Raw genomic sequence first — 113562 nt, forward strand, 5'->3', positions numbered from 1 at the left:
AGGCGTCCGCATTCCGTGCTCAATTGTACGGAAGTAAACGGCGCCTAATCCCAAGGATTCGATCCTCTATACCAAGGTAGATGGACGCGGCGGCAATAGTCGCCCTTGCGAGAATCGCGGTGTTGCGCTCGACGTATCTGTGCGCCGCAGCTTTTTGCGCGTGCTCGCCACTGCACCGCAGGATTATCGCCGCCGCTTCGGTTCCTCTCCGGTTCCTCGGTGCGACCAAAGTCGAGCCAGTGGGCCCACGCCGAATGGGAACCGAATCGCCTTCCCGATCTTTGCTTCGATGAATCTCTCGCGGAGGGTTTGCCATGGGCAAGCTGCAAGAGCGCGAAACCGTCCCTGACGTCTACAATCTGTTTCTCGCCGCCGTCCTCTTCATATCGCCGTGGTTGTTCAAGCTGACCAACAGCCTGGGCAAGGTCGACCTCTGGGTTACGAGCGCAATCATCGTCGTGCTGTCGCTGGCAGCGATGATCGCCTATCGGGACTGGGAGGAATGGATCAACGTTCTGATGGGCGTCTGGCTCATCGCGTCGCCCTGGCTGCTCGGATTTCCGCATACGCGGGCGATGCATCTGAGCATCGGCTTCGGCATCTTCATCGTGCTCCTGGCGCTGCTCGATCTCTTCCTGCATTACGAGAAGCGCCATCCGGACGAAGCATCGGCCGGGTCCGCGGAACGAGCGCACCAATAGAGCGCGGATCAGCCTTCAGCGCCGTGAAGCTGCGCCCGAAAAGCGCGTGGTGACAGCCCGGTCGCGGCGGCATAGACCCGGCTGAAATAGGCGGGATCCTCGAAGCCGAGCGCGTAGGCGATCGTCGAGACGGGCAGGTTGGTATAGACGAGATTGCGCCGCGCCTCGCGAACCAGCCGATTCAGGATCAGATGCGAGGCTGTGTCGCCGGTCGCCGCGCGCGTGATGCGGTTGAGATGGGTTGGCGTGATCGCCAGCGCGTCGGCGTAGTCCGCCACCGTCCAGCGCTCGAGATGATGTTGTTCGAGCAGGGCTTCGAAGCGACGGAACAGGTTCGATTCGGAGTTGCCGCTGCTGCCGCTGTCACGCGTGAGGGCACGTGCCACGAGGCCGATCATGGCCGCCGACAATGCGCGCAGCACATGCGCGCGGCCGAAATCGCGCGCGGCGTGTTCGGCAAAGATCTGCTTCATGACGGCGCGGATCTGCGGCGTGCCGCGCACCACGCCGGATCGCGACAACACGCTGCGCAGGCCTTCGGCGGCCAGCAGCGCTTCGTCGAGCATTTCCGCAGCGATGGTCAAGACCCAGCCCTCGGTGCCGGGCACGAAGCTGAAGCCGTGGACATGGCCGACCGGCACGTTGACGATCTGCATCGGCTTCAACGGCACCGCGCGCCCGTCGAGCGTTGCTTCCCCGCCGCCGCGCTCGATCAGCAGCACCTGGTGCAGCCGGGCATGCCGGTGCACGGCAAGTGTCCAGTCGTGCAGCACCGAGCGCGACGCAATGGTCTCGCAATGGACGACGTCAGGCAGGTCGCCGGCTTCGCCGAACAGATTATAGACCCGGATGGCCGGGGTGGGGACTGCGGTTCTCATGTGCGAATAGTACAAGACAAAGGCCGATCCCTCCATCGGTCCGGGCCCGGTGATCTGCAAAAAATGCCGGATGGAGGACGGAAAAATGAAAGTTCAGGTCTGCATCATCGGCGGTGGGCCGTCCGGGCTGCTGCTGTCCCAGCTCCTGCACCTGAAGGGCATCGACACCGTCGTGCTGGAGAAATACAGCCGCGACCACGTCCTGGCCCGCATCCGCGCCGGCGTGCTCGAGCACGGGTTTGCCAGGTTGATGCGCGAGGCGCAATGCGGCGAGCGGATGGACCGCGAGGGTGAGATCCATAACGGATTCGAGATCGCTCATGACGGGGTCCTCTCCCATATCGATCTGCACAAGCATTCCGGCGGCAATTCGGTACTGGTCTACGGCCAGACCGAGCTGACGCGTGACCTCTACGAGGCGCGGGATCGCCTCGGCGGCAAAGTCGTGCACGATGCCGAGGACGTGACACCGCATGAACTGACGTCGGACAGGCCGTACGTCACGTACCGGTCGAACAGCCAGACGATCCGCATCGATTGCGACTACATCGTCGGCGCCGACGGCTTTCACGGTGTCAGCCGCAAATCGATCCCGAAGGATGTGCTGCGCGAATACGAGAAGGTCTATCCGTTCGGCTGGTTGGGAGTGCTGTCGCGTACCAAGCCGGTCTCGCCGGAGCTGATCTATGTGAAGCACGAACGCGGCTTTGCGCTGTGCTCGCTGCGCTCGCAGGTGCTGAGCCGGTATTACGTCCAGGTGCCGCTGACCGACAAGGTCGAGGGCTGGTCGGACGATGCGTTCTGGGCCGAGCTGAAGCGTCGTCTGCCTGATGACGTCGCCGCGCGGCTGGTCACCGGCCCCTCGGTCGAGAAGAGCATCGCGCCCCTGCGCAGCTTCGTCGCCGAGCCGATGAGCTATGGCCGCCTGTTCCTTGCCGGCGATGCCGCCCACATCGTGCCGCCGACCGGCGCACGCGGGCTGAACAGCGCCGGCTCCGACATCTATTATCTCTACCACGCCATGCTCGCGCATTATCGGGATGGCGACGATTCCGGGCTGAAGGGCTATTCCGCCAAGGCGCTGGCGCGGATCTGGAAGGCGCAGCGATTTTCGTGGTGGATGACGATGATGTTGCACCGTTTTCCCGATCGTTCCGAATACGAAGATCGGCTCCAGCAGACCGAGCTGGAATATCTGTTGTCGTCAGACACGGCGCAGCGGTTGCTTGCGGAGAATTATGTGGGACTGCCGTTCTAGGAGACGCCCTACTTCCCTTCCAGCGCATTCACCGGCGTCCAGTCCGGCGGCGGTGGTTTCTCAGCCAATAGCCGGGCACGCCCGGCGAAATATCGGCTTGGCGGATCGTCGCAGGCGACGCTTTCGAACAGTTCGGCCGCTTTGGCAAAGTCGCGCGCGCGCCAGCATTCCAGTGCTCGGGCGTAAGTCGCCGCGCGGATGCCTTGGTTCGGTGTTGCCCGGTTCTTCTCTGCCAACGGCTCGTACACCCTGATCGGTTCGTCGCGCCCCTGCACCCTGACGATGTCGAGCTCGCGCCAGGTATAGGCGCTGCGGCTCTGGTTCATGGTCATCTCCGACGCCATGATCACCGTGCCAAAATATTTGTTGGCGCCTTCGAGCCGCGAGGCGAGGTTTACGGTATCGCTCATGACGGTGTAGTTGAAGCGCCGGCGCGAGCCGATATTGCCGACCACGGCTTCGCCGCTGTTCAGTCCGATGCGGTGGGCGAGGCCGCGGCCCCGGAACGCGGGATGGCTTTCGTTGAGCTCTTCCAGCCGATCGCGGCATCGAAGCGCGGCCGCGACCGCGTTCCGTGCGTGATCGGGATCGTCGGCGGGCGCGCCGAACATGGCGACGACGGAATCGCCGATATATTTGTCGACATAGCCGCCATGGCTTTCGATGATATCGGTCATGGCCGACAGATAATCGTTCATCAGTGCGACGAGCTCGCCGGGCGTCATCTTCTCGGCAATCGAGGAGAAGCCGCTGACGTCGGAGAAGAACATGGTGATGTCACGCGTCTCTCCGCCGAGCACCGGCATCTTGCCGGACGCGACCATGCCGTCGATCACCTCCGGTGCGAGGTAGAACGCGAAGCTCTTGCGCAGGAAACGCTCTTCGCGGTCGGCGATCATGAAGCGGTAACCGATCATCATGGCGAGCGCGGCGAGACTCGCCAGAACGGGTTCCGTCAGAGGCAGTGCAAGCGCATGGACGAACGTGCCGACGGCGACGGCGGTATAGAGGACGCAGAGCACGAACCAGGTCGTCAGGGCGCCGCTCGGCGCCAGCATGCAGGCCGCGCAGGCAATGATTGCCGCGAAGATGATCGTCAGCACGGTGCGCAGTGGGAATCCTAACTCGGTGACGGCATCATGCTCGAGCAGATTTCGCACGACCGTGGCGTGGACGAACACGCCGGCGACCGCACTGTGGGCTCCCTGCGCGGAGCTCGCCGGCGCGGGCAGCGCGCATCGCGCCGTCGGCGCCCCGTCATATCCACCGGCCAGGTGCATCGAGGTCAGCTTGCGGTCCTCGAAATTGAGGATGCTGCCGAGCAGCACGATCTTGCCGTCGAAGGCATGGCGGAAGAAGTCGGCGTCTCCCTTTTCGACGCAGGCGCGCAGATCGGCGAAGGAATAGGCAGGGATGTCGCGGCCCATGCCGCGGAAGTTGGGGGCGAGCGTGTTGGGCACCGTGCTTGGAATCGCGTAGCCGGACAGTTCCGTTACGCCGGTCGGTCCGGTCTCAGGCTTGGCGCCGAGCGACCTTGCGGCAAGTTCGACGGCCATTGCGGGCACCGGCCGACCCTCGATGGAAAAGCTCAGTGGCATCCGCCGGATCACGTGGTCGGGGTCGGTATCGACGTTGAGCGCGCGGATGTTGCCGTTCACGGCCAGTTGCTGCGCGTGATCGGGCCTGTCCGGATGATCATTGCTGAGAATCTCGCCGAGCACGAGCTTGCCGCTGTCGGAGAGCCGCCTGAGCGCGATCAGATAGTCGCGGTCAAATCCCTTCACCCGGCTGCCGAACGATGCATCGCCGAAGGGAATTTCTGATTGCTCGATCGAGCTTGGAAAGATCACGTCGAACCCGATGACCTTGGCGCCACCCGCGGTGATGCTGTTGAGTACCCGGGCGATTTCACGGGTCCAGGTCTGGGTCGGTGATCCCTTGAAAGGCGGCGTCTCGTAGGTCGCTCCGTCAATGGCGACGACGACGACCGGCGATGTCGCGGGATCACGGTGATCGCCGATCAGGGTCCAGCGCAAGGCCGTGAGGATGTCGAGCGAAAGTCCTTGCAGTCTCTGGAACGGGGGGGACGCAAAAGCCGCGCCCGTGACGAGCGCGATCAGGATCGCCGCAACGATGTCCCGTCGTCCGATCCGCCGCATCGTTGTGCCGCGGGCCGTCTATTCGAGCCGCAGCAGACGTCCGACGATCGGCGTCGGCGATGCGGTGGCGCTGCCGTCGACCTGGAACGTGTAGCGTTTGGCGCCGAGCTTCGCGAGATAGCTGCCGCCAGCGGTCAGCGACTTGCCGGCTTTCGAAAGGTCGTAGAATTTTCTGGCGACCAGGATGTCACTCTTGAGCGGCAGGGTGATCGTGGGTTCCTTGCCATCGGTGCGTTCGATCACCAGGGTGCTGCCAGCCTTGGCCTGAATCAGCGGCGCGACACCGTAGATCGTCGGCAACTTTGCCGGCGGGGCGTTGGCGTCGGCTCGCAAGCTGCGGAACGTGGTCGCTGCGCTCTGGTTCGCCTCGCGCTCGGAGAGCTGGGCGGCGTTGGCGTCGCACGGCACCTTGGCGCGCTCGACCTTGCCGAGCTGCACGGTGCTCTGCTCAGTGCCGACCAGGACGACGCCTTCGGTGATGGTCTCGCGCAGACAGGATTTCAGGTAGCTGAGCGTGATGCCCGCCTTGGGGCCGAGCTTGATGATCTTGCCGGGCGCCACATAGTCCATGAATTCGACGCCGTCGACCTTGCCCTGCACATCCTCGACGATGGCGGCCGGGCTCTCCGCGATGGCGGGGGCCGTGAGGCAAAACACGCCGACGACGGCGCCGATCAGGCTTCTCATGTCTCTCTCTTCCAGTTCGAACGATATGCCACTGATCCAGATGCCCATAATCCACGCCCCAGCGCGAGCCTAGCGGGGATGGTCCAGACCAATGTGATGAAAGTCAGCCTTGCTATTGGTGCCCCCCTGGCACGAACAGGTTCAAATCTCTGATGGCAGAAAATAGCGCCCTGGCAAAGGGTTACTCTCTAAGCATGTCAATCCGCCGCGGCGGATTCGGGGGCGCGATCCAGCTTCGGACCTTTCCCCGTCACTCCCGATATGAAGGGTATCGAGCCGGCCTGGGATTTCTGCAATGACGCCGCAGTGTGCCCCGCGATCGCTCATCCCAGCGTGACGAGGCGATGCTCGACGATCTCTTCGCGCGCTGTACGATGGAGCGTGAGCGTCACGTCCAAGGCGAATTCTTGCAAGCCCTCGGGCTTCCGTCGAGCGCGCCCGCACACAGGGTCGAAGCGCTCGAACCTGCAGACGACGGCATCGAATTGTTTCGAGTTTGCCGCCGGCCTTGCGCATGCCGCGCCGGTAATTTGACGAAATGGCTTTGCCGGGTGTTAACCGTGGCGGAATACGCGTCATATCAGTCATTGTCGCGCCCCAGAGTTGGTCGCAAATACGTTTGAATTTCGCGACGGATGTTTTGCATGCTCAGGGACGGCAAATACGCTGCCTGGTTCAGGACGCAGCGCGGCCAAGGCACAGGCCTTGTCGAATTGGTAGAAGGGCGGATCTCTGGGCGCGATAGTTTCTTCACGTATGGCGGCACCTATCAGGTCGATCAGCAGCGCTTCACGGCCGTGCTGACCGTGAAACGGCACGCAGAAGGTAATACGAGCGTATTTGGTCCTGATGAAGTCGAGGCTAGTCTTTCCGGCGAATGCAACGGCGCAGTGGCGACGTGCTGGGGGACGGCAAGGCAGGCACCTGACGTCAGGTTCGAGTGCACGCTGATCTACAGCCAGGATGACTCGGTAGCCGCCGACGCCAAATGCGCGGTCGTGAAGCTCAACGCCGACAAATTGCCGAAGGGGCCCGATGGTCGGTCGCGGCTCCGGCCGCCCTTCTCGTCCGGACCACTGGGATCGGTGTGATCAACAGCCAGATCGGCTACATGCCTTGGCGCGCAAGTCGACCGGCGTCGAACGCCAGAAACGCGTCGTTCACCACCGACGTACAAGCCAGGCCTGCACTCCAACAAAAATGATGTCCGGCTTATCTCAGCGGATGCGCCGTCTGATGCCAGGCCCAGGCGGTGCGGATCACGGTCGGTAGGTCGGAATGGCGCGGCACGAAGTCCAGCACCTTTCGCGCAGCCGTGGGGTCGGCGACCAGATAGGTCGGATCGCCGGCGCGGCGCGGCTTCACGGTGTGCGGCACCTCGCGCCCGGTCTCCTGCTTGATCGCGGTGAGGATTTCGCGCACCGAAAAGCCCGAGCCCGTGCCCAGATTGAAGCTGCCGCCGACATGTCCTGATTCCAGCAGTTTCAATGCAGCGACATGAGCCGCGGCGAGGTCGGTGACGTGGATATAGTCTCGGATCGCGGTGCCGTCGGGCGTGTCGTAGTCGTCGCCGAACACCGCGAACTCGGCGTGGCCCTGCAACGCCATCATGGCGCGCGGAATGAGGTGCGTCTCGTTGTCACGCAATTCGCCGATGCCGCCGGCCGGATCGGCGCCGCTGGCATTGAAATAGCGCAGGCAGAACGCACCGAAGCCGTAAGCCGCGCGATAATCGGCGAGCATGCGCTCGATCATCCATTTCGAAGCGCCGTAGGGGTTGATCGGTGCACAGGGGAAATCTTCGGACAGCGCCTTGGAATCGGCATTGCCATAAACGGCGCCGGTCGAGGAGAAGACGATGCGATGGCAGCCCGCGTTGCGCATCGCCCGGAGCAGCGACAACGTGCCCTGGACGTTGTTGATGTAATATTTCTGCGGATCGGTCATGGACTCGCCGACGAGACTCGCCGCCGCGAAGTGCATCACCGCCGTGACCGAGTGGTCGGCGAAGGTGCGCGCCAGCGTCGCGCCATCGAGCAGATCGCCCGTCACCAGCTCTCCGGCGACGAAGCTGCGATGCCCTGTTGTCAGATTGTCATAAACGACGGGCCGATAGCCGGCAGCGGCAAGCGCGCGGCAGGCGTGCGAGCCAATATAGCCGGCGCCTCCCGTGACGAGGATAGTCGGTCGATCTGTCATATTCCCTTACCCCAACGCAAAAGCAGCGATCATCCAGGCCAAACTTGCACAAGCAGCGCTATCGAGAGCCACTCTGGTTCCTTGCGCGCAAGCGCGCCGAGCGGCCGCGTGCGAGGGGTATTCCAGCAGGAATATGGCCTGGATAAGAGGCTGTCGCCGCAACACCAACGGATCGAAGCTCGAGCAGCCTCAACCGAATCCCCTCCGGTATCAAGAAATCTGGGCGCGCCCCCGGCAAGCACACACTGAAGCATAGAGTGATCGGCTCCCCACGCAAGCGGGTTGATTGGCAGCCCACGACCCTAGGGTAGTTCGGTGACTGCCTCCCGACGCACCGATAAAGCGGGGGGAACTGGCGCGCCCGAAGGTGTGATTTGCCGCCTGTCCCATGAGCAGGTGACATTCCTCGCCAAACGGCTGTTCGAGGAAAGCGAACGCATGCTTTGCAAGGGGTTCACTTGGGAGGTTCGTGGCTGCTCTGGCCGGCTTGTTAGCGTAACTGCCCGGGAGATGGGCCGATCGACGTGATGTTGGCGAAGGTTGGTTTGCGGCGGGTGAACTGGTTCGATGGAACCGACGTTCGAGCCCTGCTCGCGGGAAAGCGCGATGACGTCTATGATTTCGTTGGAGGATGTTGCGAACCCGAGCAGCTTACAAATACGTACCTTCACGGGTTATCTTTGCGGCGCTGAGGCAAGTGTTGGACTGTGTTGATTTACCTGTTCGCGTCGCGTGATGCCGATCAAGACAAACCGTCTCGGCCTTACCAGGTGGTTGTTGGGAATTTCAGATGAGAGACAAAGACAGCTATAGCGACAAAGAGGTCCAAAAGCGCTTCGAGGCTGTGCTACGCGGCGCACTCAAGACGTCGCCGAAGCCGCCGATGGAAAAACCAAAATCACGAGAGGCGAAGCCGCCTTGCGCGCCAGCGCAGAAACCGGCGCGCAATCCGCCATAGATCTCGCCTGCCTTCGCGGCTGAAATTTGCGCGGATGATTGAAGGATGTCGCCGTGGGCGTGCCGTCGATATGGAAGCTACGGGCAGCGCCGCCACGTTCAACGCGTCAGAACGGCCTTCTTGTGGTGAGCGGCAGCGCGGGCTTTGTTGACGCCTTCCTTGCGGCCGATGAACGTCTCATCGGCCTCAACGACCTTGCCGCCGCTACCCAAAAAAGGGACCATGAGACCGCCAGCGCGCGTGGCCTCGCGGATTCGGTGAACAAGGAACCATGCGGTTTTGCAGGTGACGCCAAGAGAACGGTGGAGCTGATGAGCGCTCATGTTCTTCTTGCTCGATGCCATCAGGTAGAAGCCCTCAAGCTAGACGTTGAACATGACGTGGCTCGACCCCCATTACGCTCTTGGTCGTGATGGTGAAGTCCTTGTAAACGCGTTTTCGTGCGACTTGCCTGCGGATAAACGCGCTCGCCGCCCCAGCGCAGACCCTCAAGGTACTTCCTGACGTCGCCGTGGTTCTGAAAGTGCGGCGCCTTGAACTGGGACATGCGGCCGCCTCGAATTGGGCCTTGCCGTGAATTACCCGGCGGTTGGGAAGGGCCTGCCCAACTCGCCCCTCGGAACGCGAGCGAAAGCGCGTCTCAGATTTAGCTTCAATTGACCATCCCTCAGCGAAAAGGTCGCGGGGTCGCGCTGCAGCAACTATCCCTTTAAGGCTGAAATCTAGGCTGGGTCCGATAACAAGGAATGGACAGGGACATGCCTCAGATCTGGATGACTTATGACGAACTCGGAACGCTCTGCGATTGCAGCAGCGATGAAGCGAGGGTGCGAGCCATTCACCTGTCGCTCGATCGCAAGAAAAGCCGCGACGGGGCAACGCGCGTCAAGCTGGACCTGGCGCTCACGGCTAAATTCCTGTCGTCCGTCCGCGAGGCGGACTTTGATCTGGACGGCGCGATCCTAGCTCTCCAGGCCACGCACCGGCAGATGGCTGAGCTCCTAGCGCCAAATGAGGCCTATGGCCGGCGCGGCCTGGCGTAAGCCGCACACCTTGCGTTTCGACCAAACTGGCCTGTGTGGTCGCTCGCCGAAATTCGCCCGATAGTCTGGTGCCAGGGTGAGCGCCATGAGCGGGCCCATGATTGGGCCCCGCGCACGGCTGTTGGGGGCGTCCGGATTCTCCGATCTGCTGATCAAGCGAAGCAACGAAATGCCTCCGAACGACGGCCTGGATCGGGGAAGTAGAGAGACCTATGATACGAGAAGACGCTGACTTTTCACGGTCACTCTTCGGGCCTGCCATCCCGGAGGGGCTGCTCATTTCGCGGTCCAATGGAGCTGGCAAAATACGCCGACGCCGCATCGCCATGCGTGGGCGACCCATCGCGGCGCCCCTATTTCGTCGAAGTTCTCGCAAATAAGATAGCGCAAGATCAATCTCGGAGCCAGCATGAAGCAGTCCGTAGCCCTGGCTTTTGCCGCCGCTCTCTTATTTCACACCGATGCCCGGGCTATGCTCCTCGACGCGTCGATCGAACACGATCTCTGCAGGGTCAAGAAGTCGTTCGAAGCCATAGCGCTCTCGCATAGCGAACAGGCGACCGATGCCAGAACAGCCCGAGCGGCGGTGCGCGAGGCGGAAACTCCTTTGAATTGAATCTTCTGGCTGCAGGATGAGGCGGCACCCGGCTCTAGGCCCCAAGCGGGCTCCGCGAGATTGTTACTGCTGGCGGCTGATCCCCATCTCGCGCTGCAGCTGCGGTGAGAGGCCCATCGCGCCCTCGGTCCGACCCTGACCGGTGCCTAAGTTCCGAGGGACTGGGGTCGAGGAGCCGCCTGATCCTACGGATGTTGTGCTCGAGGTGGATGAGCTCGAAGTGGTCCCAGAGTAACCTCCAGTGTAACCGCTGCGGATGGCGTTCGAGGAGGTTCCTTGGGCTGCCACCGACATAGATGTTCCGATCGACAGTGCTACGCCCACAAGCAGCCGACTTTTGGTGGTCATGAGTCCAATCCTCAAATCAGTCAGCAGCTTCGATTCTGTGCCGCTGCAGAAACTGGCTTCGGGACTTTGCTGCCCCACCCGATGATTTGGACTAGGACGGCGGTCTTGGCAAGAAGGCAAGTATCGTCTGAGCCAAGAGGACGCCCGCGGTGCCGCCGGCGGCCTTTTGCAGTACGTCGAGCAGAGCTGGGTCTCGATCGGGCGTCAGCGCTTGCAGCAGCTCCAAACCGACAGCTACCGACACGACCAACGCGCAGGCTCGGCCAAAGCGTCCAGGCAAGAGAAAAGAGAAAAGAAACCCCAGCAAACAATAGGCGCTGAACCTCTCCATGACCACGACCCAGAAGGCCTCAGAATGACCTATGAGCACCGGCCTTGCCGCCAACTTCGCCAGTGTGGCGTATGTTATCAGGGCGAGGCAAACGCCGGCCGCAGCGATGAATGGTTTGCGAAGCATACGGACTGCATATACCAGTTTACGCTTGGCCGACCGACAATCCGTTCGCTATCGTTAAGGCTTGGGCGCAGGAATTGCAGGCGGGGCAATAACGCTCACAGTCAACCGCCCCTGCGACCGCGTGCCGCGACTCTGGGCATCTGAGCGATATTTCCGCCGCGGGGCTGTACCAAAAACTGTGGAGGTTGCGACGGTCGGGAAGCACGAATGTAGGGCTCCCATTTGAGATATTTCGTACGACGCCGACGTGAGACCGCGGCACGCGTTCCGTACCCGGCGGCGAACGAAATCGCAACGACGAGAGCAATAAGCAAGACACCGAGCATACGGAATCCACCAAGAGAGAGCAGCTCGTGATCGGATATCGGAGCCGAGCAACATACATAAGGCAGCTTTGCGGACTTGGCGTGGCTGGTGATCACATGAATTTGCCTGCAAGTCTTGGAACTTTTAGGCCCCCGCATACGGTCTTGTATGACAAACCGTTTGGCGCCTGTTCAAAAGCAACTCGCTTGGAATCTTCGTCGCGCTTTCGCCAGCGGAGTTCGGGAGGGCCGAAACTCGGCAAAATCCATCGTAGTGCCATTCGCTTATCGTTCAGCCCCATATCGCCTGGAATTCGGCCGCATCGCATGCGCGATTCATCCAGGATCAGGGTCATGCGCCGCTCCGAGTTCGCCGTCGACTTTGCAGCGGCCGCAAACCCGCGGTCCGACAGTTCGTCGAGACTTGCCGCCGCGAGCAGGTTACCGGCGAGCCCACCCGCAGCCATGTGCCCGGCAGCGCGCGACCGAGCAGGCATCATGGCTGCGACCCTTAAGCACGAGGGCCACAAGGGATGGTTTCGGCCGTGCTGCTTTCATCCGGCCCGCACGGGGTAAGAAGGATCCCCTGGAGCACTAACCTTCGGGCTGCTAAGACAAGGAAGCTGATCGCTGACCTAGCCCTATGTGGGTGTGTTCTGGCGGGCCGATAGGGCCGAGGAAACAGGCGCGTAGTTAACGGCGCAGAGGGCGTCGTACCCGATTCAGCTTGGCTGATAGGAGCCCGCATAAGCTCGGCTGTCCGGCCGGACTATCACCGAGAGCCGCAACACCACGAAAGCAACGTCGTAGAAGGCCTGAGGTCGAGGCTGCTAGCCCCTCTTGTCAGCCTTCGACTTGAGGAACAGGCCGAGGCGCAGGGCCATGCGCTTGACGGCACTGGGCGTGCGCCCGAGCTGCTTTGCTGCCTCTTCCAGCGAGATTGAAGACTTCGCCAACTCCATGAGCCTGCGGTCTTCCTTGAATGACCAGGGCTTGCGCGCCATAACCGGAATGATCCTCTTCGCATCAACACAACGACAAAGCCGCCAAGCGGACCCATTCGCTCAGCGGCTTTGCTTGGGTGGGGCCGAGCCTTGGGGGAGCCCGGTGTGAAGAATGCATAGGCGATCTGAAAAAGCGCGCAACAAGCACTGCGAATTAAGCTAACCGCTCAACCTTACCTGGGGCGAAGTTAGTCCTCGGGGTACCGTACAACCACGGGAGTTGTCGGTGAAGCTCTGCCCGCGCGCAGTTGGCCTTTGGAGAATTTTCGAAAGCGTCTCAATCTACGTGATGGGTCATATGTGCGCTCAGCCCGGCAGTCGCGGCCGGCCGACATCGCAGCCACAATGGAATACTATGTGCTCGGAACCGCTGCGCGAGTAAGAAACACCAGATGAAAATAGATTTTGGCACTGTGGTTGTGCTGGTCGTGGCGCTTCACGCCTGGAGCGGGCGGGGACGGGCTAACGACGAGGTGCCCACACCTCCAATTGCCAGGGACAGGCCAGCGGTTCTTCTCCCGACAGTTTGGTTTCGCGTGAGGACTGGAAGCGCTGGACTGAAAACGCGCGCAAGCGCGCCAAGCAGGCGCGTCGGGACTGGCAACTCAATGCGCCGCACTGCCCGATCCGCCGGAGAAGATTGCTACTGAGCGTGTGCTCCGTGACGATACGTTGCAGCCGGGAGATATCGTCTCGACAGACAAAGGTTTCTTTCAGTATCGCGGACGATCTGGAGCAGACGGCGAGAGCGCGGATTTCGTGCCGATAGCTCGGGCAAGCTTGATTGCACGACAGTTCTTCCGCGTCGCGCTCTTGTGTTGAATGCCACCCAGCGAAGCGCATCGAGTCGTCGCCTCGAATTTTCATCGTCGCAACGAACTTGACAGAGAATTGTTCCACCACACGTGCAGCAGCTTCGCCGTCTGTTTCTGGATGATTATCCTTCTCTCACTATGATACGCGTCACGAGACCGTCGAATTCATTCGGCTATGATCACGTAAACGAACAGGGTGAATTCGTAGATGCTTCAAAAAACCTTGGCGGCAGTGCCTTTTACCAAAATTCGAGAACGGGCGTTCGAAGGTGCTTTCTTCAGCGTGGCGTTGGTCGCGATGGCAGGCTGGCTCTATTTCATAACACTAGTGCTGGTGAGATTGGTCGTGTGGCTCCTCGGTTGAGCGCACGCGAATGATCGATCCTCAACCATGTTGCTGCCTAAAATTTCTCGCGCCTGACGACAAAATCAGCAGCATTCATCATCATGTCGACACAACTGCACGATGAGATCTGCTGCGTCTGGGAAGGAAGCGTTCCGCAATGGAAGATTTCCCAATGCCAATCTTGATCGTGACCGTGTTCCTGATCTTCTTCGCCGGCTTCGGCGTTGGCTACGCCGTGCGCGCTTCGCGATCGCGCAAGCGCAAGCACATCCGCCAGCTTTACGCGCCCTACGGGCCCTCTGCAGCACGGCCAGCGACGCGGCGTGCCTTCTGAAGGTGTGAAATCCAAGTGAGATCCTGTCTCGGTTGGCATGTATGTGAAGAACAGACGATTGAGGAGGGCGGTGAGGGAGGGTAACCACGTCGGGTTAGGTTAAAAGGGGAGCCGCCGTTGTTTGCCGGGTTGGTGTGGCTCGGTTGCCCATGGTTTTTTTTCAGGCAGTGATTTGCATCCGCGTGTGTTGAATTGGAGTTTGAGTTGATGATTTGGCTCGCTGTTTTGGCGGTGCCTACTGCTGGGGCACCACTTTTTGCCTGGACCTTTAGCCGCTGGCTCGGCGCGCTAACCGCCCCCTGGATCGGGGGAGAGGCGGCGGCGGGTCATGAATGATCTGAGGAACAATGCGCCGGGAAGATACTTCGTGTTTTGATCGGCCTCACGTTGGAAGAGACATTCGAGTTCGAACGGCTGGATAGCCAGCCGTTTGTCGCAGGCGACAATGACCATCGCGACGGGCGCGTCCTGTGGCCGGTGGGGGTGAGCAGCGCTGGCAGGAGCTGTATGCCAAAGACGAGGGCGCTTGGAAGGCCTGGTTGGCGCAAAAACGCGGCGAGGAATTTAAGGGTTTAGCCTTTGTTAACCATCGCGGACCCATTTTCTGGTCCGGCTTTCCAACCGGAAAATGAACGCATGTTTCAGCTGTTCTTGCGGGCTCGGACCTACAACTTTCTGAGAGGCCATATGGGCGATCGGGAATTCCGCGCGCGCTCATCCGAGCGCGACATGGAAACGGATCGCTCCCGCATCGAATCCATTATGGTCGCGATCGAAGATGCCCTGCAGGCTGCCGAGCGGGAGCAGTCGGGCCTGAATCGTCGCGTGGAGGACGTGCTGGCGCGGGCTGCCGTGACGCTAGGCAACGGTGACGACGAATATCTGGAGCGGGAACACCTAGACAACCATCATCAAGATCTCTTCGATAAGGAGATCCTGAACGGCCAGCGTCGGCTCAAGGAGCTCGATTCCTCAATCGGCCACTTCAAGTTTTTGAGGGCGGCGATGCTCACTCGGTTTCCGGACTACAAGTTGCCGGAAGACGACAATATCGCACCAGGCACACCGAGCTAGTTGGTCCAAGCGGCTGATCCGGTCCGCAGGCAGAGCTTGCGCGTGAAAGTTGTCAGAGAACCTGTTCGAAACAGAGTATGACTGCCACTCCGATCGGAATTGCCCTCAACGGGGCTCATTTCTCGCCGTACGCCGCAATCGCCTCTCTTCGTTTTAATGGATACTTCGCTTCGGCGTATCCGTCCGGCGAGGACCCCGGGCAGCTGAGCTTGCGGAGTTCCGGTGTTTAAGGTGGATGGAGCAATCCGTCAGATCTTAGGGTGTCAATCGCTTCGTCGAGGGTGAGGCCGCGATGCCGGCAGAACCACTCTCCAGTGTGCCGGTGCCACTGGATATCGAAGCGGTTGCGGCTGATCCAGTCGAGGCGAGCGAAGGGGGCGTCAAACTCTTCGCCGAGATTCTCCGGGAAGCCGGAGCGGTAGCGTTGAACGAAGCGATATTTGGTGCCGTGCCACTTTCCCAGGATATCGATGGGGTAGTTGAACTGCGTCGGTCGGATAGTGGGCAGGAAGCGGGGCCTCAGAAAGTCGTCGATCAGCTGCTGGCAGGCGGCCGTCACCGCCGATTTATCTGCCGCGGACAGACCGCTTGCTCTCATGTGTCCTCGGCTCACGCTGCTTCGATATGGCTCGGCATTGGCTTTCGCCAATTCCACGGCAGAAGCTCATCCAGCCTCTGGATAGCATGATGATGCGCGCGAGCACGTCGGCGAGCCAAGCCTGTGGATCGATGTCGTTGAGTTTGCAGGTAGCAACAAGGGTGTAGATGGCCGCCGCTCGCCGGCCGCCCTCATCGGAGCCGGCGAAGGTCCATTTTTTCGTCCCACGGCGACCGCCCGTAGCTCACGGTCGGCAGCATTGTTCGACATGCAAAGCCGTCCGTCATCAAGGAAGCGGGTAAATGCATCCCAGCGGCTGAGGCAGTAATTGATCGCCTTGGTCGTGTCGTTGTTCCTGGAGAGCTTGGCGCGCTGCTGGCGCAACCACGCCTCCAGCTCGACGATCAGAGGGCGGCTACGCTCCTGGCGCACACGCAAACGTTCCTGCGCAGCAAGACCGTTGATTTCGCGCTCGATAGCGAACAGGACATCGGTGCGCTTGACCGCCTCCGCCGCGATCGGCGCCTTGGTGAGCCGCGCGAGGTCAAAGAACTTGCGCCTGCCGTGCGCCCAGCACGCGGCCTCGATGATCGGGCCGCCCTTGCGATTGGTCTCGTAGAGCCTGCCAAAGCCGGCGTAGGCGTCGGCCTGCATCAGTCCGGCATAACCCGCCAGATGTTGCTCCGGATGCGCACCGCCACGATCGGGCGAGTAGAAGAACACGGCCGCCGGCGGATCTGGGCCGGCAAACGGACGGTCGTCGCGAACGTAGGTCCATAGCCGGCCGGTCCGGGTCTTGCCCTTGGCAAGGACCGGCACCGTGGTGTCATCCGCGTGGATGCGCTCGGCTGCGAAGACATGGCTCCGGATCGCATCGACCAGAGGCATCAGCGTTGCCGCGGAGGCACCCACCCAGTCCGCCAGCGTCGATACGTCGAGGTCGATGCCTTCACGCTGGTAGACGTCGCTCTGACGATGAAGCGGCAGGTGCAGGCCGTACTTGGCAAACAGAACATGGGCCAGCAGCTTGGGCCCTGCACGCCCGCGCGCAATCGGATGCGAGGGGGCCGGCGGCTGGGTAATCGCTTCGCAGGCCCGGCAGACGAGCTTCTCGCGCACGTGCTGGATCACCTTCCACTGGCGCTGAACGAGCTCCAGCGTCTCGGTTACGTCTTCGCCAATCTTGCGCAATCGGCTGTCGCCGCAGCATGGGCAGGTGGCTGGCACCGGATAGACAAGGCGCTCCCGCGGCAAATGCTCCGGCAGCGGCCGGCGGGCTGGCTTGCGGCGCTCGAACGATGGCACCGCAATCTTCTCGGCTGCCATCTGCGCCGCAGTCTCAGCTTGCGCCGCGTTCTCCTCCAGGTCGGCAAGCTGTAACTCGAGTTGGTCCAGCAACGCGCCTCGCTCGGAGGACTGCCCGAACTGCTCATGCCGCAGCTTCTTGATCGTGAGCTTGAGCTTCTTGATCAGCAAGCTCCCCGCCTGGGCCTCGGCTTGCGCGGCCAACCGGGCCGCTCGCTCGGCGCGCAGCATCGCCTGCAGCGTGGTCACATCGTCGGGAAGAGAATAGTCGCAATCCACACCCGCACGCCCGACGCAATGGGGATCACCGTGGGCGTCCATCTGCCAGCGCCGCCACGGCGGCCTTCAGCGTCGCCGCGTCGACCGTACCCGTGATCCGCATCCGAGCCCCGGCAGCAAACTCGATCTCGATCGACCCGCCGCTGCTGGTCGGCGCGAGTGGACAAGGCGTCGGCCCTGCTTCCGCGACCACCATCGCGGGTACGAAGCCAGGGAGATCGGCGGCATTCTTCGGCTCAGGCCGAAACGACCGTCGCCATCGCAGCAGCAATGAGCGCGAAACGCCATACCGCCGCGCGGTTGCCGCGACCTGGCGCGACGCCTGTAAGCTCTCCAGGACGATCTTGAGCTTCTCATCCTCGGACCAGCGCCGTCGCCGGCCCGTGTCCACCACCTCAAGCCGTTCGACTTGGGCACTGCGCCTATCACTGTCCATAAGGACAGTTCTCAACAACACGCCTCGCTCCGCAAGGCGGCCCTCACCGGATGGATACGCTTCGGCGCTGTAGGAGAGCCAGCTGGATGAAAGTTCCGCGCGCGGAACGGTAAACAAATTTGGAGCGGTTGAGCAACGTGATGTTTAGATTGTATCAGGTTCCTATCGGACCCGAGTCCCGTTCCGAGTGAACGCACTGCCTTCTATAAATTTTTTTAAGCGGAACGTCAGGCTTGACGCCTACCCGTCGAAACAACGACGGAGGCGAACTTGCAAAAGAGTTTTGATGTTCAGGGCTTTGGAGCTCTTTCTGAATGGAACGGTCAGTTCAGCAGTACATCTGCCACGGATGCCTTTCAAACAATGGCGACGCTCGGAGCGAATTCGACCGAGTTGACTGCTCGCATCTGGACTCCAAATGGGAATAGCGACCAGGTTCTCGCTGATGCCGCGACCACCGAGAGTGATGCCAGTCTATTAGCGGGCTTCCAGGCCGCGCATGCGGCCGGTTTGTCGGTTGTATTCAAGGCCGCGCTCTCATCCTTTGACCACACACCGAGCTACTCTTTGGCCCCGACCGACGTGCGGGCTTTCTTCGCATCCTATCAGGCCGAGATTGTTCACCTTGCGAGTATTGCGCAGTCGGCAGGCGTCGAGACGTTCGATATTGGAAACGAGATGGGGAGCCTCTCCGGAGCGCAATATCTTCCTTATTGGACTGATTTGATCAACGCGGTCCGGAGCGTCTACCAAGGACAATTGACCTATTCCGCCGCAATGGATGAGGCCTCCAAGGTCGGGTTTTGGGGGCAGCTCGATACAATTGGAGTCAATGCTTATCCGTCGCTGACGGCCAATAGCTCGCCCACTGTGCAGGATCTGGTGCATGCCTGGAATAGCGTTCCCGTCAACCCCTACTACGCGTCCGCATTTGAATACCGATCGCCGGTCGACTTCCTCCATACGCTTTCCGAGCAGTTCGGAAAGCAAGTCCTTATGACCGAAGTCGGGTATCGAAGCATAGACGGAACCGCGATTGATCCCAGCGTTTGGGGAACAACTGGCGCGGAGAACGACAGTAGCCAAGCCGACGCCTACAATGCCTTTTTCCAGGTATGGTCTGCTCAGGGAGGAAGCTGGTTCAAAGGTGCCGAACTTTGGCAGTGGGACTTGAACAACCAGTTTTCACCGACCGGTTATTCAGTCATGGGCAAACCTGCTGAAGCCGTGGTTTCAAGCTATTTTCACGGCACCGGATACGTTCCAAAACTCGCGGTTACCGCTTCGGCGATTGCCGATGTGATCGATGTCGGTAACGGCGGAGCCAGTATACAGGCTGGACTCGGCAACGACGTCATTTTCGGCGGGTCGGGAAACGATACGATCGTCGCCGGTCCGAGCAGCGTTGGACCGCTTACGTCGACCACAATCACGTTAACCGGATACGGCTCAATCGTGAACGGCGTCGGCGCGCAGGCACAGGTTATGGTTAATGGCAAGGCGGTGTCCGGCCTTCTTGAATTTAAGCCTGCGCTCGACCCGTCCGGCTATCAGACCTACACGATATCCTTCCCCAATGCCGGCGTAATCAGCAGCCTTGATATCGGCCTCTACAATGCGAGCCCGGGCCGCGCCCTGCACCTGAAAGAGATTTCAATCAATGGAGTCGAGCTGCATCCGGCGGACGCCACCAACAACAGCGCTCCGGGCTCGTTCGATCTCTATGTATTTTCCATTCACGTCGACACGACAAACCATCAGGATTGGTTCTATGGTTCGGCCACCGATAACGACACCGTGTACGGGGGACCGGGGAATGATACAATCACCGGCGGTGCCGGAAATGATGTCATCGATGGAGGGGACGGAATCGATACGGCGGTCTATGCCGGCAACGTTGCCGATTACCGGATTGAATTTAATGGCGATCAAATTTTGGTCAGCGATGGGGTCTCAAATCGCGACGGTAGCGACCAGCTGACAAACATCGAGTTCTTGAGGTTTGCAGATACAACGCTGGACGTCGCTAGGCTGAGGTCAGGCGCTGGAGTTCTCGCTGCAGGGGATCGGCTGCAGGTTCAGGCGGTGGACTCGGCTGGCGCTCCGACTATGGAAGTGATTGCCCATGCTGACGGCTCACGCGATGTGTACACATATGGAGAGGTAGGCAAACCATATTCGTCCGAGCACGATCTGGTGGCTGCAAATGGCCTGACGATCCTCCGCGAACAGTTTCGTTCTGATAGTACACTGTACTACAAGCAGGTGACCGATCCGAACGGAGTCACCACTTTTGATCAGTACGATCAAGCGGGCCACCTCGTTCAGGGAATCGTCAAGGCCAGCGACGGTTCTTCACAGCAGTTCACATACGATTCTAGCGGCAACGTCGTGAGCGAAACCATAGCGCATTTGGATGGCACGCGGGACGTTTACGATTATGGCATTGCAGGAAAAAGCTTCACCTCACAGCACACAATGACGGATGCGTCCGGGCATAGCGTGCTGGTCGAGCAATTCCATTTGGATGGTACATTATTCTATAGGCAGGCGACGGACTCGAGCGGGGTCACGAATTTCGACCAGTACGATCAGGCGGGTCATCTGGTTCAGGAAACCGTCAAGGCCAGCGATGGCTCTTCCCATCTGTTCACGTATGGCTCCAGTGGCAACGTCGTGAAGGAAACCATTGCACATCTGGATGGCACCCGGGATGTCTACGACTATGGCATTGCAGGAAAGAGTTACACCTCACAGCACACAACGACGGATGCCTCCGGGCATAGCGTTCTGGTCGAGCAATTCCATTTCGATGGTACATTATTCTATAGGCAGGCGACGGACTCGAGTGGGGTCACGAATTTCGACCAGTACGATCAGGCGGGTCATCTGGTTCAGGAAACCGTCAAGGCCAGCGATGGCTCTTCCCAGCTGTTCTCGTACGGCTCCAATGGCAACGTCGTAAAGGAAACAATAACGCATTTAGACGGCACCCGGGATGTCTACGACTATGGCATTGCAGGAAAAAGTTACACCTCACAGCACACAACGATCGATTCCTCCGGGCATAGCGTGCTGGTCGAGCAATTCCATTCCGACGGTACACTGTCCTATAGGCAGGCGACCGACTCAAACGGGAGCACGACGTTCGACCAGTACGATCAGGCGGGCCATCTCACGCAAGAGCTGGTCAAGGCAAGCAATGGTTCTTTCGATCAATTCGTATTTGACGAACAAGGCAACTTGGCAAAGGAGACGGCGCAGCATCTTGACGGAACGCGCGAAGTGGACACGTTCTACGCGCCCGGAAATCCATATCTGGCGCGGCACGACGCTTTGGACGCGCAAGGACTTACAATACAGACAACCGTAGACTATGCGGCAGGTGGGCACGTCATGACCGCCAACGTGGCCGGAACAGCTATTGTGGCCAGCTCAGGCAACGATGTGATGAACAGCGCAGGAGGAGATACGTTCGTCTTCAAAATGGCCGCCGGCATCCATCAGATCAACCATTTTCTGGTTGGGGACGCACCGGAACATGACGTTCTTCAGATCAGCAAGTCGATCGCGACTGATGTGTCTCAGTTGAACATGCATCTGTCGGACCAAGGTATGGTGATTGACCTTGGGCACAACGCAACGATCCTTCTGGCCGGCATCTCGATCAATCCCACCGCACACGATTTCCTGTTCGTGTAGCGTTCGTATGAACTCCAGCTTTTTCGACTTGCAAGAGGCGAAGGGATGACCCGGTTGCCAAACAACGCGAGGATGCCTTGCCTAGTCTAAAGCGACCGCCCGTCCACTCAATATTCGAGGACGCCCTGCGGGTACCTGGGATTAGCATAGCGAACGTAAGTCCGCGCCGGTCCATATGAATAACGCGGCTCGTCTCTCGTGCGCGGGTCCAACGTATAGGAATAAGATTGCTCGAGCGATCGGTGACGGACATGCACCTCGGTCGCGCATCCGCAGCGAGGGCCGCAATACGGATTGAGGCCACGGTCAATGCGCAGAACGCGCTCCGCGCGCTCCTGCAGCGGAATGACCGGGTAATCGGCCGCGAATGCCGGCACTACAAAGCAGGTCAAGCTTACAGCAAATCCGAGAACGCCGCGAAGAGATTGCATAGCCATATTTCCCAACTGCCCTCGACCTTAGACGTTTCAGCCAATTCGGGCAATATGGTTTATCTTTGCCGGATCTTTCATCTACCTTCGTCGCGGCTTAACTGCGCAAAGTCCTCGTGAATGCCGGATCGATCGCTTGGGTGGCCTCGTCCAGGAAGGCCCGGCCGCGGCTCGAGGCTCGGCGATAAGCGGTGACGACCGCATCCTTCTGAGCGGGCGAACGCGTCAACATGATGCGCACGTCTCCCTGCGCGAGTTCCTTCAAGTCGGGATCGACGACCGCATCGAAGCGCGTCACCGCATCTAGCCGTGCGGGCATCAATCGCGCGTCATTTGGCGCTGTCAGATAGGCCATCCGCAGCGCCTCCACCATGGTGGGACTGTTCGGGTCGTGCTGCATCTCCAGCAGGGCGAGCGAGAGCCAAAGTTCAGCTTCGTAAGGTGCAAATGAGAGGACGCGTTTGAGGTGCATCCGCAACGGCTCATCGTTAGGAGCCGCCGCTCCGCCGGGCCGGACCTTCCGAATGGCGATCAACGATGCGCGAAGGACCTCATTCGCCTCGAGATCCGAACGAAGTGGAAAGAACAGTGTGAGCCAGGTCGACCCGGACGGAGCGGCCGGACTGCTTCCGGGCAGACCCCGCGGAAACTCCGGACGATCTAGCGCCGTCGCCTCGGCGACGAGCGAGGCGGCCCCATAGCTGCCGGTCGCGAGCGCAAGGGCGATCAGCACGATACGGGTTCGACTCGATGAGATCATTCGGTTCTCCTGAAACGTGTCGTTCACAGAGCAAGTAGCCGATTGCCTTGAATTGTTAAAAGAGTGAGGTTGCCCGTCGCATAGGCGCCCGTGTCGATGTTGATGCGATTGGGGCGCCGATCGGGCTGTTGGACAGGTGTATGACCGTGCACGATGTATTTCCCAAAGTTCTGATTGCTTCGCAGAAATTCATCGCGAATCCACAGCATGTCGTGCTCTTGCTGCTTGGCTAGGGCGACGCCCGGCTTGACGCCAGCGTGAACGAAAAAGAAATCGCCGCATACAAAACGCGGACGGAGGTTCTTCAAGAAGTGCAGGTGATGCGGCGGAATGGCTTGCGCAAATTGTCGCACCAAGTCCGCTTGCTCTTCGGCGTCAGGGTTCAACGATGACGGTCGCAGGCCATAGGAGACCAGCGTCTGCAGCCCGCCAAACTGCTTCCAGTCCTGCAATTGGGACGCGTCATCGAGGACGTCGAACAGGAACGATTCGTGGTTGCCCTTTAGAAAGACCGACTCATGCTTTCGGCTGCGCTCGACGAGGAGCGCAATGGTGCGATTGGAGTCCGGGCCGCGATCGATGTAGTCGCCTAGGAAGACGTGGATCGGGCGCATCGAGCCGACGGTTGCGAGGTCCTTGTCAATCACGGTGAACATTTGCTGAAGCAGGTCGGCGCAGCCGTGAATATCGCTGATGGCGTAAATGCGAATGCCGGCCGGCAATCTCGGTTTTTCGGATCTGGATTTTGATCGTCGCAATGGCAGCATTTGTCGAACTTCTTGGGTCTCTTTCGGACCTACCCGTCAGAACTCGAACAGCGCGTATGTCTTTGTATAGTAAACAAATTGCTCAACGGGTACGTCGCTTTTAGTTCAATTTGATGGATCAAACTGACCAGAATCTAAAATCGTTCCGGCTAGCTTTCCACCCGAAGAGAGATGTGGGGAGCAATGCATGCGCAAGTTTTCAGTCTTGGCCGCGGTGGCTATCACCGCGACGCTCAGCTTGTTTCAGTCGGCGCATGCCGGACTGCTTGGTATGCCGATGGGACTTCAATCGGCGATCCAGCATATCAAGCTCGAAGCGCCCACCTTGCCGCCGATGTCATATACGCAGTTTTGCTTACGCTACCAGGATGAATGCCGCAAGCGGCCGATCTTCCGGGGTGGACCGGTCAAGCTGACCGAGGAGCGCTGGGCCGATCTCAAGGAAGTCAACCAGGTTGTCAACCGCGATATCGCTCCGGAGAGCAACGAACTCGGTCTTGCCGGGGAGAAGTGGCTGATAAACCCGTCGCGCGGCGATTGCAACGACTATGCCGTAAGCAAGCGCCATGAGCTACTGGCGCGGGGCTGGCCGGCGAGGACGTTGCTCCTCGCCGAGGTCGTTGTCAGCTCGGGCGACCATCATCTTGTGCTGGTGGTGCGCACCCGGACCGGCGACCTCGTCCTCGACAATCTCAATCCCCAGATCAAGCCCTGGGGGCGCGTGCCTTATCGCTGGGTTCGTGTGCAGCTTCCGAGCAACCAAAAGCTATGGGCGACCGTTGCGGCCCGTGGCGTTTGAGTGCTTTGGCTAGCCGTCGCCGCCCTTGGTGCGGCCTTCGGTTTGTGAAAGCCCGAGGCCGATTATGACCGCCGTTGCAATCTGCGTTGTCAGTAGAAGCAAGCCAGAATCGCAGAACGCCCCGCAGAGCAGCGTCAAAATGGCGGCAGCTGCAGCGGAGGCATAGAAAGAGTCACGCCCGCGTTTGACTGCGCCTACGAACAGAGCAGCAGCTACCAGCAGGCCCAGAACCACAAGCACTGCCATCGCCGGAAGACCCCATTCGAGAGCGATGGAGATCGCCGTCGAGGGCGGAACCGGCGCCGGAGTCGCCGCGAGATCCCAATAAACTTGCGTCAGCAATGTGAAGCTGCCGACGCCGTTGCCGAGCCAGGGCGTGTCGGAAAGGGCGCGCTCTGCCGGCGGGAGCATCTCGCTATCTGCGGCCGCAAATCCGGCGATTCCGGCGGAGGGGGAAATCTGGAGGTGCGGGATGAGAAGGATGGTTGTGGGGCCCACGAGGATCACGAACAGCGTCAGTGACGGCCAGGCGCGCAGCCCAAAGCGCCGAACTACCGCAATGAATAGAATCGTAGCGCAGCCAAGCGCAATGGCGATCAAGAGGTTCGTAGACGCCTCGCTTGACGCCGACGCGAGCCCGAGCGCAACACTGGTCAGGCCGACCGCAAGCCTAAACATTAGCGGATCGAGGGACCACTGCCCCTGGTCGCGCCGACTCAGATGGCGTTCGATCGCCATGGAGATGACGGCGCCACCTGCGAGCACCGCCAGCGGGGCGACGGCAACAAAGGCCTCCGCCGGATGGGAGGTGATGCCGCCGAAGGCAGGCAGCCGACCCAGCAAGCGCACGAGCGACATGAATGCAGTCACGATGCTGAGCACTATCAGAGTTGTCTCGGCGCGCTGTCGATCGCGCGTCACGATTGCCGTGCCGGCCAACAGCGACAGCACTGCCAGGTAGTGGAAGAGGCCGCGCAGCGTGGATCCCGGGTCCAGCGTGATGCGCCTCCAAAGCGCAGGATCGTTCAGTGCGATCGATGCCGTCGACCAGATCGGATTGGTCAGGCCTGAGAACGGCAGCGGCATGATCTGGAGGAGCATCCAGGCGACGGGAAACAGCATCACCAGCGAAAATCGCTTGATCAGCCGTATCCCGGGCGCGACGTCGCCTTGCGCCCCGCTTGCGGCCGAAATTAGGATGATCGCGGCGGCGACCTCGAAAGCAGCCTCGGCGCGAGCACCAACGGTGATCGCGAATATCGGCATTACAGCGAGTAGAATGATCAGTAGGCGAAAGGCGATCGACAAGTCGGAAAACTTCAGGAGTGCGGCGCGGACCAACGCCAGTTGCTCAGCCGCCGGGGACTATCGCATATCGACGGCGTGACGCAAACTGGCCAAGTGCGGCTGCTTTCGTTGGACGCTAACCGATCGCGATGCGGGCGAATTAAATGGCGCCGTTACTGCCGCCTAGCGCATCGAATCGATCGAGCGCTTCCGAAAGAGCATGGCGACGGACGCAGTACGCGACGTTCTAGGCGTTCGCATCGCGGCAAGCGTGCTTCGCGTCAATAGCCCGAGGGCGTAGCCAAGCTGGGGCATGACGCCGATCAGCAGGGTGCCGCCGACCGCGCCCAGGAAATCGGAGCCGAGCGCGAGCATGAGCCCTAACCCGATCGGTATCGCCAGCATCGTGACGGGCACTATCACCCAGACGCGGAAAGTCCAGGCAAGGGTGGCACCGGTAAGAAACAGCAAGATGGCAAGCGGAAACATGTTCGATCTCCGCCGCCATCTTTCCATGGGGAGTCCTAAAAAAAGACTAAATCAAAAGGAGCAATCCTGGCTATCGCATCGCGCAACGGGCCGAGAGCGCGCGTAAGGCGCCTTGAATTCCGCTGATTGGCACGACACCGCGAATTGGATTCGAGCTTGTCGCGATTTCGACGGACAGTTCGGCTACAGTCTGCCAGTCACTCTCGGGAAGGGCCGATGCCGCGGTGGGTAGCAACAAGGCTTCGCCGTTGGCGGCGACCGTCGTTTCAAATTCCTTGCGACTCGTACCCGAGCTCAACGACACCTTCGGATGATCGCTGTGCGCCATCGGCTCCAGCAGGATCAGCATCACCTCGATGACGCCACTTCGACCGCAGCGAAGACTTAGACCGGCAAGGCCGGGATCGGACTTCGCCGAATCCACAGTATGCATGATCGAAACGCCTTCACCGCGGCCACCGGGCTCCGTCGTCACTACCAAGTGCCAGCCCTGGAGGAGTTGCGTCGTTCGAGTGGCGGACCTCAGTTGCTGGGAGACCGCGTCATCGCAGCGTTGCCGCTGGTCTGTGCTGGAGCCCGGAACGCAATTTTGCAACTGCGCTACACGCGTCTTGTCGGCCTGCACGCCCCCGCTGAATTCAATCAGAATCAAGGCAAGGAAAGTCAGAACGCGCCTCACTTTTGCCGATGACCTCTGTTCTGCCTGAAGGCGCTCGCCGGGCGCTTGACCTGCTGCCCATTCTATTGTTTCGATAGCATAAAAGTTGATCTATCGCATTGCGCAATTTTATTGCATTGCGGTCTCACCTATTGTTCTGTGGTCATTGGTTAACCCGTAATTACGTGTCGGAGGCGATTTTGATCCCTCAGAGTTCAACCAACAACGGCTCTTCCGAACGCGCGTCCCACAATGGACTGTCGGGGAACGTTGCGGGATCGCCCGATCCGGCGGGACCTTCTTCAAGGTCGGTCCGTCCGGGTTATACGCTCAAAATTCCTTACTCCGCGCTTCAACACGTGTTGGCCTTGACCGATGGCTTCCTGATCGTCTCTTCCGGCATCGTCGGGGGAGGGTTGTACCAGATAGTTGCCAGCGGAGAGTTTAGGAACGCGAACCAACTCCTCGGGGCCGGCCTCATTGCCGCGCTGCTTTACGTTCTGATTGGACAGTCCGCTGGCTTCTACGATCTTCGCGTGGCTTTCTCAAAGCGTGCGGGAGATATTGGTCGAATTTTCACGCAGTGGTCGCTGGTTAGCCTATTGCTGACGCTGCTCGCTTTTTTGATGAAGAGTGGCGCCGTGTTCTCCCGCGGCTCGATCATCTGCTTCGGGTTGCTGGCCCTCTTACTCTTGTTGGTGTGCCGCCGGTTCTCCAAGCGTCTCGTGGTGAGCGCCGTTTGCGAAGGTAAAGTGCAAGGCCGTCGTGCAATCACACTTGGAACCCGCGAAGAACTCGCCTCCCTCGACGCGGGTGAGCTGCTGGAACGGTTCGGACTAGCCGAGGTCGATCGGGTCACGTTTAGCAGCGACGGCCATAGCGGGTTCTCCATGAGCGCGAAGGAGTTGTCCTCCTTGGAGCGCGCGCTTGCCGTCGGCCGCGAACACAGCGTCGACGAGATCGTGCTGGCGTTTCCCTGGAACGATACACGGAAGCTCGAATTGGTCCGGGATCGATTGCGAGTTTCTCCCTTGCCTGTGCAGTTGGTGCCTGATCGGCGCATCCGCTCGCTCGCCGAAAATCCCTCTTTCAGATTGCGCCGTTCGCTCTCGATCGAAATCCAGCGCGGTCCACTGTCGCGCCTGGAACAATTATCTAAGCGTCTGGTGGACGTTGTCGGTGCCTCGCTCGGCCTGATTCTCCTCATGCCGCTGATGCTGCTGAGTGCGATTGCGATCAAGATTGACTCGCCCGGTCCTGTTTTCTTCCGGCAGCGACGCAACGGCTTCAACGCCAAGCAGTTTCCGATCTTGAAGTTTCGCACGATGACCGTGATGGAGGATGGCGCCTCGGTCGTGCAGGCCAAGCAGTTCGATCCGCGCGTGACTAAGGTCGGAGGCGTTCTGCGCCGATCGAGCATTGACGAGGTGCCCCAGCTCATCAACGTCTTGCGGGGGGAGATGTCGCTGGTCGGGCCGCGTCCGCATGCGCTCGCGCATGACGATCACTATGGGGACATTCTCTCGCAATACGCCTATCGGCATCACGTAAAACCGGGGATCACGGGCTGGGCCCAGGTCAACGGCTATCGCGGTGAAACCGCGCAGGTGGAGCAAATGAAGGGCCGGGTCGACTGTGACTTGTGGTACATCAACAACTGGAGCCTAGCGCTGGATCTAAAGATCTTGATGCGGACTTGCGTGGAATTAATCCGATCGCGCAACGCGTACTGAGCGCGCAAAGGCCATGCAGTGGCTAGCAAACCGGCTGGCAGGCGCCTTTTGGGGGCAAGCCCTTGCTCATTTCTTGGTCGAGCGAACCCATTGTCGCTGCGACGCAACAGCTACCCCTTATTTCAAGCCATCACCCAAATCGCGTTGACTCTATTAGACATTTCAACCAGCTTGCAAGACGCGTAAATTGTAAATGGGGACTAGGTTTGAATAAGGGCGCTTTCCGAGGGGCTCTGGCTTTGATCGCCATGTTAGGTACGGCAGGGTGCTCGATCATGCCGAGCTCCGGCCCGGAAGATCATGTCATCAAGAGCGAGATTACGAGGTCTGGTCCTGACTATGGTCTCGTGAAGCTCACTGCGCCTGTCGTCGATATACTGAAGGAGTATGGTCCCGGTGCGCTGGCCGGCTCATTCCCGGACCATCGCCCTCCACCCAGTATCAAGTTCGGTATTGGCGACGTCGTCTCGGTCACCATCTTCGAAGCCGCAGCCGGTGGCCTGTTCATCCCGGCCGAAGCGGGCGTGCGGCCTGGCAACTTTGTCCAAATCCCGAATCAGAATGTTGACTCCGCGGGCAACATCACGGTGCCGTATGCTGGCGCGATCAAGGCGGCTGGACGCACGCCCGGCGAAATCCAGCAGGACATCGTGAGGGCGATCGGCAATCGCGCCATCGAACCGCAGGTTGTCGTGGCGTTGATCACGCAAAATACTTCACTGATCAGCGTGCTCGGTGAGGTCAATACGCCGAGCCGCCTTCAGGCCAACGCCGCGGGTGAGCGAGTTCTCGATGCAATCACACGAGCTGGTGGGCCAAAGGGACAAGGCTGGGAGACGTGGGTGACGTTGGAGCGAGCCGGCAAACGTGCCACCGTTCCGTTCGGGGCATTGGTCTATCAGCCTGCCAATAACGTTTGGGTGCATCCTGGCGATACGATTTATGTCTACCGCGAGCCGCAGGTATTCTTGGCTTTCGGTGCGGCAGGCGCGCAGGGGCAATTCACCTTCGACATGTGGAAGATCAATATGGCGCAAGCGATGGCGAAGGCCGGCGGTTTGCTTGATGCACAGGCGGAACCGGCTGGCGTCTACGTTTATCGGCGCGAGCCGCGAGAACTCGCGGAACGTCTTGGTGTCGACTGCTCGAAGTTCGTCGGACCGCTCGTTCCGGTCGTCTACAACGTTGACTTCCGCGATCCGGCCGGATTCTTCCTTGCGACGAAGTTCGAGATGCGCGACAAGGACGTGCTCTTTGCGGCGAACGCCGCAACCGTGGATTCCGCAAAATTCATGCAATACGTGCGTGTGATCATTGCAACCGCCAACGACGCCACCGTCGCCGCCAACAACGTCCAGATATTGAGGATCAATTCACGCCTATGAAGGCCTGAATGGATATTCTGCGCCGCTGGTCAGAAATTGTATCTCTGATATTGCTTTGCTTTGCGGTTGCGGTGTCGCCATTACCATTCGGGTCAACCGAGCCGTGGGTGGCCGCTTGCTGGGTTGTCGTGCTCGGTGCAGCGCTGCTGCTCGCGCCAGTCGGGGAGCTTACCCGCGGTCGTAAGCTGCTCATTGGCGTATTCGCGATCTTCTTTGCTTGCGAGCTGCTGCTCGTCTACGCGCAGACATGCGCTCCTTTCGTCTGGATGGTGGGAGCGGCGGATCCCATCTGGCCGGAGACCTCGCGGCTCTTGCACGTGCCGCTCAGCGACGTCATTACGGCTGCGCAAGGGCGACCGTGGGCGGCACTTAGCGGCTCGCTTGTCGCGCTGCTTGCGCTGGCTTGCGGCTTCATCCTTGGCGCACGTGCTGCTAACGTCCGGACCCTGCTCAAGGTCGTGGCCTGGGCAGGGGTGTTCTATGCGGTACTCGGGATGGTTTCCTTTTTCGTCGATCCTTCACGGATCCTGGGGCGCGAAAAGGAGGCCTATCGAACGGTCCTGACGGCGACCTTCATCAACCGCAATACCGCCGCAGCGTATTTTGGCGTCTGCGCCGTGGTATGGCTTCTGTTCCTCTGCGAGAGCATCCGCCCACGTGGTACGGAGAGTCGCCTCGGCGACCTCATCATGCAGGCCTTACGAAGGCCGCGTCGTAGAACTATGGTCTCCTCGGTTATGCTTTTCATCCTCTGCTCGGCGATGTTCATGACCGGGTCGCGCGCCGGCACGCTGCTGTCCCTGGCCGCGCTGCTCGCAACCTTCATCGGCTTTTTCCGGGCTAATTTGGTATCCGGCCGGAGAGACTTGCTGGCCTTGCTCTGGGTAGCATTGCTAATTTTCGTACTACTGCAGGTGATGGGAACCGCAATATCAGCCAGGATCGAGGAGCAGGGCCTCACTGATCAGGGCCGCTGGGAAGCCTACAAATCTGCGATTGCGATCGTGCGCGCTCATCCCTGGTTGGGCACCGGCTTGGGGACGTTCGCGCTGGTGTTTCCGCAATTCCGCAGCGGCAATATCTCCGCTTGGGGGACGTGGGATCGTGCTCACAACACCCTGCTTGAGTTGGCGGACGAGGGCGGCCTGCCACTGGCTGTGCTAGTCGTACTCGGATGGTCGATCATGCTGATGGTCCTGCTGTACGGGGCTCGGCGCGAACGTCCAGTCTCAGGAGTCGCGTCCGCCTGCCTCGCGATCGCCACGCTTTCTATGCTTCATTCTTTGGTTGATTTTCCGCTGCAAATTCCAGGCTTTTCCATGTCCGTGTTTTCCTTGATGGGGGCTGGCTTGGCTCACTCTCTAGGTGAGGGCGGCCTAGACGCGTTTCCTGGGAAACGAGGCCGCGAAAGGCACAAAACTTAGGCAAGCCCCTTTACGATAACGCAGATTTGGCGAAATTTATTTGCTCCAATCGCACAACGGGTGTGGTAAAAAACGTTCAACGAAGCAGTAAGACAGAAGGACGGTCACATGTGGTCACCTGCAATGATCAGGCCGGTATTGCTCATCGCGCTGATGGTCGGCCCCGCCGGCCTCGCCGACGCAGCGTGTTATGGCCCGGATCAGCGCATTGATCCGCAGAAGGTAGTTGAGTTCAACAAGGATCCGGCAGCGTACGTGCAATCGCTTGAGGCTACCGGCAACACTTCTGCCGAGATCAGCGCACTGCGCGACCTCGTCGCATCTGATCCTTCGACCCTTTCAGGTGTCATCGGGCTGCTCAGCCGAGCAATCCCCAGCCAGCAGACCACCATTGGAACCGCGCTCGGCCAAGCAGTGAACATGTGTGTCATACCTGATCCGACTTACGCGGCCGATATTCAAATACAATTGGCGGCTGCAAAGTCGGACGCAGCCAACACGGCCTATGCGGCGGTCACGGGAAACCGCCCCATTGGTTCCGTCGCGAACGGCGGCGTTGGCGGTGGTCCCTCGACCGGTGGGGTCGGCGGATCCACCGGGGGAACGAACGGCTCAACGGGCGCGGGCGCAGTATTTCAGTCTCTCAGTACTGTTGGCGTTAATAATACTACCACGAGCTTCTTTGCCGCCGGAACCGGCAGCGCTAGCAGTGCTGGGTCCACGACATCGGCAGCAACGAGCGTGAGCCCGTAGCTCTGCCGGCCTTATCATTCTGCCCAATAGATCTCAGGTCTCTGCGGGCAATTCCGGGGACGCAATTGTGCTGCGGACGGAGCATTAATGCTGCAGATGGACAAGAACCTACAGCGTGAGCCTGATCGTCCTGGGGACTACGTCTCCGGCGGCGAACTGCTGAAGTCGTTAAGCGCATTCGTTTCGCGCCAGCTCCCGCTGATGGTGATCATCTGCGTCATCAGCTTAGCGCTGGGGTTTGTGTTTTACTTCACTACGCCCCAGCGTTTTACCGGAACCGCGCTGCTCATTCTCGATAGCCATAAGACCCAGTTGCTGCAGCAGCAATCGCCGCTTGGCATCGACGCGCCTGTTGACTCCACCGCGGTCGATAGCCAGGTCGAAATCCTGAAGTCCGAGAATGTGGCACTCTCGGTAATCAAGGACCTGCATCTGACGGAGGAGCCTGAATTCATTTCATCCGGAGGTCTCGTCAGCAATTTGATGCGGTTGATTCCGGGCTTTGACCAGCGCGAAGAGCCATCGGAATTCCAACTGACCCGCGCGGCGCTGGGACACTTCCAGGGCAATTTGAAGATCAGGCGTGTGGGTCTGACCTACGTCATCGAAATCAACTACCAATCGACCGATCCGCAACGCGCTGCGCGCATCGCGAACGCCGTTGCCGAGGCCTACATCGTGGATTCTCTGGAAGCAAAGTATCAAGCCTCCCGTCGCGCCGCCTCCTGGCTTCAGGACCGGATCAAGGAGCTGAGGGCCCAGGCCTCGACCGCCGAACGCGCGGTGGCGGACTATAAAGCCAAAAACAATATCGTCGACGCGGGCGGTCGCTTGCTGAACGAGCAGCAACTCGCTGAGATCAACAGCTCGCTGACGATCGCGCGCGCCCAGAAGGCGGAAGCGCAGGCCCGGTACGAGCGCATAACTTCGATCCTGCAGAACGAGAACACCGGTTCTGTAGTGAACGACCTGGCGACGGTGACCGATTCCCTTCAGAATCAGGTGATCACGAAGTTAAGATCGCAGTACCTTGATTTGGCTGCACGCGAAGCCGATTGGTCGGCACGATATGGGGCCTCGCATCTCGCGGTAGTCAATCTGCGCAATCAGATGAAGGAAATTCGCCGCTCGATTAATGACGAACTCCGGCGGATCGCGGAAACCTACAAGAGCGACTTCGAGATCGCCAAAGCGCGTGAGGAGTCAAACCAGAAGAACCTCAACGATTCAATCGCCCAGTCGAACGATACCGGTCAGGCCCAGATCGTCTTGCGGGAACTCGAGAGCAATGCCCAGAGCTATCGCTCGCTGGCGGACAATTTCCTCCAACTCTTCATGGTGTCGGTGCAGCAGCAGTCGTTCCCGATGACCGAAGCGCGGTTGATCACGAAGGCAACGCCGCCGGGGGGCAGCAGCTACCCAAAGTTCTCGCTGATTTTGCTGCTTGCCTTGCTGGGTGGCGGCGTGGTTGCCGTTCTCGCCGGCTTGCTCCGCGACGCAAGCGACAGGGTGTTCAGAACCCCGTCCGCTGTAGAGCAGCTGCTTGGCGTGAACTGTATTGCGTTGGTGCCGAACCTCGCCGCGAACGCCGATCGCAAGGGCAGGACCGTGTTTGGGTCCGTGCTCTACCGGTTATTTCCCCAACTTCAGACCGCGTCAGCCAAGGCTACATTGTCTGGTCGGCCGGACATCGATGTTGTCGATGAGGCCGGTTTGAAGTCTCCGGCTTCTGCACGCTTCATCTCGTATCGCGAGGGCATCGACACACAACTTCTCGATTTCCCGTTCTCGCGCTTCGCCGAAGCCTTCCGCTCCATGAACATGGCGGCCGAGCTCCACAATCTGAATGATTTGAACAAGGTCATCGGCATAACCTCCTCGTTGCCGAATGAAGGCAAATCCACGATCGCGACGTCATTTGCGCAACTGCTTGCGCATTCCGGCCTGCGAACGATTTTGGTCGATGGTGACTTGCGCAATCCTTCGTTGTCGGCCCGTCTTGCTTCGCAGGCAAGGGCCGGGCTGCTGGACCTCGTGCTTGGAAAGGCGTCGATCAGCGAGCTGATCTGGACTGATCCGAACACAAAGCTGGCGTTCCTGCCCTGCGTGGTGGACACCAGGCTTGCGCACAGCAGCGAAATCCTGGGGTCGCCGGCGATGCACAAGTTGATCCAGGATCTGAGAAATCAGTACGACCGGGTCATCATCGACCTCTCGCCGCTTGCCCCCATCGTTGACGTCCGGGCGACCAAGAAGATTGTCGATTCCTATATGTTTGTGATCGAGTGGGGGAAGACCAAAACCGATGTCGTTGAGCATGTCCTTCGCGAAGCGCCCGAAGTCTACCATCAGTTGATGGGCGTCGTGCTCAACAAGGCTGATGTTGCTGCGATGCGTCGGTATGAGCCACATCGCGGCGGCTATTACTACAACCAATACTACAGCCGATACGGATACGTTGACTAGTCGTGACCGCGCGTCTTTGCCTCGCCTTCATCGCTGTTTTCGCGATTGCGTGGGGCGTGATCTTCTGCCCCATCGCGGATTCGCGGGCCGAGGCCGATCGTGTTGCGCGCCGGATCGTGTTGGGCGAGGTCTTCAAGCCATCGGCGATGAAGAAGTTCGGATTACTCGCAGAGGACGCTGAACGAGAGCCGTCATGCGTTAGCAGCGCTATTCGCAGTGCAGCCATTATCCGCATCCGGCTCCTTGAGGATGCGATGGCCAACGCGGATCGAGCGGGCGCGGACGCTGCGGTCGGCACGTTGCAGTCCACCATCCAGCGTTCGCTATCGTGTTCCCCCCATGATCCTTTCCTTTGGTTCGTTCTCTATTGGTTAAAGACCATGCAGGAGGGATTCCAGCCGGAAGTGCTGGAATACTTGCGCAAGTCCTATGAATTGGGTCCTTTCGAAGGTTGGATCGGTGTCAAGCGCAATGGCCTTGCACTCGCCGTTTTCGAAGAGCTCCCTCCAGATCTCGCAGAGAAAGTAGCAGTCGAATTCTCGGTGCTCCTCAACTCGGGTTTTGTTGCCGAAATGGTCACCAATTTATGCGGACCGGGATGGCCGGCCCGTCACATCTTGGTTTCGCATCTCGGCGGTGTCAGGGACGTCTATCGGACGGCACTCGCCAACCAACTTCGCAAGAGTGGATGCGAGGTGCAAATCCCGGGCATCGAGCTCAAGGAGATACGCCCGTGGACTTGGTAGTTCGCCAGCTCATCCCGAATTTAGTCACGGTGAAAGTGCGGCCTTTTGGCGATTGATCGTTGAAAGGATGTCCTCGTTGATGGCTCCGGCAAGGTCGATCGGAGCGGAGAGGCGTCGCTGATGGATCAGGTCGGCCTGTGCGGTGTTCCATTGCAAGCGTGATATTTCCCCCAGACGAGATCCAAGCGGCCGAAGGAATTCCCGCTGGTTGTCCATCAGCTCCCGAATGGTGTCGGAATCGGTGGGTTCCGTGATAGCCTCCTTGAGGATCGGAATGCTCGCTGAATAGTCGTCATAGGCGCTTTCCCACCCTGCGCTCAGTCCGATCAGAAACCGCTTGATGAGCTCCGGATTATCGCGGAGAACGTCGCTCCTTGCGAAGTAGACGGAACCGGGAGCATGGACCCCATATTTCGCCGGATCGATCGAGTAGGCTGTCAGTCCCAGGCGCTTCAGAAGCGGCGCTTGATTAATCGAACCCGGCAGCACGTCGACGGTACCGTTCGCGAGCAGGCTGGGGGTGGGCGTCGCTTCTATCTCCCTGACGCGCGAGCGCGGAATGCGGTTTTGCGTTAGTAGCGCGGAATAGACGATCGCGGCGGAAGTTCCAGGCTGATAGGCGACCGTGTGTCCGACGAAATCGTCCGGCAGACGAATTTTTGAGCGGACGGTTGTATAGAAAACAATTGGACTGGACTGGTAAGCAGAGGCAAATCCAACGATTGGAACTGACCGCGCGCGTGCCAGGAGGAAGCTGTAAACGCTGACGACGCCAATCGCGTCGGGATTGGCCGCGACGTATTCGACGGCTTGCTCGTCGTTCAGATCGGCCGACACCTCGACCGCGATTCCTTCGCGCTCAAAAGCTCCGAGCCTTTTGCCGACCAGAACTCCTGCGGCCGAAACGTCCAGAGGGCCGCCGAAGCGGACCTTCGTGCTGAGCATCTTGCGCGCCGCTGACTGGCTGAACGCGCTGCGCGGGGCGACCGCAACAACGGCAACGACCGCCGCGAGGGCGATGCAGACGCGCCACGCGGCTGTCAACGGAAGATCAAACATGTGATTAACCGGGTGAGGTTTACCAATGACTGAAAAAGACTAGGAACTCGCCGTCACAAAGCGGCGCCTTAGAGGAATTCCTCCCGATATTCGTATCTGAATTCCCGGTGGGTATCGACCCCCAGGATGATCTCCTTCCGTGAATAGCCTGCCATCCTGACCGGCAAGCAGCCTCTCTTTTGGTAATAGCAAGTCTCAAGGTTGATCGTCTCGCCGCACTCGTTGGTGATGATGAGCAGGTTGTCGAAGATACGCGGGTTGACGACCTGGGCGCGCGACTCCCCGATCACCTTGATGCAAGGGGCTTTGGTCGCGTTATAGTGGCGTTGCGGCCAGCCATTCAGTGGAGCGCCAAATTTCGGCATATTGGTCAAGGGAGCCAAATCACCGGTCTGGCCCACAATTGGGGGAGATTGCAGACCCAATGGTGCGGTCGCCTGGGACCACGCGGGGCCGGTGGTGGCAAACAGCGTCATTGCGAGCATGGCAAGAAGCTGCCACGCAAACGCGCTTCCTAAATGGTCACCTGAATGTCTCAAGTCTGCCATACGATCCACACCGTGCCTTCCATAAATCAGGGTTGGGCCAAGCAGGCCTTGCCGTGCAACTGGGGCGTTTTTGCAGCTTGGGTGCTCGACAACACAGGCCGGTTGCCAAGGTGGCTCGCAAAAGAGAGCGAAGTGTGGTCAATTCGGCACGTCTTATGCATTGCACTTAATGGAACCAAGTCAGTTAACGTTGATTTGGAAACGCCGTTGCCCCGAGCGCCACGGATCACCCATCAAAGGCAGATGCCAACACCCCGATGAAGGTCCGCTATTCTCAGCTATCGGCAGCTTGTGATACAGCTTTTGCTGATTGCGTGTGATGATTATGGGTTGCTCGCGTGGATAGTCAAGGCTGGCCAAGGAAGAACGTGGCGACGATATGGGTGGACCATTCGCATATGGCGCGGCGGGCGAGCGGGATTGAGCGGGTGACCGCCGAACTTTTCGGCGATGCTTCGCTCGCGCCGCTCAGCTGCCAGCCCTTTCTCGCTGGCTCCGGGAAGCTCAGCGTCGTTTCCGCCCAGATGCTGGGACTGCCGGCCTGCGCAATCAAGAATCCGAACGATGTCTTTGTGTTTCCTGGATTTCCGCCATCTCCGATATTCTCGATGATCGCGCACCGGTCGGTGCTCTATGTTCACGATCTCTTTCTGCTGACGCGGAGGGAGCATCTGAATGCCGCCGGCAAATACTACATGGCGCCGCTGTTCGGTATGGCGATCAGGAATTTCCGGCACTTCCTGACGAACTCCGAGGATACAGCCCGCAAATTAAAATCGAGGTGCTCGCCGACTGCTTCGGTGATGACCTACCGGCCGCAGGCGAAGAATGTCTTTGGATTGGGTCTTGGCGATCGTGTCACGAGGCCGGCGTTAGCGGCGAAGATCCAGGCGGTCGCGGTGGGCACTATCGAGCCGAGAAAGAACATGGTAGCCGCGGCGGATATCTGTTCGGCGCTCTCGGAGCGAGCCGGACTTCCAGTGGAGTTGCACATCATCGGCCGTCGCGGCTGGGGCAGCGATGCCGATGAGCTTGCACGGCGGCCGAACGTGGTGTGCTGCACGGATTCCTCGGGGATGCGGAAGCGAGACAAATTATTGACGCATCGGACCTTTATCTCTGCGCTTCCTACGAAGAGGGCCTGGGGCTGCCTCTGCTGGAGGTTCAATATGCGGGGTTGCCGATTGTCGCGCCCGACGATGCCGTGTTCCGCGAAGTTCTCGGTGCTTCGGGCGTTTATGTCCAACCCGACCAGCCGAAGGACGCGGCGCGAATTATCGCTCAGGTTCTGGCCGACGCGAAGTGGCGGTCGATCGGCGCCGCCGCGTCAATTGCCAACGTCGCGCGTTGGAACGCGTTGGCGAACAACGATCGTGAGAATGTGATCGGCTTTCTGAAGGCGTTGGCTTCCGGCGCAAATGATAGCCCGCCAATTCGAAATCCCGCGAAGTAGCTTGCTGGATAATTGATGAGCATGTTTGGGCAAACCGTTTTTGCGGGGGCAATCCAGTCGACGGGCGCAGTTCCTCCCACCCTTGCTGTGATTGACGGTCAATCGGTCAACGTGTCGGGGATAGAGGACGCTGTTGGGCGCGTTTTCGATCGATTGGCATATCCGAGTTCGTTTTTCGTCTGTACCTTGAATCTGGATCATCTCGTCAAGCGACGACGCGATCCCGACTTCCGGAAAGCCTACGGAAAGGCTGAGATCGTGACGGTCGACGGCTTTCCTGTCGCAGCGTTGGCGCGCCTCACAGGTGCATCAATCAGCCGCGCCACCGGCTCCGATCTGGTACTGCCGTTGTGCTGCGAGGCTGCCGCCCGCAAGAGCCGAGTGTTCCTGATCGGCGCGACGTTACAGGCCCTGTGTGCCACAGCCCGGCGTCTCGTCGCCGCGCATCCAGAGCTCGAGATTTGCGGCGTCTATGCTCCGCCAAACGGATTCGACGCCTATTCGGAGGTGGCCGACGAGGCGATCGCCGTGATCCGCGAGTCTGGCGCCCAGATTTGCTTCGTCGCGCTCGGCGCGCCACGGCAGGAGATATTTTCCGCGCGCGCGATCAAGGAGACCAACAATGTTGCTTTCGTCGCCGTCGGTGGCGGAATCGATTTTTTGGCCGGAACCCAGATCCGGTGCCCCGCCCTCATCAGGCGGTTTTACCTTGAATGGGCGTGGCGTCTGATGCTGAATCCGCGTCGGTTGGGCCCACGATATCTTCGATGCGCGATGCTGCTCCTCGTGTTGCTTGTGCAGACGGGGATCCCGACAAACCGCGGCCGCGGGCTTAGCATTCGAAAGCGGAGCTGACTATTGCAACATAAGGTCTGTCTGATCCATCCGTTCGATCCGCGCGGCAACAAAGTCGGCGGCCTCGAAACTTATGTCAGGGATTTCATCACGTTTCATCCTGAAGATCTCGATCTTCTGGTCGTCGGCGTGGACGGAACGGGCGATCTCGAACTGGGTTCAATCGTCCCTCTCGAGTTTCGCGGGCGCCGATACAACTTCATGCCTATTCTGAGTTATCCGGAGAACGAGATGCATGAAGCCGCAAGGCGGTTGACGGCATCAATCACGTTTCGCTTCTTCTGGGCACTTGCCAAGTACTTCTGGCCGCTGCGATCACGCTTGCACGAGGGCAAGTGGTCCGTGGAGCTTCGCCGCATGGAATTCGCGGTGTTTCCCTGGTTGTGGCGCTTACCGTTCATCCAAATGCTGCACGGTGAGGGCGCGCCGCACCAGAAGATGGACTCACTTCTGCGCAAATACTGGTTCGTGCAGCGGATCAATGAGCGATTTGCGGTGTCCCGCGCCGCGAAGTTCCTGTGCGTGAACCCGAACATTACGGTGCGCGTCCGCGAGGAATATCCCAAGTTCAAGTCCAAGGTGGACACGCTGACGACCTGGGCAAACACCCGGTTCTATCAGCTGCAGTCGTCCAGGACGGATGATGGCGTCTTCCGCATCGTTTTCTGCGGAAGGCTCGATCACTTCAAGATGCCGCCTTTAATGTTCAAGGCCGTTGACGGCCTGCGAGCGCGACTCGGCGGCGGCGTGGCGTTCCACTATGTGGGGGCCAGCGATCCCGCGCGGTTTCCGGAGTTCGAGAGGATCCGGAATATCTCCGTGTTGCACGGATTTCAGGATGCCGCGGGCATCGCGCGAATTCTGGGTCAGATTGACGTTGGTATCCTGACCTCCGAGTTCGAGGGAATGCCGCGGTTTGTGCTGGAGACGCTCCGCTCGGGACGCCCGGTCGTTTCGATTCATCTTCCCCAGCTCGAGGAGGTCATTGAAGACGGTGTCAGCGGATACCTTGTACCGCGACTCGCGAACGAGGCCGACCAGGTTGATGCGCTGGTCGATCGTCTTGTCGCCATACGGAGCGAGATCCTTGATCGACGGCTCGATCCGGCTAGGATCAGTCAGAAGACTGACAATTTCACGCCACAACGTTTGCTGGGGCGGGTCTACCAGTATCATCGCGACATCCACAACGGAATCCGATGGACCGAAGCGGAGGCCCGGAGCGAGAGTCGCCAGATCTGTTTGATCCATCCGATGGACCCGCGCGGGCAGAAGGTGGGGGGCATCGAAACTCATCTCCGGCTGATGTTGCGCTATGCGCCGGCGGGATGGCGGGTGCTGTTTGTCGGTGTCGACAGTCGCGGCGATTGCAAGCTCGGCCAGGCGGTGTCCCTCGATATGGACGGCCGGAAGTTTGATTTCCTTCCGGTCTGCTTCTACGCGGAAGACAGGGTGCACGGTGCCGCGAAGACGATCGGCAATTCGATCACGTTCCAGTTTGCGTTAGGCTTATTGCGATATTTGCCCAAGATCAGGCAGGCTGTCGCCAAGTTGCCGACCAGCATCGAGCTGCAGCGATTTGAATTTGCGGTGCTGCCGCGGCTGCTTGGGAGGCCCGCGGTGCAAATCATCCATGGCGAGGGCTCGAAGGGCGACAAGATGGACTCGCTGATCAAGCGATATTGGTTCGTCCATCGAACCAACGAGGAAATCGCAATTCGCCTCGCGAATTCGATCGTCTGCGTCAACCCGAACATCATGCGCCGGCTTCGCGAGAAGCTCGGCGATGACCAGCGTATCGTGTGCATGCCGGTTAGCGTCGACACGGCGATATTTGGCCAGGCCGGATTCAATCTGACCGACGGCATCTTCCGCGTCATGTTCGCGGGCCGGCTGGACGAATTCAAGGACCCGCCGACGATGTTCAAGGTTCTGGCGGAGGTGCATCGCCACCTCAGGGGCGCTTTCGAGTTTCACTATGTCGGCACCAGCGACCCGCAGCGCTATGCTGAAGCAAGATTGATCGAGGCCTTCACGATCCGCCACGGCTACCGCACCGCGCCCGAAGTCGCCAAGATCGCGGCGCATTGCCATGCCGGCGTGCTAACCTCCTTCTTCGAGGGGATGCCATGCTATCTCTTGGAAATGCTGGCCGTCGGACGGCCGGTCATCGCCATTCGCTTGCCGCAGTATGATGCGGTGATTGTGGAGGGCGTCAGCGGTTACTTAGTCGAACGTGTCGCCGACGAAGAGACGTTGGTCGCGCTGCTCGCGGAACGGTTCGTCCATGCTTGGTCGGCGATCCGCGAAGGAGCGATTGACCCTGCCATGGTCAGGAGCAAGGCAATGCAGTTCTCGGTCGAGGCGCAACTGGACGATCATTTCGCCCGGCATGCCGCGCTTGAGGCGGGCCGCTTCGTCGCCGGTTCGAAGACTCCTGCGGCCTGGAGCCAATCCTCAAGCGGCGATGCAGGCGTCTCTACGCCCGCGCAGCCTGTGATTCCGAGCAACGCTGCAGTTGAGACGGTCGATGATCGCTGAAGAAGATTTCCGAGGTTTGACAAGTCGTCGGGCGGTCGTCCGTTCGCTGGCCGGCCTCGCGTCGCTGGCCGTTGCTCCGGCGTTTGCCGTGGAGCCAAACCGGGGCCAATTCGCGCTCGGGCTCCGTGAGCTTGCGACCGAGCGCGGCGTAGCGTTCGGTGCTGCGGCGGTATCGAACGTTCTCCGCTCCGATCCCGCCATGGCCGCGATCTATACGCATGAAACGACGATGATCGTCGCCGACTACGAAATGAAATGGGGTGTGGTGCGGCCTTCGCCCGCAACCTACGTCTACGACGGCGCGGACTATCTGGTCGACTTCGCGGCCAAGAACAACATCACTATGCGGGGGCATTGTCTCGCATGGGAAGAGTCCAATCCGGCCTGGATGAACGCTACAATCAACCGGCAAAATGCGGAGAAGTATCTCGTCGATCACATTGAGCGGCTGGTCGGACGCTATTCCGGTCGAATAAAATCATGGGATGTCGTAAACGAACCGATCTGGCCTGATCATGGCAAGCCGGGAGGATTGCGAGACGGCGTCTGGCTACGGACGCTCGGACCCCAATATATCGATACCAGTTTCAGGGCCGCGCGGGCCGCCGATTCATCCGCCATGCTGGTGCTCAATGAAGCTGCGACCGAAGTGACCTCGCCCGCAGGCCTTCGCACTCGCCAGCACTTCTTGGACCTACTCGACCGGCTGAAGCGGGACAATGTCCCGGTCGACGCGGTCGGGCTGGAATGTCATTTGTCGACTAAGTCCGCCTTCGATGGCAATGATTTCGGCCGCTATCTGACGGCTATTTCAGACCGCGGATTCAAGATCCTGATCTCGGAGCTCGACGTCTCAGATGCAGATGAGCCGTCTCCGGACATTGCGGCGCGCGACGACGCAGTTGCCAGACTTTATGACGCGGTAGCGCGGATTGCGCTGCAGAACCCGGCGACGGTAGCTATCCTGACTTGGGAGCTTGCCGATAAATACAGTTACATGCGGGAGGCGGTGCGCCCGGATGGCACGCATCTACGACCACTTCCGTTCGATCGCGAGTTGCAGCGGAAACCGTGCTGGCAGGCGCTGGCAAACGCGTTCTCCGCAAGATGATCGCCGTCGCACTGACATCCTGGAATACCGGGAGGCGCGCTGGCCTCGGTGGGCCGCTGTGTGTGTTGGACGCATGGCCGTGCGCATCCTGATATTGACCAGCGAATATCTGCCCTTGATGGGCGGGATCGGGACTTACGCGCGGGAGATGGCCGCAGCAGCTACCGAACTCGGCGCCGAGGTCACGGTGCTCGCGCCGGACTATGGCGGCAATTTCGACGATCGCGCCTCACCGTTCAAAGTGATTCGCTTTGCGGGGGGCAGGCACCGCGCACGGGAATTGCCGTCCAAGATTCGGCTGGTCCGCAAGCTTCTCGCCGAGCGTCAGTACGATATTGTTCATGCCGCTGATTGGCCGTTCTTCATTCCGCTCAGGCTGGCGCCGCGGCGCCCCGGCGAGCAACGATTGATCATGTTGCACGGGACGGAGATCAACGAATTGGCGGGCAGCTACAAGCGCCTGCTAGTACGGTGGCTGGGGCTGTTCGACGGCTGGGCGAAGATTGTCACCAACAGCGAATTCACGCGTCGCCTGCTGTTTGAGCAGTTTGGCGTGCGCGCGAAAGACAACGTCGATGCCGAGCCGCTGGGCGCGTCCGCCTTCTGGCGGCAAGCCGCGCGTCCGGCCGAAGCGACGCGCGCCGAGCTCGGTATCAGCGCTGACCGCTTGGTCCTGTTGACCGTCGGCCGGCTGACCGAGCGAAAAGGCCAGCTAACGGTGGTGGCTGCGCTGCGCCGCTTGCCGCCCGACGTGGCGCGCCAATGCTGCTATCTGGTGGTTGGTCCAGATTATGATGCGGAATTCACCCAGCGGCTCCGGAAGGCGGGTGCGGGCCTTGACCTCAGGATCATTGGCGAAGCGCCGGACGAGCTGGTGCGCGACCTCTATGCGGCGAGCGATCTCTTTTGCCTCGTCGGTGCCCCCGATCGATCGGGGCGCGTCGAGGGTTTTGGCCTAGTCCTGCTAGAGGCGGGCGCGCAGGGCTTACCGGCGCTGGCCAGCGCCACCGGTGGGGTGCCCGAAGTGGTGCGGGACGGCATCTCCGGTGTCCTCGTGCCGCCCTGCGATGCCGCAAGCACCGGCGCGGCGATCATGGCGCTGGCGCAGAAGCCGGAATGGCGCAGGCAATTGGGGGTCGGCGCGCACATCCTGGCCAGCGAATTGACTTGGCGCCGGTGCGCCTCGTCAACCTATGGTCTGCGCGGCCGGCGTGATGCTAGCAGCATCGGTTTCGCCGGCGTGACGACCACGTGACCTCACTTGGGAGTCACGCGCGCTGAGACTGCGGCATCGAGGACGGATTCGGTCTCCATCGCGGCGCGCGCCCACGAGAAGCGGTTGGCGTTCTCTAGACCTGCTTCAGACAGCCGTTGACGGAGCATCGGATCCCCCCTCATCCGGTCGAGAGCATCCGCCAGCATCTCAGGCTTGCCCGGATCGAAGAAGAGAGCGGCATCGCCCGCTACTTCACGCAGCACGGGGATGTCCGAGCAGGCGACAGGTGTGCCGCAGCTCTGTGCTTCCAGGATCGGTAAGCAGAACCCCTCATGGGTTGATGCCGAGATCATGAACATCGCGCCTCGGTAGGCAGCCACGAGCGCAACGTCCGACAGCGATCCGAGGCTCTCGATCGAGGTCTGCACACCAGCATCAGCGACGCTGCCAGCAAGAAGGCCCGCCTCGTCCCGGCCGACATGCGCGACGGTCAGCGGCCGCCCGCGCTCTTCGAGGATCTGAAGCGCCGCCGCGAGGCCGCCGGGATTCTTGTTGGGAGAGATGTTCCCGACCACCAAGGCATGAGCCGCATCTCTCGTCGAAGCGGGAGCGTCGGCCGGTTTCGCCGGCACCGCCAGCGCGCTCGCTTCGTGCACGACCTTGGCCTTGCCGGCTTGGCGCGGATAGTGCTTGCATAGATCGGCGCGCGTAGAGTTGGAAACACAAATCGCGGCCGTCGTCGCGCGAAGCGCCAGTGGGAACAGAATCCGCCACCACAGGCGGTGACGCCGGGGGTAATATTCCGGCGTGACATCGAAATAAAGGTCATGCACCGTGATCACCCGCGGCCAGATGGGCCAAAAGCCCCCGACTGGGTTGCAATTGAACTCGGCCACCGCGCCTGTCTGTCGCATCAGCTGAGGCAGTGTCAGCATTTGCCGCATCACGTTGTGAGGCAGGCTTCGGTGGTAGGGCAGCGTCTCCACCCGCAAATCCGACATCGTTAATGCGGCGGGCAGCTTGTCGGCTGCCCACGTGGTCGCCAGCACGTATTGGAAGTGATCGCGTTTGACTAGCTCTTCGAGCAGCGCGAACAGGTATCGCGTGATCCCCGTGATCCGATCAGGTGGCTCGAGCAGATGATTGACCAGGATGGTCCGTCGATTGATGTCTGGGGTTTTCAACAATGCCGGCCGCGCAAATTCCGTGAGTGATCCTGCAAGCGCCAAATGTGCCTCAATCGTGTGCACATTGCACCAATTTCTGATGCAACACGCGAACTCGGCCGGAAACTCACTGGCAAACCGTCATCTAGCCCAGTTAGGGTCAGCAAGAAACCTGCCGACGTCCGGATTAACCACTGAGGGCGGATGATGACGAAGTCCCAGCCATGTCGTGCTATTCGTCGTAGGCTATATACTGTGATTTTTTTGTGACGAGTTGAAGCACGTGCTGGAAACGATTTTGCATGGCCGAACGGGCGCGTGTCCCGCCGATGCCAAGCTTGGCCACTTTATCGCCCTCGAATGATGGGCATGTCGTGTGTCGCGGCTAATATGGAGTTCGAAGCGCCAATGACTGGACGAATTATCCCCCTGATTATGTGCGGAGGTGCAGGCACGCGCTTATGGCCCGCCTCGCGCGAGGTCCGTCCAAAGCAATTCCTGCCGCTATTTGGCGCGCGTTCGACCTTTCAGGACACACTGCTACGTGTGTCCGATCCGCAATTGTTCAATCGTCCGATCATCGTCACCAATACGGCCTATCGCTTCATGGTGCTGGAGCAACTGACCGAGCTGCGGCAGGAGGCCGACGTGCTGCTTGAGCCGATGCGGCGCGATTCCGGTCCCGCCATTGCGGCGGGCGCGGCGTTCGCGCAAGCGCGTGACAACGGCGGGGTGGTGCTGGCGCTTGCCGCCGACCATGTTGTGCGTGACGTTCCGGCCTTCCTTACGGCATGCCGCGACGGCCTTGTCGCAGCGCAGGACGGGCGGATCGTAACCTTCGGAATTAAGCCCGAACGCGCCGCGACCGAATATGGCTACATCAGCCCGGGCGCGTCGATTTCCGGCAAAGTTCGCTCGGTCAAGAGGTTCGTCGAAAAGCCCGACGCGGCTGCCGCTGACGACTATGTCAAGGCGGGTTATCTCTGGAACAGCGGCAACTTCATGTTCCGTGCATCCATCCTGCTGGACGAGTATCGTGCCGTTGACGCCAACAGCATCGAGGCGGTGACCGACGCGGTCGCCAAAGGAGGGCGTGATCTTGGATTCGTGACGCTTCAGTCTGACGCCTTTGCGTCGGCAAGAGCGATCTCGATTGATTATGCCGTGATGGAGAAGACCTCGCGTGCCGCGGTGGTGCCAGTGTCGTGTGGCTGGTCCGACGTCGGCTCTTGGCGTGCAGTGTGGGATCTCTCCGACAAAGACGAGCGCGGCAACGCGAGGAACGGTTCCGCCGTGTTCGAGGACTCCAGCAATTGCAGCGTGCTGACCGACAAGGCGGTGGTGGCCCTGGAAGGCGTGGACGACCTCGTCGTTGTTGCTACGCAGGATGCCGTGCTGGTGTCGCGCCAAAAGGACGCTAACGGGCTGAAGCGCGTCGTTGCCAAGCTCAAGGCCGTGGCGCCCAACGTCACCGAGGATCATATCAAGGTGCACCGCCCCTGGGGCAGCTATCAGTCGGTGGACCACGGCGACCGACACCAGGTCAAGCGGATCATCGTGAAGCCCGGCAACCGCCTCTCACTGCAGAAGCATCACCACCGCTCCGAGCACTGGATCGTGGTCCGCGGCACGGCCCTGGTGACGGTGAACGAAAGCGTGAGGACCGTCCACGAGAACGAATCGATCTACATCCCGATCGGCGCGGTGCACCGCCTGGAAAATCCCGGCCGCATCCAGCTCGAGCTGATCGAAGTCCAGACTGGCAGTTATCTGGGCGAAGACGATATCATCCGCATCGAGGACGATTATCGGCGCTCGTGAGCCGTCCTAATCAAACCTGTCGGAGAACGAGAAGGGGCAGCGGCTTGGGTGTCCTCATTTTTGTGTGCCGCCCTGCAATTGCCGGACAAGACCATGACGGAAAACGTTGCCGCTGCAATTGAGTCAGATTCGGGCTCGCTTCCTCTCATTTCCGTAATCATCACCAACTTCAACTATGCGAACTATGTTGGTGAAGCCATCTCATCGATCCTTGCCCAAACCTATGCTCACGTCGAATGTGTCGTGGTCGACGACGGGTCGACCGACAATTCGCGCGAGGTCATCGAGTCCTTCAGTGGCATAAAGAGCATCTTTCGGTCCAACGCCGGTCAAGCTCAGGCCGGGCTGGCCGGCCTGTCATCGATCAGCGGGAGCATTGTCGTGTTCCTCGATTCTGACGACTACCTGCTACCCGAGGCATGCGCGACGATAGCTGCGAATTGGAGTACCGGCATGGCTGCGGCACTCTACCGGCTGAAAGTCCTTCGCGATGGAAAGCTGTCCGACGAGGTCTTGCCGTCGCAGAACTTCGTGACCGAGCGACCGCAGGACTTCATCAGGACATATGGATATCTGCCTGCAGCTCCGATGTCCGGGAATGCCTATGCGCCGGACGTGGTCCGCAGGATCTTTTCTGACGGTCTGCATCTCGACAAAAACGGTCTCGACGCCTATCTCATCCTCGGCTCGCCGTTTCTCGGAAAAGTTGTGGCGATCGATCGGCCGCTCGGGATTTATCGGGTGCACTCCTCGAACATTTCGATGTTCGCCAAGCCGAGCCTGCGTAGCGTGAAATCGCGAATCTACTACGAGTATTGGGCGCAGCGCACCGCTGTGATCCTTGATCGGAGCATCTGCGGGAAATCCGATCGATGGACCTTTCTCAAAGGTCCGTACAATTTGAAGTGGTATATCTTGACAAAGCATATTCCTTTCCCTGAATTCGACATCCCGTCGTTTCCGTTGTGGAAATGCGTTGCGGAGTGCTGTCGGGAATTCGTCGTTGCGCCGAATGTTAGTTTCAGAAAGCGCCTGCTAAACTGCGGTCTGGTTTTCCTATTTTCCATCTTGCCGCGACCGGTGAAGACGCGCGTCGTAACAACATTCTATCGCCTTGACATGCCTGGATGCGGAAATGGTTGACGACGGAGTGGCGCTCGACGTGCAAGCAAATCCGCAGAGAAACCGACCGGTGCGTGCCTTGATCGTGACCGGTGCGGAGCCGCCGATGCCTGGAAGGGATGTGCATGCCGTTTATCGGCGATTGGGCATGTTCGTGACCGCGGTTGCTGCGACGTGCGATGACGTGGAGATGTTGCATTTCGCCCAACCCGGTCACTGGTCCTTCGAGAAAGAGCGAAACGAGCTGAACGTAATGCAATCCTCCTATTGGGGAGCCAAGGTCAGCACGATCGTCGCGCCGGCAAATCAGTTCACGCCTTCGTGGTCCGGTCACGCAAAATCGATGCTCTCGGTGGGCTATCAGGGGCGGTTTGCAGGGCTGGCCGGTCGTCAGCAGGTGGAAGCGGTTCACTCTCGTCTGCATCAACAGCCCGCACTCGTATTTGCCCATCGTTTGTCCGCCATGATCCCGATTCTGAAGCTGGACGGAAACTTGCCGCCGGTGTTCTTTGATCTCGACGACATCGAGCATTGGCTGACGGTGCGCGCCGCCCTCGACAAGCAGTCGTCGCTACGCGCGTATCGACGGCTGGTTCAAGTCCCTGCCATCATTGCTGCGGAGCGCAGCGCGGCTCGCCTGGCCCGGCGAACATTCGTCTGCTCGGAACTCGACGCAGCCTATCTCCGCAGGCTCGGCTATGGCAACGGGGTGACCTGCATTCCCAACGCGATCGGGGTTCCTGAGCACCCCCAGCCAGTAGCGAAAGAGCCGACCATATTGTTTCTGGGTGGTTACCATTTCGCGCCCAACGCGGATGCCGCCGATCGCCTGATCTCCCGCATCTGGCCGATGATCCTCTCGGAGCATCCGGAGGCCCGGCTCATCATCGCGGGAAACTCGCCTCAGTCGCTCAAGTCGTTCAACGCGGCTCCGCCTGGCGTGGAGTTTCCGGGCATTGTCGCCGATCTCGAAGCGCTGTATCGCCACACGCGGATCGTCTGTTGCCCGATCACGAGAGGCGGGGGCACCCGCTTGAAGCTGGTAGAGGCGGCCGCGTACGGAAAGCCGATCGTCTCGACTGCGATCGGCGCTGAGGGCATCTTTCTGGAGGATGGGAAGGACATTCTGATCCGCGAGCAGGACGAGGCAATTGCGGAGGCCTGCTCCCGCCTGCTTGTCAATGACGCGCTCTGCGCGCGGCTTGGCGAGGGGGCGCATGCGAAAGCAGGGCGATGCTACGACTTACAACAGATACGGACGCAGATCATCGGTCAGCTGCTCGAAGGCGCGGACCTAGAAAATGAGGATGAAGAATGAGATCATTCCTGAAGAAGATATTGTGGGTCGGAACCGCCTGGTGGCCGCTTCCATTGAAGGCCGCCGTGGCAAACTCCTTTTTCCGGGATGAGACGTTTGTTCGGGCCTACGGGCCAGATCTGATTGCCCGCCTGGCGCCTATCTTCGGCATCGATGGTGTTCGCGCAAAAGGCCAGTACGGCGAGATTTTGAGCTCTCCCTCTGACCGCACGGTTTTCGCTGCATATGCATCGACGGGAACGTGGGCTCAAAGCACCAACGCCATCTTCTCCAAGTTTTTTACCGAGAGTGGCGGTGGAACTTACCTCGACATTGGCGCAAATATAGGACTGACGACAATTCCTATTGCTCGATTGCCAAACGTGAACTGCATCGCGTTCGAGCCTGCGCCGGAGAATTTCAGGAATCTGCAGGTGAATGTGCGAGCGAACTGCGATCAAACCAAGGTAAAGACATTGCAACTCGCACTATTTGAGCGCGAGAGCGAGCTGGACTTCGAGCTTTCAAACTACAATTTGGGCGATCATCGGATCAGAATGACCGGATCAGACGGACGTGCTCAGGGTGAAGGAAGAGAAGTCATTCGCGTTCAGGCCGTGCCGCTTGATTCGCTGCGCGTCGTCAATTCAGACCGCCCTGTAGGCATTAAGATCGACACACAAGGTGCGGAACCCTTCGTAATCGGTGGGGGCAAAGAGACCTTATCGCGAGCGCAACTGCTCGTTATGGAGTGGTGTCCTTACATGATGACTAAGATGGGGGGCGACCCGCAGGTTGTCCTGCAGTTCCTACGCAAATCATTCCGGTCCGCTCGCGTTACGCAGGCTGAATCGGGAGATGGTCCGGATCAGTTCCTGCCGATCAACGAAGTCTGCGATCTGCTTGCCCAAACGATCGACAAATATAAGCAGGATGAGAAATACTACGTCGACATCATCGCGACGAAATAAATTAGGAGGACGGCAAACTCTGTTGCGCAAAGGAAAATGGTAGCACCTCGTGATCAAGGCGCTGCGCTATCCCGAATCTGTGACGGGATCTCAGCTAATTCGGGCGGTGGAGAAGATTATATACCCGCTGGCGTAAGGGGGCCGCAGCGAAGAAGTAGAATGCTATACAGTAGCCGATGTAGGCTATGGTGAGCGTGACCAGCAGGCCCGGAAGGTTCTGTGGTGCAAAAAAATACCGATCGAAGCCATAAGCGGCAGTGATAAACACAATGCTGAAGAAGTACGGTTTGAGCTGGCGTCGGAGGAACGTTGCCAGATTGAGGTCGACGGCACGAGAGATATAAACAAACATTATCGGCGCAGTCGCGTAAAGCGACAAAACTTGCGCGGCCACGAGGGCGTCCATTCCGAAGCTAGCGGACGCGAGGCACAGCGCGAGAGATACGCCTGTCTGCCAGCACCGCAGCTGGAAGGCTTGCCTCGTATTTGCGATGCCGACGAGCAAGGGGTCGTAGAGCATGAAGCTCGCAAGAACGGTGGCTTGGAACGTTAATATCTGCAGTATCCAGCCACTTGAAGCCCACTTGGCGCCAAACACGGTGACGATGAAGATCGGCGCCCACACTGCGAGGGTAAGGAAAGGCGGCAGCATCAGCCAAGCCAAAGCTTCCGTCATTTCCAGGAATGCGATTCTCACATCCCTTACTTCGGCCTGCTTCGATGCAAAATAGGGCAACGCCACGCTCTGTATTGGGATCGCGAATACAGATATCACGACGTCGAACATATTTCGTGCAACGCGATAGAAGCCGATGGATGCCTGGTCGATGAAACCCCCGATGATGATGTCGATCACGCGGGTATCGACGGTGCTGAGGAAACGCGCGCCCATCAGGTGGCTGCCGAAGGTCCACAAGTGCAGCACAAACTCCCGTTGGATCCTGAATCTTGGGCGCCAGGTTGACGCAAGCACGATAATCAGGAGCTCGATTAGCAAAACGGCATATTGCTGAAGCACGAGGCTCCATACGCCGGCGCCCGCGAAGGCGCTGGAAACGGCGACGATGCCGCCTACGATCTGGGCCGCCAGGGCCTTCTTTGCGGAGATATCGAAGCGGAACACGCGCAGCATTCGCGCCTGTTGGATTTCGTAGACGGCCGATAGAAGAGGCGAAAGGGCGAGAGCTCCAAGTACGTACGGAAAAGAATCACCTTGAGTCCGGAAAGTGCCGAGGAGCGCGGCCGTCGAGAGGATCACGATGGAGATCGCTGCGGCGATGAGCCAATTGACGGTGTATGCAACGTTTGCTTCGTCATCAGTCAATTCAGGTTTTTGGACGACGGCCGACGACACACCGTAGGATGCGATGGATTGCAGGATCATGATGATCGAAGCGCAAAGGCCGACGGTTCCAAAATCAACAGGATTCAGTAGACGCCCGAGAACTACAAATAGGCCGAATGAGATGATCTGCCGCAAGATGCTCTGGCTCGCTAGCCAGGCGACGCCCGCTGAGACGGAATACCTATGGTTCTTGGTGCTAACGAGCATCGAATGATCTGGTATCGGGAAACTGTGACCTTGGAAACAAGCGATTTCCTAAAGCTTGTGTGCCAAGCATACGCACGTCCAACTCCAGATTTCCGCGAAGCTCAAGGTGTGGCACTGACGGGTTGCGGAGTAGGTGCCATACAGCATCGCGGAGGCCTACGCAAACGCTTCTGGGGCAGCCGACCGTCAGGAGCGACTTTGGCTTTCCTTTGCGGGATTCTGGACAAGATTGGACCTTGCTTGTGTTACTGTTCAGAAGATGGGCGATCATGGGTCAGCTTCACGGAGCTTAAGCCGCTTGCACATGCAAGTTTGCTAATCTACCGTCATCTTATGCGCCATTGCTCTGGCTTGGTTTGCTCGAACTAGGTATGGCGGGTCGCACAGACCGTAATTCGATATTTCGCAACGAGCAAATTGTTACGCGGATTTGGGACTTGCCCCGAAACTCAAAAGAACCCATCTCCGAGGCCCTCTCCCTCTTTCTGGACCTCGCGCGAGGTATCGCGGCGGTTCTAGTGCTTTTTTTCCACGTCCGAAGTGCGTTGCTCGTGCCATTTGCGAACCTTAAAGTTCATGGTGCCGGCGCCGCATCATTCTTCTTGATGACGACGTTTGGGCATGACGCGGTGATCGTGTTCTTCGTTTTAAGCGGGTTCCTTGTGGGTGGCTCCGTTCTCAGGATAAGGTTTGGCTCTCGGGAAGACATAGCAAAGTACTGTATTGATCGATTTGTGCGGATCTTCCCGGTCCTCGCGGCAGCAACTGTTTGCTCAGTCGGTCTTCTCGCCGTGGAGTATTATTCTCTAGGACGCGTTGGTTGCTCGGTCGAGCCGAGCACGGTTCTTGGAAACATCCTTGCACTCCAAAATTTCGTTGTTAAGCCTCTTTGCAACAACCTTCCTCTTTGGAGTATTTCGAGCGAAGTCTTCTACTACATCGCATTTCCGGTGCTTGTTGCGATTTTCGCAGGCTCTCGTTCGTATGTAAGCGCAGCGCTGCTCTTGGCTGTAATCGGACTATCAATCGTATCGCTAACACTTACTCCGCTCGATGACAGAAATAGCTTGCTGTACTTTCCGATTTGGCTACTAGGAGCGGTAACTGCCACGATTATGAATCGCTGGAGTGCTAATTTGTGGGGAGCCGCAGTCCTTTTAGTGGTCGCATTAGCATTTGGAAGAATGGAGGTGTCAAAGGATTGGTTCTGGTGGCGTGATTTTGCTTTAGCGGCGGCCTTCTGCATTGTTTTAATGTCTATTGGTGGACGAAAGATTGGGGCATCAATCGTCGAACGGTGTCTGATAGTGGTGTCGAGATGGCTCTCGACGATTTCGTTTTCATTGTACGTAGTCCACTACCCACTCATCGTTTTGTATACTCGGTACTTGCAGCGCGGCGTGGAAGGGGAGTATCGACGTGATGTACTTTCTGCTTCCGTGATTTTTGAATTTCTTCTTCTTGTCTTGCTGAGCTTGCTGATTGCGACGGCCTTCAGTTTTGTGTTCGAGCGTTCGCGGTACTGGATGCGAGAGAAGTTGGAGGCGCGTTACAGGAGACCAGCAAGTGCCTGAATTATGATATCGCCCAGGCCGGATCCAAGCCGGAACAATCCTTTTTTATACGGTCTCACGCGGCACGCGAGCGGCGGTTTCCAAACAAGTTACCGTGCCCGCTCTAGGAAGAGATTAGGGTGCGCGCTCATCTCTCGGTACTCTCAGGAATGCTACGGCCATTGCCAGGCCGGCAGCGAAACTCGTGGTCTTTGTCCAGAGCCCATTCGATGAAAACGATAGCAGAAGATAGAATAGGCTGATGAGATAAATGGGAGGTCTACAATATCTTGGTAAGCAGCGGAAAAGAAACAGTAAATAGGTAAAGAAGAATGGAGCGGTGAAGATCAGGCCGCAAATCAAGATATAGTTCACCCATGTTATCTCGATAGCGACCACACCGTAACTCGCCTGCATCGACGCCGCGTCGGTGGGCTGTATACCCAGCCAGAGGTCAGACAGCGGGATGCTCGTTAGGATTTGAACGGCGTACTCGCGAGCGACGGCGCTCCCGTTGTCGTTCTCAAAACGGAGAAGCAGCAAATCGAAGATACCCATTGAGGCGAGTAGAGGTATTGCGAGGATCGATATTAACAGGATCAAGGGTAGGGCAACTACGGTCGAACGTTCGAAGCGACCCCTCGCGAATGACCATAGGATAGAAAATAAGAAATAGAGCCCGACCAGAAAGACTCCCATGACCATTGAGGTGCGACCTCCTGTAGTTGCTGCGGCGCCAAAGGCGAGGAGGGCCAGCATCGGTCTTACTAGCGTCTGTATTGAATTTCCTGGTGGTAGGGATATGACAGAAAGAGTCCCATACGTGCACAGAAAAGAGGCGGCCGCAAGCGGATGTCCAAAAAGGCCCGCTGGACGATTGAGCGAGGTCAGCATTTCGCCAGTGTAGATCGTGTCACCCGTATAAATCGGGATGAATGTTTGGCGCATGTAATATTCGGCGACGATCATAACGATGCTGAACATCATAATGACATCGACGGCTCGTCGAAAGAGAACGATCGCGCGCGCGGGCAAGCTCACCACAATCACGAACACGACCAATGTTGCCGCGAGCGTTTCCACAAATGGTGCGATGGACACGCCCTTGAAAAAGATCGCATAAGCTGCGGCACAGCCCGTTGCCAACGCGAAGCTCACTAGTGCAAAGTCATGCGCAATGATCGTATAAACAGAACTTCGAAATCTGCGATCGAGGATCAGTGCACAGGCAAACCAAAAGAAAATGAGATAGGTTGCGGGATGGATTTTTTCGACTTCGGACCCGCCACCCACGTACTGCCAGCCGAGGGCCTGTAGCAGCGAGCCAGAGACGACAAAGTACATCAATATTAAGAGCAATCCTACGATGTGGATCGGGCGGACATCCCGGGTTTCTGCCTCATACGATTTGGCTTGCGCTAAGCGGCGTATATTCGTGTCAAGTATGAACGTCATATCCGAAGACTCGTCTGATCGAGGTGCTGGGGCTATTCTGGCAATAAGTCAGGACCAAAGTGTCCGTGTTTTCCTTAGCTTGATTTGGGCCAGCAACTCATCTGCGATCGATTCAAATCAAGAAGTTCGCCAGTTGGCTCGAAGAATGGTTTCCGCCCCCGTAGTCGTCATCTCCAGTCAAATACATCCGCAACTCCATTGCGTCCTGTCGCGACGCGCCGACGTCCTCCGGCGTGATCCACTCCGTCGGAGGTGGCATGGACTTTAAGACAGCGTCCACGACGGCGGCTGGACATGGTCATTTGCGACGCTCCGTTGTTCGGTCACAAGATCAGTTAGACAGACCGCGCTGCTCAAGGCCCATCAAACAAGAGCGACTATGCTGATAGCAAAGTTTGACTGTGCGGAACAGCGGGCATGATGGCTGGTGCCGATCTGGGCTTGCTCCGTCTGAAGAAGCGATGCGGTAAGAAGTAATTCGGGATTGATGGGAGAGGGATGTTCCCGATCCGGCACTCTGGGCTGGCGTTTAGCAAGTTCTCGGTCCCAGGTAGTAGGGTTCCGTCTCAATTTGTTTTTTAGGCGCTCCCTTGAACGATTATTTCATGGTCCTTGCTGTGATTGCGGCCGTTATCTCTGTGGTTCGTATCGCATGGATACTGCATTTCTTTTTCATCGGACGGGGGGTCGATCCCGATGACCCGGCGAGCGGATGGGGCTGAGCGGCCGATTTGGGAGGTCGCAGGCCGAACCGGGCGCATGCTGGACCAGCAGGATCGCTGCCTCTGACAAGCGAATCTGCGGCGGAATGGTCGTAGATGCGGACTGCCATGTTGACGTCCTATTCTGCGGTATCTTGAGGGGGCATCTGCCAATCTCGCCCGTATTGAGGATTCATGCAGAAGCGAATTGCTGGGCTGGACGGCATCCGGGCCGTCGCAGTGCTTCTTGTTTTCCTGCAGCATCAGAACACAATCGCGTTACAGTTCCGCACCGGTCTGATCGGTGTGTGGGCGTTTTTTGTCTTGAGCGGATTTCTCATCATTCGACTCCTCTTCGCTGCTCGCGCAGAGATCGAATGGGGCGAGAGCAATTTTGGAGTTCAGATCGGGCGTTTCTTTGCTAACCGGACCGCGCGAATCTTTCCGATCTACTACCTCGTGCTGGCGCTCGTGACGGTGTTCGCCGCGGTCGGTTACAGGGTCGAGTACTTCACCTCCGATCGCGCGGTAGCGTTCTGGTTATATCTGACTAACATCAAGCTGCAGCGCGATGGTTCTTATCTCGGCATCTTTACTCATCTTTGGAGTCTGTCGATCGAAGAGCAGTTTTATGTGCTGGCTGCACCCGTATGCCTGGCGCTTCCGAGAAGATTGTTCACACCGCTACTGACGGCAATCGTGGGGCTGGGTCTCGCTCGAAGGATTCAGTTGTCTGGAACGTCAGAGATCACCTATACGTTCGATTCCATCGTGAATTTCTACATGCTGGCCTTGGGCGGTTTGGCGGGCATATGGGCGGATCGGTTTAAACATTCCGTGCCGCTTTTCTACGTCGCTTCATTCTGTGTCCTCGGCTCCTTTGCCGTTGAACTTGTGGTCCTTCGTGAGGACAGCTACAGCCTTATTCTTGTCCCGCCATACATGGCGCTTGTGTACCTCTTCATTTTTAACAACCAGCATTCGATGCTCGTCAGAGTGCTATCCTTTCCGCCGCTGATGTACCTGGGGACAATTAGCTACGGATTCTATTTGTATCACGGCTTCGCTCATATCGATCTGCTCAAGAGCTTCGGCGTGAACACAAATTTGCCCAGCAACTTGAAAATCGCGATTGAGTTCCTGGTTTCACTGACGACAGCAGTCTTGTCTTGGCACTGGATCGAGCGACCAATTCTCCGTTCCGCGCGCGGGCAACATTCAGTGCCGCAATGACTGACGTCGAGCTGTGTTTCAAACGTGATTGAGCACGACCATGAGCGCGGCGTATCGCTCCGGCGAGGGCCGCCTTGCGCGCTGAGGACGGAGGATGAAGACATAGGCGTATGACTGACCATACGCCTATTTCGAAGGTCTCCCGATTGGAAGTAGTTTCGACTGGCGCCCGCCGTCGTTGGACAGTGGACGAGAAGCAGCGGATCGTTGCTGAGAGTTATGATGGTTCCCGGTTGGTGTCGGCGACGGCGCGGCGCAACGGGTTGTCCACGAGCCAGTTGTTCACGTGGCGACGGTTGGCGCGCGAGGGTCGGCTGGGCGGGGATGCAGCGCCATTGCTTGTTCCTGTGGAGATCACTTCGACACCAACTCCGGCATCGGCCGTGGTCGCGCAGACAAGGCCATCGCCGGCTAAAGAGCGCGCGAAGGTAGGCATAATCGAGATCGAGCTTAGCGGCTGTCGGGTCCGCGTTGACCGTGACGTGGACACTGAAGCACTGCAGCGGGTCCTCGAGCTTCTGAGGCGGTGATGATTCCGATCCCAAGCAACGTCAGGGTCTGGATTGCCACCGGTCACACAGACATGCGCCGCGGCATGCAAAGCCTGGCGCTCGCGGTCCAGGAGAGTTTGAAGCGTGACCCGCATGCGGGGGATCTCTACATCTTCCGCGGCCGCCGCGGTGATCTGCTCAAGATTCTTTGGCACGACGGGTTAGGCATGTCGCTGTATGCCAAGCGCTTGGACCGCGGCAAGTTTATCTGGCCTGCGACGTCGGGAGATGCGGTATCGATCTCAGCGGCTCAGATGGCTTATATGCTGGAAGGGATCGACTGGAGGAATCCGCAACTAACATGGCGACCGCAGAGCGCCGGCTGAGCGAAATAAAATATGAGATCATGCGCATTTTGGGGCACCACAAAGCACTGAATTTGTGATTCTCTGGTTGCATGGACACGCCTCGCGACGCTCTTCCCGAAGACATAGCCGCTCTGAAAGAGGCGTTGGCGAGCGAACGCGCGAAGGCTCTGGATATTGCAGCGGAGCTTGCGGTCGCCCGTGCCAAGGCGTCGGAAGACAGTGCGCTGATTGCCCGCCAGAAGCTGCGGATCGCCAAGCTTGAGCGCCAGGTCCACGGGCAAAGATCAGAACGCTCGTCTCGTCTGATCGACCAGTTAGCGCTTACGTTTGAAGAGCTGGAATCCAGCGCCACCGAAGACGAGCTTGCGGCCGAGAGAGCTGTCGCCAGGACAACGACCGTGCGCGGATTTACGCGCACGCGTCCCGAACGCAATACCTTCCCTGATCATCTTCCCCGCGAGCGCGTGGTGATCGATTCGCCAACGACGTGTGAATGCTGCGGCGGCAATCGCCTGCGCAAGCTTGGTGAGGATGTGACCCGGACCCTGGAATCAATACCGCGCCAGTGGAAAGTGGTCGAGACGGTGCGGGAAAAGTTCACCTGCCGGGACTGCGAGAAAATCAGTCAGGCACCGGCGCCATTCCATGTGATTCCGCGAGGATGGGCGGGGCCGAGCCTGCTGGCCATGCTCCTCTATGAGAAGTTCGGCCAGCATCAGCCTCTGAACCGGCAGACTGAGCGTTACGCGCTGGAGGGCGTGCCCGTCAGTCTGTCGACCGCAGCCGACGCTGTTGGGGCTTGCTGCACGGTATTGGAGCCGCTATCGCGCCTGTTGGAAGCCCACGTCATGGCAGCTGAACGCCTCCACGGCGACGACACCACCGTGCCCGTGTTGGCCTTGGGCAAGTGCGATGTCGCTCGATGCTGGGTCTATGTGAAGGACGACCGCCCCTTCGGCGGCTCAGATCCGCCGGCAGCAATGTTTTATTACTCGCGCGATCGAAGGGGCGAGCATCCGCAGGCGCATCTGACCAACTATAGCGGCATCCTGCAGGCCGACGCCTTCGGTGGATACACCAAACTCTACGAGCCCCAGCGAAGTCCTGGGCCTATCAGGGAAGCGGCCTGTTGGGTCCATGCCCGGCGGCCGTTCTTCGCCATGGCGGATCTTGAGGAGAACGCGCGGCGCAAAGCGGCCGGAAAGCAGGAGATCGTCATCTCGCCCGTCGCCATGGAGATCGTGCGCCGCATCGACGCTCTGTTCGAGATAGAGCGCTCTATCAATGGCCAAAGCGCCGATCACCGAAGAGCTGTTCGCCAGGCGCAGAGCGCGCCGCTGGTCGCCGATCTGGAAGCCTATATGCGCGAGCAGTGCGCCAAGCTCACCCGCGGTCACGATCTGGCCAAGGCCATGAACTACATGTTCAAGCGCTGGACCTCCTTCACCCGCTTCCTCGACGATGGCCGCGTCTGCCTCTCGAACAATGCAGCCGAAAGAGCGCTGCGCGGCATCGCATTGGGCAGAAAGTCGTGGTTATTCTGTGGGTCCGACCGCGGAGGGCGCCGAGCCGCCGCCATGTATAGCCTCATCGTCTCTGCCAAGATGAACGACGTCGATCCTCAGGCCTGGCTCGCCGATGTACTCGCTCGCATCGCCACCCACTCCGCCCACAGGCTCGATGAGCTGCTGCCCTGGAACTGGAAGACAGCGCAACAGCAAGGCCTTGCGGCACAGGCGGCTTGATGGGACACGTCAACAAGGTTAGCCACGTGTTCACTCTCAGCCATGTTGCTGAGATGCTCGGCGAAGACGGGGAATGGCTGTTCGAGGTCGCCGAAGAAATGGACACCGAGGATGGCCAGCTATGGGTCGTCGGCGTCGGTGAAGACGGGGTGATGGCGTTCACCGATGACGGGATCGAGAACCTCAAAGAGCTGATCGCAATCCACAAGGACGCTCCTTGGATTATTGAAGAACGCCGCCAGGTACTCGCGGCGATCGTTAAGCCGAAGGCCGAAAAGCCCGAGGTTTAGCCGCTAACCGGACAAACCAGCCCGCCCGCGGCCTACGCCGCATGCTTACCGCGCGGCGACATCGCGCAACTTTGAACGCCGAAATCTTCGATGCTTTCGCCTGCAAAGTTGAAGCACGCCGAGACCAGCTAGGCTTTCTGGGCGCTAAATCGATTCGGCAGCAACCACCGGATGTTCCGTTGTCGCAAGAACCTCCGCGGAAACAAACTCGCGGTCCATTCCACCACTGCTGCGATTTCGGGCAAAATAGCTACGTACTTTCCTTTGGCGCCGATATATGCTCGAACCGATTTGCAGCCTGCCCTCAACAATAAGCGCTTGATCTCAAGGCTGGTATACTCGTGAAGGTGAAGGCCTTCGGGATTAACTGTGAAACCCGCCGAGCCATCATGCGGTCCGTTCGTCTTGTTTGGCGTAAGGATCACGATGTAGCCGGAGGTCTTTAAAGTGCGAACCATGTCATCCACCTGCGGCAGCGCGTCATCTGGATGAAGATGCTCCAAGACGTTGTCGCTCAAAACGAGGTCCGCTGAATTCGCGTCGACTGGAATCGCTTTTCCGTCGTACACTTGATGTCGGAGATTCGAAGGAAAATTTGAGGAATCGACAAGGGGCGCGACGTCTAGCGCGACGACAAGGGAAGCGTGCTTGGCCACAGCTTCGGCCAAATAGCAATGACCGGCGCCGACTTCAATGACGATGCGGGAGCCGCGAATAAAACGCTCAAGGAAGGCAAGGGTCGTCTTGACTCTGCTTTCTTCCATCGAGTCGTTCTGTTCGAAGGCGGGGAATAGCCTATAAAATTCGCTATAAGCTTGTTGGTACGCACGATCACGATGTTCGGGCGAGGCAGACCTGATCATCGATGCCAGTTCGCGCTCTTTTTGAAATTGTTCAGTAGAAACGTAAAAATCGGTCACTAGGCCTCCTCAACGGCCAGAGAATTATTGGCAACTTTAAATCGATCATAAACGCCATAAAATTCACACAATATGCAAGAAATGGCAACTAAGGGGGGAGTGGAATCGTCCCATGAGGGTTAACGTCATTTGCCAACCTGTCGGCTGCCCCTGCGCCCCGGGCCCGGCTTGCAGTTCGTTCTGGCTCAAGAAGACCAGAGCAGAATGCCCACGGGATGAGCGAACGTCGGACGTGTAAAGCGATTGGCTGCTGCCGAATGACCAGAACTCGGCCCGGTCGCCGCTTATTTAAGGGCCCGCCGTATGTTCGTCGAAGCCCGCGGCATTTCCCGTCGGTTCAACAGCAGGAGTGATTGGCTTCCTTGCGCAATACTGCAAAAATACGAACGGCCCAGCGCGGCCGAACCGCAGGAGCCGCCTCGCAATCAACGCGGAACATAAGTGCGATTGCTGTTCAAGTTGGGTCTGGCAGAAACAGCCGGCGGAACGCCCTGTCCGATCGGATTGCTGAACGGATTGTTGCCCGGTTGAGTTGCAACTGGAGTTCGCGGCCGGGTATAGGCCTGAGATCGGTTCGTCTTCTGTTGCGTGCCTTGCGCGAACGCCGGCGTGGCCAGCGCAAGAACGGTTGCCGAGATCACCAAAGCCTTGACGCGCATAGTCTCCTCCAACGCCGTTGCCCCTGAAGGGCAGCTCCTGCCGTTTAGATAACTTCGGAACCGCAGGTTAGTAAGAGGTCACGGCTTCTTGCAATCCGTATAGAAGGTCCCGTTGGCGGCAACGATCCGCTCGATGCATTGGCGTGGATCGCTGATATCGCCACTGATACTGAAATAATATGCCTGCGACTTCAGGATAAGCGCATAGCGGCCTGGCGGCAGCTCCAGCGCGGGGTCCTCGCTGTGCAGCTCGTACATCTCCGAGTTGTCCGGCACCGGAGACGCACGGAACGGGTAGGAGGCGTTGCGGATCACCCATGCCTCGTCGGTCTCGGGTTTCTTGCCGCTGGCTTCGGTCGAGAACTCCCGGGCAATTTTTGCGACGACGCGCACCTCGGCGCGCTCGAAAATGTTGTTCACCGCGTCTCGGCGAAACACGATGAATTTCGGGTGGCCATTCGGCAGGCCGGTCTGGTCGGGCGCCTTGAACGCAGCCGAGACCGCGACCCTAATGTCCGGCGGCCGGCCCCGCAGCAATTGCAGCTCGGCAAGCGACTTGCCGTCGACCACGGCGTAGAGGCCGTAATCAGCTGGCCGCGGCGGGTTCGGTTTCGGCGGAGCCACGGGCGGCGCCATAGGCGGCCTAGCGGCAATCTGTCGCTCCAGGGCCGGGCGCTGAAGATAGTGTGCCGGGACCGCCAGCCGCTGACTCTGCTGGACGACTAGCACCGCCAGGGCGGCCACCATGAGTAGCGCGGCCGTCCGCCTGACCACCGACCAGAGCGGATGACGAGCCCCGGCCGAGCTCCGACCGAAATCGATCCATGGGCTGGGCGCCGCCGGGAGTTCCCGAACCACCGCTTGGCGCAGGGGAATTGCCTGATCCGAAGTCGGGAGCGTGGGCGAGACGGGCGCAGCCGGCGGTAAAAGGCTGACCTGCTGCTGCGAAAACTCCTCGACGGCCCGGATGGCGGCCTCCAGCGCTTCTTGCGACCGCTTCATCTCCCTAATGTCGGCGTGAGTGAATTGCTCCTGGAGCTTGTAGCGGGCGAAGTCGTAGACGACCTGACGCAGGTAGTCGGGGTGACTTCTCACCGTATCGAGCATGCGGGAGATCACAAGCGCGAACTGCACCTCAGAAGCCGTATCCGCCTTGTCCTCATCGCTCGGTCGCAGGTGTCTCGAAGTCATGCCCGTCCGGGTTGGGTAGGTCGCGATCTCTTTGATCTGCAACGACGACCGAGAGATGGCAGCTTACCGCTCCCTTTTCAATGGTATCGGAAGCTAGGTCATTTGGTCCTGGTAGGCCGGAAAGGAAGGACTCAGCGCTTGCAAGGGGACTGGTTCGTCAAGCAACCGGAAAAACAGGATCGTCTAACTGGATTCTTTGTACGGAACGAAGATATGGACGATGGCGACACCGACGTGCCTCGTGGCTTGAAATACACCAGAAACTTCAGCGAGAGTTGCAAAGAAGAGAAAATAGAAGATTGCTGTATAGCGCCCCTCTAAACGAAATATTCGGCCTGCGACAGCGGCTCGGATCGGTCGGGTGGTTGCAGCGGCGCTTGTCGCAATGCCAATTAGCGCACCCACCAAAATATCAGCCGGGAAATGGATGCCTAAAAAAACCCGGGAAGTAGAGACGAGAAGTGCAAACACGCCAAAGAGTGCTCCGCCTACCCTGGAGATACGCCAAAACCCAGCAGCGATAGCGAATAGATATGTAGCGTGATCGCTCGGAAAACTGCTCCAATTCTCTAGATCAGGGCGCCAGCGGAAGGTCGGTGCGTTAGCTCCGATGCTATACATTGGACGCTCTCGAAATGGCACAAGTGTAGAGATGCCACGGTTCAGTATGAGTGCTAGTGCAACAGAAAAAAGGATCATGATAATGATTTCGCGCTCAAAGCTGGTTTTGTAATACGGCTTAAACCAAAAGAGGCCCACCATTCCCAGAAAGAGGGGCCCTACCAGAGCGTCACTGTTGGAAGCTAGGCGATCAAGAATGGGGTTTGATCCGCAAAGCCCATTGATCGCGCGAAAGATGAGAATGTCGCTGTTGTTTATGAATTCGAACATGCGGGAGAACTCGTCGATTGCAAAAAAAAGCTATTCTGCTCACCTTGCCACGTCAATTGCTACACTGGGTCATCGGTGCACGGTGCGGTCCGCACAAGCCGTGCGCGCCTAGTTGTCTAATATTGGGTAATGCGAGGAGATATCTACTTGCGCCCACGGCGTAGGTGCGGGGGGCATCGTCACCGAATGGGCGCAGTTGCATGCATTCGATCTCGATTGGCGAAAAAATCACGGCGCAGCCTCGCCATCGATATGAGTGACGTCTGCGCTCGCTTTGGTCCGCAACAAACCTTCAAGGTGGCATAGAATTCGCGCGCGCCGCAAGCTTATAAAAGGGATGCCCGAGGTAGTGCCTTAAACTCTGTCATGCGAGACAGGAGGAACAATGCTTGCCACATGGAAGTTCTGTAAGATCGTAGTCGCGTTGATGTCGCTCGCCGGCGCCTCAGCCCCTGAGCGCGCTTCCGCGATCACGGCCGAATTGGCCAAGACTTGTAGGGCGCTAACGACCAAGCAATTCCCGCCTCGAGAGCCGGCCAACCCGGCGGCAGGGAGCGCCAAGGGATCCGGGCTCGATCAGACGGCCTACTTCAACAAATGCGTTGCCAATAACGGCAAGATGGATGAACCGACCAAGTAGCGGCGGGCCGTGCCTGCTTCTCGGGCGGACCTTCACTGCTCCTTCGGTGGTGATGGCTCCAGAACATTGCCCTCTTTGCTCATACAATCCTTGAAATAGGATTGGCGGTCGCTGCTCATCTTGACAGAGCCGGGGCGTCTGTACGGGTAGGCCAAATACGAGAAATGCATGCACTTTTTGGCGACCTCGGCGCTTGGGCCTGCTGCCGCGCCGGTGGGAGCGGCGATGCCGAGTGTCGCGATTAGCGCAAACGCGTAGTGAGCCATGACCCTTCGCAAATCTCTCATCCCGTCCATTCAAGAGCGCGCGCCTGCGCGACTACAGCAAATCGTAGCAGGTCGGATTCTATCAGGCCAGATCGCTTGTTTAGGCTCCGCTGCGCTTAGCCAGGACTTAGCCACGGGCATGTTCGGGCGGCTCCCTTACCGAATCTTTAGGGCTGTCAGGTCAGCATGGTCGAATAACATACGGTTTGGGACTGAGCATGACACGCAAGACTTTCGCTGCAACCGTCGCTGGAATGCTCGCCATTCTCGCATTTGGGTCTGCTGCCAGTGCGTCGCCCTGCTTGCGCGACATGGAGGCCTACAGGCTCGCCGGCGACAGTATCGAATGGTCGATGGCAATCGTGCCGGGGACCAACTGCATCCAGGGGCTGCGCTGGTCGACGATGCAGATCTACAACGTGTCAGTTCTTGAAAAGCCGAGGAACGGCGAGCTCGTGTTGGTTGGTCCGGGCTTTCGCTATTTCGCAAAGTCTGATTTCTCCGGAACGGACGCCTTTACCCTCGCCGTAACCGGCAAAAACCGTCACGATGTCGGCACGTCCACGGTCCACGTGACGATCTCAAAATCGGACGCAAAGCCGGTCGGATCGACGCGGACTTGATTGGGAAACTCCGCCGATGAAGGTCAGCTCCGCCAATCATTCTTAATAAGTCTCTTTTGGCGTCTCGTGCGCCGCAATTCGGCCGGGTGCTTCAGTTGGCCTAGATACGCGAGCACCATGCGAGCAAGCGAAAGAATGCTGAGCGACCAGTATTCGACTACTTGGCTAACTCCGAAATCGCTGAAACGCTTGGGCCAGTCGAGTGAGGCTGCTGCCGGCAATGCCGCCGGCGATTTTCTCCGCCACATCGGCGACGTGGCCATGCCGATCTGGCGTCAAATTCTGTAATAACTCCAGCGAGCCCGCCACAACAAGAATGAAAGTCATGACGCGCACGAAGTGCTGAGGGTAGGCCAACACGAAGAGCGCACCGAGCAAGCAATAGGCAGAGAAGCGCTCGGCACCCGCCGAACCTGTCTGCGGACGAAGCCCACTTGGCGATAGTGTCACGAAGACAATCACGCCGAGGGCGGACCAAGCAGCCAGAATGAACAATTTGCGGAGCATCGAGGGCTCAAATACCGACTTGCGAGGCTCTCGTCCACTCCGTTCGGCAATGTACTGCTTCTCACAACGCGATCTCTCTTGATGAGTAGTTTGGGGTGGAAATTCTCGGCGGGCTCAATTCATTCACGTGGTGCCATCGCGAGCTCATAAGCACAGCCGAAACCAAGCTTTGGGAGGCCGAGATTAGAGGACGTCTCTCGTCTGGACTGGGCCTTGGGGCGGGGTCGCGTAGCTGCTCCACTTGCTGCATGGAGCAATCTTGCGCAGTCCTGAGAGAATTCGACGTGCCAGTTAAGGTTTAAAGGTCAGGTTAATTTCAACTAGGGTTTGCCGTCGCTCAACCGGCTCGGTATCTCCTTGCCAAGGAGGATGTCGTAATGTCCGATGGAGCCGCGGATTTTGCCGCAGATACGCCTGAGCCAAAAAGTGTTTTCGACATCGCATTTCCAATCGCATTTGGCGTTGCAGCTCTCCTGACCACGGCTGTTTGGTTTGCCGCGATCGCGTGGGTTGCGTGGCAACCGATACGCGTCCTGCTAGGCTGGATCTTGGCATGAGCGAATTTGGCGGCTTTTGTTTCATCCTGAGCATATACAAATCTATTCGGCAACAGATGTGTCAGAAATTCCCGTTGTGCAGCGCGGTGATTCGAATGCTAGGAGCTCTGACCATCGACCGCCGTTTCAGCTGATGGGCGAAGATTTTCGGTACGGCATCAATAAGAAAGGCATGGTGGTTCTCGCCGGACTTTCCCCGGAAGAGACTTTCGAGTTCGAAGAGCTGCTCTATCAAGATAGCTCCTCCATCCGCATGCGCGAGCTACTGGCAAAGCATCGCCGCGCGAACGGAACTGAGGTCTGAGCCTTGTGGTTGTCTCTCCCAAACAAGGGAGTAGATTATGATCCGTAGGACAATCCTGATAGCCATTACCTGCGCCGCGTTCTCCACGGCAGCACTTGCTCAAGGTGGCGGCGGTGCTGGCGCTGGAGGTGCCGGCGGAGCCGCCACCAGTGCGGCCGCCACATCAAATGCGACCACCTCAGCAGGTGCGAGCGGAAACGCGGCCACTTCTACCAACCCTAGCAGCGTCCCTTTCTCCAATCTAATCGGACAAAGCACTGCGCCGGCAGCATCCTCTAGCAACCGCAACATCGGCCAGACCTCGGGCTCGCCCGAGCCCTCGCAAGCACCGGCTCGGACGAGCACACAATCCTCGACAGTCAACACGGTCGCCGCCGAGCAGAAAGCGGCCACAACAGGAATGAACACGGCAGCGCCAAACAGTTCGGCGGGGGCTGTGGGGGCTCCAGGGGTCGGAGTCGGACACGCCGCCAACGGCCTGCCGATCGGCGCGCCTGGCTCCGGGCCGGGTTCTCCTGAAAAGCCGATCGGCTCGGGAAGTCGTAAAGTCCATAATTAGCCGCGGCGGCCGCTCCAAGCACCCTCTGCGTGCGGGCCCGCCCACCGAACTCTGATTGTCGTACCTCAATCCCGATCAAACGCTGGGGTCTCGTAAACGAATGGCACAACCGCACTGGCTGCAGGTCGTGGAACACTCTAAACGGTACTTGCGGAACCTGTGCAGACCGGCGAATAGCCGCGCGGCTTGACATAGGCTAATGCAGGGTGGCACAATCAGCGGTATATTATACCTGCTTTTTTTCTGGCGATCTGCTCCCTTCGAGCGAGGCGCAACCGTGGATTTGAAAACGGACAGGATTGCAGTCGGGACACGTTTCAAGCTCAGCGAACTCGGAAGGATTCGTTGCCCGGAGCTCGCTGACCGGGGTGGCGTTGTTGTGGCCGAAAGCGCTCGCACCAGCGGCATCACTGTTTTGTTCGATGGTGCCAAACGACCCACCGTTTTGCACAGGGATTATATTAGCCCCAAGATCTGATCAGGCATTACTCCTAACGAGCTAGCTAATTAGAAGGCTCGCACGGCTGCCTGACGTGTCATAATTTGCTCTGTGTACAGTCGCAAACTTGTCACGACTCCGTACCCAGTTCTTCCAGTTTCCCTGCTTCAACAGATTTGTATTTTCAACAACGGCCACCTCGGAGGGGGACGGGATTCATGGAGATATTCCGCGCGGAAAAGATTTGCGTTGTCGAGGACAACTCAAGCAGGACCTGCCGGATCTGCGGCAAGAAAATGAAGCTTCTTCGTACAGTGGTGGACTCTGAGAGCGGAGCCATCACTCATATGTTCGAGTGCGGGTGCGGAAAGCGCCTCTGGGATGACTGAGGCGTCCCTCCGCAGGGGGAGCTAGCCGCTTCAGCATAGATATCGCACCGCCCGCGATGCGTTTGGGAGGGTAGCAGCTAATGTGATTTTCTAGAATGACAAAGAGGACTCAAGGCCGGTCTTGCCGTCCTTATTGTGGTGCCGGGTCGCGGGTCCTGCCGAGCAGGCGGTCGCTCGCCGTCGTCGAGACCAGCCCCAGGCGATGGTTGTGCGGTCGTTCTGCACGCCAAATCAACATGCCATGGGTCCGCTCATCGGGAACATTGGACTTGCAAGAATTATCCCCGATACCAACCGGCGAGTGTCCACAGCCCCCGTCCCAGAAAATACATCCACAGCCCGGTCGTACTCAGCAAGTCAAATATCAGCACAACTTCCAACACACGGTCCGCAATTGGGCGATGTTCGATGTCGTGATCAGATGTAAGCAGCTGCGTCGCTTCCGACATGACTCTACCCTTTCAGCGTCGACGGTTCTTGCCGGGAAAAAACAGCAGACAAAAACAGCAGAACGAGGACCGCTTTTAGCCTAGGTTAATCGGATGGAAAATTCTTTGGCTCAGATCCCAAACCTCGACGGTAACTTCAGCGACAAGTCTGGTTTGACGCGTATCGCTGCAGGTACAGAGGAAACGCTCTCGTCCTTGGGTTCCGGTCGGGCCAGGAGCGCCGTTTGGTTTTTCAGCGCCGGAAACCTATCGATCCAGTTGCGAGGCGCGCGTTCCGAATTTCGCGAAGCAGCACCAGGCGTTTCGTTTGTGCGGCGTTGAGCAGACCTTCGAACAGCACAAACATCTCGCGACCCTGGACGTAGACCTCCGTGTTGATGGCGTGTTGATCGAACCCATAGGAGGCGAGGCGCGTGTCTATTTCTGTCGCAGCGATCGGGTCAATCCGCCAACTGAGGGCGTTTTGCAGCGTGTAGTACTCGGCCTCCGCTTCGAACTCGGGGTCGATCCCGACCATATCGATCCGCCGCAGGGCCGCTTCAATTGCCTTTTGGCGATAGGTCTCAAGCAGTTTGTGGCGCAGCACCCGGTAGCGTTGGATCTCCCACGACAATTCGGCGACGTCGATGGCGAGCAGCCATTCGATCGCCGAGCGCGGCGCGAGGTCGGCAAAGATTGCTTGCCGCAGCACCTCGTAGTGCTCGAGACTCTCACCTGGCAATAGCAAAGGCGGAGGTGCCAAGGCCTCGAACTCGACCGGCAGCGCGGTGAACTGGTGCGAGGGCGAGAATGGCCTGTTCATCATGGCGAGGCCTCCGATCCAAGAGGTGTCGGCAGAGCCGCGCTGGCGAGTCCGGCGTTGGTTGGATCGTGCGCGGGACTTGCCGCCCACAGCTCCTGTGCGATGGGCAGGGGAGAGATCTGCAGATTGGCCCACCAAGCCCGTTCGTCGCCGCGGCGATGCAGCTCGTGGTGATGAGCGCGGCATAGTGGGACCGTGAATTCGTCGCTCACCTTGCGGCCAAGGGCCCTGGGTTGAGCGAATTTCAGGTGGTGAGCATCGCACGGGGTTTGCCCGCAAACCAGGCAGGGCTGTTCGCGGACAAACAGCAGATGCGCCTTGCTGCGCTTGCGGGGTGGCTCCTTAGGGTAGGCCAGCCCTGCCTCGTGCGCTGCCAACGATGGCTGCAGCGCGGCTTCGGTGTCCGCAGCCGATGATTGGTCTGGCACGTTGTGCTCTCGCGCCGAGGGGGGCGCGCGGCCGGTGGCCGCCGCCGGGCGGGTGGCCGCCTCCAGCCTGACTTGATAGGCGGCCTCGACGCAGCGGGCGTCCGGTTCCTGCAGGGTGTTCTTGAGCGGGAGGCTTGCCTTGGCCCAGCCGAGCAGATCGGTGCCAGCTGACAGAGCTTCGAGCTGGCGCAACAGTTGCTCGCGGAGCGCTGCGGACTCGCCCGGCCGCAGCAGCTGCGCGCGGTGGAGGACGCCCTTGCCTGGTGAGGCCTTGAGGCTCGGCGGCGCTGCGCCCGGCGGACCGGCGACCGTATCTGGTGCGTCCAGATCGTCCTCGCCGGCAATGCCGACGAGCGCGAACAACGCATAGCGCCGCGCATAGGTCAGCGCGGCGCCCATGCGGTGCGGCGCCTCGACATCCTTGCTGGCACAGACCGGCCACTCCGAGGAGATCCATTCGCCGGAGGCATGGGCGAGCAGGGTGGTGAGGTGGATGGTGCCCGTCGTGACGTCGGTCCGGGTGGTCTGGATGATGGCGATCTCGTGCCGGCTCAACGTTTTGCGCACGATGTCGAGGCCGGAGGCCAGCGAGGCGTAGTGGAAGGTCCGGTCGTCGTCGCGCAGGAACGGCGAGCGGATCTGAGCGGTGAGGGTCTTTTCCGGGTTGGTCAATTCGGCCTGCGCGCGCGCCAGCGCGGCTGCGATCGCACCGATATGTTCACTGGCCTGGTGCATGGACGCCCTCCATCTCGACCGGATCAAAGCTGATCGCGCCGGATTTGGCCCGCTTGGCGCGAACGCCGTGGCCGATCGCTTCCTTGGCGTCCTCGGGCATCAGCTTTTTGAGCTCGACCTTGACGAGCTCGTGCTCGCCATGGGCAGCGCGGGTGCGCAAATAGGTGGCGGCATAGTCGGCCCAAAGATTGGAGGAGGTCATGTCGACCACCTTGACGGCGGCCAATCGTGGTCGCGGCGTCTCAATCCCAAACAGGGTCGGCGGCTCGCCGCTCTGCACGCAGCGCCAGAACTTCTTTTCAGCGGTGAGCAGCAGGTGCTGGTACAGCGGGTCGGCATGCACGGTGATCTCGACCCATTTGCCGCCGCCGGTGATGATGGAGAGCGCGGCGGAACGTGACGCGACCACCCACATGTTGTGTTGTAGCTGCGCCATGTGCTTGTCGGCCGCCGTCTCTTCGGTAAAGGCCCAGGGCAGCATGAACTTGGCCTCGAACACCGAACCGGTCTGCGCGACCACGCCGTCGAGCGTTGCCGCCATCCAGCTGTGCACGGGATGCCGCACTCGCTTCTGAACGTCGATGATGACCTGCCCGGTGCAGCGCTGGTACCATGTCCGGTTCAGTTCCTCGGTGACGGTGCCGAGCTGCACCACCAGGTTTTCCGAAAAATCTTGCGGCGCGATTTCGCCGCGCTTTTCGCGCCATAGGCGCGTGAGACTCTGCTGATCATCCCCCATGATGATGCGTGCATCCGAGCCGCCGACAAAGGCGCGGCGGTCTGTGGGGATGAATTTGACAACGGAACGCGGCGCCTCGGCGCCGTCAGCTGAGATCGTGGCCACCGGTATCTCCTTAAGGTTGATGCGGCCTGCCGCCGCACCGCCAAAAGCCCCGCCCTGGCGAGGTGAGATACCGGCGCCATCGGTTGCGCCCGGTCCAGCCAGTAACGCTCCAATTGCACCGAAAAGCCAGTCCTTTCTGCAGCAAAATCAAGGTTTTTTGGCTGGAAAAGTCTTGATCTCTCAAGCCCTTGGTGGGAGCTTTCCGGATCGAGATCTGAGGGCAACGGCCATGGCATCAGCGCGACAAATCGAAGCCAATCGCCGCAACTGTAGACGCAGCACCGGCCCCAAAACCGCGGTTGGAAAAGCCAAGTCCAGCCAAAATGCAGTGCGCCATGGGCTGGCCCGGGGTGACGGCAACGATTCTGCCGCGATTGAAAATCTTGCCGTCGCGATCGCCTTGGGGCTCGGGCATCAGATCGCGCCGGAGTTGGCGATTTCGTTTGTACGCGCCAAGCTCGCGCGGTTGCATATTCGCAGTCTGCGGCAGGACGTATTAGTCGCTCTGCTGACCGGCCCGAGCCTGGCGGCCGTCAAGCGTCTCAAGAGCCTTGAGCGCTACGAGCGGGCCGCTCTGGTGATACAGAAGCGGACACTTCGCGCGCTAAGCCTCGCGTGAGGTTGAATGCAGGGCTATTTGGCTTCGTTCTGGATTTTGGTCGCGTTGCCGCTAGGGCTCTGCGAGATAGCTCCTTGACAGCGTGCTGTTGCTTTGAAGTTAGCTGGACAGTCGTGCAGCTTGACCGTCACCTCAGTTACGGAAAAAAACCTTTGATCTTTTTGATGCCGGTGCCATGTGCCGGGAGCTTCCGCAGTCGATCGTAATAGGCTGCTAGTTCGTCGGCTGACATGCCGTAAGGGTCCGCGTGTGTTGCACTTTCGATTTCGCGGATTTGTTCGATCACTGCCATCATCATTGTCAAGGCTTTCATTCCGCCCTTGGCTGCGACATCGACCAGTCGCTTCACCAGTATCTCGTCCGTCCGAACGCGCAATCGTTGGCCGTCTTCGACAATGGTTCGCTTCCGCTTCAACTCATCTGCAAAGAGCTCGGTTAATGTGGGATATTTTTTCGGTCGCCCTCGCGGATTGCCGGACTGGCCGGGTTTGAAGCGTCGCTCTCTCGGCGGTTTTCCGTAGCCAACCTCATAGTCTCCGGATTTGTGCCTGGTCATTGCGCGCGCTCCCGAGCCCGATCTGCAGCAATCTCGTCGAAACGGCGTCCGGTTTGGAGGTGGACCGCCATTTGACCAGTGTGGCGTTGCCAGCGCCGGATCGCGACATCCACGTAAAGCGGCTCCAGCTCGGTCGCGTAGAGGCGCCGGCCGACTCGTTCGGCAGCCAGTAAGGTCGAACCGCTGCCCAGGAAATTGTCCAAGACAACGTCATTGCGTTCCGTGCAATCGAGAATCGCGTCGGCCAGCAACTGAACCGGCTTTACAGTGGGGTGTAAGGCAAGCAGGTTGCCGTCGTCGCCATTCCGTTCGAAACTGTTGCATCCTGGATAGTGCCAGACGTTGGTTCGAAATCGACCATGTCGACCAAGCTCGACATTATTGCGATGCGGCCCTTTACCGTACTTGAAGACAAAGACGAATTCGTGCTGGCTGCGATAAAATGATCCCATACCTGCGTTCGATTTCACCCACGCACAAATGTTCTTGAGTTCGAGCCCTGCTTCAGCAGCGACGGCAAGAATTTCAGCGGAGTGACGCCAGTCCATGAAAATGTAGAGGAGGGCGCCCGGCGCGAGGTGCTCTATCGCGCGGAGCAGGTAGCCGCTCAGGAAGGCGGTAAACTCTTTACTGGACATTTCACCGGACGCCATCGCAAATTCGCGGTGGCGAATGCGTCCTCTGCCCGATACGTGTCCTCGAATTGGCACGTTGAACGGCGGATCCGTGATCACGGCCCGCGCGCGTTTGCCTGCCATAAGGGCGGTGAATGAACTAGATTCGAGCGCGCTTCCGCACAAAACTCGGTGTCGACCAAGTTGCCAAAGATCGTTGGCAGCAGAAGTGCAGGTTACCGCAGCCGCGGGAACGACATCGGCTGGGTCAGGAGATGACTCAACCTGCAGCGTTTCGAGATGTTCGATGCGAAAATCGATCTCTCCCTGGGAAAAACCTGTGATCTCGAGGCTGCACCCGAGTTCGAGCTGCGAGAGATCCCTTAATGTCTCCGCGACCGCGCGGTCGTCCCAAGGGGCGAGTTCGCCGAGTCGTTGCTCAGCAATTCGGTAGAGTTCGAGTTGTCCGGGCGTGAGATGCGTTACGCGGATGACGGGGAGTTCGCGTAAACCAAGCTGGAGGGCGCCAAAGTACCAGATCAAGCCGGCTACGATGACACCTGACGAATCAATGATAATGGGGCTGAACAAGCCCAACGCCTCTATACATTTCGCATATTGTTTCTTGTGGCGGTCGGTGTGTTTTCGGAGTGCTGGCCTAGGCGGCGAAATTGCCTCGATTGGTAGACGCTCGACCGGTCCCACTTGTGTGAAGACCTCGTTGTGTTTCGATGATACGGCCACGATTGACTCCTTGGTTCGACTGCGTCGGCCCCGGAGTCATCTGTACCGTGCGGGTGCCCGTTAGCCGGGCTATTGGGCCCTTGAGCGTCGAATCGTAGCAATCGCATTTCGAAACGTCTTGAAGGTCATCCTTCGCCTGCCTGTGCCAAACTCGTAAGAAAGCTTCGATCCATCGGCGGACTCGATGGGATCGCAGCCGATGTCCCTCAATTGTGCAGAAAAATGAGGCCAGATCTCTTTCGCACTGAGGCCCCGAAGCTCAGGCTTGGAAACTAGGCCTTCTATGATCTTGCGAAGCGGCTCTGCGCGGTCGCCTACCTTTACGCGCGGGCGAGTCGCCCGTTTCCGTTGAGCCTGGAGCAAGCCATGGACATCGCGCTCAGCTGGGTAGAAGCCAAGGACGCGCCTGCCATCAATCATGCTATCCGGACAAATGAAAATATGAAATCTTAAAATTGAGGGGTACAATGTCGCGACATTGCGGTCGTGCAGTTTTGTTGCGGCCTTAATTAGCTCGTTCGGATTGTCGATTGAGGCCAATCGTCGCTGGCAAACACCCATCCACCGCTTCTTCGTCCGACCGAACGTCATGTCGCAGCTCCTTATTATTGAAGGAGCTAGCCACACCCACATTGCGCTTCAGCTGCTCCTCGTTGTTAACCGGAGCTCGCTAGATTGATCATTTTTCGGGGGCTTGCATCACGCGCGATCCAAGTCGAATTGTGGCAAGAAAAGAGCTCACATTGTTGAGGTCGTTTGGAGGCGACGCGGTCGCTTTGTTGGTATCCTCATGCCGAACTTGCACAGCGCGTCGGATATCTTCTGCTCGGAGAGGTGTTCAAGCGCAGGCTCCCGTTTCGCAATGTAATCCTGGATCTGCTTTAGCAGTGTGATGTTCCGCCGAAGGCGTGGCAGCGCGCTGCAATCGAGGCAGGGCCGTTGAAACCAGATTGGGCGTCGGTAGCATTCGCGCTCAGCTTCCAGGTAGGCGACGGTGTGCTGGACAATGCTTAGCTCAGTCGCCTCATAAGCCCGCAGGACAGGGATGACTTCGACAGCGCGCAGCCGCGTGCCATCGGTCAGCTCAACATTGCCGTCGGAATCGAATGTTGCGCCGTCGAGTTGGAAGATGTCGAACGTTTCAATCGCCGAGTCGCCTTGACGTTTCGTCAGAAATTGCATCGACCCAGGCAATGAGACCAGATAGGTCATATCCGGACGCTCGACCCAGACGGTGACCAGGCCAACAATTCTCTCTCGGTGAAGCTTTAACCCTCCGACCCGGATCTGGCCTGCGCGCGCGCCGAGTAGGACGTTGGCTTGTACTAGGACATCGATGGCGTCGGCGAGCGAGCGCCGCTCGTTGTACCGGTCCTGTTGCAGCCGCACCTAGTCGGGCATTTTGGGTCCTCGCCTGTTAAGTTGAGATGCACGCGCTTAACCTTCAACCCGTAGCTCTACGGTTGCACCGAGACCGGCGGGGAAGGCGATCGACTTGGGCGTCCCTGTCACTCGGCGCCGTGTGTCTGTGCATTGCGCGGATTCGCCACGAGTCGTTTGGCGGTCGATCGGTGACGGCTGCCTAGCTGCAGCGCGAGAGACTGCTGTGTTTATGAGCGCCGCGATGGCGCGACCATCCGGATTTCGAATCGCTCGCGGCGCGCCTGTTCACAGGCCGTCGAGCCATGAACGCGAGCTCTCGGGCCAAGTCGATGCGCGTGTGGATCTCGGCGCGACGTCACCTGCGTCGACAAGGACGACAGAAGGTGAGCGCTTCACCGCGGCGCATTTCCGATCTACGAGCCCGGTCTCGACGGGTTGGTCGAACCAATGTTCGGGCGAAGCGGCTCGATTTCACGACGGATCTGTCGAAGCCGGATGCCGATGCCGTGTTCATCGCGGTCGGCACGCCTTCGCGCCGCGGCGAAGGTCATCCTATTGTCTTATGTCTACGCTGCCGCGAAAGAAGATCGCGGAGTCGCTCTCCGATTTTACCGTGGGTGAATGCCGGTCGGTACCGGCGACGTGTCGAATGCGGTCACCAGTGCGGGGCGCGATCTCGGCTTCGTCACGCTGGAGCCCGAGGCGTTCGGCGCGGCCAAGGCGATCTCGATCGACTATGCCGTGATGGAAAAGACTGCGCGCGCGGCTGTCGTGCCGGTGTCCTGCGGTTGGTCCGACGTCGGCTCCTGCGCGGATGTGGGAATTGTCCGACAAGGGACGCGCAAGGCAATGCGGCGCATGGCGCCGCCGCGTTCGAGGATTCGCGCAACGCCGCTGAGAAGGCGGTTACGACCGATGTGTGCGGCGGCCACGTTGCTAGGGTAGCCGCTAGATCTTCTGATTGTACTCGCCAACTTCCGGGTGGGTGCGCAGCACGCTGTTCACCATCTCGAACATGTCGTGCATGCGCTGCTCGGAGACCGGGCTCTCGACCACGACCACGAGCTCGGGCTTGTTCGAGGACGCGCGCACCAGGCCCCAGCTGCCGTCCTCGACGGTGACCCGCACGCCATTGACGGTGACGAGATCGCGGATCGCCTGATCGCCGATCTTGGCGCCCTTCGCCTGCAAACCTTCGAAGTGCTTCACAACCTTGTCGATGACGCCGTACTTCACCTCGTCGGCGCAATGCGGCGACATGGTCGGGGACGACCAGGTTTTTGGCAGTGCGTTCTTGAGGTCGGCCATCGACTTGCCGGGCGCCCGATCGAGCATGTCGCAGATCGCGATCGCGGAAACGAGGCCGTCGTCATAGCCGCGGCCATAGGGCTTGTTGAAGAAGAAATGGCCTGATTTCTCGAAGCCTGCGAGCGCGCCGGTCTCGTTGGTGCGGCGCTTCATATAGGAATGCCCGGTCTTCCAATAGGCGGTCTTTGCGCCTTGCTTCTGCAGCACTGGATCGGTGACGAACAGCCCGGTCGACTTGACGTCGACGATGAACTGCGCGTCCTTGTGAATCGCCGACATGTCGCGCGCCAGCATCACGCCGACCTTGTCGGCAAAGATCTCCTCGCCGGTGTTGTCGACGACGCCGCAGCGATCGCCGTCGCCGTCGAAGCCGAGGCCGACGTCGGCCTTGTGATGCAGCACGGCGTCGCGAATCGCGTGAAGCATCTCCATGTCCTCGGGATTGGGATTGTATTTCGGGAAGGTGTGGTCGAGCTCGGTGTCGAGCGGGATCACCTCACAGCCGATCGCCTCAAGCACCTGCGGCGCAAACGCGCCGGCCGTGCCGTTGCCGCAGGCCGCGACCACCTTCAGCTTGCGCTTGAGCTTCGGACGATTGGTGAGGTCGGCGATGTAGCGCGCCGGATAATTCTTGTGGAACTGGTAGGAGCCGCCTGCCTTGTTCTTGAAATCGGCATTGAGCACGATTTCCTTCAGCCGCGTCATCTCGTCGGGGCCGAAGGTCAGCGGGCGGTTGGCGCCCATCTTCACGCCGGTCCAGCCGTTATCGTTGTGCGAGGCCGTGACCATCGCGACAGCGGGCACGTCGAGATCGAATTGCGCGAAATAGGCCATCGGCGTCACAGCAAGCCCGATGTCATGAACCTTGCAGCCCGCAGCCATCAGGCCCGAAATCAGCGCATATTTGATCGAGGCCGAATAGCCGCGGAAGTCGTGGCCGGTGACGATCTCCCTGGGGACACCGAGTTCGGCGATCAGCGCGCCCAGCCCCATGCCGAGCGCCTGGACCCCCATCAGGTTGATTTCCTTCTGGAACAGCCAGCGCGCGTCGTATTCGCGAAAGCCGGTGGGCTTCACCATCGGCTCGGATTCGAAGGCGTAGGTGTTGGGCATCAACACGGATTTCGGCTTGGGAAACATTGAGACGGTCTCGTGAATGGAAGAGAGAACGCAATCGTACGCATGTTGGATGCGTAAGCAAGGCGAATATATCAAACTCGAAACGCGACCACGTCTTAGTGGTGCAGTGATCCGACCGCTCGGCAAACTGACCAATGAACACGGGCGGGGACATTTTCATTGCTGAGTCTGCCCGCAGGGTCGCCGCGGTTTGCTGTAATCTTGTTGTCGACGAGGGCCAAGGCGCGCTTTTCAGCGTCGCTCAGTCCGCGTATCACCAAGACGGGGACGTCCTTGAGTCCAAGCTGCTGCGCCGCTTCCCAGCCGCCGTGCCCGTAGATGATCTGCGAGTACTCGTCCGCTAAAATGGGATAGGTCCACCCAAATTGAATGATCGAGTGGGCAACTCGTGTGACTTGCTTTTGGGAATGAGTTCGCGCGTTCTTCTTTGCGGGCTTAAGCGATCGAAGCGGCAGCAATTGGATGTCGTGCTGATCAGGCTGGCAGGGCAGGCGATCGGGCTGCTTATTTCGGAGGTGGGTACGCTTGTTGGGCCGTTGCGGGCGGCCGGGGTCATTGGGAGCTCCATTTTCAATGAAGCTGGCAATCATCACATCCTCGAGGCCCGCGCATCATCACGAGCCAAGTCGAATTGAGGCAGGCTCGCCTCAATTTTCGTGCCTCAAATCTTGGTTGGTGATCTTGTTCGGCGCGCTGGGATTCGCATGCCGAACATGCGCAGTGTATCGGCAATTTTCTGTTCGGAGAGGTTCTTGAGCGCAGGTTCTCGCTCCGCAATGTAAAAACGAATCTGCTTTAATAGCGGGATTCTGCGTTTGAGAGCTGGGAGCGCGCTGCAATCGAGCGCGTCGCGTGGCTGCTCAAACCGGATCGGGTACCTGTAGCAATCCGATTCAGCCCCTAGGAATACGATGACGTGGTGGAGAATGCACCAGTCCAGCTCGGTCACGTGGTAAGGAAGCTTCGACGGAATGACCTCGACGGCCCGCAGCCGTGTGCCATCCCGCAGCTCGACGTTGCCCCTGGAATCGAACGACGCGCCGTCGAGTTGCGAGATCGCGAAGGTCTCAATCTCCGTGCTGCCACGACGTTTGGCCCGAAATTGCGCGGAGGTGGGCAGTGAGACGATGAAGGTGATTTCGTCCGCCGTCCTCGCGAAAGAGGCGATGATCAGGCCGACAATGTCATCCGACGGCAGCCGCAACGCCCCAACCCGGATTTCACCCGTATCCGGAGCGTCGAAGACGGCTTCCGCGTGCAGAAGGTCGATGACGTCGGCAATCCCGCGCCGCTTATCGCATTGGTCCTGTTGTAGCCATTGGTAGCGAGGCATGGATTTAACGTGGAGCGGAAGTCCTGAACATCAACACCGTGGCTCTACGGGGTTAACGAGACCAGGGCGGCCGCGCAATCCGATTTGGCCGCTAGCTGGCTTGCCAGGCCGCTGCTCTGGCTTCAATCGACTCCGTTCGTAGCGGCGTGCACCGCTCGCCTGAACGCTCCGGAATCCTTCGCATGGCTGCGATCTCAATCCTTCTTCGTCTTAGGATCGGCGCCGGCGGGTGCACCATACCGACCGCCCGCACGACGTTGTCGGAACCAAGTTCTCCGGCGAGGATCACGGGCGTGCTGATGTGGTAGATGATCTGCCGGCTATGGCCAGTCGGGGTCATGCCCAGCGCGCCGATTTGCCGGTCCGGTAGGCTGTCCAGCATAAGACCGTCGGCAACACCGTCGCAACTCCGGAGACCGGCATACGCACCGAGGTAGCCTATAATGCGTCGGCTTATGTCACGAATCTCCAAGCTCGCGCGGCGTCGCTAAAAGCCTTGCTAAATGCTGGCAGGTTCTGGGGAGCGAGCATCGTTTCATGGTTGCCGGGGATTTGCATAATCTTCAGGCGCGGACAGCGGCGCTGCCAACTTTGGTCCGAGCGAGCCGTCAAGCCCGTTCGAAGCAAGACCGCTGACGTGTTCAGCGCAATCGGATTGCGGTCGAGCGCTGCAATTCCTGGGGCTGCTAACCGGATTAGAAAGCGCATACTAAGCTCGTTCTCAAGAACAGGATCGACCGCCAAGCTCCGATGAAGTCGGCCGGACGGCTTCGCTCTGCGCAGGATCCCGACCAAGTGCTCCTGAGACAGTCGCAGCATCGCGCGCCAAAAAAGGGAGCGCAGGAATTTAGCCAAATCAACAATTCGTCTCTCACGTACGAGGCGCGCGCCACGCTTAAGCGCGCGCCCTAACCATCCCGTCGTCGCCGCTGAACTCACCGTGAACGCGTCCACTGCGCAAAAGCCCGAAATATTCCGGCCGGCTGCCTGAAGTTGCGCCGCCGCGGCATAACCGAAATGGGCGCCGATGGAGATGCCAATGATGCGTATGGGTCCTTCTGGAACCAGGGCCTCGATCTGGCGGACTAGATCATCGATCAAGGTCTGCAGCGAAAACCCAATTTCCACGTAGCGGCGCCATCCTGGATAGACCAATATCGCGAATTGGGTCGTCTCTGGAAATCCCGCCCGGAACGGCCCGAGGTCAGGGACGCCGCCGCCTGCACCCGCCAAGACGATTACCGGCGATGATATCATCATTTCGTTGACGTCGCCGATGCAAGTCGCCGCGATACGATTTTCGCCGAATAAGCCGTGCCCGCGACGAACCGAAACAACGGCCCGAAGCTCGTCGCCGATGCCGGGCCAATGAAATACAGGCCAGGAACCGAACTCTCGAAGGTCGCATTCAACTTCGGAGCCTTCTCGATTCGGACAATCTCGCTTCTAAGCTGACGGTCCAGGAAACCGAGACGATCGACGTCAACGTTATATCCGGTCCCGACGACGACGCGGTCGGCTGCAAGATCGAACTCGGTTCGATTGTGCGTATTTCGAAGGCTGAGCACGGCTCGGCCGCCCTCATGGCGAGCGCCAATCAGCTTTGTACCGCAATGAAGCGGAACCTGATGCTCCACACGTGGACGCAACCACCATGCCCCCTCCGGGGGTAGATGAGTTTTGACGAAATGGGTCCTCAAAGGCGCCGGGACGAGATACATCGCACCTGGAAAGCTTGTCAGAGCCCAGGCCTTGGGTCCCGTGCCAAGCTCCGAGATCGGAGATCGGATCCTTTGCCAAAGGTTTCGGTTCGAAGATGCGCGGCGCATCCAGGAAATCAAAGGCCTACGAACGATTAACTGTGCTCTCGCTCCGACTTCGTGCAATAAAGCCGCGGCTTCTAGCGCCGATTGTCCCCCGCCGACAACGGCGACATCAAGCCCGCGATAATCCGCAAACCGTCCAATCGTGGACGTGTGCTGAATTAGCTCGGGCGCGAGCGGAGCAACCTCTGCGGGGATATTCGCGAAACCCGCGAGCCCGGTCGCGATCACCACACGCGAAGCTGAAACGGACTCGCCGTTCGTCAATGTAATGGCGAACTCCTCATTGCGTCTTTCAATTCTGACAACGTCGAAGGGTTCGACCCAATCGACCTGGCTTTGTTGAAACCACAGCCCGTACGCAGCAAAATCCTTGATCGAGCATGGCTCGAAGGTTTCCAGTCCGCGCGGACGGCTGTAGTCAGCAAATGAGAAACCACGCCAAGGAGTTGAGATGTCCGTTCCGAAGCAGAATGATTTCAGATAACGTTCGCCGCCGGCGGCCGCGATCTTTGACCAGAACTGCATTGGCTGACCAAAAATCCGATGATTTATATTTTTGGTCGCCAGATGTACCGCGAGCGAAAGGCCGTACGGACCGGCGCCGATGATGACGGTATCGGCGCGGCTCATGATAACACTTTCTCCGCAGTTGCCACCGGCGCCAGAGACTTGCGCCGCGTCGCACGAACAAAGCGCGGAAGAGCTCTCACGCCAAGGTAGATTTCGGAAAGCGCATGGACGATCGCCGGCAGCGGGTCTGATTTGTCGATCGCGATGTCAACACAGTGCGTTGCGTGCTGTCTGCTCCATGCCCACCAACGCTGCCGATCCGCGTGTGGCGCGCCGGAAGCAATTCCCTGCGCCAACAATATCGAGTTGAGGGTGAATCGGTCGGAAAATACTAACGCCAATTTATGTTCGACTTGCGCTTTAGCCACGGCCTCGCTGAGAGCGTCTGCCTGACCTGAAGCATCCAGAAATGCGAGCAAGGGGAGCGGCATTCCGCGCTGAATATCAAATCCAAGCTGGTTATAGAAGCGCGGGTTGAAATCAATCATGGCCCAGCGCTCGTTAAATCGAATGAATTCCGCTTCAAACACGCCGAAATAGTTTAGCTCCCGGCATAGCGTGTAGACCATTCTTGAAAGGTCCCGTGAGGGAGGAAGCGCCTCATGGCAAATACCAATCCCGATGGGTCGTGACCGTTGGAACACTTTTACTGAGCGCCTGCTGACGAATAGCTCGCCCGTCCGGTCGATAAATCCGGTGATTGACTGGACGTCTTGGCTGCCATCGGCCGCGAATTGTTGCAGAAGAGGCCTCTTGAGGCCGATCGATTGCGCCGGCGGAGCACTCAGATAACGCTCGCGAACAAGAAAAGCCTCATACTGCTTCCAAAACTCATCTGGCGTTTCGACAACGACGCCTTTGTCGTTCCTGAGACGTTGCACATGAGTGCGCGGCTTGATCAGCATCGGATAAGGAAATGTCGCTATGAGTTTCGAAAGTTCGTCGCTCGTTTCAGGATCCCAGCTCGGTAGTACGTCAAGCCCTGCCCGGACCGCGGCATCCATAAGCAACTTTTTGTCAAGGATACGTCGGATGCATTCGAGCGACGGTTGATACATCAAGAAGTACTGCGCCAGAGCGGCGGCATTGGCAGTGTAAATCCAGGCGGTCTGATCCGAGGTAGGGAGCAGAACAAGGCCCGGAGTGGCCTTTCCAATTGCTATAATGCATTCAAAAAATAACTCGTGGTCGATTTCAGCAGGTGCCGAATAGGTACGGCTTGTATGCCTCGACCATGCCGCCGCATCCAGCCGGGTGCTTGAGAGGACTTGAGCCCCGATACCGTTTCTGCCGAGGTCCCGCACGGCGGCGATCGTGCCTCCCGAGGACGCCGAAGCCAGAAGCACCGAGTGTTGCCCGCTTAATGGAATCTTCACTGCGCTCAAAGCTGCTTCTCAATCAAAAGTATGTCGCAGCGGCTCATCGCTGCCAATCAATCTAAGCAGCCAAGCAAATGGCTACGGACAGCGCATCGTTAATATAGAGCTATGGTTTACGTCGTGCGGGCTAGATCAGAAAAAATCGCCACCACTTGGAAGACCGCCAAGCGGCTCGAAATGGTTTTCGTTTTGAGGTTCGCCGATGTCGGAAGCGGCTCAATCGCACCGGCCCGAGCGTGATCGCGAGACTTCCGGTTCGTCGCCGACGGATATGTCACCCATCGGGCCAACTCCGAATTGTCCAACTGTTGGCAGCCGGGCTCATTCGTTAGCCTGGTGCAGGTCGAGCGCCGCGCCATGAGAAACAACGAAGCCAAAGCAATGGTGGGTCCGACGACCGGTCTGGCTTGCCCGGTAGGGAGTTGGCGCATCCGGGATAGTCGGCGCACCGGGCCGCTACGCCGGATCAGTAAGGCGCATAGCACGAACGATGGGAATACATTTGAAGAAGTAGCCATCGTCCGAACGCGCGCGAAAAGATCTAGCTGATGCACCTACATCTTCAGTTAGATCGGCCATAAAGATGGTCCTCGCCTCCCTCAGCCTATCGGATGGCGCTGCTCCGGGTTCGCGCGCTGCATCGATGGTGACGAGCTGACCGCGCTTGCGCGCGCGGTCAGCGCCGCATTGAGGCCGGAGATGCCTCCGGAGCTGAGTTCGGGGCTTGAAACGTGAACAATCAACGTATCCGCGCCGTCCGGCATGATGACGTTGACCGAACTTCTGGAGGCACAGATCTCGAGGGCTTTGAAGCGGTTGGCTGCCTCGATCCCTACGAGAGTGTCGCCTTCACGCGACAAAAGCGAGCGCCGCGACCTTCAGGAGTAGGTTGAACTTTCGTTCTGCAGTAACTTGAGCAGAATTGATGAGTAATTTGGCGCGGGGAATCCTCGATGGCCTAGGCCGTGTACTCATAAACCGGCGGCGGCGTCCGCTTCGCTCCGATATCGACCTCCTTTGCGCAACTGCAGCAAATGTCGCGATGGGCCAACAGCCGACTTGCGCGTTGCAGCGTTTTGGGGCTAGGCGCTGCTCAGCAGCCGTTGTTGCACGTTGGTTTGTGGTCAGAGACGCCGCTTACAGCGACACTCTCGAAGTATGCCGCGGGCTTCCGCTAAATTCTTGCGGGCTATCGCGAGATACAGAGGTCTGAGAGGGTTGCAGTCTGCTGTATAGAGAAAAATGTGAGATCGGAGAAGGGTTTCGCAGCTGTCGTCCGTGCAGCAGAGCCTCGGCCCTTCGTTGACGACGCGCCGGCCCAAAGTTCCACTTTGAAAAAGTTGAGAGGAGACGATAAAAAATGAGCTAGGATGAGTGTGCCCTACATGAGCAATGGCTCTGGAGCCTTGTCATGAACTTTCCTCGTCCTCGTCCTCGCCCCCGCCGATCAACTTCCGCTCAATAGGCGGCAGCTGCTTATCGTCGAGGATTCAGGCGTAATTGCTGTCAAGTTGTGCAGAATCCTGGCGTCGGCCGGAGCGGAAATTGTCGGTCCGGTGGCGACTGTCAGCGCTGCAATCGGGATTATCGGCGATACACGCCAGCTAGACGCCGCGATACTGGACGTGGATCTGCGCGGCGAACTTGTTTTTGGAGTTGCCGAGACGCTCGTGGCTCGTCAGGTCCCACTACTGTTTATCACGGGCTACGACGTGAAGGCTCTTCCCGAACCTTGGCGCGAATGGCCGTTGATGCAAAAACCATTTGCTTCGAACGATGTAGTTAATGCAGTCCAAGTTGCCATCAAAGCGGGTCCGCGACGGCTGGATGGCGAGCCAAGGGAAACGTTACCCGCTCAAGATCGTCGCATTGTCGATGCGATGAATTCCAGCCGGAACCTGATCATGGAAAGTCGGATAATTCGCCACAAGGACTAGCACGGCAGATCGACCGAGACGTGCACGCCATCATCTGTGAACTCGACAGATGTCTTTGCATCAAGCTCAAAAGGCAACAGCGCTTCCAGAAGCTCTAGGCCAAACCCTCGGGTCGATGCCTGATTGTTGGCGCTCAACTCGGCACCGCGCTCGCGCCAGTCAAGCCGAAGCATGTCGCGCCCGCTGTCGGTGATATTAATCCAACTTATCTCCAGCAGTCCCTTAGCCCTTCGCAGAGCCCCGTGTTTCACGGCATTGGTGAGAAGCTCGTGGACTGCCAGCGCAAGCAGCTGAATTGCTGCGGGCGGCAGCGGCTGGTTCGGTCCTTCGTGAAGGATGATCTTGCCTCCTTGATCCAATCCGAGGGCCCTAAGCTCTAGCCGGATCAAGTCCCCAACGGTGACATTCGGCTGAAGGTCACGCGACAGCAGCGACTGCACTCGACCAAGCGCGGTCAAGCGTTCCTCGAAACGCTGTGCGAAATCTTCTAACGATCGGCTGGCTGCCACCGTCTGATCGGCAACACCTGAGATCACAGTCAGCAGATTTCGTGTCCGATGCTGCAGTTCGTGAATGAGAATCTGGCTTTCGCGGCTCTTCCTCAGCGCAGCCTCAGCCCGATCCCGCTCCACCAGGTGAGCTGCCGATCGCGCAAACAAGTTAGCCCATCGCAATTCACGTTCGCTGGGTATGTAGGAACTTGCAAAGTGTACCGTGAGCACCCCCAGCAGTTCGTCGCGCCGCGTTTTCATCGGCGAACTGAAGGCCGCGGCATATCCGAGGCTAGAGGCCGTGGGCGCATGCTCGGCCCAGCGAGGGTCTGAGCCGATGTCAGCCGCCACAACCCTTTCCCCGGTTCGGATGCAGGCCGCGCAAGTGGAATGGAAGTCTCGGTCTATCGGCGGAACCGCGGCCAGGGCCTGCTCGTCGAAACCCCGCGATGCCGCATAAGACAACGTCTCAGTTTCCGGGTTGAGAATTTGAATCGTGCCGCGATCGCTGTCGAATACGTCCATTGCCGCATCGAGCACTTCGCCCAGTCCGGTCGACAAGTCTGCAATGGCAAGCAACCGATCGGTGAGCTCGTGCATCCGCGTCATGATGCGCAGTTCGTCGGTGAGCTCGGCTTTGGCGTGCTCGCCAGTCGCAACACTATTCGAGAGGGTAGAGGACAAGCTCGGCTCCAGTGGTTTCCCAACTTACTGCGGCACCTCTATTCGTGTATTTATGCTCGCTTGCTCTGCCCCCGATCCTCCATAGCATCAGAGGCGTAATGCTCTAACTGATGGTCGCGGACGAGCCGCTTGCTCTCATTGATGATACGCAGCGACCTCTCAATAGCTTCCCTGGCATCAGTGATTATAGCGATGTCCAGTGGTGTCGTTCTATGTATTTTGGGTATTTCGGAGGTAGGCCGGGGCTCTTGTCTGGGCATGAGTCTCAATCCGTGCACAACGTTGCAAAAAACGCAATTTAGGATGGACTAGTCCTAACTTGAAGGACCTGATGACGTCCATGAGCGAACGGGACAGTCTTGTTGTCGGACAATTGAACTGCCGACTAGATCAACGCGAGTGCCTGAGTCAGGTTCGGGTCATTTTCGAAGCATTTGGCAGAGATTGAGGACCGGTTGATGTCGGCTCCTGTCCGTAAGTGCCGTACCAAGAGAGCGGGCCAGGATCGTTGCGTTTGACCGGACTGCCGTGATTCAAACTCCCGAACTGGGAGCTCAAATCATGCGCTACGAACTCGCCGACCATGAATGGACCGCCATCAAGCCGATGCTGCCGAACAAGCCGCGCGGCGTTCCTCGGGTGAACGACAGACGGGTCCTCAATGGCATCTTCTGGGTCCTCCGATCAGGAGCACCCTGGCGTGATCTGCCGACGGCGTTTGGCCCATACACCACTTGCTACAACCGCTTCATTAGGTGGCGGCGGGCCGGTGTTTGGGGCCGCATCGTAGAAGCTCTTGCCACTGCCCATGATGCCGCTGTCCAGATGATCGACACCACCATTGTCCGCGTGCATCAACATGGAGCCTGCATATCAAGAAACAAGCGCCAATCGATGGGAAGGTCCCGCGGCGGCTTAACAAGCAAAATTCATGCGGTGGTCGATAGCAATGGTCTGCCGGTACGGCTGGCATTGAGCCCCGGCGAGGCACACGACGTTCGACTTGCGGGAAAGCTGCTGTCTCGTCTCAAATCTGGCTCAATGCTACTTGCCGACCGCGGTTACGACGCCGACTGGATCAGGGAGCTTGCCATGGAGAAGGGCGCGTGGGCCAACATCCCACCGAAAAGCAATCGCAGTGATCCGATCTGCTTCAGCCCCTATCTCTACCGAGCTCGCAACCAGGTCGAGCGGTTCTTCAACCGGATCAAACAGTGCCGTCGGGTGGCGACGCGCTACGACAGGCTGGCAGCGAATTACCTTGCTTTCGTTCAGCTTGCCTCGATCAGGCTATGGCTTCGCGTTAATGAGTCCACGTCCTAGTTCATTCACATGGTGTCGCGAGCTCATTAGCCGCGCATTGCTAACCCTTTGCCGGGACCAGAAGCGGTCTCTCAACTGCGCCTTTCGCTTGCGCAGCCGTGACAAAATCGACTGGGAAGTTAAGGTTTACCGGTCAGGTTAATTTTGTCGTCGTTCAACTGGCTCGGTATCTCCTTTGCCAAGGAAGGATATTGTGATGTCCGATAATTCCGCGGATTTTGCCGCAGATGCGCCTGAGCCAAAAAGTGTCTTTGACGTCGCATTTCCAATGGCATTTGGCGTTGTAGCTCTCCTGACCACAACTGTATAGTTTGCTGCGATAGTGTGGGTTGCCTGGCAACCGATACGCGTTCTGCTGGGGTGCATCTTCGTATGAGCGAATTTAGCGGCCTCTCCGACCATTTCATTCTGCGGATGTACGAATTTATTCGGCAACAGATTCAAGCCGATGTGTTGGTTGGCACCCGCCTGGTCGGCCTGCCGGTAAAGCGTCGAGCGGACAAGCTTCTCCTGGAGATCGAAGACAGAGGTCTTTTTTGTAGCCCTATCGAATGGCCTGACCACCTGAAGGACCCGCCAGCGAAGCGACCGTCGGACGCCTGAGCACGACCTGAAACTGCTCGTGACGTAAGCACGCGGCGTACCAGCTGACCGGATCGCCCATCTGCACGGCCGCAGCTCACCGATGACCATCCGTGACCGGCTGAGGCACTTGAAAAACAGACTCGCAGGAAGCAGCCTTAGAATATTAACGCTGTCAGCCCGAGTGCAGCGCGGAGGGATTCGACCTCCGATAGCGGCGCAACAGCGTACGCATACGACGAAGACCGCCTGATTGACGCATGCGCGCGGGCGCGGCGGGCTCTATGATGGCGTTGCGTGAAGGTCAGGCGGCCTGCTGACCGGCGGCCTGGCGCAGAAGCTTCCATTCCCAGGGCAGCAGTTGTCAACGGGCAACGAACTTTCCGTGAGAATGGGCTTCCAAATTTCCCTAGGTGACGGCGACTATGGTTCGGGGATCAGCCGGGTATCGGGATCGTGATTGGTCCTTCCAGGCGGGCGGCCGCGGCGCTTGGGCTGCGGCTGGTTTGTGAGCGAGCGCGAGCGGACGTTTTCCGGTACGAGGGCGGCGTGCTGGCGGAGCCGATAGCTCGATCCCTCGATTTGGATAACAACGGCGTGGTGAAGCAGGCGATCAAGCAATGCTGTGGCGACGACGGCATCACCAAAAACCTCGCCCCATTCGGCGAAGCCGCGGTTAGAAGTGAGGATCATCGCGCCTTTTTCGTAGCGGGCGTTGACCAACTGGAAGAACAGATTGCCGCCGCCGGGCACGACCGGGAGGTAACCAATCTCGTCGACGACAAGGAGGGAGGCGCGGGCGAGGAACCGCAGGCGCTCGCGCAAGGTGCCTTCGCGTTCGGCTTTTGCGAGGGCGGTGACAATGTCGGCGAGCGTGGCGAACGCGACGCTCTTTCCGGCCTTCACGGCTTCGACCGCGAGCGCCGTCGCGAGATGGCTCTTGCCGGTGCCGGGCGGCCCGAGCAGATGGACCACATCGGCGCGGTCGATGAACTTCAATTCGGCAAGCGCCAGGATGCGATTGCGATCGAGCGAGGGCTGGAACGCGAAGTCGAAGCCTGCGAGCGTTTTAACAGTCGTCAGGCGCGACATTCTCAGCGCGGTGCTGACCCGCCGATTGTCACGCAACGTCAGCTCCTCGATAAGCAGCTGATCGAGTGCTTCAATCCAGGTGACCTCACCCTGTTCGACCCGCCGGAGCGTCGCATCGAGCATTTCCAGGGCACGCGGCATCTTGAGTGCGACCAGGCTTTTCTTGATGCTGTCGATCGCTGCCGGCTGCGTGTGGATGCTCATGGCCGGCCTCCCGATTGGGCGAGCCGCTTGCCGACGGCTTGGTAATACTCGAGCGACCGTCGTGGGATGTGATCGCCGGCCCGGCCGACGAGGGCTTCAGTCGCGCCAGGTCGCGGCCTGGATCGGTTGACCGCTTGGCGATGCTCGGGTGCGACGCGGGTTCGCCGGCGGCCTTCCAGAACGGGATGGACGGCAACGATTTGGCCTTGATCGAGAATGCGGATTACATCGGGCAATTGCTGCACCTCGACAATGCGGCGCGTGCGGTCCGGGACGCTGTAATAGTTGCCACCAATCGACACCAGCCCGTCGTGGCTGACGCGCCGCTCGAGCTTGAGCAACGCATCGAACGGCATTGCCGGCAACGCCTGCAACTCGGGCCTTTCAGCGGCAAACGCCTCGGCAACGACTTTCTGCGTTGTGCCGTGCACGCGCGCGTTGGCGACGTTGGTCAGCCAGTCGTCGAGCTGGGCGTTGAGATCGTCGAGATTGCAAAAGCTGCGAGCGAGGAAGAAGTCCTGCCGGATGTAGCTGAAGGGACGCTCGACCTTGCCCTTGGTTTTGGCGCGATATGGCCGGCATGCCCTCGGATGGAAGCCATAATGCTGTGCGAGGGCCAGCAGCGACGGGTTATATACGATGTGACCGTCGCCGTCCTCGCCCGTCACGGCGGTCTTCATGCGGTCGTAGAGGATTTCGAACGGCACGCCACCGATGGCCGCAAAAGCCTGCATGTGACAGCGCAGCAGCGTCTGCAGGTCTTGATGCATGACAAAGCGAGCGAAGATGAAGCGAGAATGCCCGAGTACCATCGAGAAGAGCCAGATGATCCGTGTCACTTCGGGCTCGTCAGTGAAGATGGTTACAAAGCGGGCAAAGTCGACTTGCGCTTGCTGGCCAGCCGGGGTTTCGAACCGTACTTCGAAGGGCTTAGGTGCGTTATCGGGACGGATCGCCGCCGCGAACCGCTTTACGGCTGTATAGGCGCCGGTATAGCCGCGCTCCCGAAGCTCTCGGGTCAGCCGGACAGCACTCAAGTCCGGGAAGGCAGCGATGCGCTCACGCAGGTATTCGAGATAGGGCGCGAGCTTGCCAGGCCGACCAGCCTGCCGTGGCCCGTAAGCGGGTGGTTCGAGACCGTGCGCGATATACTTGCGGATCGTTTCGGGTCGCGTCCCGTGCGCCGGGCAATAGCGCTGATTGACAAGCCCTGACGGTGAAGGTCCAAAATCACGACGAGATCTCCAAGCTGGATCATCCGTTCCGCCCCCGAATCAGTTCGGGCGACAGGATCGGATGCGGAAAGCCTGAAGGGGCCGCAGCGCTCCGGTATGTGGGGCCTACGCGCCGCGGCCCCTTCAGGCTGGAATGCCAGCTAGGGAATTTTCGATGCCCACAAATGGGGAGTATTCAACGCCCAGCGACAGCAGTTCGTGCAGACGCGAAGCGGGAAGATCGGCGATACGGGCGAGGACGTCGGCAAGCCAGGCCTTGGGATCGACGTCGTTGAGGCGACAGGTCGTGATCATCGTCAGCATGATGGCGGCACGGTCGGCGCCACGCTGGCTGCCGGCGAAGGTCCAGTTGCGCCTTCCCAAGGCGATGCCTCTCAATGCGCGCTCGGCACAATTGTTGGTCAAGCAGATCCTGCCATCGTCGAGGAAGCGGGCGAAGTCGTCCCAGCGCCTGAGCATGTAGTTGATCGGCTTCAGGACCTCGGAGGAGCGCGAGAGGGTTTCGCGCTCACGCAGCAACCAGGCGTGCATCTCCTCGAGAAGCGGCTTGCTGTTTTCCTGGCGCACGGCGCGCCGCTCGTCGGCGCCCCGGCCGTTGATGGCGCGCTCGATCTCGAACAACGCATCGAGGCGCTTGACCGCCTCCAGCGCGATCGGAGAGACCGGCTTGCCCTTCTTGCCTTCCCGAGCATTTTTCTCGATGTCAGCCAGCTCGAAGAAGCCCCGCCGCGCATGCGCCAGGCAAAATGCGGGCGTGATCGGCACCGCTTTCCGTTGCGGGTCGAACAACGGCTCGAAGCCGCTATAGCAATCCGCCTGCAGGATACCGGTGAAGGTGGCCAGATGCTTCTGGGGGTGCGCGCCGCGACGGTCACCCGAAGCGTAATAAACCGCCGCCGGCGGCGCAGGCCCGGCGAACGGCTGATCATCCCGCACATACGTCCAGATCCGTCCAGTCGTGCATTTGCTCTTCGCCAGGATGCGGATGGTGGTGTCGTCGCCATGCAGGCGCTCGGCCGTGAGCACATGGTGCTCGATCAGCCGGAACAGCGGCATGACGGCGAAGGTCCCGTGGCCGACCTGGTCGGCCAGCGTCGACAACGGCAAATCGATCCTCTCGGCCCTGAAGCGCACGCTCTGGCGGTTGAGCGGGATATGCATGCCGAACTTGTCGAACAGGATCGTCGCCAGCAATTGTGGGCCGATGAAGCCGCGCGGCGTGGCATGGAACGGCGCGGGCGGCTGACTGATCTTCTCGCAATCGCGGCAGGTGAACTTCTCGCGTACCGTCTCGATGACCTTGAAGCGGCGGGGAATCTCCTCCAGGGTCTTGGTCACATCCTCGCCGACCTTCGCCAGCCGCGATCCACCGCAGCAGGCGCAGGTCGTTGGAGCTTCAACGACGACGCGCTCGTGTTCGATATCGTCCGGCCAAGGCTTGCGAACCGGCCGCTTACGCGTGAAGGGACGGACGTTCTGCGTCTTCGCTGCCGCCACCTGCGCGGCGAGCTCATCCTCACTCGCCGTAGTGACGAGTTCCTCGAGCTCCAACTCCAACTGCTCGAGCAGCCGTGCCGAGCGCTCGGATCGCTGCCCGTGCAGTTCGCGTTTGAGCTTCTCGATCCGCAGCTCAAGATGTGCGATCAGCGCTTCGTTGTCCGACAACTCCGCCCGCGCACTAGCGGCATCCGCGACAGCGACATCGCGCTCAGCCTGCAACGCCTCTCGTTCAGCCAGCAGCGCAAGGTAGGCGCTCGCAAGGTCCGATGGAAGATCGTCCGGCTTCGATGTCATGAAGCCATTGAGTCAGATCGGGCCGCAACCTCAAACCCAAAACGGCTATCCGACCCGCGTCGGACGCTGGGTTTCTTGAGGGTTACGCCAATCGATCCCGGACAGAAGATAGCTCAACCGCGCCGGCGAGATCGTTACCGATTCACCGGCAACCGATGGCCAGATGAACTTTCCTCTCTCGAGTCTTTTTGTGAACAAGCAGGCTCCCTGGCCATCGTGCCAGATCGCCTTCACAAGATCACTACGGCAACCGCGGAAGACGAACAGATGACCGCTGAGCGGGTCTTTGTGCAGCACCTCCTGCACTTGGAGTGCCAGCGACGGAAAGCCTCTGCGCATATCCGTGTAGCCTGTCGCGAGCCACACTCGCACATTCCCCGGTATCGCAATCATCGGCGTCCAAGCACATCGAGGACCCGCGCCAGCGCCTCCGGATCGACGTACGCATCCACCCGGATGCACCGTCGGTTGCCGAGATCGATCTCCATCAATCCAGTACGCGCGGCTGCCACGGAGCGAGCTCGGCCATCAACCGTAGGCAAAAGCTTCGGAGTGTCCTCAGCCGATACCGCTGCGGCGGCGATCTGCACCGGCGTAAAAAGATGGTACAACTTGTTCCGATGTCCGTGCTTGTCGAGGCCAGGTAAACACCAGGCTGGCCGCTACTCCGTTGCGACGCGCAACCTCGGTCACCTTCGCGCCCGGCGCCAACGTCTCCTCGACAATCCGTGCCTTGTCGTCCTGCGACCAGCGCCGCCGCCGCTCCAGCCCGCCCAAAACCTCGACCCGCATCGCCTGATGACCTTAAAGCTAGACTAAAGGCCACACGCTTCGCGACTACCACCCGTCACGCAAGACGGCCCTCGTCGGAGGCGTACCGGAACGCGCCCTAAGCGAACCGTGCTTCCGGACCTGTTCAGACCGGCGGAACAGCCGCGCGGCTTGACATAGGCCAATGCGGGTTGGCACAATCGCCGGTATACTTCAGTCAGATTGCTACTTTATACCTGCTTTTTTTTATCGCGATCTGCTCCCTTCGAGTGAGCCACAAGCATGGATTTGAAAACGGACAGGATTACAGTGGGGACACGTTTCAAGCTCAGCGAACTCGGAAGGATTCGTTGTCCGGACCTCGCTGACCAAGTTGGCGTCGTTGTCGCCGTAAGCGCTCGCACCAGCGGCATCACTGTTTTGTTCGATGGTGCCCAACGACCTACCGTTTTGCACAGGGATTATATTAGCCCCAAGATCTGATCAGGTATTACTCCTAACGAACTACCTAATCAAAAGGCTCGTAGGGCTCCCTGCCGTGTCATAATTTGCTCTGTGTACAGTCGCAAACTTGTCACGACTCCGTACCCAGTTCTTCCAGTTTCCCTGCTTCAACAGATTTATAATTTCCACAACGGCCACCTCGGAGGGGGACGGGATTCATGGAGATATACCGAGCGGAAAAGATTTGCGTTGTCGAGGACAACTCAAGCAGGACCTGCCGGATTTGCGGCAAGAAAATGAAGCTTCTCCGGACAGTGGTGGACTCTGAAAGCGGAGGCATCACTCATATGTTCGAGTGCGGGTGCGGAAAGCGGCTCTGGGATGACTGAGGCGTCCCTCCGCAGGGGGCCAGCCACTTCAACAAAGACATCGCACCGCCCCAGACTGATGGCCGGTCTTCTTATCGTCGTGCCTGGTCGCGGGGGCACCCTGCCGACCAGGCGGTCGCGCGCCGTCGCCGACGCCAGCCCAAGCGATGGTTGCGCGGCCGTTCTGCATGCCAAATCAACATGCCATGCGTCCGCTCATCGGGAACATTGGATGCGAGAATTATCCTCGATACCAACCGGCGAGTGTCCAGAGCTCCCGTCCAAGAAAATACATCCACAGCCCGGTCGTACTCAGCAAGTCAAATATCAGCACAAGTTCCAACACACGGTCCGCAATTGGGCGATGTTCGATGTCGTGATCAGATGTAAGCAGCTGCGTCGCTTCCGACATAACTCTACCCTTCCAACGGGACGATGATCTTGCCGGGAAAAAACAGCAGAATGAGGATCGTAAATTGGCACGGGTTAATCGGCGGAAAAAATCTTTGGTTCCGATCCGATACCCTGGGCGGCAATTTCAGCGACACGTCCGGTTAACGCATATCGCTGCAGATGCAGAGGGGAAACACTCTCGTTCCGGGTTCCTGTCGGATCAGGAGCGCCCGTTTGATCTTTCAGCGCCGCAAACCTATTGGTCCAATTGCGAGGCGCGCGTTCCGAATTTCGCGAAGCAGCAGCACGCGTTTCGTTTGTGCGGCGTTGAGCAGACCTTCGAACAGCACGAACATCTCGCGCGCCTGGACGTAGACTTCCGTGGTGATGGCGTGTTGATCGAACCCATAGGACGCAAGGCGCGTGTCTATTTCTGTCGCAGCAATCGGGTCAATCCGCCAACTGAGGGCGTTTTGCAGCGTGTAGCATTCGGCCTCGGCTTGGGATTCGAATACGATTCCAGCCAAGTCGATACGTCGTAAGGTCGCCTCAATTGCCTTTTGGCGATAGGTCTCAAGCAATTTGTGGCGCAGCAGCCGGTAACGTTGGATTTCCCACGACAATTCGGCGACGTCGATGGCGAGCAGCCATTCGATCGCCGATCGCGGCGCGAGGTCGGCAAAGATCGCCTGTCGCAGCAGTTCGTAGTGTTCGAGACTCTCACCTGGCAATAGCAAAGGCGGCGGTGCCAAGGCCTCGAACTCGACCGGCAGCGCGGTCGCGGTGACCTGGCGCGAGGGTGGGAATGGCCTGTTCATCACGGCGAGGCCTCCGAACCAGCATGTATGAGCAGAGCCGCGCTAGCGAGTCCGGCATCGGTTGGATCGTGCGCGGGACTTGCCGCCCACAGCTCCTGTGCGATGGGCAGGGGAGAGATCTGCAGATTGGCCCACCAAGCGCGCTCGTTGCCTTGCCGGTGCAGCTCGTGGTGATGAGCGCGGCATAATGGAACCGTGAACTCGTCGCTGACCTTGCGGCCGAGGGTCCTGGGTTGAGCGAATTTGAGGTGGTGCGGATCGCACGGGGTGCGCTGGCAAACGAGGCAGCGCTGCTCCCGGACGAACAACAGGTGGGCCTTGCTGCGCTTGCGGGGTGGCTCCTTGGGATGGGCCAGCCCAGCCTCGTGCGCTGGCAGCGACGAATGCAGCGTGGCTTCGGTGTCCTCAGGCGATGCATGTTCTGGCACGCTGTCCCCGCGCACCGAGGGGGGCGGGCGGCCAGTGGCCGCCGCCGGACGGGTGGCAGCCTCCAGCCTGACTTGATAGGCGGCCTCGACGCGGCGGGCGTCCGGTTCCTGCAGGGTGTTCTTGAGCGGGAGGCTGGCCTTGGCCCAACTGAGGAGATCGGTGCCGGCGGACAGAGCTTCGAGCTGCCGCAACAGCTGCTCGCGGAGCGCGGCGGATTCGCCCGGCCGGAGCAGCCGCGCGCGGTGGAAGACGCGCTTGCCTGGGGAGGAGTTGAGGTTCGGCGGCGCTGCCCCCGGTGGACCCGCGACCGTATCTGGTGCGTCCAGATCGTCCTCGCCGGCAATGCCGACCAGCGCGAACAGCGCATAGCGCCGCGCATAGGTCAGCGCCGCGCCCATGCGGTGCGGAGCCTCAACATCCTTGGTGGCACAGACCGGCCAATCTGAGGAGATCCATTCGCCGGAGGCATGGGCGAGCAAAGTGGTGAGGTGGATGGTGTGCGTCGTGACTTCGGTCCGGGTGGTCTGGATGATGGCAATCTCGTGCCGGCTCAACGTTTTGCGCACGATGTCGAGGCCGGAGGCCAGCGAAGCGTAGTGGAAGGTGCGGTCGTCGTCGCGCAGAAATGGCGAGCGGATCTGAGCGGTCAGGGTCTTTTCCGGGTTGGTCAATTCGGCCTGCGCGCGCGCCAGCGCGGCTGCGATCGCACCGATATGTTCACTGGCCTGGTGCATGGACGCCCTCCATCTCGACCGGATCAAAGCTGATCGCGCCGGATTTGGCCCGCTTGGCGCGAACGCCGTGGCCGATCGCTTCCTTGGCGTCCTCGGGCATGAGCTTTTTGAGCTCGAGCTTGACGAGCTCGTGCTCGCCATGGGCGGCGCGGGTGCGCAAATAGGTGGCGGCACAGTCGGCCCAGAGATTGGAGGAGGTCATGTCGACCACCTTGACGGCGGCCAATCGTGGTCGCGGCGTCTCAACCCCAAACAGGGCCGGCGGCTCGCCGCTCTGGACGCAGCGCCAGAACTTCTTTTCGGCGGTGAGCAGCAGGTGCTGGTACAGCGGGTCGGCATGCACGGTGATCTCGACCCATTTGCCGCCGCCGGTGATGATCGAGAGCGCGGCGGAACGTGCCGCGACCACCCACATGTTGTGTTGCAGCTGCGCCATGTGCTTGTCGGCCGCGGCCTCGTCGGTGAAGGCCCAGGGCAGCATGAACTTGGCCTCGAACACCGCACCGGTCTCTGCAACCACGCCGTCGAGGGTGGCCGCCATCCAGCCGTGCACGGGATGCCGCACCCGCTTCTGAATATCGATGATGGCCTGTCCGGTGCAGCGCTGGTACCAGGCCCGGTTCAGCTCCTCGGTGACGGTGCCGAGCTGCACCACCAGGTTTTCCGACAAATCTTGCGGCGCGATCTCACCGCGCTTTTCCCGCCACAGGCGCGTGAGACTCTCCTGGTCATCGCCCATGATGATGCGCGCATCCGAGCCGCCGACAAAGTCGCGGCGGTCGCTGGGGGTGAATTTGATGACGGAACGCGGCGCCTCGGCGCCGTCAGCTGAGATCGTGGCCACCGGTATCTCCCTTGGGTTGATGCGGCTTGCCGCCGCACCAGCAAAAGCCCCGCTACCGCGAGGTGAGATACCAGGGCCATCGGTTGCGCCCGGTCCCCTTAAGTAACGCTCCTTTTGCGCGGGAATGCCAGTCAATTCTGCAGCAAGATTCTTGCTCTTTTGCGCCTAAATCCTTGATGCATCGGCGCTTTGGAGCGACGGTTTCTGCCGCGAGCAGCAGAGGCCTGCGGCATGGCGTCACAACGACAAATCGAAGCCAATCGTAGGAACGCGACGAGCAGTACGGGGCCCAAAACCGCTGCCGGGAAACGCCGGTGCTGTCGCAATGCCTTGCACCACGGCCTGGCGAGGCGCGAGCAGCGTGACGACGCGGCGATCGAAGGCCTTGCCGGGGCGATCCGCTCTGGCCTCGGGCCTGAAGTCGCGTCGGACATCGTGATCGAGATTGCTCGCGCCAAGTTGGAGCTGTCACGCGTACGCGCAATCCGACATGCGATGCTGGTCGCCATTTTGCGATGCCCGATCGCGGCCGGCGTCGCACGTCTCAAGGGCCTGGACCGGTACGAGCGCGCCGCCCTGGTCAGACAGAAGCGGGCGCTTCGGTGCCAAAGAACGACGGGCGGCTGACGTGCTGCGACCGAATTGGCTTCGTTCCGGATTATGCGCGCGGGCGTATTCCATCGATTACAGCGACTTCTGCATGGCCGCCGCGGTTGGGACGGGCGGAAATGCAGCAGGCCAATATGTCGGCAGGTGAGGATGGCGGCAATGCGCATCAAGAGGGAAGACGCCGAGCGACATGCTGTCCGACGCGCGAGCAATACGCGTTTCAGATCGATGTTCTGATGTCGCGGCAAACCGTGCCGCCCGTCGTGATCGAGCTCAAGGCGATTTTGTTCAGCTCTTACGACGTGGTGCGCTATTCGCCAAAGTGCCCCGGCCAAGAAGCCATCTAGTTTTATCTTCCTTATGGCTTTGTGGTCGTAGCGCTTGCGGCGCTGGGACGACGGCTTCTGAATCACAACGTGGATTTGATTTCGCCATGGCCACGCCGGACGCGTGCGGCCATTAGTACCGGCCTTTGTTCTTTGGTGCGCCGTCAGATCAAATGTGCGCAGCGGCTGGTGAGCTTGACCGGCTCCGGCCACATTCAATTGCGGCGCTATGAGAAGACGGTCGAGATCGACGCCTGATCACCCGGCGCCGGCACGCGCGATATGGCTAGCGCTCAGGAGGCGTCGCTACCGCCGCCGAAAATCGGCAGCCCCACTTCGATGGCGGGGTCGGACCAGGGATCTGATGCCCAGTACAGGAATTGGCTGAGGCAATCGACCTGATCGTCGTGCCGGCCGTTGGGGAAGGCGAGGATCTCGGTGAGAAAATCGGCCAGCCATGGCGCCTCGCCTGGTAGCAAAACCTGGCCGGCCTCGATCTTCGCCGACTGCGCCGCGAGCCGGTCCTGCTTGTCGCCTTTGGGCAGGATGCCGATCGGCTCGGGCATCCCGTCCGGTGGATCGTTCCGGAGATCCTGCCACAGCGACAAACCAAAGCTGGCTTTCTCGATCAAGATCGTATCGGCGCCAAACCGGCGCGCCAGCTCGGGGATTTTGCGGCGCAAATCCGGATAGACCATGCGGTCGCGAAAGACATCGAGCACATAGTATTTGGTCTTGCGCTTCAGAAAGGTGATGCATACCGAATAATCGTTGTTCTCGCCAATTCCCGCCGCCACATCCCAACTCTGCACGATGCGGTCGCCGGGCTGCTGCTCCGGAGCGCCAAGATAAGCTGGAAACCAGGCGCGTTTGAGCGCGTTGCCGCCGTCGGGAACTGGCTCCTGTAGATATTGCGCGAAGAATCGCTGACTACCCATCTCGCGCTTGAGCCGTTCCAGGACTGCTGCGCCCTCCCGCTCGGGCTGCAGCGGCTCGCCGCAGCGCCACTGCTTGACCCGGTCCGGTCCGATTGGGATCGTGCAATCGTCCGGCGCGATGGCGGGCAAACTCAGGTGGTGCCAATTGCCGGAGTGGAGCAGGTGGCCGGATAAGTCGTCGGGGTGCAAGCGTTGCATGACTACGATGATCTGGCCCGTTTGCTTATCGTCCAGACGCGACACCAACGTGCCTTGGTGCCAATTGATGACCTTGATGCGCTGCTTGGCCGAAAGGGCCTCATCTGGCTTGTGGGGGTCATCAATGATGATGAGGTTGGCGCCTCGGCCGGTCAATGTGCCCTCAACGGAGGTGGCGTAGCGGCAGCCGCCTTGCGTGGTCACCGCCTCAAGGCCGGTGTCCTTGGCGAGCCGCATCGCTGGAAAGATTCGTTGGTACCAATCGGACTCGATGACCATTTTGAATTGCCGGTGCAGTTCAAGGGCCAGCTCGTTAGAGTAACTAACGACGATGATGCGGCGCCGCGGATCATGGCCGAGCAGCCAGGCGACATAGGCGACCGACACGCAAACCGATTTCAGCGCCCGCGGCGGCATATTGACGAGCAGGCGCTGGATTTTGCCCTCCTGCACCTGCATCAGATGGTAGACCAGGGCCTCGATGTGCCAATTGTCGACGTAGGTCGCATCACGCGCGATGGTGTCGAAGCATTTCCAAACAAAAGAACAGAAATCGGTGCGCAGGACGGCCGATAAAACGCTCGCGCTCATGAACCATCCTCAGCTCGCAGCCGCCGTTGAACATAGGCATCAAGAATTGCTTGATCTCTCGCTTCCAGCGGCGCGTCGACCGCGATATCCGGGCGACTGTATTTTTCTCCAAGGCGGATGAATTGCTCGTTGGCACGCGGGTTGCCTTGAAGCGCCTCAAGACGCAGCCTCTCGAGGACGGCCCGCTGGGTGGTGATCTTTTTGGGGCGCCCATTTTTGGTAATGTTCACCGGGCTCTGCAGCGTCTCCTGCACATCGGTCTTGAAATTGCGGCTGCCCTTCGGGCGTCCCTTGGAATTGCCGGATTGTCCCGGCTTGAACTGGGAATGTTTGGGTGGTTTGCCGTAGCCCACCGTGTCGGCGGATGCGTTGGTGGGCGGCACCTCGGTGACGATCCGTTCGGTCGCGCCCGGGTTCTTGTTCGGGTTCAGACGTATGCGCTCGACCATGTGTGTCTCCAGTCAATTTGAATTTGCTGCTGCGACGCCGGCGGAAAAGGGCCGGCCGGTTTCGGCGTGATAGGCCGCTTGGCCTGTGAGGCGCTGCCAGCGTTGGATTGCGACGTCGACATAGAGCGGATTGAGTTCGAGCAGCCGGGCGCGCCGGCCGGTCTTTTCAGCCGCAATCATGGTGGTGCCGGCGCCGCCGAACGGATCCAGAATGATGTCGCGAGGTTTGGAGCAGTCGCGGATGGCATCCGCGACCATGGCGACCGGCTTGACGGTCGGGTGCAGCGCGAGCTTGCTTTTGGCGGTCCCGCTCAGCGCGCTCTGGCTGACGTAGTTCCAGACATTGGTGCGGTTGCGGCCATGACGGCCGAGGGCGATGTTGTTGATGTGCGGGGCGGTGCCGAACTTGTAGACGAAGATGAACTCATGTTGCGACCGGTACAGCGAGCCCATCCCGGCATTGCTCTTGTTCCAGACGCAGATATTTTTGAGTTCGGAAAAGACGGCGGCGCCGGCCGCCAGCAATTCCGGTGTATGGCGCCAATCCATGCAGACGAAGTGGATCGCACCGTTGCGGGAGGCCTTCGCCGCGTTTCCCAAGGTCGTTGCTAGGAAGGCACGAAATTCAGACGGCGAAAGCTCGCCTTTGCCCATCGGAAAATCATGTCGCCCTGCGGACTTCGCGCGCGTCACATGTCCTTCGATCGCCACGTTGTAGGGCGGATCCATGAATGCCATGCCGGCTTGCTCTGAGCCGAGTAGATTCGCAAAGCTCTCAGGATTGAGAGCGTTGGCACATAAAATCATGTGGTCGCCGCATTTGAAATGGTCGCCGACTTGAGACACGGGAGCAGTTTGCTCCTCCGCCGGCGGAAGCTCGTCCTCTTGGTCGAGCCCGCCATCGTCCAGCATGGTATCGAGTTCGCCGACGTCGATGCCGAACGTGACATCAACATCGAGCGTCAGGATCTCCTGGATCTCGAGCTTTAGCTCGGGGTCATTCCAGCGGGTATATTCCGGGATCTTGTTGAGCGCCACCCTAAGGCCGCGCTGTTTGGCCTCTGACAGATCGGAGATGCACACGGCCGGAAACTCGCGAATTCCGAGTTGCTTGGCGGCGCGCACCAAAGCCCAGCCATCGATCACCCTGTGGTCTGGACCGACGAGAACCGGCAACGCGACTCCATAGGTCTGCAGGCTCTCTATGATTTGTTGAATTTGTGCCGACGAATGCTGGCGGATATCTCGCCCCAATGGCGGCTTGAGCTCGTCAATTGGCTTGAGGACGGCATTTAGCGCACGAAGAAAAAGGTCCGGTGCTCGCTGCTTAATTCTAGTCGGTGAGGTCACGCAGTCTCTCCAATCATCATGATGGTCGTACGACCGATTTGCGCGAGGATAGAGCGACAACATGCCTTCCGGTGCAGCATCTAGCGCAATGCCGTTGTTGCGGTAGTTGCGGTGGGCCGCTCACCTCCGCAAAATTGCGCGCGTTCGGGTGGACTGCAACGTAGCGTGATGCGGTGGCTGACTTACTTGCGGCGGCCCGCGGCTCGCAAGATCGTGTCCTGCTGAGATATCGGCAGACGCTGGTCCTTTAGCCATTTGATGATGAGATCAACGAGTCGATCGTTTGGCAGATCATGCTGAGGCGGCACGCCATCGGGCCAAAGCGCTTTGATAGCGATTTCTGCAGCCTCGCGCTGGGGCCGTCGGCGATGTTTTTTCGCCGGTAGCGCGGTCGATCCGACGCCAGGCAACAGGATCGCCGTCACGTCAGCCTTGGAAAGCTCGAAGCGCTCCAGATGCCACGGTCCGTGATGGTGGCGGTCGCGAACACGCCAGGGTTTGACCGATCCTGAACGCTCCCAATCGAAGTCCTCCGGCGTGAGGTTGGCCGGACATATGAGCTGGTTGCCACAAGCTATTTCGGTGGACTTCATTGGCCCGCTCGCTTGATTCGCCAATTTGGCGCGGAATCCAACGGCGCCGTCGGCTAGGGCGCGACAGATGTCCCATCGGGCTTGCTCTTGCGTACAGCCGCTCGCAGTCATGAGCCGCTCAGCCGCTGCTGAGAGACTTTCCCACCCAGATGTGTAGACCACAGCGATCCTCCTTTATTCAAAATAGAGTGGGCGGAATGATCAAGGGCTTCATCCGCGTTGTCTCGACAGATGCCAATTTCGGGAGCTAGCAAGATTAACGGATAGTGCGAGGGATTCGTTTCCGGAGTCAGGCTGGTCCGAGCCGGTGCCGGTGTTTAAGGAATCCATATCGGCACTATCTTGATACCGCTTTGTAACGCTACGCGGGTCGCGCAAACCGCCGTCCGGCAACATCGTTGCTTTCAGCCGATGCTGAAGCTCCCCACCCCGTGACAACGCTACGCACAGCGCCATGACGGACGCGGGCCGAGGCGCGCAATCCGAACGCGGAGCACAGAGTTTCGAGGCGGGCAATGTTGCACGGTACGAATCTTACGGTGCTGGACAGTGCGCTTGTTGACGCGGGCTGGACCGCGCGAGCCCGTGATGACGGCCAAGTCATCGTGCGCGCACTAGCTGCGCTTGCGCAAATTCGCGGTTTGCAGCCGACGTCCGGCCGCGCTGTTGGGAGGCAGCAGACCGGGCCGTCGCATCAGCGCCCTTGCGGCCCAACAGCTGGCGACCATGCCCGCGCCTCGCCGACCTTTCTCGCCGTCGTGCTGTTTGCACCGGTCATCCCCCAAGGCGCGCGTTCGGCAGCCAAACCGAGGTTTCCAGATTTCAATTGCAACGACCGCTCTTGTTCCTGTACCGGGTTCGCCCAACGTTTCCCGCTTCCCTGATTCGGGGCCACATATCCCTGTTCTCATCGGCGAATTTCCCTGTTCCGATTTTGACGCTTCGCCGTCGAGATGCTCGGGATTTCAAGGCTGTTCTGGCTTTTTTTCTTGCGGTCGTAGCAGCCTTGTTCGGCGATTCCCTGTAGAATTCCCTGTTAGCAGGCAATTTGGTGAAGGTTGGTCCGGGGTTGACCGCCGCCGCCGATCTGACCGAGAAAGGCCGCCTGCAAGGGAGCAACCGTTGAGCCGAAACTTTCCCGGTCCGCAGCCCTGGAGTTGTCATGACCGATGATACGCACACGATCCGCAGTGGCGGCCTCTGCGCCACCATCAAGGCGCAAGGCGCCGAGATGTGCTCGCTGAGGCACGATGACGGCACTGAATTCGTCTGGCAGGCAGGTCCGGCCTGGCCGCGTCACGCGCCCCTGCTGTTTCCGATCGTCGGGCGTCTCGCCAATGACGAGTTGCGGCACCGGGGCAAGAGGTACCGGCTCACCCAGCACGGTTTTGCGCGCGACAACCGTTTCGTCTGGGCGGAGCGCGGCGACAGCCGCTGCGTGCTGGTGCTCGAGGACAGCGAGGCGACGCGCGCGCTCTATCCGTTCGCATTCCGCCTGACGGCAGCCTATGCGCTCGACGACACGGGTCTCGATCTCACGCTCACGGTCACCAATACAGGCAAGGAGACATTGCCGGCATCGGTCGGTGGTCATCCCGCGTTCAACTGGCCGCTTCAGGCAGGCGTGACGAAGGAGAGTTATGCGCTCACCTTCGCGCAGGCGGAGCCGTCGCCTATCCGTCGTGTCGAGGGTGGGTTGATGCGCGTAGCCGCGGAGCCGAGCCCTGTCCAAGGCACGGTGTTGCCCTTGTCCGAATCTCTGTTCGTCGATGATGCCGTGATTTTCGATCAGATCAACAGCACTGCGGTCCGCTACGCTTCCGGGGATGGCGGCGGGCCCTGGCTCACAATGTCCTGGCGCGGTTTTCGTGAGCTCGGCGTTTGGTCAAAAACGTCAGGCGCGCCGTTCCTCTGCATCGAGCCCTGGCGCGGTTATGCGAGCCCGATCGGCTTCGAGGGCGAATTCGTCGACAAGCCCGGCCTGATGCACATCGTACCAGGGGCCGAAGAGCAGTTCTTGTTCCGGATCGAGGTCGGAGTGGCCTGAGCATCACATCGTAGAGGTCGCCGATGTGATCGAAATGGCGCGCGGCAAGCCGCACCGGGCCTTAAGCGCTCAGCGCATGCCTGCCGCGGGACCCGCGATGATCGGTTGAAGGGTGGAGCGGCTCGATCCCGCGGACGTCAGGCGGCGCGCGAGATCCTGCGCGCGCCGTTCGATCAGATGCCAGGTGGCGCGCGCGACGAGATAGCTCGAAGCGGTGGTGGTGACATAGACGAGCAGCAGCGATGCCAATCCATCGGCGAACGGCCAGACCCGATGCAGGCCGTAGATCACCGCGAAATGCGACAGGTACATCGAATAGGAGTTGCGGCCGAGCGCCTCGAGCGGCGCGAAACGGAGTGCAAGACGAATGCACCAGAACACGAGCGCGCCGATCACGAGGTTGATCAGGAGATAGTTGAACTCGTGTGCCCCGCTTGCGCGGTTGGCGACAAAGGAAAGCGCGATGGAGCCGGCGAGGATCGCGGCGTCCGAATTGGTGAAGCCGTCGCGCAGCGCGAAGAACAGCGCACAGCCGACCAGGAAGACCGGCAGCTGGTTCAGGAAGCTGATGTGCAGCGTGGTCCAGACGAAGGATTCCTGGCCGGGCCCGTAATAGGCCAGGAACTGCTCGAACGCCCATGTCTTGAACAAACCGACATTGACCAGGTGCAGCACGATCGCGAGCAGCAGATAGAGATTGCGACGCGATCCGAATGCCGTGATCACGAGCGGGAAGACGAGATAGAAGGTCATTTCGGCGGCAATCGACCAGTCGCCCGGCACGACGCTGTTGACGCTGTCCGGCCAGAAGCCGTGCAGGAAGGTCGCGGTCAGGATCACCTGGAGCGGTCCGATGCCATCAGGCGCGTTGTAGCTCGGCCCGGTGCCGTTGATGAAAAGATAGACCGGGATCGCGAGCCAGAACAGCGGCGCAATGCGCAGGAAGCGGCGGATATAGAATTTGCGCGTCGCATCTGCCTCGGTGCGTTGTGTCCACATCAGGCACATCGTGATGGCGCTGACGAAGTAGAATATGTTGACGCCGGTCCAACCGTACAGGAGGGCGTCGTCGAGCGCGTGGATATGCGACGGAAAGGATTGCGAAACGTGGATCGCGATCACCGCGGCGATGGCGATGCCGCGCAGGACGTCGAGCGTGTGCGAACGGCCGAACGACGCCGCGCCTGTATCGGTTCGACCGGCCAACCAGGCCTGCCCCTGCATCACGCTTGCTCCGTGGTCTTGCGCGTCTGTCGCGCTTGCGAGCTGAAAGCATAGAGGCGGTGCCGACCGAACCGAAGCGGAAGCCTCTTCTTGCGTTAACCATCGGTTGAATCCGGATTCGGACGAGCGGGATTGGTAGTGCCGGCGAGCCGCCGAAGCTGATCTCCCCAACGGTCGATGCGCCCAGTGAGAAGAGTGAGACAATTCATAGTTAACACTGCATGACCGTGGTCTACACTGTTTGGGCGACACAACACGGCAGGGCAGCGCATCACGCGGCGACTCGAATTATCGAGCCCGGCCGCAGGCACACAGGACAACCCCGCTGGTGGCGCGGTTCCGCAGTGAACGACTGTCAACGCGAGGCCGCCTGTTTCCACCTTGCTTCGATGCGGGCCTTGATGCGGCTGATCCTGATCTCATGCGCGGCCCAGTATGCGCGGCTCGCGGCCGCCGTGCCTCGGCGGAAGTGGGCATAGACGTCCTCGGGCCTCGCCATCTCGGGCTGCGTCTGCGGTCTTTCAGTTCGTGCTGGTTTTTTCCTCGCATGCACCGCCACCGCTGTCTCCGGCGTGGTCGCCGATGCCGGCGTTGCTGCAACCTGGCTGACCTCGGCCGCCGACCTCGTGGCGTGAAGCCGGTTGCGGGCGCGATTGCAATAGACCTGGGACGAAGGGGTCATCTCCTCGTCGTCGTGGCCCGAGCGATATTTCGCCAACGCGCGACAGAGGTCGCCGCCGGCCAGACGCCATGCGCGGCTGAGATAAAGCACGCCGTAATGAATGTTGAGGTCGGGTTCTGCGAGCTCGCCGGCATTTCCCTTGAACCCGAACGTCGCGGCGGTCTCGAGCCGCAGCTGCATCAGGCCGAGCTCGCCGGCGCTGCCGACCACGGCCGAGTTGTAGCCGCTTTCGACGAAGACGACGGCCTCGGCAACATCGGCCGGCAGATTGGTCCGCGCCGTCTCGCGTTCGATGATCTTTCGGATCTCGATTCTCGATGTTGTTGTTTCGGCCGCGCCCAGGTCGGCATCCCCGGCCTGGGCACAGGTTGATGCCGACAGCAGCACGGCCGTCACGACGTGCTTCCACGTCGCGTTGAGACTTGCTTGTTTCGGACCCCGCCGCATGGAGCCCGTCGTACGGCATTGGCGTTAACATCCGATGTGCCGCCGGGGCCGTCCGCCGGTCCGGACGCCGTCATAGAACCGGCGCGCCGGATCGGGGCCGAAATAGGAATCATTGCTGGACTAGACGCACAGCGCCAAGGGATAGCGGCTGGTCCCCGCGGGGCGAGCCAGAGACGCCTCCAGTCCTGCGGCCCGGCCTCCGGCATCGGGAACGGCCACCGGTCATACCTGTTGTGGTTTGGCGCCAGCCCGGCCGATGCTATGGTCGACCGCAATCTCCGATGACAGGACGAGGATATTTCAGTGGCTGATGTTCATCCCGCGGCGGGCAAGCCGGCTTCGCCGAACGCGCTCGCCAACATTCCGCGGCTCGTGACGGCCTACTTCGCCGGCAATCCGGACGCGGCAGACCCGGCGCAGCGGGTGGCGTTCGGCACTTCGGGCCATCGCGGCACCTCGCTCAAGAACAGTTTCAACGAGGGGCACATCCTCGCGACGACGCAGGCGATCTGCGACTACCGGCAGGAAAAGGGGCTGACCGGTCCGCTCTTCATCGGCATCGACACCCATGCGCTGGCCGAACCGGCGCTCGTGAGTGCCGTGGAGGTGTTCGCGGCGAACGGCGTCGAGCTGATGATCGACAGGGATCACGGCTACACGCCGACGCCTGTCATCTCGCACGCGATCCTGACCTACAACAAGGGTCGCGCCAGCGGTCTCGCCGACGGCGTCGTCGTCACGCCCTCGCACAATCCGCCTGAGGATGGCGGCTACAAATACAATCCGCCGCATGGCGGCCCGGCCGACACCGATGTCACAGGTGTCGTCGAGAAGCGCGCCAACGCCTATCTCGCCGATGGGTTGAAAGGCGTGAAGCGCATGGACTATGCCAAGGCCCTGAAATCCTCGACCGTCCATGCCTACGACTACATGACCCCCTACGTCGCCGATCTCGGCAACGTCGTCGATCTCGAGCTCGTCAAATCTGCCGGCATCGCTATCGGCATCGATCCGCTCGGCGGCGCAGCCGTGCATTACTGGCATCCGATCATCGAGCGCTACGGCCTCAAGGCCACCGTGGTCAACGAGGCGATCGACGCGACCTTCCGCTTCATGACGGTCGACTGGGACGGCAAGATCCGCATGGACTGCTCCTCGCCTTACGCGATGGCGAGCCTGATCGCGATGCGCGACCGTTTCGACGTCGCCTTTGCCAACGATACCGACGCCGACCGTCACGGCATCGTCACCCGCACCGGCGGGTTGATGAACCCGAACCATTATCTGGCGACCGCGATCTCCTATCTGTTCGCGCACCGGCCGAACTGGCGCAAGGACGCCGCAATCGGCAAGACCGTGGTATCGAGCTCGATCATCGACCGCGTCGCCAAGAAGCTCGGCCGCAAGCTGGTCGAGACGCCGGTCGGCTTCAAATGGTTCGTCGACGGCCTCGTCACGGGGAGCTTCGGCTTCGGCGGCGAGGAGAGTGCAGGGGCCTCGTTCCTGCGCCGCGACGGCACGGTGTGGACCACCGACAAGGATGGCATCATCCTCGGCCTGCTGGCGGCCGAGATCATGGCGAAGACCGGCCGCGATCCGAGCCAGCTCTTTAATGATCTCACCGCCGAGTTCGGCGTCCCGCATTACGCGCGCATCGATGTTGCCGCGACCGGCCCACAGAAGAATATCCTGAAATCCGTCACGCCCGAGCAACTCGGCCTGAAGGATCTCGCCGGCGACCCCGTTCGCGCAACGCTGAGCAAGGCGCCCGGCAACGGCCAGCCGTTCGGCGGCATCAAGGTCGAGACCCATTTCGGCTGGTTCGCGGCGCGGCCGTCGGGCACCGAGGATGTGTACAAGATCTACGCCGAGAGTTTCCGCAGCACCGAGCATCTGAAGCGGATTCAGGAAGAAGCCCAGGCCGGGCTCGCGAAGGTGTTCGGGGGGTAACTGCCGGGGCGGAGCCCAAGACGCCCCTTCGAGAGAGCGTTTGCCGCATTCTCCGCTGTCATCACCCGCGAAAGCGGGTGATCCAGTACGCCGCGGCCGCCGTTACGTGAACGCAATGTCTGCCGCGGAGTACTGGATTCCCCGCTTTCGCGGGGAATGACAGCGATCCCTATTCTGTATACAACTTGCCATGATTAGGTATTATGGTAGGCCAAATAAGCCTTGAACGAATTTCTTCCTCCGCTATTGTATACATAACGCATACAACAGCCTTGGGAGATCGCCCATGACGAAACCCTTCCCCATGAACGCCTGGTACGCCGCCGCGTGGGATGCCGAGGTGAAGCCGGCGCTGTTGCCCCGGACGATCTGCGGCAAGCATGTCGTGATGTATCGGAAGGCCGACGGCTCGGTGACTGCGCTGGAGGATGCCTGCTGGCATCGCCTGGTGCCGTTGTCGAAGGGCCGGCTCGAAGGCGACACCGTCGTCTGCGGCTATCACGGCCTGAAATACAATGCGCAGGGGCGCTGCACCTTCATGCCCTCGCAGGAGACCATCAACCCGTCGGCCTGCGTCCGCGCCTATCCCGTGGTCGAGCGTCACCGCTACATCTGGCTCTGGATGGGCGATCCTGCGTTGGCTGATCCCGCGCTGGTGCCCGACATGCACTGGAATCACGATCCAGCCTGGGCCGGCGACGGCAAGACCATCCGCGTGAACTGCGACTACCGTCTCGTGCTCGACAATCTCATGGACCTCACCCACGAGACCTTCGTGCACGGCTCCTCGATTGGAAACGACGCCGTGGCCGAAGCGCCGTTCGACGTCACCCATGGCGAGAAGACGGTCACCGTGACGCGCTGGATGCGCGGCATCGAGGCGCCGCCGTTCTGGGCCAAGCAGCTCGGCAAGCCTGGTCTGGTCGACCGCTGGCAGATCATCCGTTTCGAGGCGCCCTGTACCATCGCCATCGACGTCGGCGTCGCGCCGGCAGGTACGGGCGCGCCCGAGGGCGACCGCTCGCAGGGCGTCAACGGCTTCGTGCTGAACACCATCACGCCCGAGACAGAGAAGACCTGCCATTATTTCTGGGCCTTCGTCCGCAATTACCGGCTCGGCGAACAACGCCTCACCACCGAGCTCCGCGAAGGCGTCTCCAGCATCTTCCGCGAGGACGAGCTGATCCTCGAGGCGCAGCAGCGCGCCATGGACGAGAACCCGGATCGCATCTTCTACAATCTCAACATCGATGCCGGCGCGATGTGGATGCGCAAGCTGATCGACAAGATGGTGGCGAAGGAAAACGGACCGCAGCATCTGCAGGCCGCGGAGTAGGGCATGGCCGAGGTCGACCGCTCCGTCTCGCAGACCGTGAAGGCGCAGCTCGCGCTCCGCGACCAGATATTGTCCGGATCGTTGCGGCCGGGCGAGCGCATCTCCGAGCTCCAGGCGGTGGAGACCACGGGTGCCTCGCGCACCCCGGTGCGCATGGCGTTGGTGCGGCTGGAGGAGGAGGGGTTGCTGGAGGCGATCCCCTCCGGCGGCTTCATGGTGAAGGCGTTCTCCGAACGCGACATCTCCGATTCCATCGAGCTCCGCGGCACGCTGGAGGGCCTCGCCGCACGCTTCGCCGCCGAGCGCGGCGTCACCGCGCGCGAGCTGGAGCCCTTGAAGGAATGCCATCTCGCAATCGATGATCTCCTGCGTCAGGTCCCGATCTCGATCGAGGCCTTCTCGGCCTATGTCACGCTGAACGCGCGCTTCCACGCGCTGCTGACCGAGCTCTCGCGCAGTCCGCCGCTGATCCGGCAGATCGACCGCGCCTCCGCGCTGCCGTTTGCCTCGCCCTCCGGCTTCGTGATGGCCCAGTCGGCGCTGCCGGAGGCGCAGCAGATCTTGATCATCGGGCAGGAACACCACCGCGTCGTGATCGATGCGATCGAGAACCGTGAGGGTGCGCGGGCCGAAGCGATCATGCGCGAGCACGCCCGGCTTGCGGTGCGCAATCTCCGCCTCGCACTGCGCAATCGCACCCATCTCGACCTCTTGCCGGCGCTCGCGCTGATCAAGACCACAACCGATTGAGGGCACCATGCGCTTCATCGAAACCTGGATTCCCGCAACGCTGGTCTCGACGCGCGATCTGTCGCCCGGCATCCGCGAATTCCTGATCAGGCCCGACCAGTTTGATGGCGCCGCCTATCCGGTCGGCAGCCACATCAATGTCAGCGTCACCATCCACGGCCAGCCGGAGACGCGGTCCTATTCACTGGTCGGTGAAGCGAGCCCGCAAGGCTACAGGATCGCGGTGCGCCGCGCCGAGGATTCCCGTGGCGGCTCGCGCTACATGTGGCAGCTGGCGCCGGGCGCGCGGCTCGACATCACGCGGCCGGCGTCGCTCGTCGCGGTCGACTGGGAGCGCGAAAACTATTGCCTGATCGCCGGCGGCATCGGCATCACCCCGATCCTCGGCGCTGCGCAGGCGCTGGCGCGCCGTGGATCGAAGGTCGCGCTGCACTATGCCGTGCGCGGGCGTGCGGATGGCGCCTATCTCGATGACCTCGCAAGCCTGCTGGGTGATCGGCTGGTCGTCCATGCCAGCGACGAAGGCAAGCGGCTCGATCTCGAGGCGCTGTTCGCCTCGCTGCCGAAGGGCACGCTTGCGCTGTTCTGCGGCCCGATGCGCATGCTCGATGCCGCCCGCCACGCCTGGATCGGCGCCGGCCATCCGCTGTCAGATCTGCGCTACGAGACCTTCGGCTCCAGCGGCTCGCTGCCGACCGAAGCCTTTCGCGTGCGCCTGAAGGACACCGATGTGGAGCTCGAGATTCCGCGCGAGCGTTCGATGCTCGACGTGCTCAACGCCAGCGGCTTTGAGGTGATATCCGACTGCAAGCGCGGCGAATGCGGCCTCTGCGCCATCGACGTCGTCGCCGTCGACGGCGAGATCGACCATCGCGACGTCTTCTTCAGCGATCACCAGAAGCAAAGCAACGCGAAGATCTGCGCCTGCGTCTCGCGGGCGAGGGGCACGATCACGGTGGATACGCTGCTGCGGGCCGATGTGGTGTGAGACGGAGCGCGATGTCTTGAAACCAAATGGATTCAGCTAGCAGCGACGCTCTCCTCGGTTCAGACCAGATGGACAACCTCTTGAGAGACCACACCTAGCCCTCCCCCACAAGGGGGAGGGAACGCACCTTCGTCCGAGATGGACTCGTCTCATCATTACCTACGCCGCGAAAATCGCCCGGAGCTTCCTCGCGGCAAGCAGCGCCTGCACGGCATCGGCCGACACCGGCCGGCCGATCAGATAGCCCTGCACCTCGTCGCAAGCGAACTGCCTGAGATAGTCGAGCTGGTCGGCGGTCTCGACGCCCTCCGCGACCACGCCGATGTTGAGGTCGCGCGCCAGCGAGATCACCGACTTGACGATCGCCGCGCAGTCCGGCTGCACCAGCATGTCGCGGATGAAGGACTGGTCGATCTTGATGCGGCTGAACGGCAGCTTGCGCAAATAGGTCAGCGAGGAGAAGCCGGTGCCGAAATCATCCAGCGCCACCGTGGCGCCGAGCTCCAGCAGCGCGTTCAGGACCGAGGCGACCGAGCCGTATTTCGACAGCAGCATCGATTCCGTGATCTCGATCTCGAGCCTGTCAGGCGCGACCCTGGCATCTGCCAGTGCCTGAACGATGGTCTGGAGAATGCCGGTGTTGTGAAACTGCGCCGCCGAGAAGTTGACGGCAACGCGGATGTCTTCCGGCCAGTCTGCAAGCGTCGCGCAGGCGCGCCTGATCACCCATTCGCCGATTTCGTGGATCAGCCCGGTTTCTTCCGCGATCGGGATGAACTCGCTCGGCGGCACCAGGCCGCGCGTGGGATGCTGCCAGCGCAATAGCGCCTCGAAACCGGTGATGCGGTTCTTGCCGAGATCGAGGAACGGCTGGAACACCAGAAACAGCTCGTCGCGCGCGACGGCGCCGGCGAGGTCCGCCTGCAACGCCTTGCGGTCGCGCGAGACCTTGTCGTCGGCCTCCTCGAAGAAGCAGATGGTGGCGGGGCCCGCCTTCTTGGCGCGATAGAGCGCGGCGTCGGCATTCTTCATGATGTCGAGCGGCATGTTGCCGTCGCGCGGTGCCAGCACGATGCCGACGCTGGTTGCACCTGATATCTCGCAGCCCTCGATCGGGAACGGTTCGTTGAAGGCCGCGACGAAGCGCTCGGCGATCTCGAGCGCATCCTCGGATCGCGTCATGTTGGCCATCACCAGCGCGAACTCGTCGCCGCCGATCCGCGCGACATGCTCGGCCGCGCGGGTGCAGCGTTGCAGGCGATTTGCGACCTGGACCAGGAATTCGTCGCCGGCGGGATGTCCGAAGCGGTCGTTGACCTCCTTGAAGCGGTCGAGGTCGAGCAGCAGCACCGCAAATTCCTCGCCTGACAGCGCGAGCCGCTTCAAGGCGGCATCGAGCGTCTCGTTGAAGGCGACGCGGTTGGACAGTTGCGTCAGCGGGTCCTGCCGCACCGTGCGCTCGGCCTCGATCTGCCGCATCACGCGCCGGGCGAAGGTGAACGAATTGACGAAAACGCCGCGCAGCAGCACGCTGCCATAGACCACGACGAGGAAGGCGATCAGCAGGAAGGCGAGGTCGCCGTTTCGGCTGAGGCAAATGGCGATGCCGACGAAGATGGGCGCGGTGAACGCGATGGCCGCGATCGGGATGGTGGCAAAGGCGAGCGCGCCGCCGGCCAGCATGCCTGCGCACAGGCACGTAATGACGAGCTGGCCGCCGCTGGACGCATCCGCGAAGAAGGCGGCGGGCACGATGCCCCAGGCGATGCCAAGCACGAAGGCGTTGCGCACCAGCCGATGGATGGCGCGGCGGGAGACGAATTGCGGTTTTGTGATCCTGCGCGAAGCATGCGACTGCACGCCGAACGCGATCGCGGCGCCCGCGACGATGACGGCCCAGACCAGCACGAAGGTCCGGTCGGGCGACGGCCACAGCGCAATCGCGAGTACGATGGCATTGCAGGCGTTGGCCAGCATGATTCCGCGCGAATAGCCCAGCACCAGCGACATCTGTTCGGCGCGGATATGCCCGGCAACGGTTTCGTCGGTTGCGGGACCGCCGAAGGCTGACAGATCGCCGGCAAACAGCCGCGCCACATAATTGGTGAGGTGAGTCCGCATTCCAGGGCCTGCAGCAAGGGCCGTTTGTCCGGCTCGGTCCCGAGAGTTCTCCGCAAACCTTTGACGAAATGTGAATTATCCCCGCTTGCCACGGGCTCCGTGACCACTTCGGTGTGTTCGGGTCATCGTATCGATAACAAATCGATACAAATGCGGTGCAGGCGACGGGATGGAACTTGCTCTCCGCCTTTTTACAGGAAGTCGTCATGCCCGGGCCTGTCCCGGGCATCCACGGAGTTTGTATCGCGAAGGGAGCGCGTGGACGGCCGGGTCGAGCCTGATGACGCTGGGGAGGTTTCGGTGCTCGGCCTGACTCAGCGCCCCAGCTGCTTCGGATCGTAGAAGAACCGCTCCTCGATCAGCTCATCGCCCCGCCAGGTCTGCCAGGCGATCTCTT

General features: G+C 59.9%; 102 protein-coding genes and 5 pseudogenes (1 of these 107 cut by a window edge). 48 read left to right on the forward strand and 59 right to left on the reverse strand.

Features of this window, described 5'->3' with window-relative positions:
- Window positions 1-314: 314 nt before the first annotated feature.
- Window positions 315-701: an SPW repeat protein gene (locus ACVIIW_RS17715; RefSeq protein ID WP_456701886.1), complete on the forward strand. Its 387-nt coding sequence runs from the start codon at window positions 315-317 to the stop codon at window positions 699-701.
- 8 nt (window positions 702-709) lie between these two features.
- Here the strand turns inward: ACVIIW_RS17715 and ACVIIW_RS17720 are convergent, their stop codons facing one another.
- Window positions 710-1615, reverse strand: coding sequence for a helix-turn-helix domain-containing protein (locus ACVIIW_RS17720; RefSeq protein ID WP_456701887.1), 906 nt, complete (start codon window positions 1613-1615; stop codon window positions 710-712).
- Between the two features lie 49 nt (window positions 1616-1664).
- Here ACVIIW_RS17720 and pobA point away from each other — a divergent pair, with 49 nt between their 5' ends.
- On the forward strand, window positions 1665-2837 hold the full coding sequence (pobA, locus tag ACVIIW_RS17725) for a 4-hydroxybenzoate 3-monooxygenase (protein ID WP_456701888.1): 1173 nt from the start codon (window positions 1665-1667) through the stop codon (window positions 2835-2837).
- Window positions 2838-2845: 8 nt separating this feature from the next.
- On the opposite strand, the gene ACVIIW_RS17730 is transcribed toward pobA, so the two are convergent.
- Together ACVIIW_RS17730 and ACVIIW_RS17735 are read right to left on the reverse strand one after the other, a co-directional pair.
- The gene (locus tag ACVIIW_RS17730) at window positions 2846-4996 is read right to left on the reverse strand and encodes a CHASE2 domain-containing protein (RefSeq protein ID WP_456701889.1); all 2151 of its coding nucleotides are present in this window, start codon (window positions 4994-4996) and stop codon (window positions 2846-2848) included.
- Window positions 4997-5014: 18 nt separating this feature from the next.
- Window positions 5015-5683, reverse strand: a complete 669-nt coding sequence (locus ACVIIW_RS17735; protein WP_456701890.1) for a hypothetical protein — start codon at window positions 5681-5683, stop codon at window positions 5015-5017.
- Between the two features lie 644 nt (window positions 5684-6327).
- On the opposite strand from ACVIIW_RS17735, the gene ACVIIW_RS17740 reads away from it, so the two are divergent.
- Entirely contained in the window at window positions 6328-6774 is a 447-nt protein-coding gene (locus ACVIIW_RS17740; RefSeq protein WP_456701891.1) for a hypothetical protein, read from the forward strand.
- Between the two features lie 121 nt (window positions 6775-6895).
- Here the strand turns inward: ACVIIW_RS17740 and galE are convergent, their stop codons facing one another.
- Window positions 6896-7882, reverse strand: a complete 987-nt coding sequence (gene galE / locus ACVIIW_RS17745; protein ID WP_456701892.1) for a UDP-glucose 4-epimerase GalE — start codon at window positions 7880-7882, stop codon at window positions 6896-6898.
- A gap of 964 nt (window positions 7883-8846) precedes the next feature.
- Window positions 8847-9387: pseudogene (locus ACVIIW_RS17750) on the reverse strand (IS1595 family transposase); the annotation flags it as partial.
- Window positions 9388-9598: 211 nt separating this feature from the next.
- Here ACVIIW_RS17750 and ACVIIW_RS17755 point away from each other — a divergent pair.
- Together ACVIIW_RS17755 and ACVIIW_RS17760 are read left to right on the forward strand one after the other, a co-directional pair.
- The gene (locus tag ACVIIW_RS17755; protein ID WP_456701893.1) at window positions 9599-9883 is read left to right on the forward strand and encodes a hypothetical protein; all 285 of its coding nucleotides are present in this window, start codon (window positions 9599-9601) and stop codon (window positions 9881-9883) included.
- Between the two features lie 409 nt (window positions 9884-10292).
- On the forward strand, window positions 10293-10499 hold the full coding sequence (locus ACVIIW_RS17760) for a hypothetical protein (protein ID WP_456701894.1): 207 nt from the start codon (window positions 10293-10295) through the stop codon (window positions 10497-10499).
- Between the two features lie 439 nt (window positions 10500-10938).
- Here the strand turns inward: ACVIIW_RS17760 and ACVIIW_RS17765 are convergent, their stop codons facing one another.
- The 3 genes from ACVIIW_RS17765 to ACVIIW_RS17775 form a co-directional block, all read right to left on the reverse strand.
- The gene (locus ACVIIW_RS17765; RefSeq protein ID WP_456701895.1) at window positions 10939-11304 is read right to left on the reverse strand and encodes a VanZ family protein; all 366 of its coding nucleotides are present in this window, start codon (window positions 11302-11304) and stop codon (window positions 10939-10941) included.
- 418 nt (window positions 11305-11722) lie between these two features.
- Entirely contained in the window at window positions 11723-11965 is a 243-nt protein-coding gene (locus tag ACVIIW_RS17770) for a hypothetical protein (RefSeq protein WP_456701896.1), read from the reverse strand.
- Between the two features lie 474 nt (window positions 11966-12439).
- Window positions 12440-12613 carry a hypothetical protein gene (locus ACVIIW_RS17775; protein ID WP_456701897.1) on the reverse strand — a complete coding sequence of 58 codons (174 nt, stop codon included), beginning with the start codon at window positions 12611-12613 and terminating at the stop codon, window positions 12440-12442.
- A gap of 1023 nt (window positions 12614-13636) precedes the next feature.
- On the opposite strand from ACVIIW_RS17775, the gene ACVIIW_RS17780 reads away from it, so the two are divergent.
- From ACVIIW_RS17780 to ACVIIW_RS17790, 3 genes are all read left to right on the forward strand, one after another.
- A complete protein-coding gene (locus tag ACVIIW_RS17780; RefSeq protein WP_456701898.1) occupies window positions 13637-13792 on the forward strand; it encodes a hypothetical protein in 156 nt (51 codons plus the stop codon).
- Between the two features lie 154 nt (window positions 13793-13946).
- Entirely contained in the window at window positions 13947-14108 is a 162-nt protein-coding gene (locus tag ACVIIW_RS17785) for a hypothetical protein (RefSeq protein WP_456701899.1), read from the forward strand.
- A gap of 636 nt (window positions 14109-14744) precedes the next feature.
- Window positions 14745-15182, forward strand: a complete 438-nt coding sequence (locus ACVIIW_RS17790; protein ID WP_456701900.1) for a hypothetical protein — start codon at window positions 14745-14747, stop codon at window positions 15180-15182.
- A 226-nt stretch (window positions 15183-15408) separates the two neighbouring features.
- Here the strand turns inward: ACVIIW_RS17790 and ACVIIW_RS17795 are convergent, their stop codons facing one another.
- The 3 genes and pseudogenes from ACVIIW_RS17795 to tnpA (ACVIIW_RS17805) all read right to left on the reverse strand — a co-directional run bounded on the left by ACVIIW_RS17795 (window position 15409) and on the right by tnpA (ACVIIW_RS17805) (window position 17800).
- On the reverse strand, window positions 15409-15837 hold the full coding sequence (locus ACVIIW_RS17795) for a DUF3024 domain-containing protein (RefSeq protein WP_456701901.1): 429 nt from the start codon (window positions 15835-15837) through the stop codon (window positions 15409-15411).
- Window positions 15792-17316 (reverse strand): annotated as a pseudogene (gene tnpC, locus ACVIIW_RS17800) (IS66 family transposase). Before tnpC (ACVIIW_RS17800) ends, ACVIIW_RS17795 begins: the two are co-directional and overlap by 46 nt.
- A 73-nt stretch (window positions 17317-17389) precedes the next feature.
- Complete coding sequence (gene tnpA, locus ACVIIW_RS17805; RefSeq protein ID WP_456701902.1) at window positions 17390-17800, reverse strand: IS66-like element accessory protein TnpA; 411 nt, start codon at window positions 17798-17800, stop codon at window positions 17390-17392.
- A gap of 270 nt (window positions 17801-18070) precedes the next feature.
- Here tnpA (ACVIIW_RS17805) and ACVIIW_RS17810 point away from each other — a divergent pair, with 270 nt between their 5' ends.
- On the forward strand, window positions 18071-21502 hold the full coding sequence (locus tag ACVIIW_RS17810) for a glycoside hydrolase family 113 (protein ID WP_456701903.1): 3432 nt from the start codon (window positions 18071-18073) through the stop codon (window positions 21500-21502).
- 528 nt (window positions 21503-22030) lie between these two features.
- On the opposite strand, the gene ACVIIW_RS17815 is transcribed toward ACVIIW_RS17810, so the two are convergent.
- Entirely contained in the window at window positions 22031-22693 is a 663-nt protein-coding gene (locus ACVIIW_RS17815) for a hypothetical protein (protein WP_456701904.1), read from the reverse strand.
- Between the two features lie 23 nt (window positions 22694-22716).
- On the reverse strand, window positions 22717-23460 hold the full coding sequence (locus ACVIIW_RS17820; RefSeq protein ID WP_456701905.1) for a metallophosphoesterase: 744 nt from the start codon (window positions 23458-23460) through the stop codon (window positions 22717-22719).
- A 187-nt stretch (window positions 23461-23647) separates the two neighbouring features.
- Between ACVIIW_RS17820 and ACVIIW_RS17825 the strand changes: the two genes are divergently transcribed.
- The gene (locus ACVIIW_RS17825; protein ID WP_456701906.1) at window positions 23648-24259 is read left to right on the forward strand and encodes a transglutaminase-like cysteine peptidase; all 612 of its coding nucleotides are present in this window, start codon (window positions 23648-23650) and stop codon (window positions 24257-24259) included.
- A 9-nt stretch (window positions 24260-24268) separates the two neighbouring features.
- On the opposite strand, the gene ACVIIW_RS17830 is transcribed toward ACVIIW_RS17825, so the two are convergent.
- The 3 genes from ACVIIW_RS17830 to ACVIIW_RS17840 all read right to left on the reverse strand — a co-directional run bounded on the left by ACVIIW_RS17830 (window position 24269) and on the right by ACVIIW_RS17840 (window position 26687).
- The gene (locus tag ACVIIW_RS17830; RefSeq protein WP_456701907.1) at window positions 24269-25567 is read right to left on the reverse strand and encodes a hypothetical protein; all 1299 of its coding nucleotides are present in this window, start codon (window positions 25565-25567) and stop codon (window positions 24269-24271) included.
- A gap of 162 nt (window positions 25568-25729) precedes the next feature.
- Window positions 25730-26035 (reverse strand): hypothetical protein, encoded by a 306-nt coding sequence (locus ACVIIW_RS17835; RefSeq protein ID WP_456701908.1) that lies wholly within the window; start codon window positions 26033-26035, stop codon window positions 25730-25732.
- Window positions 26036-26105: 70 nt separating this feature from the next.
- Entirely contained in the window at window positions 26106-26687 is a 582-nt protein-coding gene (locus ACVIIW_RS17840) for a hypothetical protein (RefSeq protein ID WP_456701909.1), read from the reverse strand.
- A 374-nt stretch (window positions 26688-27061) separates the two neighbouring features.
- Here ACVIIW_RS17840 and ACVIIW_RS17845 point away from each other — a divergent pair, with 374 nt between their 5' ends.
- The 6 genes from ACVIIW_RS17845 to ACVIIW_RS17870 all read left to right on the forward strand — a co-directional run bounded on the left by ACVIIW_RS17845 (window position 27062) and on the right by ACVIIW_RS17870 (window position 35200).
- Window positions 27062-28426 (forward strand): undecaprenyl-phosphate glucose phosphotransferase, encoded by a 1365-nt coding sequence (locus ACVIIW_RS17845; protein WP_456701910.1) that lies wholly within the window; start codon window positions 27062-27064, stop codon window positions 28424-28426.
- Window positions 28427-28773: 347 nt separating this feature from the next.
- Window positions 28774-29811 carry a polysaccharide biosynthesis/export family protein gene (locus ACVIIW_RS17850; protein ID WP_456701911.1) on the forward strand — a complete coding sequence of 346 codons (1038 nt, stop codon included), beginning with the start codon at window positions 28774-28776 and terminating at the stop codon, window positions 29809-29811.
- An 8-nt stretch (window positions 29812-29819) separates the two neighbouring features.
- Complete coding sequence (locus ACVIIW_RS17855; RefSeq protein WP_456701912.1) at window positions 29820-31235, forward strand: O-antigen ligase family protein; 1416 nt, start codon at window positions 29820-29822, stop codon at window positions 31233-31235.
- Between the two features lie 108 nt (window positions 31236-31343).
- Complete coding sequence (locus ACVIIW_RS17860) at window positions 31344-31988, forward strand: hypothetical protein (RefSeq protein ID WP_456701913.1); 645 nt, start codon at window positions 31344-31346, stop codon at window positions 31986-31988.
- 87 nt (window positions 31989-32075) lie between these two features.
- A complete protein-coding gene (locus tag ACVIIW_RS17865; protein ID WP_456701914.1) occupies window positions 32076-34454 on the forward strand; it encodes a polysaccharide biosynthesis tyrosine autokinase in 2379 nt (792 codons plus the stop codon).
- Between the two features lie 2 nt (window positions 34455-34456).
- Window positions 34457-35200 (forward strand): hypothetical protein, encoded by a 744-nt coding sequence (locus tag ACVIIW_RS17870; RefSeq protein WP_456701915.1) that lies wholly within the window; start codon window positions 34457-34459, stop codon window positions 35198-35200.
- Window positions 35201-35224: 24 nt separating this feature from the next.
- Here the strand turns inward: ACVIIW_RS17870 and ACVIIW_RS17875 are convergent, their stop codons facing one another.
- Window positions 35225-36259 (reverse strand): ABC transporter substrate-binding protein, encoded by a 1035-nt coding sequence (locus tag ACVIIW_RS17875; protein ID WP_456701916.1) that lies wholly within the window; start codon window positions 36257-36259, stop codon window positions 35225-35227.
- Between the two features lie 68 nt (window positions 36260-36327).
- A complete protein-coding gene (locus tag ACVIIW_RS17880; RefSeq protein ID WP_456701917.1) occupies window positions 36328-36807 on the reverse strand; it encodes a hypothetical protein in 480 nt (159 codons plus the stop codon).
- Between the two features lie 1054 nt (window positions 36808-37861).
- On the opposite strand from ACVIIW_RS17880, the gene ACVIIW_RS17885 reads away from it, so the two are divergent.
- The 5 genes from ACVIIW_RS17885 (at window position 37862) to ACVIIW_RS17905 (ending at window position 44022) form a co-directional block, all read left to right on the forward strand.
- Window positions 37862-38260 carry a glycosyltransferase gene (locus ACVIIW_RS17885; protein WP_456701918.1) on the forward strand — a complete coding sequence of 133 codons (399 nt, stop codon included), beginning with the start codon at window positions 37862-37864 and terminating at the stop codon, window positions 38258-38260.
- 15 nt (window positions 38261-38275) lie between these two features.
- Window positions 38276-39115, forward strand: coding sequence for a WecB/TagA/CpsF family glycosyltransferase (locus tag ACVIIW_RS17890; RefSeq protein ID WP_456701919.1), 840 nt, complete (start codon window positions 38276-38278; stop codon window positions 39113-39115).
- 3 nt (window positions 39116-39118) lie between these two features.
- On the forward strand, window positions 39119-41656 hold the full coding sequence (locus tag ACVIIW_RS17895; RefSeq protein WP_456701920.1) for a glycosyltransferase family 4 protein: 2538 nt from the start codon (window positions 39119-39121) through the stop codon (window positions 41654-41656).
- A complete protein-coding gene (locus ACVIIW_RS17900; RefSeq protein ID WP_456701921.1) occupies window positions 41646-42767 on the forward strand; it encodes an endo-1,4-beta-xylanase in 1122 nt (373 codons plus the stop codon). The genes ACVIIW_RS17895 and ACVIIW_RS17900 overlap by 11 nt, the downstream gene beginning before the upstream one ends.
- 73 nt (window positions 42768-42840) lie before the next feature.
- The gene (locus ACVIIW_RS17905; protein WP_456701922.1) at window positions 42841-44022 is read left to right on the forward strand and encodes a glycosyltransferase family 4 protein; all 1182 of its coding nucleotides are present in this window, start codon (window positions 42841-42843) and stop codon (window positions 44020-44022) included.
- Window positions 44023-44024: 2 nt separating this feature from the next.
- On the opposite strand, the gene ACVIIW_RS17910 is transcribed toward ACVIIW_RS17905, so the two are convergent.
- Entirely contained in the window at window positions 44025-45212 is a 1188-nt protein-coding gene (locus ACVIIW_RS17910) for a glycosyltransferase family 4 protein (RefSeq protein ID WP_456701923.1), read from the reverse strand.
- A gap of 345 nt (window positions 45213-45557) precedes the next feature.
- Here ACVIIW_RS17910 and ACVIIW_RS17915 point away from each other — a divergent pair, with 345 nt between their 5' ends.
- The 4 genes from ACVIIW_RS17915 to ACVIIW_RS17930 are packed head-to-tail and all read left to right on the forward strand — an operon-like array spanning window position 45558 to window position 50360.
- A complete protein-coding gene (locus tag ACVIIW_RS17915; RefSeq protein ID WP_456701924.1) occupies window positions 45558-46970 on the forward strand; it encodes a mannose-1-phosphate guanylyltransferase/mannose-6-phosphate isomerase in 1413 nt (470 codons plus the stop codon).
- A gap of 48 nt (window positions 46971-47018) precedes the next feature.
- Window positions 47019-48113 (forward strand): glycosyltransferase family 2 protein, encoded by a 1095-nt coding sequence (locus tag ACVIIW_RS17920; protein ID WP_456701925.1) that lies wholly within the window; start codon window positions 47019-47021, stop codon window positions 48111-48113.
- Window positions 48106-49410, forward strand: a complete 1305-nt coding sequence (locus tag ACVIIW_RS17925) for a glycosyltransferase (RefSeq protein ID WP_456701926.1) — start codon at window positions 48106-48108, stop codon at window positions 49408-49410. The genes ACVIIW_RS17920 and ACVIIW_RS17925 overlap by 8 nt, the downstream gene beginning before the upstream one ends.
- Entirely contained in the window at window positions 49407-50360 is a 954-nt protein-coding gene (locus ACVIIW_RS17930) for an FkbM family methyltransferase (protein WP_456701927.1), read from the forward strand. The genes ACVIIW_RS17925 and ACVIIW_RS17930 overlap by 4 nt, the downstream gene beginning before the upstream one ends.
- A 94-nt stretch (window positions 50361-50454) precedes the next feature.
- Here ACVIIW_RS17930 and ACVIIW_RS17935 read toward each other — a convergent pair whose 3' ends face one another.
- Window positions 50455-51912, reverse strand: coding sequence for an oligosaccharide flippase family protein (locus tag ACVIIW_RS17935; protein WP_456701928.1), 1458 nt, complete (start codon window positions 51910-51912; stop codon window positions 50455-50457).
- 371 nt (window positions 51913-52283) lie between these two features.
- Between ACVIIW_RS17935 and ACVIIW_RS17940 the strand changes: the two genes are divergently transcribed.
- Entirely contained in the window at window positions 52284-53486 is a 1203-nt protein-coding gene (locus ACVIIW_RS17940; protein ID WP_456701929.1) for an acyltransferase family protein, read from the forward strand.
- A 114-nt stretch (window positions 53487-53600) separates the two neighbouring features.
- On the opposite strand, the gene ACVIIW_RS17945 is transcribed toward ACVIIW_RS17940, so the two are convergent.
- The gene (locus ACVIIW_RS17945; protein WP_456701930.1) at window positions 53601-54920 is read right to left on the reverse strand and encodes a VpsF family polysaccharide biosynthesis protein; all 1320 of its coding nucleotides are present in this window, start codon (window positions 54918-54920) and stop codon (window positions 53601-53603) included.
- 896 nt (window positions 54921-55816) lie between these two features.
- On the opposite strand from ACVIIW_RS17945, the gene ACVIIW_RS17950 reads away from it, so the two are divergent.
- The 5 genes from ACVIIW_RS17950 (at window position 55817) to ACVIIW_RS17970 (ending at window position 59748) form a co-directional block, all read left to right on the forward strand.
- Window positions 55817-56854: an acyltransferase family protein gene (locus ACVIIW_RS17950; protein WP_456701931.1), complete on the forward strand. Its 1038-nt coding sequence runs from the start codon at window positions 55817-55819 to the stop codon at window positions 56852-56854.
- A 110-nt stretch (window positions 56855-56964) separates the two neighbouring features.
- Window positions 56965-57384: an IS66-like element accessory protein TnpA gene (gene tnpA / locus ACVIIW_RS17955; protein ID WP_310880253.1), complete on the forward strand. Its 420-nt coding sequence runs from the start codon at window positions 56965-56967 to the stop codon at window positions 57382-57384.
- Window positions 57384-57731 carry an IS66 family insertion sequence element accessory protein TnpB gene (gene tnpB, locus ACVIIW_RS17960; RefSeq protein WP_141340086.1) on the forward strand — a complete coding sequence of 116 codons (348 nt, stop codon included), beginning with the start codon at window positions 57384-57386 and terminating at the stop codon, window positions 57729-57731. The genes tnpA (ACVIIW_RS17955) and tnpB (ACVIIW_RS17960) overlap by 1 nt, the downstream gene beginning before the upstream one ends.
- 71 nt (window positions 57732-57802) lie before the next feature.
- Window positions 57803-59458: an IS66 family transposase gene (gene tnpC / locus ACVIIW_RS17965; RefSeq protein ID WP_456700491.1), complete on the forward strand. Its 1656-nt coding sequence runs from the start codon at window positions 57803-57805 to the stop codon at window positions 59456-59458.
- Window positions 59458-59748 (forward strand): hypothetical protein, encoded by a 291-nt coding sequence (locus ACVIIW_RS17970; RefSeq protein ID WP_456700490.1) that lies wholly within the window; start codon window positions 59458-59460, stop codon window positions 59746-59748. Before tnpC (ACVIIW_RS17965) ends, ACVIIW_RS17970 begins: the two co-directional genes overlap by 1 nt.
- A gap of 128 nt (window positions 59749-59876) precedes the next feature.
- On the opposite strand, the gene ACVIIW_RS17975 is transcribed toward ACVIIW_RS17970, so the two are convergent.
- The 4 genes from ACVIIW_RS17975 to ACVIIW_RS17990 form a co-directional block, all read right to left on the reverse strand.
- On the reverse strand, window positions 59877-60668 hold the full coding sequence (locus tag ACVIIW_RS17975) for a class I SAM-dependent methyltransferase (RefSeq protein WP_456701932.1): 792 nt from the start codon (window positions 60666-60668) through the stop codon (window positions 59877-59879).
- A 425-nt stretch (window positions 60669-61093) separates the two neighbouring features.
- Complete coding sequence (locus ACVIIW_RS17980) at window positions 61094-61327, reverse strand: hypothetical protein (protein ID WP_456701933.1); 234 nt, start codon at window positions 61325-61327, stop codon at window positions 61094-61096.
- A 78-nt stretch (window positions 61328-61405) separates the two neighbouring features.
- A complete protein-coding gene (locus ACVIIW_RS17985; protein WP_456701934.1) occupies window positions 61406-62434 on the reverse strand; it encodes a hypothetical protein in 1029 nt (342 codons plus the stop codon).
- Between the two features lie 267 nt (window positions 62435-62701).
- Window positions 62702-63409, reverse strand: coding sequence for a phosphatase PAP2 family protein (locus tag ACVIIW_RS17990; RefSeq protein WP_456701935.1), 708 nt, complete (start codon window positions 63407-63409; stop codon window positions 62702-62704).
- A gap of 385 nt (window positions 63410-63794) precedes the next feature.
- On the opposite strand from ACVIIW_RS17990, the gene ACVIIW_RS17995 reads away from it, so the two are divergent.
- On the forward strand, window positions 63795-64049 hold the full coding sequence (locus ACVIIW_RS17995) for a hypothetical protein (RefSeq protein WP_456701936.1): 255 nt from the start codon (window positions 63795-63797) through the stop codon (window positions 64047-64049).
- A gap of 32 nt (window positions 64050-64081) precedes the next feature.
- On the opposite strand, the gene ACVIIW_RS18000 is transcribed toward ACVIIW_RS17995, so the two are convergent.
- Window positions 64082-64315 (reverse strand): hypothetical protein, encoded by a 234-nt coding sequence (locus ACVIIW_RS18000; RefSeq protein WP_456701937.1) that lies wholly within the window; start codon window positions 64313-64315, stop codon window positions 64082-64084.
- A gap of 218 nt (window positions 64316-64533) precedes the next feature.
- Here ACVIIW_RS18000 and ACVIIW_RS18005 point away from each other — a divergent pair, with 218 nt between their 5' ends.
- A complete protein-coding gene (locus tag ACVIIW_RS18005) occupies window positions 64534-64938 on the forward strand; it encodes a hypothetical protein (protein WP_456701938.1) in 405 nt (134 codons plus the stop codon).
- A gap of 165 nt (window positions 64939-65103) precedes the next feature.
- Here the strand turns inward: ACVIIW_RS18005 and ACVIIW_RS18010 are convergent, their stop codons facing one another.
- Entirely contained in the window at window positions 65104-65445 is a 342-nt protein-coding gene (locus ACVIIW_RS18010; RefSeq protein ID WP_456701939.1) for a VanZ family protein, read from the reverse strand.
- A 690-nt stretch (window positions 65446-66135) separates the two neighbouring features.
- Between ACVIIW_RS18010 and ACVIIW_RS18015 the strand changes: the two genes are divergently transcribed.
- Entirely contained in the window at window positions 66136-66306 is a 171-nt protein-coding gene (locus tag ACVIIW_RS18015; protein ID WP_456701940.1) for a hypothetical protein, read from the forward strand.
- Window positions 66307-68374: 2068 nt separating this feature from the next.
- Here the strand turns inward: ACVIIW_RS18015 and ACVIIW_RS18020 are convergent.
- From ACVIIW_RS18020 to ACVIIW_RS18030, 3 genes are read right to left on the reverse strand one after another with little or no spacing between them, the layout of a single operon-like run.
- Window positions 68375-68947 carry a hypothetical protein gene (locus tag ACVIIW_RS18020; protein WP_456701941.1) on the reverse strand — a complete coding sequence of 191 codons (573 nt, stop codon included), beginning with the start codon at window positions 68945-68947 and terminating at the stop codon, window positions 68375-68377.
- Window positions 68944-70107, reverse strand: a complete 1164-nt coding sequence (locus ACVIIW_RS18025; protein ID WP_456701942.1) for an ERF family protein — start codon at window positions 70105-70107, stop codon at window positions 68944-68946. Before ACVIIW_RS18025 ends, ACVIIW_RS18020 begins: the two co-directional genes overlap by 4 nt.
- On the reverse strand, window positions 70091-70942 hold the full coding sequence (locus ACVIIW_RS18030; RefSeq protein ID WP_456705188.1) for a YqaJ viral recombinase family protein: 852 nt from the start codon (window positions 70940-70942) through the stop codon (window positions 70091-70093). The genes ACVIIW_RS18025 and ACVIIW_RS18030 overlap by 17 nt, the downstream gene beginning before the upstream one ends.
- Window positions 70943-71180: 238 nt before the next feature.
- Between ACVIIW_RS18030 and ACVIIW_RS18035 the strand changes: the two genes are divergently transcribed.
- Window positions 71181-71570 carry a hypothetical protein gene (locus ACVIIW_RS18035; RefSeq protein ID WP_456701943.1) on the forward strand — a complete coding sequence of 130 codons (390 nt, stop codon included), beginning with the start codon at window positions 71181-71183 and terminating at the stop codon, window positions 71568-71570.
- A gap of 136 nt (window positions 71571-71706) precedes the next feature.
- On the opposite strand, the gene ACVIIW_RS18040 is transcribed toward ACVIIW_RS18035, so the two are convergent.
- The 4 genes from ACVIIW_RS18040 to ACVIIW_RS18055 form a co-directional block, all read right to left on the reverse strand.
- Window positions 71707-72126 (reverse strand): DUF5681 domain-containing protein, encoded by a 420-nt coding sequence (locus tag ACVIIW_RS18040; RefSeq protein WP_456701944.1) that lies wholly within the window; start codon window positions 72124-72126, stop codon window positions 71707-71709.
- On the reverse strand, window positions 72123-73484 hold the full coding sequence (locus ACVIIW_RS18045) for a DNA modification methylase (RefSeq protein ID WP_456701945.1): 1362 nt from the start codon (window positions 73482-73484) through the stop codon (window positions 72123-72125). Before ACVIIW_RS18045 ends, ACVIIW_RS18040 begins: the two co-directional genes overlap by 4 nt.
- Window positions 73485-73553: 69 nt before the next feature.
- The gene (locus tag ACVIIW_RS18050; RefSeq protein ID WP_456701946.1) at window positions 73554-74075 is read right to left on the reverse strand and encodes a hypothetical protein; all 522 of its coding nucleotides are present in this window, start codon (window positions 74073-74075) and stop codon (window positions 73554-73556) included.
- 147 nt (window positions 74076-74222) lie between these two features.
- On the reverse strand, window positions 74223-74873 hold the full coding sequence (locus ACVIIW_RS18055) for a hypothetical protein (RefSeq protein ID WP_456701947.1): 651 nt from the start codon (window positions 74871-74873) through the stop codon (window positions 74223-74225).
- 342 nt (window positions 74874-75215) lie between these two features.
- Between ACVIIW_RS18055 and ACVIIW_RS18060 the strand changes: the two are divergent.
- Together ACVIIW_RS18060 and cpsB are read left to right on the forward strand one after the other, a co-directional pair.
- Window positions 75216-75483, forward strand: a pseudogene (locus tag ACVIIW_RS18060) (UDP-glucose 6-dehydrogenase); the annotation flags it as partial.
- 26 nt (window positions 75484-75509) lie between these two features.
- Window positions 75510-75784: pseudogene (gene cpsB, locus ACVIIW_RS18065) on the forward strand (mannose-1-phosphate guanylyltransferase/mannose-6-phosphate isomerase); the annotation flags it as partial.
- 31 nt (window positions 75785-75815) lie between these two features.
- On the opposite strand, the gene ACVIIW_RS18070 reads toward cpsB, so the two are convergent.
- From ACVIIW_RS18070 to ACVIIW_RS18105, 8 genes are all read right to left on the reverse strand, one after another.
- Window positions 75816-77315, reverse strand: coding sequence for a phosphomannomutase/phosphoglucomutase (locus ACVIIW_RS18070; RefSeq protein WP_456701948.1), 1500 nt, complete (start codon window positions 77313-77315; stop codon window positions 75816-75818).
- Between the two features lie 95 nt (window positions 77316-77410).
- The gene (locus ACVIIW_RS18075) at window positions 77411-77905 is read right to left on the reverse strand and encodes a ParB/Srx family N-terminal domain-containing protein (RefSeq protein ID WP_456701949.1); all 495 of its coding nucleotides are present in this window, start codon (window positions 77903-77905) and stop codon (window positions 77411-77413) included.
- 71 nt (window positions 77906-77976) lie between these two features.
- On the reverse strand, window positions 77977-78648 hold the full coding sequence (locus tag ACVIIW_RS18080; RefSeq protein WP_456701950.1) for a hypothetical protein: 672 nt from the start codon (window positions 78646-78648) through the stop codon (window positions 77977-77979).
- A 91-nt stretch (window positions 78649-78739) separates the two neighbouring features.
- Window positions 78740-79030 carry a hypothetical protein gene (locus tag ACVIIW_RS18085; RefSeq protein ID WP_456701951.1) on the reverse strand — a complete coding sequence of 97 codons (291 nt, stop codon included), beginning with the start codon at window positions 79028-79030 and terminating at the stop codon, window positions 78740-78742.
- Window positions 79031-79101: 71 nt separating this feature from the next.
- Window positions 79102-79881: a thioesterase domain-containing protein gene (locus ACVIIW_RS18090; protein ID WP_456701952.1), complete on the reverse strand. Its 780-nt coding sequence runs from the start codon at window positions 79879-79881 to the stop codon at window positions 79102-79104.
- A gap of 23 nt (window positions 79882-79904) precedes the next feature.
- The gene (locus ACVIIW_RS18095; RefSeq protein WP_456701953.1) at window positions 79905-81104 is read right to left on the reverse strand and encodes an NAD(P)-binding domain-containing protein; all 1200 of its coding nucleotides are present in this window, start codon (window positions 81102-81104) and stop codon (window positions 79905-79907) included.
- Window positions 81101-82420, reverse strand: a complete 1320-nt coding sequence (locus tag ACVIIW_RS18100) for an ATP-grasp domain-containing protein (protein WP_456705189.1) — start codon at window positions 82418-82420, stop codon at window positions 81101-81103. Before ACVIIW_RS18100 ends, ACVIIW_RS18095 begins: the two co-directional genes overlap by 4 nt.
- A gap of 602 nt (window positions 82421-83022) precedes the next feature.
- Complete coding sequence (locus ACVIIW_RS18105) at window positions 83023-83283, reverse strand: hypothetical protein (protein WP_456701954.1); 261 nt, start codon at window positions 83281-83283, stop codon at window positions 83023-83025.
- A 696-nt stretch (window positions 83284-83979) separates the two neighbouring features.
- Between ACVIIW_RS18105 and ACVIIW_RS18110 the strand changes: the two genes are divergently transcribed.
- Window positions 83980-84360 carry a hypothetical protein gene (locus ACVIIW_RS18110; RefSeq protein ID WP_456701955.1) on the forward strand — a complete coding sequence of 127 codons (381 nt, stop codon included), beginning with the start codon at window positions 83980-83982 and terminating at the stop codon, window positions 84358-84360.
- Here ACVIIW_RS18110 and ACVIIW_RS18115 read toward each other — a convergent pair.
- The gene (locus ACVIIW_RS18115; RefSeq protein WP_456701956.1) at window positions 84357-85535 is read right to left on the reverse strand and encodes a sensor histidine kinase; all 1179 of its coding nucleotides are present in this window, start codon (window positions 85533-85535) and stop codon (window positions 84357-84359) included. The genes ACVIIW_RS18110 and ACVIIW_RS18115 overlap by 4 nt on opposite strands.
- A 561-nt stretch (window positions 85536-86096) precedes the next feature.
- Here ACVIIW_RS18115 and ACVIIW_RS18120 point away from each other — a divergent pair.
- Together ACVIIW_RS18120 and ACVIIW_RS18125 are read left to right on the forward strand one after the other, a co-directional pair.
- Window positions 86097-86858 carry an IS5 family transposase gene (locus ACVIIW_RS18120; RefSeq protein ID WP_456701957.1) on the forward strand — a complete coding sequence of 254 codons (762 nt, stop codon included), beginning with the start codon at window positions 86097-86099 and terminating at the stop codon, window positions 86856-86858.
- A gap of 372 nt (window positions 86859-87230) precedes the next feature.
- Complete coding sequence (locus tag ACVIIW_RS18125) at window positions 87231-87461, forward strand: hypothetical protein (RefSeq protein WP_456701958.1); 231 nt, start codon at window positions 87231-87233, stop codon at window positions 87459-87461.
- Between the two features lie 402 nt (window positions 87462-87863).
- Here the strand turns inward: ACVIIW_RS18125 and istB are convergent, their stop codons facing one another.
- The 8 genes and pseudogenes from istB to ACVIIW_RS18165 all read right to left on the reverse strand — a co-directional run bounded on the left by istB (window position 87864) and on the right by ACVIIW_RS18165 (window position 96566).
- Entirely contained in the window at window positions 87864-88736 is an 873-nt protein-coding gene (gene istB / locus ACVIIW_RS18130) for an IS21-like element helper ATPase IstB (protein WP_456701959.1), read from the reverse strand.
- Window positions 88733-89994: pseudogene (gene istA / locus ACVIIW_RS18135) on the reverse strand (IS21 family transposase). The gene istB and the pseudogene istA overlap by 4 nt, the downstream one beginning before the upstream one ends.
- Window positions 89995-90094: 100 nt before the next feature.
- Window positions 90095-91765, reverse strand: coding sequence for an IS66 family transposase (tnpC, locus tag ACVIIW_RS18140; protein ID WP_456701960.1), 1671 nt, complete (start codon window positions 91763-91765; stop codon window positions 90095-90097).
- A 45-nt stretch (window positions 91766-91810) separates the two neighbouring features.
- A complete protein-coding gene (tnpB, locus tag ACVIIW_RS18145) occupies window positions 91811-92158 on the reverse strand; it encodes an IS66 family insertion sequence element accessory protein TnpB (RefSeq protein WP_456701961.1) in 348 nt (115 codons plus the stop codon).
- Between the two features lie 165 nt (window positions 92159-92323).
- A complete protein-coding gene (locus tag ACVIIW_RS18150) occupies window positions 92324-92557 on the reverse strand; it encodes a transposase (protein ID WP_456701962.1) in 234 nt (77 codons plus the stop codon).
- Between the two features lie 1426 nt (window positions 92558-93983).
- Window positions 93984-94559: a hypothetical protein gene (locus ACVIIW_RS18155; RefSeq protein ID WP_456705190.1), complete on the reverse strand. Its 576-nt coding sequence runs from the start codon at window positions 94557-94559 to the stop codon at window positions 93984-93986.
- Window positions 94559-95722, reverse strand: a complete 1164-nt coding sequence (locus tag ACVIIW_RS18160) for an ERF family protein (RefSeq protein ID WP_456701963.1) — start codon at window positions 95720-95722, stop codon at window positions 94559-94561. The genes ACVIIW_RS18155 and ACVIIW_RS18160 overlap by 1 nt, the downstream gene beginning before the upstream one ends.
- Window positions 95706-96566, reverse strand: coding sequence for a YqaJ viral recombinase family protein (locus ACVIIW_RS18165; RefSeq protein ID WP_456701964.1), 861 nt, complete (start codon window positions 96564-96566; stop codon window positions 95706-95708). Before ACVIIW_RS18165 ends, ACVIIW_RS18160 begins: the two co-directional genes overlap by 17 nt.
- A 231-nt stretch (window positions 96567-96797) precedes the next feature.
- Here ACVIIW_RS18165 and ACVIIW_RS18170 point away from each other — a divergent pair, with 231 nt between their 5' ends.
- The 3 genes from ACVIIW_RS18170 to ACVIIW_RS18180 all read left to right on the forward strand — a co-directional run bounded on the left by ACVIIW_RS18170 (window position 96798) and on the right by ACVIIW_RS18180 (window position 97759).
- A complete protein-coding gene (locus tag ACVIIW_RS18170) occupies window positions 96798-97193 on the forward strand; it encodes a hypothetical protein (protein WP_456701965.1) in 396 nt (131 codons plus the stop codon).
- Window positions 97194-97294: 101 nt separating this feature from the next.
- On the forward strand, window positions 97295-97522 hold the full coding sequence (locus ACVIIW_RS18175; RefSeq protein WP_456701966.1) for a hypothetical protein: 228 nt from the start codon (window positions 97295-97297) through the stop codon (window positions 97520-97522).
- A 69-nt stretch (window positions 97523-97591) separates the two neighbouring features.
- Window positions 97592-97759: a hypothetical protein gene (locus ACVIIW_RS18180; protein WP_456701967.1), complete on the forward strand. Its 168-nt coding sequence runs from the start codon at window positions 97592-97594 to the stop codon at window positions 97757-97759.
- A gap of 35 nt (window positions 97760-97794) precedes the next feature.
- Here the strand turns inward: ACVIIW_RS18180 and terL are convergent, their stop codons facing one another.
- The 4 genes from terL to ACVIIW_RS18200 form a co-directional block, all read right to left on the reverse strand.
- A complete protein-coding gene (terL, locus tag ACVIIW_RS18185) occupies window positions 97795-99228 on the reverse strand; it encodes a phage terminase large subunit (protein WP_456701968.1) in 1434 nt (477 codons plus the stop codon).
- A complete protein-coding gene (locus tag ACVIIW_RS18190) occupies window positions 99225-99677 on the reverse strand; it encodes a DUF5681 domain-containing protein (protein WP_456701969.1) in 453 nt (150 codons plus the stop codon). Before ACVIIW_RS18190 ends, terL begins: the two co-directional genes overlap by 4 nt.
- A gap of 12 nt (window positions 99678-99689) precedes the next feature.
- Complete coding sequence (locus ACVIIW_RS18195; RefSeq protein WP_456701970.1) at window positions 99690-101027, reverse strand: site-specific DNA-methyltransferase; 1338 nt, start codon at window positions 101025-101027, stop codon at window positions 99690-99692.
- 182 nt (window positions 101028-101209) lie between these two features.
- The gene (locus tag ACVIIW_RS18200; protein ID WP_456701971.1) at window positions 101210-101620 is read right to left on the reverse strand and encodes a hypothetical protein; all 411 of its coding nucleotides are present in this window, start codon (window positions 101618-101620) and stop codon (window positions 101210-101212) included.
- Between the two features lie 1162 nt (window positions 101621-102782).
- Here ACVIIW_RS18200 and ACVIIW_RS18205 point away from each other — a divergent pair.
- A complete protein-coding gene (locus ACVIIW_RS18205) occupies window positions 102783-103667 on the forward strand; it encodes an aldose 1-epimerase family protein (RefSeq protein ID WP_456701972.1) in 885 nt (294 codons plus the stop codon).
- Between the two features lie 69 nt (window positions 103668-103736).
- On the opposite strand, the gene ACVIIW_RS18210 is transcribed toward ACVIIW_RS18205, so the two are convergent.
- Both ACVIIW_RS18210 and ACVIIW_RS18215 read right to left on the reverse strand, forming a co-directional pair.
- Window positions 103737-104891 carry an acyltransferase family protein gene (locus ACVIIW_RS18210; RefSeq protein WP_456701973.1) on the reverse strand — a complete coding sequence of 385 codons (1155 nt, stop codon included), beginning with the start codon at window positions 104889-104891 and terminating at the stop codon, window positions 103737-103739.
- Window positions 104892-105246: 355 nt separating this feature from the next.
- The gene (locus ACVIIW_RS18215; RefSeq protein WP_456701974.1) at window positions 105247-105969 is read right to left on the reverse strand and encodes a transglycosylase SLT domain-containing protein; all 723 of its coding nucleotides are present in this window, start codon (window positions 105967-105969) and stop codon (window positions 105247-105249) included.
- Between the two features lie 354 nt (window positions 105970-106323).
- On the opposite strand from ACVIIW_RS18215, the gene pgm reads away from it, so the two are divergent.
- The 4 genes from pgm (at window position 106324) to ACVIIW_RS18235 (ending at window position 111044) form a co-directional block, all read left to right on the forward strand.
- Window positions 106324-107970 carry a phosphoglucomutase (alpha-D-glucose-1,6-bisphosphate-dependent) gene (gene pgm / locus ACVIIW_RS18220; RefSeq protein WP_456701975.1) on the forward strand — a complete coding sequence of 549 codons (1647 nt, stop codon included), beginning with the start codon at window positions 106324-106326 and terminating at the stop codon, window positions 107968-107970.
- Between the two features lie 286 nt (window positions 107971-108256).
- Entirely contained in the window at window positions 108257-109306 is a 1050-nt protein-coding gene (locus tag ACVIIW_RS18225) for an aromatic ring-hydroxylating dioxygenase subunit alpha (protein ID WP_456701692.1), read from the forward strand.
- Between the two features lie 3 nt (window positions 109307-109309).
- A complete protein-coding gene (locus ACVIIW_RS18230) occupies window positions 109310-110056 on the forward strand; it encodes a GntR family transcriptional regulator (RefSeq protein ID WP_456701976.1) in 747 nt (248 codons plus the stop codon).
- Window positions 110057-110063: 7 nt separating this feature from the next.
- Window positions 110064-111044 (forward strand): PDR/VanB family oxidoreductase, encoded by a 981-nt coding sequence (locus ACVIIW_RS18235; protein ID WP_456701977.1) that lies wholly within the window; start codon window positions 110064-110066, stop codon window positions 111042-111044.
- Window positions 111045-111203: 159 nt separating this feature from the next.
- On the opposite strand, the gene ACVIIW_RS18240 is transcribed toward ACVIIW_RS18235, so the two are convergent.
- Complete coding sequence (locus ACVIIW_RS18240) at window positions 111204-113165, reverse strand: putative bifunctional diguanylate cyclase/phosphodiesterase (protein WP_456701978.1); 1962 nt, start codon at window positions 113163-113165, stop codon at window positions 111204-111206.
- 314 nt (window positions 113166-113479) lie between these two features.
- Window positions 113480-113562, reverse strand: the end of a protein-coding gene (locus ACVIIW_RS18245; protein WP_456701979.1) for a YybH family protein. Its footprint extends 283 nt past the window's final position; the window shows 83 of its 366 coding nt (coding positions 284-366); the start codon falls outside the window, past its right edge; it ends in the stop codon at window positions 113480-113482.

The organism is Bradyrhizobium sp. USDA 4449 (assembly GCF_054056275.1).

What these genes read in the sequence shown, in the direction of transcription:
- ACVIIW_RS18035 (WP_456701943.1), top strand. Translation starts at nt 71,181, where the DNA reads ATGGCATCAGCGCGACAAATCGAAGCCAATCGCCGCAACTGTAGACGC.
- ACVIIW_RS17740 (WP_456701891.1), top strand. Translation starts at nt 6,328, where the DNA reads ATGCTCAGGGACGGCAAATACGCTGCCTGGTTCAGGACGCAGCGCGGC.
- ACVIIW_RS17935 (WP_456701928.1), bottom strand. Translation starts at nt 51,912, where the DNA reads ATGCTCGTTAGCACCAAGAACCATAGGTATTCCGTCTCAGCGGGCGTC.
- ACVIIW_RS17875 (WP_456701916.1), bottom strand. Translation starts at nt 36,259, where the DNA reads ATGTTTGATCTTCCGTTGACAGCCGCGTGGCGCGTCTGCATCGCCCTC.
- ACVIIW_RS18160 (WP_456701963.1), bottom strand. Translation starts at nt 95,722, where the DNA reads ATGCACCAGGCCAGTGAACATATCGGTGCGATCGCAGCCGCGCTGGCG.
- ACVIIW_RS17880 (WP_456701917.1), bottom strand. Translation starts at nt 36,807, where the DNA reads ATGGCAGACTTGAGACATTCAGGTGACCATTTAGGAAGCGCGTTTGCG.
- ACVIIW_RS18015 (WP_456701940.1), top strand. Translation starts at nt 66,136, where the DNA reads ATGGGCGAAGATTTTCGGTACGGCATCAATAAGAAAGGCATGGTGGTT.
- ACVIIW_RS17930 (WP_456701927.1), top strand. Translation starts at nt 49,407, where the DNA reads ATGAGATCATTCCTGAAGAAGATATTGTGGGTCGGAACCGCCTGGTGG.
- ACVIIW_RS18205 (WP_456701972.1), top strand. Translation starts at nt 102,783, where the DNA reads ATGACCGATGATACGCACACGATCCGCAGTGGCGGCCTCTGCGCCACC.
- ACVIIW_RS17900 (WP_456701921.1), top strand. Translation starts at nt 41,646, where the DNA reads ATGATCGCTGAAGAAGATTTCCGAGGTTTGACAAGTCGTCGGGCGGTC.
- ACVIIW_RS17820 (WP_456701905.1), bottom strand. Translation starts at nt 23,460, where the DNA reads ATGCTGCCATTGCGACGATCAAAATCCAGATCCGAAAAACCGAGATTG.
- ACVIIW_RS17980 (WP_456701933.1), bottom strand. Translation starts at nt 61,327, where the DNA reads ATGCGCGTCAAGGCTTTGGTGATCTCGGCAACCGTTCTTGCGCTGGCC.
- ACVIIW_RS17730 (WP_456701889.1), bottom strand. Translation starts at nt 4,996, where the DNA reads ATGCGGCGGATCGGACGACGGGACATCGTTGCGGCGATCCTGATCGCG.
- ACVIIW_RS17770 (WP_456701896.1), bottom strand. Translation starts at nt 11,965, where the DNA reads ATGACCCTGATCCTGGATGAATCGCGCATGCGATGCGGCCGAATTCCA.
- ACVIIW_RS17760 (WP_456701894.1), top strand. Translation starts at nt 10,293, where the DNA reads ATGAAGCAGTCCGTAGCCCTGGCTTTTGCCGCCGCTCTCTTATTTCAC.
- ACVIIW_RS17950 (WP_456701931.1), top strand. Translation starts at nt 55,817, where the DNA reads ATGCAGAAGCGAATTGCTGGGCTGGACGGCATCCGGGCCGTCGCAGTG.
- ACVIIW_RS18050 (WP_456701946.1), bottom strand. Translation starts at nt 74,075, where the DNA reads ATGACGTTCGGTCGGACGAAGAAGCGGTGGATGGGTGTTTGCCAGCGA.
- ACVIIW_RS18225 (WP_456701692.1), top strand. Translation starts at nt 108,257, where the DNA reads ATGACGAAACCCTTCCCCATGAACGCCTGGTACGCCGCCGCGTGGGAT.
- ACVIIW_RS17940 (WP_456701929.1), top strand. Translation starts at nt 52,284, where the DNA reads ATGGCGGGTCGCACAGACCGTAATTCGATATTTCGCAACGAGCAAATT.
- tnpC (WP_456700491.1), top strand. Translation starts at nt 57,803, where the DNA reads ATGGACACGCCTCGCGACGCTCTTCCCGAAGACATAGCCGCTCTGAAA.
- ACVIIW_RS17780 (WP_456701898.1), top strand. Translation starts at nt 13,637, where the DNA reads ATGCTTCAAAAAACCTTGGCGGCAGTGCCTTTTACCAAAATTCGAGAA.
- ACVIIW_RS17835 (WP_456701908.1), bottom strand. Translation starts at nt 26,035, where the DNA reads ATGTTTCCGCTTGCCATCTTGCTGTTTCTTACCGGTGCCACCCTTGCC.
- ACVIIW_RS18095 (WP_456701953.1), bottom strand. Translation starts at nt 81,104, where the DNA reads ATGAGCCGCGCCGATACCGTCATCATCGGCGCCGGTCCGTACGGCCTT.
- ACVIIW_RS18200 (WP_456701971.1), bottom strand. Translation starts at nt 101,620, where the DNA reads ATGAAGTCCACCGAAATAGCTTGTGGCAACCAGCTCATATGTCCGGCC.
- ACVIIW_RS17785 (WP_456701899.1), top strand. Translation starts at nt 13,947, where the DNA reads ATGCCAATCTTGATCGTGACCGTGTTCCTGATCTTCTTCGCCGGCTTC.
- ACVIIW_RS18150 (WP_456701962.1), bottom strand. Translation starts at nt 92,557, where the DNA reads ATGCGGGTCGAGGTTTTGGGCGGGCTGGAGCGGCGGCGGCGCTGGTCG.
- ACVIIW_RS17775 (WP_456701897.1), bottom strand. Translation starts at nt 12,613, where the DNA reads ATGGCGCGCAAGCCCTGGTCATTCAAGGAAGACCGCAGGCTCATGGAG.
- pobA (WP_456701888.1), top strand. Translation starts at nt 1,665, where the DNA reads ATGAAAGTTCAGGTCTGCATCATCGGCGGTGGGCCGTCCGGGCTGCTG.
- ACVIIW_RS17970 (WP_456700490.1), top strand. Translation starts at nt 59,458, where the DNA reads ATGGGACACGTCAACAAGGTTAGCCACGTGTTCACTCTCAGCCATGTT.
- tnpC (WP_456701960.1), bottom strand. Translation starts at nt 91,765, where the DNA reads ATGACATCGAAGCCGGACGATCTTCCATCGGACCTTGCGAGCGCCTAC.
- ACVIIW_RS18170 (WP_456701965.1), top strand. Translation starts at nt 96,798, where the DNA reads ATGGCGTCACAACGACAAATCGAAGCCAATCGTAGGAACGCGACGAGC.
- istB (WP_456701959.1), bottom strand. Translation starts at nt 88,736, where the DNA reads ATGAGCATCCACACGCAGCCGGCAGCGATCGACAGCATCAAGAAAAGC.
- ACVIIW_RS17865 (WP_456701914.1), top strand. Translation starts at nt 32,076, where the DNA reads ATGCTGCAGATGGACAAGAACCTACAGCGTGAGCCTGATCGTCCTGGG.
- ACVIIW_RS18000 (WP_456701937.1), bottom strand. Translation starts at nt 64,315, where the DNA reads ATGGCTCACTACGCGTTTGCGCTAATCGCGACACTCGGCATCGCCGCT.
- ACVIIW_RS18040 (WP_456701944.1), bottom strand. Translation starts at nt 72,126, where the DNA reads ATGACCAGGCACAAATCCGGAGACTATGAGGTTGGCTACGGAAAACCG.
- ACVIIW_RS18210 (WP_456701973.1), bottom strand. Translation starts at nt 104,891, where the DNA reads ATGCAGGGGCAGGCCTGGTTGGCCGGTCGAACCGATACAGGCGCGGCG.
- ACVIIW_RS17815 (WP_456701904.1), bottom strand. Translation starts at nt 22,693, where the DNA reads ATGATCTCATCGAGTCGAACCCGTATCGTGCTGATCGCCCTTGCGCTC.
- ACVIIW_RS18085 (WP_456701951.1), bottom strand. Translation starts at nt 79,030, where the DNA reads ATGCTGGACAGCCTACCGGACCGGCAAATCGGCGCGCTGGGCATGACC.
- ACVIIW_RS17990 (WP_456701935.1), bottom strand. Translation starts at nt 63,409, where the DNA reads ATGTTCGAATTCATAAACAACAGCGACATTCTCATCTTTCGCGCGATC.
- ACVIIW_RS17995 (WP_456701936.1), top strand. Translation starts at nt 63,795, where the DNA reads ATGCTTGCCACATGGAAGTTCTGTAAGATCGTAGTCGCGTTGATGTCG.
- ACVIIW_RS17855 (WP_456701912.1), top strand. Translation starts at nt 29,820, where the DNA reads ATGGATATTCTGCGCCGCTGGTCAGAAATTGTATCTCTGATATTGCTT.
- ACVIIW_RS17765 (WP_456701895.1), bottom strand. Translation starts at nt 11,304, where the DNA reads ATGCTTCGCAAACCATTCATCGCTGCGGCCGGCGTTTGCCTCGCCCTG.
- ACVIIW_RS17985 (WP_456701934.1), bottom strand. Translation starts at nt 62,434, where the DNA reads ATGCTCGATACGGTGAGAAGTCACCCCGACTACCTGCGTCAGGTCGTC.
- ACVIIW_RS17860 (WP_456701913.1), top strand. Translation starts at nt 31,344, where the DNA reads ATGTGGTCACCTGCAATGATCAGGCCGGTATTGCTCATCGCGCTGATG.
- ACVIIW_RS18005 (WP_456701938.1), top strand. Translation starts at nt 64,534, where the DNA reads ATGACACGCAAGACTTTCGCTGCAACCGTCGCTGGAATGCTCGCCATT.
- galE (WP_456701892.1), bottom strand. Translation starts at nt 7,882, where the DNA reads ATGACAGATCGACCGACTATCCTCGTCACGGGAGGCGCCGGCTATATT.
- tnpA (WP_310880253.1), top strand. Translation starts at nt 56,965, where the DNA reads ATGACTGACCATACGCCTATTTCGAAGGTCTCCCGATTGGAAGTAGTT.
- tnpB (WP_141340086.1), top strand. Translation starts at nt 57,384, where the DNA reads ATGATTCCGATCCCAAGCAACGTCAGGGTCTGGATTGCCACCGGTCAC.
- ACVIIW_RS18125 (WP_456701958.1), top strand. Translation starts at nt 87,231, where the DNA reads ATGAGCGAATTTAGCGGCCTCTCCGACCATTTCATTCTGCGGATGTAC.
- ACVIIW_RS17925 (WP_456701926.1), top strand. Translation starts at nt 48,106, where the DNA reads ATGGTTGACGACGGAGTGGCGCTCGACGTGCAAGCAAATCCGCAGAGA.
- ACVIIW_RS18080 (WP_456701950.1), bottom strand. Translation starts at nt 78,648, where the DNA reads ATGCCTCGCTACCAATGGCTACAACAGGACCAATGCGATAAGCGGCGC.
- ACVIIW_RS18010 (WP_456701939.1), bottom strand. Translation starts at nt 65,445, where the DNA reads ATGCTCCGCAAATTGTTCATTCTGGCTGCTTGGTCCGCCCTCGGCGTG.
- ACVIIW_RS18020 (WP_456701941.1), bottom strand. Translation starts at nt 68,947, where the DNA reads ATGATGAACAGGCCATTCTCGCCCTCGCACCAGTTCACCGCGCTGCCG.
- ACVIIW_RS18120 (WP_456701957.1), top strand. Translation starts at nt 86,097, where the DNA reads ATGCGCTACGAACTCGCCGACCATGAATGGACCGCCATCAAGCCGATG.
- tnpB (WP_456701961.1), bottom strand. Translation starts at nt 92,158, where the DNA reads ATGATTGCGATACCGGGGAATGTGCGAGTGTGGCTCGCGACAGGCTAC.
- ACVIIW_RS18025 (WP_456701942.1), bottom strand. Translation starts at nt 70,107, where the DNA reads ATGCACCAGGCCAGTGAACATATCGGTGCGATCGCAGCCGCGCTGGCG.
- ACVIIW_RS18155 (WP_456705190.1), bottom strand. Translation starts at nt 94,559, where the DNA reads ATGAACAGGCCATTCCCACCCTCGCGCCAGGTCACCGCGACCGCGCTG.
- ACVIIW_RS17755 (WP_456701893.1), top strand. Translation starts at nt 9,599, where the DNA reads ATGCCTCAGATCTGGATGACTTATGACGAACTCGGAACGCTCTGCGAT.
- ACVIIW_RS18235 (WP_456701977.1), top strand. Translation starts at nt 110,064, where the DNA reads ATGCGCTTCATCGAAACCTGGATTCCCGCAACGCTGGTCTCGACGCGC.
- ACVIIW_RS17720 (WP_456701887.1), bottom strand. Translation starts at nt 1,615, where the DNA reads ATGGAGGGATCGGCCTTTGTCTTGTACTATTCGCACATGAGAACCGCA.
- ACVIIW_RS17905 (WP_456701922.1), top strand. Translation starts at nt 42,841, where the DNA reads ATGGCCGTGCGCATCCTGATATTGACCAGCGAATATCTGCCCTTGATG.
- ACVIIW_RS18190 (WP_456701969.1), bottom strand. Translation starts at nt 99,677, where the DNA reads ATGGTCGAGCGCATACGTCTGAACCCGAACAAGAACCCGGGCGCGACC.
- ACVIIW_RS18175 (WP_456701966.1), top strand. Translation starts at nt 97,295, where the DNA reads ATGCAGCAGGCCAATATGTCGGCAGGTGAGGATGGCGGCAATGCGCAT.
- ACVIIW_RS18240 (WP_456701978.1), bottom strand. Translation starts at nt 113,165, where the DNA reads ATGCGGACTCACCTCACCAATTATGTGGCGCGGCTGTTTGCCGGCGAT.
- ACVIIW_RS17735 (WP_456701890.1), bottom strand. Translation starts at nt 5,683, where the DNA reads ATGAGAAGCCTGATCGGCGCCGTCGTCGGCGTGTTTTGCCTCACGGCC.
- ACVIIW_RS17945 (WP_456701930.1), bottom strand. Translation starts at nt 54,920, where the DNA reads ATGACGTTCATACTTGACACGAATATACGCCGCTTAGCGCAAGCCAAA.
- terL (WP_456701968.1), bottom strand. Translation starts at nt 99,228, where the DNA reads ATGAGCGCGAGCGTTTTATCGGCCGTCCTGCGCACCGATTTCTGTTCT.
- ACVIIW_RS18075 (WP_456701949.1), bottom strand. Translation starts at nt 77,905, where the DNA reads ATGATTGCCAGCTTCATTGAAAATGGAGCTCCCAATGACCCCGGCCGC.
- ACVIIW_RS17790 (WP_456701900.1), top strand. Translation starts at nt 14,745, where the DNA reads ATGTTTCAGCTGTTCTTGCGGGCTCGGACCTACAACTTTCTGAGAGGC.
- ACVIIW_RS18070 (WP_456701948.1), bottom strand. Translation starts at nt 77,315, where the DNA reads ATGTTTCCCAAGCCGAAATCCGTGTTGATGCCCAACACCTACGCCTTC.
- ACVIIW_RS18230 (WP_456701976.1), top strand. Translation starts at nt 109,310, where the DNA reads ATGGCCGAGGTCGACCGCTCCGTCTCGCAGACCGTGAAGGCGCAGCTC.
- ACVIIW_RS17715 (WP_456701886.1), top strand. Translation starts at nt 315, where the DNA reads ATGGGCAAGCTGCAAGAGCGCGAAACCGTCCCTGACGTCTACAATCTG.
- ACVIIW_RS17915 (WP_456701924.1), top strand. Translation starts at nt 45,558, where the DNA reads ATGACTGGACGAATTATCCCCCTGATTATGTGCGGAGGTGCAGGCACG.
- tnpA (WP_456701902.1), bottom strand. Translation starts at nt 17,800, where the DNA reads ATGGACAGTGATAGGCGCAGTGCCCAAGTCGAACGGCTTGAGGTGGTG.
- ACVIIW_RS17890 (WP_456701919.1), top strand. Translation starts at nt 38,276, where the DNA reads ATGAGCATGTTTGGGCAAACCGTTTTTGCGGGGGCAATCCAGTCGACG.
- ACVIIW_RS17825 (WP_456701906.1), top strand. Translation starts at nt 23,648, where the DNA reads ATGCGCAAGTTTTCAGTCTTGGCCGCGGTGGCTATCACCGCGACGCTC.